Source organism: Butyrivibrio sp. FCS006 (assembly GCF_000424525.1).
Lineage (GTDB): Bacteria > Bacillota > Clostridia > Lachnospirales > Lachnospiraceae > Butyrivibrio.
This window is the reverse complement of record NZ_AUKB01000012.1, coordinates 230685-346027: the sequence shown is the minus strand read 5'-3', so window position 1 is coordinate 346027 and position 115343 is coordinate 230685. Positions and strand designations below refer to the sequence as shown.

Here is a 115343-nt window from a genome sequence, read left to right as displayed (position 1 = left end):
GGATTGGTCCGTTTCCGCCATACTTGATCTCGATTCCCATCTTGGGATCAGTGTCGAAAAAGACCTCCTGCATGCCGGAAGCTACAGGCTCAAATACTCTTGTATCGCTGTCAATATCAGCAACACTCTCAGGCTCCTCAGTCTCTGCATCTTCCGTAGCCAGAGCATCGGGATCAACAGGCTGATAGATTATTGTAGCCTCAGCCTCTTCTGCTGCCTTTACGATCTCATCCTCAGGAAGCTCCTCTGAGATTTCCTCAGGAAGCACATATTCAGGCTCTTCTAGATCTTCATCCTCATAGATTTCCTCTGTGATGGGCTGAACTGTGTTCTGTGCAGGCTCTGCCTCTACAGGCTCAAAGATCTTGGTGATCTCTTCCTTGGATTCATCGTCCTTATCTCCGATGATCTCCTGAAGACCTGCTGCGATTGCCTTTTGAAGGTTAACTGTGTTATATGAACTGACATCTACCGAAGGCTCTTTTATCTCGCTGATACTTGGGTAGACAATCCTGTCGAACTCTCTGGTCTCTCCAAGGTCCTCCTCCACGGGCTGCTTAAGCTCCTCGGGAAGAGTTCCCTCGTTGTAAGAATTTATAACGGACTCGGTTACGGGAGGCATCTCCTTGGTGGGCTGCTTGATTTCAACAGTCCTGGTCTCGTCCTTGCCCACTTCGTCCTTCTCGGAAACGATGGATGGATCCACTGCTCCGCCGTGCTTTTCTTTGTATCTCAGGTACCTGTCCTGCTGCTCAGGTGAAAGAGGTTCATGAAGTGCCTTGAGCTCAAGCGCCTTCATGACATATCTGCCGTCACCAAACCAGAGGAACATCTCGTCACATTCCTCAATACACTCTGTGGTAAGCCCTACTCTGTGGTAGAGGTAAGCCAGTTCATATGCCCATCTCTCCCTGTAGTCGTGCTTTTTGAACTCCTCAAGTACAGCGATCCTCTCCTCAAGGCTTACTTCCTGTGCCTCGTAGAGCTTGTACTGAAGGATATATCTACCTGTATCCCTTGGCGCGATCCTTACGAACTCTTTGTAATACTCAACCGCCTGAACAAACTCACCCATCTTGATGGCAAGCTCACACAGCGAGTAAACGATCGCTCTTCCTGTAGGGTATCTGTCATAGGCCATCAGAAGAACGTCCTTACTCTCCTGAAAACGCCTGTTGATCTTGTACAGGTCACTGATGGTGCAGAGCATCTGAACGCTCTTAACACGCTTCCAGTCTATAGTATCTGCAATCTTAACTGCTTCGGCAAATCTGCCTTCCCCTATCAAAGCCTTGATTTCATCGGCCCTGATTCTATACTCAACTTTATCCAAAATATCCACCTCTTTGGAACCAACAATACAATATCTAGTAGTAAGTTTAACATAGCGCCCTAGCTTTGTAAAATGTCAGAAAGCTCTGCAAACTGCTCAAGTGTGAGCGTTTCACCCCTCGCTCTTTCATCGATCCCCATCTTTACAAGAGCAGCACTGACCTTATCCCTTGAAACACCCAATGATGCGTTGTTTGAAAGGGAGTTTGAGAGTGTCTTTCTCCTCTGGTTAAAAGAGGTCCTGATGATCTCAAACAGGTATTTGGCATCCTTAACATTTACCTTTGGCTCAGGGTACTTGGTGAGCTTTACCACCGCCGATCCCACATTCGGCTGAGGTATAAAGCTGCTAGGCGGAACATCTATCACAGTATTCGCCTCCGCGTAGAAACCTACTGCCAGTGACAAAGAGCCGTAGTCCTTATTCCCCGGACCTGCTGCCATTCTGTCGGCAACTTCCTTCTGGACCATTACCGTAATGCTCTCTATAAGAGCTCCGCTCTCAAAGAGCTTCATTATTATCGGAGTGGTTATGTAATATGGAAGGTTGGCCACCACCTTGATGGGACGTCCCTCGTTGTACTCCTCAATGATCCTGTCTATGTCCACCTTGAGCACATCTTCGTTTATAACAGTAACGTTATCATATTCAGACAGTGTATCAGCAAGAACAGGTAAAAGAGTCTTATCAATCTCCACAGCAACGACTCTGCCTGCTGCCTCTGCAAGATACTGGGTAAGTGTTCCGATGCCCGGTCCGATTTCCAGGACGCAGTCTTTATCAGTGACTCCTGCTGCCTCTACAATTCCTTCAAGGACACCTCCGTCTATCAGGAAGTTCTGTCCAAACTTCTTCTTGGCGCTCATGTTGTACCTGGCAAGCACTTCCTTGGTACGGGCGCTGTTTCCCAAATATGCCATATGATCCTCTCTTAGGCCTTTAGCCTGTACATCTCTCTTGCGTTAGCTTCTGTGATGCTAATTACTTCTTCCTCTGAAATACCTTTTATCTGCGCCATGGCGCTTACAACATAAGGCAGGTATAAAGAGCTGTTGCGCTTTCCTCTAAAGGGCTCCGGAGCAAGATACGGACAATCCGTCTCTAAAATGATCCTCTCCATCGGGATAGCCTCGGCAACTTCCTTCATCTTGCGACCGTTCTTAAAGGTAAGGACTCCGCCGATTCCTATATAGAAGCCCATCTTAACGCACTCTTCTGCAACTTCTTTTGAGTAGGAGAAGCAGTGGACAACACCTCCAAGTTCTCCCGCATTCTCACTCTTTAAAATATCCACCGTATCGGCAGCTGCATCTCTTGAGTGAACAATGATCGGAAGCTCCACTTCTCTGGCCAGGGCGATCTGTCTTTTAAACCATTTCTTCTGAAGCTCGTGATCAGGCTCCGGCCAGTAATAATCAAGGCCTATCTCTCCGATTGCTACGCACTTGGGAAAAGAGCTCATCTCTTTCAGCTTCTCTATCTTCTCATCGTCGAGCTCTGCGCAGTCGCTGGGGTGTACTCCCACAGCAGCGTACATAAAGTCGTATTCCGCTGCCAGATCCAGAGATCTCCGGGAGCTCGCCATATTAGCTCCGATATTTACTATATTTCCAATGCCCGCTTCCTTCATGGACCTTAAAAGGGCATCTCTATCCTCATCAAATCGCTCATCATCGTAGTGAGCATGGGTATCAAAAATCATGTAAAACCCGCTCCTTTTATACTAATTCAAACTATTTTATCATATTTCCCAAAAATTTTTTTGAAAAATTTAAAAAAAGTACTTGCATTTTATTTTGGGCCGTAGTAAGATATCACTTGTCGTTAAGAACGACGCAAATAAAAAACGCACCGCTAGCTCAGTTGGTAGAGCACCTGACTCTTAATCAGGTTGTCCAGGGTTCGAGACCCTGGCGGTGCACGCCGAGTACTGTTTTCGTGGGTATATCCCATGGGGATGGTACTTTCTTTTTGCGCGAAAACAATGAGCAGTGCATCCAATAAAAAAACGTCTGATTAAGCTTGCTTAAAATCAGACGTTTTTATTATTGGATATAGGACGAATGTCCGCGAACGAGGAACGGCAAAGCCGTTTCGAGTGGCGCTGCTCATTGTTTCTCAGCCTCGAACGCCGCGTAAACGAGAAATTTGCGAAGAAAACTTCGAGTATTGCGTGGCTCACTTCAACGCGAGTCTGTCGGCATGGTTCACTTTACACGCCCCCTTAATCAATTCCCGCGCTAATGATTATACCCATCTTGGGATATCTATCAATGGACTTTCGCGGCATAAATCCTCGCAACCTCATCGGCATAACGCAATTCATCCCTAAATCACTCCCGGTTGCTGCGGTTTATTCCACGGTTCCATTGACAGCTATCCCCAGATGGCTGTTTGGTCATTAAGCGGGCATTGATAAGGTATAAAGCCGCCAGTGCTTCTGCCCACCTTTCATGTCCCGGAGGCTGAACACTGCGCTTCTGCCACAGATTTCAACCAGGAGTATCCCCTTCTGCTTGTTTTTTCATGTCCCAGCGCCTGAATACTGCACTTCTGCCACAGATCTCAGCTAGGAATACCCCCTTGCGCTTGATTTTTTCATGTCCCGGAGGCTGAACACTACGCTTCTGCCACAGATTTCAGTCAAGAATACCCCCTTCTGCTTGCTTTTTTCATGTCCCGGAGGCTGAACACTGCGCTTCTGCCACAGATTTCAGTCAGGAGTATCCCCCTTCTGCTTGTTTTTTCATGTCCCAGCGCTTGAATAGTACGATTCTGCCACAAATCCTTGCAGGAAACTTATTCTTCTTGAATATAAAAAAAGCACCTGCACCACGTTGGTGCAGATGCTCTGACAACTTACTCTTTTGCCTTCTCAGGGTTCTCGATCATCTCTTTCATGGTTCTCCATCCCAGCACAGCGCATTTTACTCTGGCAGGCATGTGAGCCACATCCTGAAGGGCTGCTGCCTCATCAAGACTCTCTAAAGTTTCTTCGTCCGTTATTTCTCCCTTTATCATTCCCATAAAGGTTTCGGCAAGCTTTATAGCCTCATCAGTTTTCTTGCCGATAATCTGATCCACCATCATATCCACAGAAGCCTGTGAAATAGCGCATCCTGATCCTTCGTAGCCGCCGTCCTCGATGACGCCGTCCTTGATCTTAAGGCTGAGTGTAATGTCGTCTCCGCAGCTGGGATTGACACCTCTGAGTACCAGATCAGGGTTCTCAATGACCCTTTTGTGTACCGGATGAAGATTGTGTTCGTTAACTATCTCGCGATAAAGCTGTTTAAGCTCCATATCCCATGACCTCCCTTACCTTAGACAGTCTGTCAAGGAACTGCTTAACCTCGTCCTCGGTGTTGTAGAAATATACGCTTGCTCTTGCTGTAGAGCCAGCTCCGATAAACTGCATAAGGGGCTGAGCACAGTGGTGTCCTGCTCTGATGCAAACCTTGTCGTCGTTAAGTACCGATGCCAGGTCATGAGGATGAACTCCGTCCATGGTAAAGGTTACGATTCCGCAGTGCTTCTTAGGGTCTTTTGAGCCATATACCTTGATATAAGGCATTTTAGCAAGGCCTTCCATAAGGAGAGTTGTAAGCTTAACTTCCTGGGCCTCAATGGTCTCAAATCCGACATTTTGAATATACTTAATAGCTGCCTCAAGTCCCACAGCATCTCCGGCATTAACGGTTCCTGCCTCGAACTTGTGAGGAAGCTCTGCGTAGGTTGCATCTTCCCTTGTTACATATTCTATCATTTCACCGCCGCGCAGGAAAGGCTGCATGTTATCAAGAAGCTCTCTCTTTCCGTAGAGTGCTCCTATTCCCATGGGTGCCAGCATCTTGTGTCCTGAAAGGGCAAAGAAATCGCAGCCGAGGTCCTTAACATCAACTGCCATGTGAGGCGCTGACTGGGCTCCGTCAACAACTACAACGGCTCCCTTGGAGTGGGCATACTCCGCAATCTCTTTTACCGGATTGGTAACTCCAAATACATTGGATACATGGCCTATTGCCACGATCTTGGTCTTGTCTGTGATCTTGGAGGTGTATTCCTCTCTGGAGATAACGCCTTCTTCATCGGGCTCAAGGTAAATGAGCTTGGCGCCATTCTTCTTGGCAACCATCTGCCATGGAAGCATGTTGCTATGGTGCTCCATAACGGTGATCACGATCTCATCTCCCTCATGAACATTCTCAAGTCCGTAGCTGTACGCTACAAGGTTTAAAGACTCTGTGGTGTTCCTTGTAAAGATGATCTCCTCGGTTGAATCTGCGCCGATAAAGTCTGCAACTGTCTTTCTGGCACTCTCGTAGGCATCTGTTGCTGCCATGCTCCAGTCGTAGAGTCCTCTTAAAGGATTGGCATTGGCTGTGTTATAAAAGTTTGTTACAGCCTCAAGTACCTGCCTTGGGCGCTGTGAAGTTGCAGCATTGTCAAAGTATATGTACTCGCCGGACTTTAAGATCTCAAAGTCCTTGCGAAAATCGCTAGGTGCGCTCATGATTATCCCCTTAAACTATGTTCTGAATGTAATAAAGTGTCTTTTGTTTGATCTCGGGATCCGGAATCAGGCCTGCTACACTGTCCAGTCTTGCCTTGATCATGATCTTCTTGGCTTCTAACTCATCAATACCACGGGTCTGCATGTAGAACAGAAGATCCTCACCAAGCTCACCTATGGTTGCTCCGTGTCTTCCCTCAACATCTTCTTCCTGGCAAAGGATCACGGGCATTGTCTTATTTACAACGTCCTCACTAAGAAGGAGTGCATCTTCCTGCTCATCGCCAACTGACCCTGAGCTTCCCTTCTTGAAATCAATGGTTCCTCTGAAGGTCTTGGACGCATTGTCCATCAGGACTCCCTTAAACTGCATTCCTGCCTCTGTCTTTTTGCCTCGGTGATCAGCTACGTAGTTGATATCAAGGTTGTGGTCACCTCTTACAAGGTAGCCCATATTGCTGGTAAATACTGTATTCTTCTCGGCAAGGTTGACGTAAGCTCCTGTCAGGGTCTTGCATCCGCCAAGCTCCAAAGTCACAAGGTCGATCTTGCCATCAGAAAGGCATGCTCCACCGATATCATCGAAGTGAACAAAGCCTTCGCCAAGGAGCTGGGTCTTAACAAGGTTTATCTTGGCGCCATCCTCTGCAAAGAGTCTTGTGCTGACTCCTACAAATCCCGATGCGTCATTATCTGATGTGTATGCGATGACAACAGTTACTTCTGAATTCTTCTTGGCATGAATTATCTGGCCTGAAAGAGAAGCATCTCCATTCTTCATGTCATAGCTTATGACGATGGGCTTATCTGCCTTAACGCCCTCTTCTACAGTGTAGATATCTACTGTAGCACCAAGGCTTGTCATAAGGCCGTCTACATCTGCGCCCATTCCGGTACGAAGCGCCTGGTCCTTATCCCTTGCGGAAGTATCACCGTTTGGCTCAACATGTCCGTCAATAGGAGCCAGGATCCTGTCATTGTTTTTCTTAAATATCTCTCCCGCTTCTGCAAATGGAACTGCCTTTTCTACAGTTACGCCTGCCGGCAGCTCTTTTGCCAAAGGAGCGTTCCCACCTGTAATATTAAAATCGCTTATCTGAAGGGTACTGTCGTTTACATGCAGGAAATTGTATGTAAGAACGGGCAGCACATTGACCTTCATGTTCAAATCATTACTCATCTGCTCTCCCCTTATCAGCCGTTTCCGCTCATCTCGAGCTTGATCAGGTTATTCATCTCTACCGCATACTCAAGAGGCAGCTCTTTTGATACAGGATTTGCAAAGCCGCTTACGATCATGGCCTTGGCATCCTCTTCGCTTATTCCTCTGCTCATCAGGTAGAAGATCGCTTCATCACTGATTCTTCCGATCTTAGCCTCGTGTCCTACATCTGCATCATTGGTACGGATGTCCATTCCGGGGATTGTATCTGCCCTGGAAATTGAATCCAGCATAAGAGAGTCACAGGAAACAGATGCCTTGGCTTTCTTGGCCGACTTCTGGATGATGACACTACTTCTGTAGGTTCCGATTCCGCCGTCCTTGGAGATGGACTTGGTATTTATAACTGAGCTTGTGTGCTGGCCCTGATGTACTACCTTGGCTCCGGTATCAAGGTTCTGTCCCTTGCCGGCGAAGGTGATTCCCGTAAATTCCATCTTGGAGTTATCACCCTTGAGGATTGTCATAGGATACAGGTATGATGTGTGGGAGCCAAAAGAGCCTGAAACCCACTCCATGATACCGTTCTCCTCAACAATAGCTCTCTTGGTGTTGAGGTTGTACATATTCTTGGACCAGTTCTCAATGGTTGAGTATCTGAGTCTTGCATTCTTGGCAACGTAGAGCTCAACACATCCGGCATGGAGGTTGGCAACGTTGTACTTAGGAGCTGAGCAACCTTCTATGAAATGAAGATCTGCGCCTTCATCAACGATGATAAGTGTGTGCTCGAACTGTCCGGCTCCGGCAGCATTAAGTCTGAAGTATGACTGCAGAGGGATATCAACCTTAACTCCCTTGGGAACGTAAACGAAGGATCCGCCTGACCATACAGCGCCGTGAAGTGCTGCAAACTTGTGGTCTGTGGGAGGTACGAGCTTCATGAAGTGAGACTTTATCATGTCTGCATACTCACCTCTTAAAGCACTCTCAAGGTCAGTGTAGATAACGCCCTGGGCTGCAACCTCGTCCTTTACATTGTGATATACAAGCTCTGAGTCGTACTGAGCTCCTACACCTGCAAGGGACTCTCTCTCAGCCTGAGGAATACCGAGTCTTTCGAATGTGTTCTTGATATCCTCGGGAACGTCTTCCCACTTGCCCTTCATATCGGATTTATGCCTTACATAGGAAGAAATCTTGTCCATGTCGAGGCCTTCAATGCTTGGGCCCCAGTCAGGTACCTTAATATCGTTGTAGAGCTTAAGACATTCAAGTCTGAAATCGCGCATCCACTCAGGGTCGTTCTTTTCCTCTGAAACCTTAAGAACAGTCTCTTCGGTAAGACCCTCGGCCATACGGTAGAAGTCTTTTTCGCTCTCTACGTCTTTAAAATCGTATAGGCTGCGGTCAATATCGGCCACAACCTGCTTGTTATTAGTATCAGCCATTTTAATCCTCTTTCACAAATCTCTCGAATCCGTTTGCATTGATCTCATCTACAAGACTTCCGTCGCCTGTATGAACAATGTTTCCCTTAACAAGAACGTGTGTGTAATCTACGTGAAGTGACTCCAAGATCTTGGTGCTGTGGGTGATGATAAGAAGAGCTCCGTCCTTTTTCTTCTGGTACTCCTCGATACCCTTTGAAACTGTACGAACAGCATCAACGTCAAGACCTGAATCTGTCTCGTCCAGAATGGCGAACTTAGGCTTTAACATAAGAAGCTGAAGGATCTCAGCCTTCTTTTTCTCACCGCCGGAAAATCCTACGTTTAAGTCTCTGTCTGCATAGGACTCATCCATGGAGAGAATATCCATAGCTGCCTTGAGTGACTTCTTAAATGCAAGAAGCTTAACAGGCTCACCTGTCTGGTTGTGATATGCGTTTCTGATAAAGCTTCCGAGAGAAATGCCGGGAACCTCGTATGGGTTCTGGAATGATAAGAACATTCCTGCCTTGGCTCTCTTATCAGCTGAAATATCTGTGATATCCTGGCCCTCAAAGAGGATGTTTCCCTGTGTTACACAGTAATGAGGATTGCCCATGAGAGTAAATCCGAGTGTTGACTTACCTGCTCCGTTGGGTCCCATAAGTACGTGTGTCTCGCCGGGCTTAATATCAAGATTAATATTATGAAGGATCGGCAATTCGTTGTCGATTGATACTGAGAGGTCTTTTACCTGCAATAATGAATTCTCAGACATAGTTAAAATCTTCCTTTCGTAATTCCTACTAACTTGGTAGGAAAAATAATAACACCTCTATTATATGCTTGTCAAACTAAATAGGAAGTAATTTATAATAAAAGCGCTTGACATACCATGCAAAGTTAGTTATTATAATTTCTTGTCAGCACCATGCGGGTGTAGTTCAATGGTAGAACACCAGCCTTCCAAGCTGGATACGTGGGTTCGATTCCCATCACCCGCTTTTTGATAAACCAGCAATGAGCTGGTATTTTTTTGCAGATATTCTAAATGCAAATGATTTGCATTTGCATTTACCGAATCAGAAAGGAGTCTGTAATGGACGTAATTATCGATATAGTTCTTGATGCAGTGATCGACTCTGTCAAGATCCTGCCTTTCCTTTATTTAACATATCTTGCTATGGAATACTTAGAGCACAGAACAGCTGAGTTCACGGAGAACGTTGTTCAGAAGACCGAGCACTTTGGACCGCTCCTTGGCGGCGTTATCGGTATCTTCCCTCAGTGCGGATTCTCGGCAGCAGCTTCAAACCTCTACGCCGGACGTGTCATCACCCTGGGAACTCTGATTGCGATCTATCTCTCAACTTCAGATGAGATGATACCTCTTCTTATCTCTGAGCACTTCCCTGTGGGCACAATGGTCAAAATCCTGGCCCTCAAGGCAGTTATCGGTATCATCGCCGGCTTTATCATCGACTTCGCTGTCCATGCTTATCACAAGGCTCGCGGAAAAAGAGCTGAGGATCCCGTGAGAATTAATGAGCTCTGCGAAAAAGAGCATTGCCACTGCGATGACGAAGAGGATGCAACCTTAAAGGGCATGGCTAAGTCAGCCTTTGTGCACACCCTTCACATCTTCCTGTTCGTGCTTGTACTCACTCTTTTACTTAGTATTATTATCACCCTGATCGGCGAGGATCACCTGTCCATGCTCCTTAAGACAAACCCTGTTGTGAGCCACATTCTGGCAGGACTCATCGGACTTATCCCCAACTGCGCACCTTCAGTTATCATCACTACACTCTACCTTGATCAGATGATAACCCTTGGAACCATGATGTCAGGACTTTTAGTCGGCGCAGGAATAGGCCTTATGGTGCTCTTTAGAGTAAACCCGGAGAAGAAGGTAAACTTCAACGTAGCTATCCTGCTGTTTTTGATCGGAACTCTCTCAGGACTTCTTATTGATGTTCTTGGAATAACCCTCTGATAGTGATTGAGGATAAAGATATGACGCACAAAATTCATTCACATTCATTTGATGAAACAATAGAAAAGAACTGGCCCGAGGGCGTAAAAAAGACCAAGCAGAGAATTGATATCTACAAAGTTCTCTACCTGGCAGATGAGCCTCTCTCAGCTGCTGAGATTTACAGCGCGCTGAACGAGAAGGCGTCAAAAGAGATGTATGCTTTCTCCACGGTTTACAGAAATCTCCTGGCCTTTGAGAAGGCAGGAATGATCGAGAAATCTGTTCTCACCACTGAGGACAACGCAGTGTATGAGCTCAAGAAGCAGACCCACAGACACTATGCCGTGTGCCTTGGCTGCCACGAGAAGTTCACCATCTCCACCTGTCCTCTTCATGAGATTTCAAAAGACCTTGAGACCACCCTTCCGGGCTTCGAAGTAACTGGACACCATCTTGAAATATACGGATATTGCAGCAAATGCAAAAAGACCCTGGCGCATTGAGCGTCAAGGTCTTTTTTGAGTCATTGGGGACGTTTCAGATTGACTCAAAATGAGTCAATCTGAAACGTCCCCGGTGACTCACTCTGATGTTGATTCTGTGGCAGCGTCGGTGCTAGCCCCCTCAGCAGCATCTGCGCTTTCAGCTTCAGTGCCGGCTTCGGTAGCCTCTGTGGGTTCCGGTTCCGGTTCTGGGAAATAGCCGCCAAGGGTTGCTTCGCCAGTAGCAGCAGTGGAGTCGTAGTTAAGCACGATGGATGCTCCCTTTAAGTCTTCGCCCTTTAAGCTCTCGCAGCTCAGGTTATACTCAGTGCCTGCATCATCTGTGATAACAAATTCCCACTCGCTACTGTCTGAATAGATATCAAGTGTCACGCCCATCAGTGTATATCCGCTTTGAAGCGTAACACCGTCTCCAATAAAATTGTCGCTATATGTATTTGCGGAAATATCGTGAAGAACGATCTTTGAAAGATTCATTCCCGTCTTATTTATAAAGTAAACTTCAAGGCCCTTATGCTTTGCCTTCTCTTCCTTAATCTGAGTCTCACTTGTAAGGACGCCTGAAAGCTCTTTTCCAATATTCTGATAGCTCTCTGTGAGCTCCGTTATAGTCGGCAGGACTTCGTCGATCTTCTTGTCATTCATCTTGGTGAAATCCAGCTGCTCGATCTCAGCTTCCTTATCAGAGAGCGAATCAAGGATGCTTCGCTGAGTCGTATCAGACACGTCAAGGTAGGTATCCTCTGCTGTCTGCTTGGCCTGAGCAAGGAGACTCCTTGCTTCTTCTGCCTCTGCAAGCTTCTCATCCGATGGTCCGCAGGCCACCAGTAAAACAGCCATAAGTGCTGCAATTAAGGGAATAAATTTCCTCTTGTTATTCTTCATGTTCTCTCCCAATCAAATTTAAATATTTCGAAATCAATTATACGAATTTGCCCTGTAATAGTCCAGAAGCAGCGCCACCACGTGGGTGTAGCTCACCTTACCGGAAGATACTCCGTTGACCTTAAGGTTCGTATCGATGAATGTATCTGCTGCCTTCTTAACCGTCTTTGTCTCCAGGATTGCTCTCTTTTCAACCAGCTCCCAAGCCTGCTCGGTAAGGAACTGATCATCGTAGCGAACAGTATCGGATATCTTCACATGGGACTTGTACTCATCCTCATCAACCGCCTTGTAGAAATCGTTGTTTACATAATTAAGAACTCCCAGATATCCGCTGTAAACAAACACCGGATCATCTGACTTAATGCAGGACAGAAATCCCAGAAAGTTTGCCTCATCCTCATAAATGTACCCGTGAGTGTGCGCCAGTTCATGGCACATGGTAAAAGGCTTGTTCATTATGTACATCAGATCGTTGTAATTAGCTTCCATAGAAAACGGGAAGTAATACCCCTGCATGTACTGCTGGCTCATGAATCCCGAGAAAGTCAACGCCTTTGGCCTAACATAGTACCCGTCAAGCCTCTTGTACTCTCCGGCAATCCCCGCCATGGCCACCCTTGCAGTCTCATTCATGTCGCCGTCGTAGACAACATTTCCGTCCGCATCCCTTGGCATGAGCTCTGCCATCTCATTACACTTAGTCACTATATAATCCCTGAGTGTAGCCAGATCATCCAGATAATACTCTTCACCTTCTGTCTCCGAAACGCTAAGTGGCGTGCAGTGATAGAGCACGAAGCAGTTTAAAGACATTACGGCTACCACCACAGAAAGCACCAACGCCAGCACCCGTCTGTACCACTTTGCGAAATCTCTTTTAATGAAAAAAGATATCACTAAAAAAATCAGCAGAATGGGAAGCAGCACCAATAGCCTCTCCCCCACAGACACGCGAAAAAGACTGGTAAATCTCCCATACACGCTTGTTAACTTCGGAAAGATATTATCAGTGTAATAATCAGAAAAAGACCTGCTCATCCACGCAGCGACATTGAAGATCGCACTGCCTATGAGCAGGACACAAATTAAAAGTCTTCTTAAACTGAATTTATTCATGTCAATTTATTATAACATGGCCTCGAGCGCATTGTTCATAGCGCTGCTTACCTTTTCTGTCATATCATCGGAAATCTGGATATGAAGCATATCGATAACTCTGTTATCTATGGAATATCCGAGGCGATTTGCATGGAACTTAAGATCATCAGAATGAGTAACCTCATAGCTGTGGCGCATATTCTCGCTCAGCATTTTAGTAGCTATCATGGAATCATACGCTTCAGCAAACTGCTCTCCGAATTTCTTCTTGGTCTCGTCATCAAGCGCACCTATTGCGGAAACTGCGCTGCTTGCTGAATTCTGATTAAGGTATGTATTTGTTATGCTGTCGGCTGCTGCCAAGAAACCAAAATCCATCATAATAATAGGAATCCTTTCCTCTACCAAATCTGCATTTATAATATCGGCAGGCAGAAAAGAATCTTAACCCCTATTTTCAAAATAAATTTAGTTTCTCGCAAGCCCTCCAAATACCGTCATCTTCGAGGTTTTCTGTCACAATAGTTCCCAGATTTTTGACTTCCTCGGGAGCTCTTCCCATGACTACTGAAGTTCCTGCTACTTCGAGCATTTCTTTGTCATTTATGGAGTCGCCAAATGCCACGGTTTCAGACACATCGCACCCGAGAAGCTCGCATACTTCCTTGATTCCCGTGCCCTTGTTAAATCCCTTTGGCACCATCTCTACGATTGTGTCGGTATGGAGCATGAAATCGTAGATATCCGAAAGCTCTTCAAAGCACTCATCCCTTGTCGGACTGTCGCAGATACATGAGAGCTTGTTCATCTCCCACTCTCCCCACTTATCGGTGATGCCAAGAAGTCTTTCTCCCATCTCCCTGATGACCTTCTGTCCAAACATGTCGCCTGCAAAGTCCGGTTTATCCATATACAGGTAAGTCGGACCCTCAAGGATAGCCTTAAAGTCATGCTTTTTCACGGCTTCCATGGTCCTTATCCCTTCATCCCTGGTCATGAGCTTATTGAAAAGAACTTTATCCTCATACTCGATCATGCAGCCACAGGCAGAAACTATACCGTCAAACCCGATTCCCAAAAGCTCCTTATTATATACAAAAGCCCTTGCTCTTCCTGTATTGATAAAGCACTTATGCCCCTTTTGCTGGGCAAGCTTAATAGCCTTTTTTGTACTCTCCGGGATATAGTTCTTGTAATCCCACAAAGTTCCGTCAACATCAAAAAATAAAATCATTGTATCCACTTCCCATTTTTTTAATATAATACCATTTTTCCCCGCGTATGCTATACTAATTCCGATGAAACGAGATTATTTTGAACAAATACGAAACGGCAGTGAAATTACTCTTAGGGACCAGCTCTATATCATTGCGATGCTGAGTATCCCGGCCATACTTTCCCAGATTTCAACCGTAATAATGGAATATGTAGACCAATCAATGGTAGGGCGTCTTGGCCCCACATCATCGGCAGCCATAGGACTTGTATCCTCAACAACATGGCTCATCGGTGGTCTTTGCAGGTCAGTTACAATGGGCTTTACCGTCCAGGTGGCTCACAATATCGGCGCCAAGAAGTTCCCCCAGGCAAGAGCTATCAATAAGCACGGCATTATATCCGTCCTTGTCTTCAGCTCTTTGATCGGTCTTATTTGCTTTGCCATAAGCGGGCATCTCCCCTATTGGCTTGGTGGATCTGAGGACATCGTAAGAGAAGCAACCATCTATTTTGCAATCTTTGCCCTCGCGCTCCCCATCACGAACCTAGGCGGCGTAGCCTCAGGAATGCTCCAGTGTAGCGGAAATATCAGAACTCCCAGCATCTTAAATGTTGTGGGGTGTTTTCTCAATGTCTTTTTCAACTTCCTGCTGATCTTCCCCTCAAGATACATATCGGTCTTTGGGGCAAGGGTCTTTTTCCCGGGCTTTAACCTGGGCGTTGCAGGAGCTGCGCTTGGTACCGCCATTTCCCAGGGCATAGTTGCACTTACGCTCCTGTTCTTCCTGCTTATCAAGTCCCCGATACTTCATCTTCGCACCGAGGACAAGATTCCTTTCTCGGTAAAAGAGCTGAAGGCAGCCCTCCACATCGCTATCCCCTTTGCCATCGAGCAGGGAATCATGGGCTGGGGATATGTCTTTTGCACAAGGATTGTTTCGCCCCTGGGTGTTACAGCCCTTGCAGCCAACTCCTTCTCGGTATCGGCTGAGAGCCTTTGCTATATGCCGGGCTACGGAATCGCCAGCGCAGCTACAGCTCTCATAGGACAAAGCCTTGGCGCCGGCAGAAACAAGCTGGCAGAGCGCCTCGGGTGGCTTGCAACCATCCTTGGAATGCTGGTCATGACCTGCACCGGAATTCTTATGTACATCTTTGCTCCTTCAATTCTGGGCTTCCTTACACCGGATCCCGAGATTCAGGCTCTAGGTGCACAGGTCCTTAGAATAGAAGCCTTCGCAGAACCGCTCTTTGCCGCATCGATTGTAGCAACCGGCGTATTCAGAGGAGCAGGCGATACACTTGGTCCATCCATAATAAACTTCATCAGTATGTGGGCAGTTCGCCTTACCATGGCATTTTTCCTCGCACCAATCTTAGGACTCCCCGGCGTTTGGATCGCCATGTGCTCGGACCTGTGCGTTCGCGGAACGCTCTTTCTCATCCGTCTTTGGAGAAAGCCTATCAGTAAAGCCCATTCCATCGCAGGCGCTGCGGGTTAACTTGTGATAAAATTAATGTAATTGGAGGAACATGCTATGAAACTACTTCTGGCCGATGACGAAAAAGAACTGGTAAGCGCCCTTGTAGCTATCCTTAAACACAGCAATTACACTGTAGATGCAGTATATAACGGAACTGACGCCCTAGACTATGCCCTCGCAGGAGACTATGACGGCATAATCCTCGATATCATGATGCCCGGAATGGACGGCATGGAAGTCCTTAAGAAAATAAGAGAAAAAGGTCTTTCAACCCCTGTCTTATTCCTGACTGCCAAGACTGAAGTAGATGACCGCATTAAGGGTCTTGACCTTGGCGCCGACGACTACCTTCCAAAGCCCTTTGATATGGGCGAGCTCCTTGCAAGAGTAAGGGCAATGCTCAGAAGAAAAGAGGACTTCGCGCCCGCTAACCTCACCTGCGGAAACCTTACGCTGGACAGAGCAGGGTACGATCTTTGCACAGAGGGGCACGATAAGATCCATCTCTCAGGAAGGGAATTCCAGATGATGGAGATGCTGATGACTTCTCCCGGAAGGATCATCTCCGTTGACAACTTCATGGACAGGATCTGGTCCGACGGCGAAGCAGACGTAAACGTAGTCTGGGTATATATTTCAAACCTTCGAAAGAAACTCGCATCCCTTGAAGCCACGTGCGAGATCAAGGCATCAAGAGGTGTCGGCTATTCCATAAACGAGATTTCCTAAGCCTTAAGTCGAGGAACAATTATGGTAAATAAACTTCGGAAGAAATTCGTGATAACAGCCATGTTATCTCTTTTGGTGATCCTGGTGATCATGATCGCCGTCATTAATATTGCCAATATTTCCCAAAGCGTACGGGATGCAGATAATCTGTTGCAGATCCTGACAACCAACAACGGCTTTTTCCCGGGCATGCTCAAGGATAATAACAATCAGCAGCCGCCAAGGCCGGATCGCCCCCTTGGCTTTGAGCACTTAAACAACATGCGTTCCATGGAGATGCCCTACCAGACCAGATATTTCTGGGTGCGCTACGACTCCTCCGGGAACATCCTTGAAGTTGACGTAAACCATATCGCCTCAGTCACTGAGGATGCGGCAAAAGAGGCTGCCACTGAGGTTTACTCCCGTGGTAAGGATAAGGGGTTCTATCGCTCCTTCAGATACAGGCTGGGAAACAACGCCGATGGCACACAGATACTGGTCTTCAGCGACCTGAGTACCTCGCTTGTAAATGTGTATAAGCTTCTTTTACAGTCCCTGCTCATCGGTCTTTTCACTCTTATTGCAATGTTCATTTTGGTTTTCCTCTTTTCCGGAAGGGCTGTTGCCCCGGCTGTGGAATCCATGGAGAAGCAAAAGAGATTCATCACGGATGCAGGTCATGAGCTAAAGACGCCTCTTGCCATCATCTCAGCAAACATCGATGTTTTAGAGCTTGAAGCCGGAAAGAGCGAGTGGACTTCCAGCATCAGAAACCAGGTAAAGCGAATGAACTCCCTGGTCAAGAACCTTCTTACACTCTCCCGGATGGATGAGGAGAGAATGCACGTTGTCTACAGCGACTTCGACATGAGTGCCACCGTAAAAGAGACTGCTGCTTCTTTTGGGGCAGTGGCTGAGTCTTCTTCAAAGAAATATGTCACGGACATAGAAGACGGCATCCACATAACCGGCGACAAGAACGCCATCAACCAGTTGACATCGCTCCTTTTAGACAACGCCATGAAATACTCCGATGAAAAGGGCAGCATCAATGTTCATCTGTCAAAAGAAAAGAACATCACTTTAGAGGTATCAAATACCACAGACTACATGCCTTCAGGAAATCTGGACAGATTATTTGATCGCTTCTACAGAGCTGATTCCTCAAGAAGCCGCGAGAAGGGCGGCTACGGAATAGGCCTCTCGGTGGCAAGAGCCATCGCCCAGTCCCACGGAGGCGACATACAGGCACTTAAGGACGGAGACAGGATAATCAGATTTGTAGTAACTCTTCCTACCCAGCTCCCTAAGAATCTTCATAAAATAGCAGCAAAATGACATAGCTAAAGGCCGTTAGACAACTTATTCGGATCTAACGGCCTTTTATATTCAAATAATGGATAATAGCTTATTTATCAGAGTTCCTCTGCCTTAACTGCTACAGGTCTTGAGCAGCTTATCTCGAGATTTCCGTTCCTTTGTCTCATCTCATCGATCATTCCCTTTGTGGATGCTCTGTTTCTCATAACGATGCTGTAGTTAAGCTTGTAAAGGCTTCCCATTCCTGATGTCTTTACTTCGCAGAGCTCAGCCTTTGTTGTGTATCTTGCAAAAATGTCATCAAAGATCCCTTCAAAATCAAGTCCTTCAGGTACAGTGATCTTAAGTGTCTTTTCCTCAGCTGCTCCGCTTCCAAAGCCGCTTCCCATGAGGATAAGATTTGCTACTGTGATGATGACTGCAAAGATTGCTGCAATACCGATGTAGCCCATTCCTGTTGCAAGGCCTACTGCCATAGCAAGGAAGATGCTTGTGATCTCTTTTCCTGTTCCGGGTGCTGACCTGAATCTTACCAGTGAGAAGGCTCCGGCTACAGCCACGCCTGCTCCGATGTTACCGTTTACCAGCATGATGACCATCTGGACGATAGCAGGAAGAAGTGCCAGCGTAATGATGTAGCTTCTTGAGTAACTGCTCTTTATGGTGTACATAAAGGCTATAAAGAGGCCGATGGCCAGTGAGCAAACAGTGGCGATCAAAAATGATGCCCCTGTGATAGTACCGTTTGTGATGATGCTTCCAAAAATCAAATCTGATGTAGACATTTTGTTTTCTCCTTTTTTCTCAAATAATATTTTCTTTAAACTGCTCTGCGAAAGTTTTTGATGTTGCTTTTGTTTCTCTCTGTGGCGTCTTCGCCGTACATATAATCAACGTATCCTTTTCCGTACTTGGAAAAAGAGGTTTTTCTGATGTTAAGTTCATCGAGTATCTTTGCAAGTTCGATTGACATTGCTCCTGCGATCTTAAGCTCCATCAGGTGCTGGCCGGGAAGAAGGATGTCTTTTCCCACATTCCCTTCAGATAAGCTAAGCTTATCCGTGCGCCATCTGATGTTGGTATCAAAGGTGATGCGCAGGTCCGGATCTTCGATTCCCGCCATTGCAATGCGGTCATAGGAGATCGCCATTGCAGGTCTTATTCCTTTGTAGTACTTAAGGAAATAATCGATCTCGTCTGAAATCTGGCTTCTTTGTTCAGGTCTTTTATCATCTACAAGGTATTCCATGGCCTTTTTGTATGGCATCGAGATTCTTCTCTTGTAGACAACGCCTTTGTACTTTTTCTTGATCTCGATAAAAGCATTGGTGTCATCATCTGCTACGCCGTAAGTCCTTAGCCTTAGCTTTTCCTTGTAGACGGGCTTTTCAAGTGACCTTTCGATCAGCTTATAATCCGGTGTGTCAAAATATATATTTAAGATGGATGTTTTTCCGTAGCTGTCAACTGCTGCCATGCCTTCCAGCCGTTTCCTCAGCTCCGTATACTGCATATCATCCAACAGATATTTCACTTCTATTCTCTGAAATACATCCTTAAATCCTGCCATTTTTTCTCTCTCCGTTCTCTGCGGTTTTGTTATCTTATAGTCACATCATAAAAGCCTTGCCTAAAAATAACTTAAAACAGATATAAAGAAAAAATAATTCGCAATTATGTTATACTAGAGGTAGGGGAACACCGCTAAAAATACAAAGTTTCTAGGAGGTGTAAATGTACAAAAAAGGGGATAAGGTTATAATCCTGGATTACAGTGGCAAGCCACTTGATCCGCCTGTGGTAGCAGAGATCGAGGAAGTCTACGGAGAAGACAGAGTAAGGCTCCTTCTGCCGGACCACGCATGCTGTATGGAGTTCGTTGATCGTTTTGAGAAAATAGATGACGAGAAATACGAAGAAATTCTTCACAGTGTAAGAAAAAGGGAGAAAGCCCTTGCAGTTGATCTTCAGCTGGATATCAGGAAGTTCGCTTCCAAGCATCCAAGAAGAAGGAAAGACGAGATCTTCAATGTATTTAATCAGGACAAGCACTATGTGTCAGTCCTGAACGCTTATGCCGGCAGATGCCAGATGTACGGCGAGGAAAACATAAGCGAGCGCTTCTTATATGAATATAAGGACGCACTGGCAGGAATCATCAGGACCAGAACCTTCTTCCATGAACTGGATGAGAGCATTCCGGTTCCAACCTTTAACTGATCTCGCTCCTGCAGCTTGAGAGCCCGATTCCTATGGCGAGCATCAGGTAGGGCGTTGAAGTTACAGTCGAGAAAGAGACAAGAGAATTAAGAAAATATGCAATGACAGGGAGTGCGCAGATAGTTGCTGCGCGCTCCTTTTTGTTCTTAATAAATGCGCAGAGGATCGTTCCCATAAAGAAAAGATATGTAACAACTCCAAGGAGTCCTCTTTCTATCAGCATTGTCAAAAGCTCGCAGTGAGCATTGGTAAGCTTATTGCCGGGGAAGGTGTTAAGCAGTGAATCTGCAATCTCAGGCACTGAGTAGGCATAAGAGCAAAAGCCGTCCTGTCCTACGCCCACAAGCTTTCTCCAGGGCGATAGCGTATGAAACATATCTACGCTGATGCTCCAGATAAGCCCTCTTCCGTTTCCAAAGCCATATCCGAAGCTGCTACGCAGTTTGTAAATCGCATATGCTGCGCCAAGTCCCAGCGCAAACAGCAGAACTTCAGTAAAGAGCTTGCCTCTCCACTTTCCGCTGATTTCCTCAAACAGCCTTGATAATCTGTACAGGAAAAAGGCCGATGCCATGAGGATAAGTCCCTTAAATCCGCTGCAAGCCTGAACAAGGAGATTGTCCTGATAATTATAAAGGCTGCCAAAGGCCAGCATAAGGATATCCACTATCTCCATGGAAAGTCCCAAGATAAAGAGCTGAGCTGACATCTTCAAAAAGCTCTTTCTACTGCCAAGGCTCCTGAAGAGCAGCAGCAAAAATGCGCCAATTATCACCAGTGCTCCACTCTCGCTCCCCTGGGTAAGAAGAGCAACCAGTCCCAGAATCTCGTAGATGGCAAGAAGAAAGAACTCTTTGGAAAAGAGCTTTTCAGTGTAGCAAAGGCCTATCCCCAGCGAAACAAACACTGAAAGAAAGCCCACGAACCAGTTGATGTTACCGATGGTGGCCACAAATGAATTATTCTGATGAGCGATGGCGATTGGGTATATTCTAAATCTCCCGAGAATCCCAAGAACAAACTCAAAGGCGGGAGTCAGCAGCAGGGCAGCTGTGATATATTTTGAAAAAAGTTCCTGCCCGGAAAAGACAAGTGTAAAAAACAGCATAAGGATCACAGTAAGAAAGCCTCCTCTCCAGCCCTCAAGGCCGAAGAAGGAAACGGACTTATTTATTGAAAAGACAAAGCTTATGATGTTGGAGAACAAAAAGGCCATGAGTCCGAAAAAAGCAAAGCTCTCCTTATCTATTCCCGACAAAAGCTTTTTTCTCTCAAACAGCACAAGTACAAGGGCAAAAGCCGCGCTCACTCCCAGGTACAAAAGGCCCTTACTCTCTCCCAGCATATAGTAACCGTCCTTCATATATAAAGGAAGGATGGTGCATATTATTATCAGATAACCCCAGGTTATGTATTTTCGCAATTTAGTAATTCTCCTATGGCAGCATTCTTTGGCGTTATCTCAAACTCCACTTTCTTTTTGGTGCTCGGGTGCTTAAAGACATACTTATAAGCAACCAGGCAGACATTCTTTATTCCGGCTTTTTCTGCATATTCCCGGCTTATCTCGTTTCCGTACTTATCATCACCAAGAATTGGATAGCCTCTGCTGGCCAGCTGGATCCTTATCTGATGGAAGCGCCCTGTAAGAAGATGGATTTTCAAAAGAGCTGTCTCACCCTTTGTAGCTATGACCTCGTATTCCAGTTCTGCCTTCTTGGCATCTCCCCCGATGGTCTCTACCATCTCTCCTTCCTTGTAGATATCCGCTAGGCCATTATCTGCGCGCCTTATGAGAAGGTCTGTCAGATGCCCCCTTGATTCCGCAGGGATTCCAAGACACAGGGCATAGTAGTATTTCTCTGTCTTATGAAGCTTGATCTGCTGTGCCAGATCTGATGCAGCCTTTTTATTTTTGGCCAGCACGATCACACCCTCAACAGGCTGATCCAGTCTGTTCACAGTAGCAACATAGGGCGGCAAATTTCTTTGCCGCCCTTTGGTATTCATCTTATCTTTGCGGGCAAGATAATTTCTTGCTGCGCTCACAAGGTCCATCCTTCCGGCCTTCGCGCCTTCTGTTGCCATGCCTGCCATCTTGTGGCAGACCAGGATGTCCTCGTCCTCATAAAGATAATCTATGCTGTTAGTCATTCATCATACCTTGAATCTGTAACCTACGCCCCAGATAGTCTCAATGTACTGAGGATTGGAGGTATCATATTCGATCTTCTCACGGATCTTCTTGATATGTACTGTTACAGTAGCGATATCACCGATGGAATCCATGTTCCAGATCTTGCGGAAGAGCTCTTCTTTTGTGAACACGTGGTTAGGGTTCTCAGCAAGGAAGGTAAGAAGATCAAACTCCTTGGTTGTAAAGCTCTTTTCCTGATCATCGACATATACACGTCTTGCAGTCTTGTCAATCTTAAGGCCTCTGATCTCAACAAAGTCGTTGTTCTCATGGCCTGAGCCTACAAGTCTTGAGTATCTTGCCATGTGTGCCTTAACACGGGCAACAAGCTCTGAAGGGCTGAAGGGCTTTGTGATGTAGTCATCTGCACCAAGTCCCAGTCCTCTTATCTTATCAATGTCATCCTTCTTGGCTGAAACCATAAGGATCGGCACGTCTTTCTTTTCTCTGATGCGCTTACATACTTCAAAGCCATCCATTCCGGGAAGCATAAGATCAAGTATTATAAGATCAAAGTCCTCCGCAAGTGCAGTTGCAAGTCCAGCATCCCCAGTGTTCTCAATTGCAACCTCAAAATCGCTAAGCTCAAGATAATCCTTCTCAAGGTCAGCAATCGCCTCTTCATCCTCAACAATAAGTATTCTACTCATACACCCTCTGCCTTTCTATGGATTATTGTGTTTCATTAGCTACAGTTACTGTATCAGAGTTATCCGCATACTCTACGTACTTCCTCAGTACGAAATGCATGCAGGTACCTTCGTTCTCGTGGCTTGTAGCCCAAATATATCCGCCGTGGTCCTCAATGATCTTCTTGACTATTGAAAGACCGATTCCGCTTCCGCCCTGCTTGGAGTTACGGGAGGAATCCGTTCTGTAGAACCTGTCGAAGATATTGGGGATATCCTTCTGGGCAATGCCCTTACCGTTATCCTCAATCTCGACTCTCACCGAATCGATCTCATCAAGGATCCTGATATCGATCTGTCCGGTTCCGTCGTCTCTTCCCAAGTACTTAACACTGTTGTTAACAATGTTGTTTATTACTCTCTTGATCTGCTCTGCGTCGGCTACTATCAGTGTATCCGGCGTTATCAGATTGGAGTAGTTGAGCTTGATGTTCTTGCTCTCGAGATCAGCACCGATCTCATCTATACAATCCCCGAAATAATCAGCCACATTGATCTTGGTGAAGTTGTAGGGAATTCTGTTGTTATCAATACTTGAATACAATGTAAGCTCATTAATAAGGTTGTTCATGTCGTTGGCCTTGCTATTAATGATCTTAATGTATTTCTTCTGCTTGTCGGGACTGTCTGCAACGCCCTCCAAAAGGCCCTGTGAGTATCCCTTTATAGCAGTGATAGGTGTCTTTAGGTCATGGGAGATATTACTGATAAGCTCTTTGTTCTGCTTCTCCCTCTCTATCTTCTCTTCCGCGGATTCCTTAAGACGAAGTCTCATGTCCTCGTAGTTTCGGTACATGGCTCCGATCTCACCCTTTTCCTTGACATCCGTCGGAAGTACAAAGTCGAAATTTCCATCCTTGATGTGCTGCATCGCGATGTTCAGCTGATTGATCGGCCTGAAGAAACTTCGCCCCAGCCACATAGTCAGAAGAAGGCTGGTCACGAGCAATATGAAGATTATCGCAACGCACATGTAAATAACAAGCGATGTAGTGACTGCAGTTCTAATGGTTGAGATGAAATACAGACTACCCCTTGCGCCATCGGAAAACAGGAAGTCTACCTGTCTTACCAGATGCTTGGACGAGGTGTAATAAATACCCTCGATACTGTTGCCATAGCCCGGGAGCTCGTTGATAACTGCCTTGGCCTTGTCTCTGCTGGCAGCATAATAAAGCTCACCACCTTTTTTGACTATGATGAAGGAATATCTCGATTCCACCTGCGCATCCAGATCTGAAAGGAACTGTTCATTCTCCAGGATAAATGGATTGGATAACATATTGATGGCGATTTCTTTTACCAGCTCATCGGTCATCTCCGCAAAAGTACCACCGGGATCAGAGATCATACCGTAATCAAACGCGGTGGTATGCTGCTGCAGCTGCTGTTTGTAAGCCATATACCGGCCAAAGGCCATAAATGTGCCCACTGCCAGGATAAGCGGAATGACAACAATCGCCAAGGACGTAATTAAGAGTTTTGTACGAAATCTCATTGTGTCCCCCTAAGCCATAATTAAGTATATCATATTTTGGGCAAACTTAAGATATTTTTTATAGTAGTTTTGCTTGATATGCGACTTTCTCCATGCTACACTTTAATGCGGATAAAAAAACGTTTTCCACACGATTATACGGAGGCTTTGATAATGATCAATTGGAACAATCTTGATACCCTTAATTCCTTTAAGGAACTCTCTAATGTTTCTAAGGTTAACCTTCAGGAGGTTATGTCAGGCGAGAGCGGAGCTGAGCGAGTTAAGAACTACTCAGTACCTATGGCAGCCGGCCTTTCTTACAACTACGCAGCAAAAGAGGTTAACGACGACATCCTCGCAGCTCTTAAGAAGCTCGCTGAGGAAGCTCAGCTTGCTGAGAAGTTTGAGGCTCTCTACAACGGAGAGGTTATCAACACAGGTGAGAAGCGCCTTGTTCTTCACCAGCTCACAAGAGGCCAGCTTGGCGATAAGGTAGTTGCTGACGGCGTAGATAAGAGAGAATTCTATGTTAAGGAGCAGAACAGAATCGCTGAATTTGCAAAGAAGGTTCACTCAGGCGAGATCGTAAATGAGAAGGGCGAGAAGTTCACAACAGTTGTTCAGATCGGTATCGGCGGATCAGACCTTGGTCCAAGAGCTATGTACCTTGCTCTTGAGAACTGGGCTCACAGAACAGGGAACTTTAAGATGGAAGCCAAGTTCATCAGCAACGTTGACCCCGACGATGCATCAGCCGTACTTAATCAGATAGATGCAGCTCATTCAATCTTCATTCTTGTATCCAAGTCAGGTACAACACTTGAGACACTCACCAATGAGTCTTTTGTTATAAATGCTCTTAAGAACGCAGGTCTTGATGCTTCCAAGCACATGATCGCAGTTACATCAGAGACATCACCTCTTGCAAAGAGCGACAACTACCTTGAAGCTTTCTTCATGGATGACTTCATCGGCGGACGTTATTCTTCAACATCAGGCGTTGGCGGAGCAGTTCTTTCTCTTGCATTCGGTCCTGAAGTATTTGCTCAGTTCCTCGACGGCGCAGCTGAGGAAGATAAGCTCGCAGCAGGAAAAGACCTTATGACAAACCCTGCAATGCTTGATGCCCTCATCGGTGTATTTGAGAGAAACATTCTCGGATACGAGAGCACAGCAGTTCTTCCTTACTCACAGGGACTTAGCCGTTTCCCTGCACACCTCCAGCAGCTTGATATGGAGTCAAACGGAAAGAGCGTTAACCGCTTCGGCGATCCTATAGACTATGTGACAGGACCTGTTATCTTCGGTGAGCCCGGTACAAACGGACAGCACTCCTTCTACCAGCTCCTTCACCAGGGAACAGACATCATTCCTCTCCAGTTCATCGGCTTTAGAAACAGTCAGCTCAGGAACGATGTAGATATCCAGGGCAGCACAAGCCAGCAGAAGCTCTGCGCTAACGTAGCAGCTCAGATCGTAGCATTTGCCTGCGGCAAGAAGGATGAGAACCTCAACAAGAACTTCAAGGGCGGACGTCCTTCAAGCATCATCATCGGAGATGAGCTTGATCCTAAGTCTCTTGGTGCTCTTCTTTCACACTTCGAGAACAAGGTTATGTTCCAGGGCTTTGTATGGAACATCAACAGCTTCGATCAGGAAGGTGTACAGCTCGGTAAGGTTCTTGCCAAGAAGGTACTTGCTCACGACACAGACGGAGCACTTGCAGAGTACAGTAAGCTCCTGAACATCTGATAACTTAGGTAAATGAAGACAAAAATTAAGGGAGCTGATTTTCAGCTCCCTTTTTTATATGCTTTTTGTTGTTATTACATGGACTTCATCATTTCCATTACAAGTGCCGCGCAGTCTTTTGCTGCCTTCTTCTCAAACTCCGGATAGTCCATTACGTCAGATCCGTCAGCCTTATCTGAGATTGCTCTGATGATAACGAACGGGATCTTGTTGAGATAGCACGCCTGAGCGATTCCGGCGCCTTCCATCTCACAGCACATTCCGCCGAGATCTTTTATAATGGCGTCCTTGACGTCCTTCTCAGCAATGAACTGATCACCGCTGCATACCCTTCCTTCAAATACTCCAAGGTCAGGTGCTGCTGTCTTTATCGCAGCCTTTGCCTTCTCAATAAGCTCTTTATCTGCAGGGAAAGACAGTACTCCCATCTGTGGGATCTCGCCCTTCTTATAACCAAAGATAGTAGCATCAACGTCGTGGTAAGCTGCGTCGGTTGAAAGTACGATGTCGCCGATATTGATCCTTGCATCTAAAGATCCTGCAACTCCTGTGTTGAGAACGTGGGTTACTCCGAATTCATCCGATAAAATCTGAACGCAGATTCCGGCATTAACCTTGCAGATTCCGCTTCTTACAACGACAACTTCGGTATTTCCGATGGTGCCCTCAAAGAAATCCATTGAGGCTTTGCTGATAGTTCTTTTAACAGTCATAGCGCTCTTAAGAGATTCTACCTCGACCTCCATGGCGCCGATAATACCAATCTTCATGAACTTCTCCTATTATGAATCGAAGAACTGACGTCCGTCATCAGTTACAAGTCTGTCTGTCTTGGGATACTCAAAGATAGCCTGATTATCTGCATTGTCCTCAAGGTACTTAGCAAATCTCTCTGCATGCCATTTAGCAAGCCAGAGGTTGTGCATCAGATAGTTGCCACAGTTCTCCTCATTAGATCCGGGAACTTCTGTTGAATCAGCAACTGACTTAAATGCTCTAAGAAGCAGATCGTGGATCTCCTTTGGAGCACGTCCGCCCTTAAGGATGAGATAAAAACCTGTAAGGCATCCCATAGGACCCCAGTAAATAACTTCATCCTTCCAATCGGGGTCATTTCTAAGATAAGTAGCAACGATATGCTCAAGTGTATGCATGGCTGCTACATCAACTGCAGGTTCTTTATTAGGTCTTGTCACTCTTACGTCGTAAGTTGTTATGACATTATCACCTACCTGATCCTGTCTACTGATGAAGATTCCGGGTATGATCTTGTTGTGATCAACTGAAAAACTAGGTATTAAATCCATATTTCTCTCCTTTTAATTATTCTCTGGCTGTCTTGTGGAATACATCATAGGAGTCTTTTAAATACTCTTTGATATTCTCATAGTCCCTGTTTGCTATAGCCGTGTAGAGCGTATCTACGATATAGAGCTGAGCAAATCTTGAACTGTTCAGTCCGCTCTTTTTATCAATCTCGGGAGAGGTTGCAAAAAGAACCTGATCGCAGCCGGTGGTCAAAGCATTGTTACCAAGCTTTGTAACTGCTATTGTAGCAGCTTTACGCTCTTTTGCAATATTGTAAAGCTGCATGATTTCGGTATTTTTAGCATTGTCCGCAAAAAAGATTGCCACATCATCAGGCGCTATCTGGGAAACTGTCATGAGATTCATGTGATGGTCCTGATTGAAAACGACATTGTAGTGTATTCTAAGAAGCTTGCAGTAAAGATCGTAAGCAGCTATTCCCGCAGTTCCTACGCCGAATACCTGTATCTGCTTTGCTCCGATGATCGCTTCAACTGCATCATTGAAAGCTTCTGCTGCAAAAAGTCTGTATGTAGTCTGTATGGCCTGAACACTGGTTGCACAGATATTGTCGGCAATTGACTGTAGCGATGTATATTCGTTTATATCCTTGAAGGCAATCTTAGGCGCATTCTCGCCTACCTTTTCAAGGTTTGTGTTAGCCTCAGCGTAATATGCGTTTTTCAGGTCTTTTAGACCATCATACCCTATAGCCTGAGCAAATCTTGTCCAGGCTGCCTGAGTAGTCCCCGACATTTCCGCCAGCTCTTTTATTGGGTGTTTAAAGAGCGCGTCCTTATGTTCCAGAACATAATCTGCCACCAGCTTCTCGGAAGAGGGCAGCTCATCATAACTACTTCTAATTTTTTCACTTACGATATTCATGTGCAGCCTCCATACATAAAATTCTCCCACTTACTAGTATATCGCATTTTTGATAACGAAATGAAATTAATTTTCAAACAATTACGAATCTGTTTCTTAAATATTTATAAAATAAAGAGTATTTTCTGTCTCTTTGTGATATTCTGAATTTACGGCAGTTATTTGTGTATTTATACACTTAAGCGCAATGCGCAGGAAAGGAGATTTCTTATTATGAAATGGGTATGTCAGGTATGTGGTTACGTTCATGAAGGCGACACTCCTCCGGAGGCTTGTCCTGTATGTAAGGCACCGGCTGAGAAGTTCACCAAACAGGAAGGCGAAATGGTTTGGGCTGCTGAGCATGTAGTTGGCGTTGCTAAGGGCGTTCCGGAAGACATTATTGAGGATCTTCGTCAGAACTTCAACGCAGAGTGTACTGAAGTTGGTATGTACCTTGCTATGAGCCGCCAGGCATATAGAGAAGGTTATCCCGAGATCGGTGATTATTACGCAAAGGCAGGCTGGGAAGAGGCAGAGCATGCTGCTAAGTTCGCAGAGCTTCTTGGTGAGGTATTAACTGACTCCACAAAGAAGAATCTTCAAATGCGTGTAGATGCTGAGAACGGCGCTACAGCAGGAAAGACAGACCTTGCAAAGAGAGCTAAAGCTCTTGATCTTGATGCGATTCATGACACAGTTCATGAGATGGCAAGAGACGAAGCAAGACATGGTAAAGCTTTCGCAGGTCTCCTTAAGAGATACTTTGGATAATTATTCATTTTTATGCATAAAGCAGATTTTGAGGATTGCCATTTTCCGTGGCAGTCCTCTTTTTTTGTGCCAAATTTTTCCTGATATTTATATGAATTTTGATATTCAGAAAAGATATTTGTAAAATATACTTGACATTATTCTATTGTGGTTTTAATATATGATTATCAGCTGACAGATAAGTAGTTAACATATAAACATTGTTTCATTATTAGGAGGAGAAATATAATGAACGCAGTTGCATCATATGGAATGGTATTTGGTTTAATGATTGGTCTTGTTATTGCAGTAATACTTCTTAAGTTTGCAAACAAAGATCACAGGTTTAAGACACAGTACGACGAGAGACAGGAATCTATTAAGGGTCAGGGATACAAATACAGCTTTTACACTCTGGCTTGCCTGGAAGCAGCTCTTGCAATCCTCGAGGTAGGTGACATCTCCTTTGGAATTGAGAGATATCTGGTACATTTTATTGTATTACTCATCTCTTTTGCAGTTCTGTGTGTACACAGCATCTGGAACGGAACCTACTGGGGACTTAACAACAACCGCAAGCGCTATACTGCAATCATAGTTATAGCAATAGCTTTAAACCTCATCCCTGTTATTGCTTCAATCGCAAACGGAACACTTGCAAAAGAAGGCTTTAATTCACTTCCGCTTCTGAATGTGATCGTTCTTATTTGGATGGCAGTGATCGGCATTTGTGCCCTTGTTAAGAAAGCCTTCGATGCAAAAGAAAATGAGGAGGACTGATCTATGAAGAATCTAAGACTAAAAGCCGCAAGAGCCGGCAAGGATCTCTCCCAGGATCAGCTCGCCAGCCTCTGCGGAGTATCAAGGCAGACCATAAGCGCCATTGAAAAGGGTGACTACAACCCGACCATCAACCTCTGCATCGCAATATGCAAGGCTTTGGACAAGACTTTGGATGAACTATTCTGGGAATAAGTACGGTATATGGGACACCTCTTTTGCGACAATCTAATCATCGCAAAGGAGGTGTTTTTTATGGATGCAGCATATTCAGCTTACAGAGAGATAAGAATTGAAGAGAACAGGAAGAGACGTCTTCGCATAGTAAGACGCCAGAGGATCATCCTCGGTCTTGTGATAGCACTTGTAGTTTTTAGTTTTGCATTTCTGTGTTCCAAGCTGGTGCTGTCAGCTCATTCCGAGAACGGAAGATTTAAATACTACACAACTATAACCGTTCACAGTGGTGACTCCCTTGGAAGCATTGCAGGGGATTACATCTCCTCAGAATATCAAGACGCAGACTCCTACATAAGAGAAGTCTGCGCAATTAACAGTCTGGGTGAAGACGGCCATATCAATGCCGGCGAGAGTCTTGTAGTTCCCTACTATTCAGATGAATTTAAGTAATTTATTTCTCAGCGATGATTATGCAGTTGGAGTCCGGATATTCTGCCGGATTACCCTTTTCATCAAGGAGTTCTACAAGTTTTCCGAGATTGTCGGGATATCCCGGCTCAAGGAGCTCTTCTGCAAATATGATCTTAGCCCCCAGTTCGTTAAAGAACTCTTTATACTCGCTTAATGTAAAGTATCCGAACTGTTCCTGTACCTCATGGGCATAGCTCTCAGCACCCCAGGTATAGGTGTAGAGGAACTCTCTGATAAAGTTCACATCTCCGGTTACAGTAAGAGTTTTCTCATCAATAGAGGAAACCTTTTTCTCTTCCGGAATGTCTTTTAGCCCCTTGAAATCATTCATATAATTTTTAAAGAAATCAAGGCCGGCTGCGGTCTTAAACCTGATGCTAAGGGGGTATGAGCCTTTTGTCTTAACACCGTCTCTTATTATTATCCTTCCACCCTTATTTAAGCTGTCATAGGCATTTCTCAGAGCTTTTTTGACACTGTCGATCTCAAACCTTCCGCCATCCGTCTCAGTGTAGGAATAGATTTCATGCAGTATTGAGGAAAAGATAATGCTGCCAACCTTGGGGTCCATGGTCTCATCGACAAAGTTGTGGACCTGAACTTCCCATTTGTGGCCGTCACGGTTTTTCTTCTGGTTAAGGGTCTCAATGACATTAGATGATATGTCTGTTCCGATTACCTTCTTGTCAGGATAGCTCTTTTCCAGCTTATCAAGAAGGATTCCTCCACCGGATCCAACATCCACAACGCTCTCTCCGACCACGTAGTCGATGATGCTGTCCTTGGTGCTGGAAGTTACATCATTCATGGTCTTAAGATATTTATCCTCATTGTTAAGTCTGTCAAAGGCATCACGCCTGAAGCCGAACATGTCATAGAGAACGATTATGCTCTTCTCAAAGGTGAGAAGTCCGCTCCTTTCAGCTTCCACGCAGAAGTCTATGAGCTTCTCACAGACAGGAGAGAACTTAAAGTCCACGAAGGCAGATCCGTTTTCTATCTTCACATCTATGTCCACGTTCTGGACCGAAGAGTCGAGAATGTATTTTTCTATGATCCTCTTCTTGTAGATGTTTACATGCTTTTTGCCCTCGTAGTCGTAGTAGAGACTATCTGAGAGAGGCTTGAAGTTAAGGTGTCTTACTTCTTTTCCTGATCTGTTTATAGCATCTAAAGTGTTTGAAAGAATTGTTCTTATCTGACCCATGTTGAAATCAGAGAGCGCTGATTCAAAATACCACAGCTCGAATTTCGGGAAGATGTTTTCCTCAAAGAACTTCACATCATTTTCGAAGAATTCTATTTCTCTGGGACAGAGCTTCTGGAGTCTGTACTGGGCAGTAAACTCAGATAAGTCTCCTGCGATGATCCTGTCAATTAAGGACTCAACGCTTTTCTTAATGTTGTTCCAGATATTTTCACTGGCTGCCCTGATAATACATTCATTAAGAGACATGAGGATAGCTTTCTTCTCATCATCTTTAATATCAATAAGAGGCGCATTGGCTGATACGGAGATCTCTCCTCTGATACACTGACCAACTATTCCGTGAGTCTTTATGAGAGTATAGATTGTTCCTGCATCTCCGGTAACGTCTTTGTAAATTTCAGCTGAGGCAATATTGTGGATATCCAGTGGATAACCCTTTTCTATCCAGGTTTCCCTCTCCTTGGAAAGACCTCCCTTGGCTACTTCCGACCATTTCAGGGTTGTTCCAACAATTTCTTTTACCCTGCTGCCAAGCTTATCTCTCCCTGCAACTTCGTCAAGAATATCAAGGGTTCTGATGACATACATGAGCGTCTCTCTTCCGGAAAGACTTCCCATACTCTCAAGTCTCTCTGCATTTACATAGACATTGTCTGTGCAGGTGAGAAAGCGAAGCCATACGTGCTCCTCCAAAACTCCCTGCTTAAGGCTTCCGCCATTCTCAAAGTATTTATTAAAATTACTGCTCATTATATGCTCCTTAAAAATTTTTCAGTTCATATCATAGCACAAAAAAAGAAGGAATCAACTTCTGCCCCAGGGCAGCATTCATTGATTCCTTCTAAATAATTTTAATTGGATTCTCTTGTTTCCATAAACTCATCGATGACTTTATAGATTGCAAGGTTTGGATCATCTGTCATCTTTATCTGTGCGCCAAGCTCAAGGAGCTGATCCTGGCCGGTTTCTCTCTTCTCCCAAACCGGAAGGATCTCGCCTGATGAAGAACCATCAGGGCCTAAGAGATATCCGTTGGGATCGCCGTTGTAAGCAAAGTTCACCCAGTAGCTCTGCATGATCTCGGACAGCTTATAGTCTTCATCCTTGTAGAGTCCCGGATGTCTCCAGAGATTGCCATAGGCATAGGGAAGCTCACCGGCGTGGTAATTAGAGAGGATATTGTTAGTCTTGGTGAAGTAATATTCATAAGCCGGTCTGTTCTGAGAGACCATGTAATTGTTCCACACATAGTGGGAATAGCTAAACCACATGGCGCTGTACGCCGTATTCAGAGCACCCTTGGCTTCGCCCTTCGCATCAACAATAAATGACTGGTCCCTTGGAGGAAGATCCCAGGGTACAACCTCCGCCATTTCATCGCCGTAGTCCGGCATATCTTCTTCAATTAGGTCCTCATAGTTCTCTCTGGTTGCCTCAGTTCCCAGCAGGAAGGCATCAGCCTCTTTTGCATTAAAACCGTTAAGCAGAGCCTGCTCGTGGTTCGCGCCTCTCTCATAGGTGAGGTAGGGCTGTTCTGTTATTGCATATCCATCAACAGTCATTGATGAATTCTGAGTATGGGTTTTAACCAGCTCGGAAGCTGGGATGTTTCTCAGTTCAGCTGATGATGATACACCAAACTCTTCTCTGACCTCGTCGCCTGTTGCAACAGCATCCTCGTAATATCTGAAGGTGTGGAAAGGCTCTTTTGCCACAATACCACTGGACTCGGCTATCGCATACCTGAAGAGCCCTTCGGTAAGTGGCGATACGCACAGTGCGTTTACTGAAGATGCACCGGCTGATTCTCCGGCGATGGTGATCTTCGTCTTATCACCGCCGAAAGCTTCGATATTGTCATAAACCCACTGAAGAGCTGCTATCTGATCAAGAAGTCCGTAGTTACCGGTAGTTCCATTGGGGGACTCTGCCTTTAAGTCATCGGCTGCATAATAACCGAACACGCCAAGTCTGTAAGCAAAGTCAACAAATACAACTCCCTTGGCTGCCAGGTTCTCGCCCCTGTATTCGGAATACGAGGAATGACCTGTGGTAAGGGATCCTCCGTGGACATAGAAGATGACAGGAAGGAGTTCAGCTCTGTCGTCTCCCGGTGTAAAGACATTTAAGTAAAGGCAGTCTTCACTAACTTCCTCTGTGTACTCATCCCCGAACTTCACCTGGTAATCATGCCAGCCAAGGATGTGTGAAAGAGAATCGTAAAAGACCGAGCCTTGAGTCTGCATAGCTCTTGGTCCGAAGTGGTCGAATGCTCTTACACCATCCCAGCCGTCAGCCTTCTGGGGCTCTTTAAATCTGAGCTCTCCTACAGGGGGCTTGGCATAAGGGATTCCGGCATAAACTCTTGCTGAGTGGTCCTTGTTATAGACACCTGTGAGCTGTCCCTGCTCTATCTCAACGACTTCCGTAACATCGGGATTTCTGTTATCTACAGCAGGAACTCTTTTAACAGGGGGCTTAGTCAGAAACAGATTAAGCAAAAGGACTATTACAAATATCAGAAAGGCAAGAAGCGAGTTCTTTTTACTTCCGATCTTTTTGTAAAAGACAATCCGGTAGCAAAGCATGGCTATGGTTGCGAGAATTCCCACTACCCAACCGATGATCATGTTCTTAGAAAGTTCAAGGACTGCTATATAAAGCAGTCCTGTCAAAATCACAAAAATATTAAATAAAACCATTACAAGATCCTCATGAATCAGAAGCTATAGGTTGCTACAAAGTCCATTCCCTCAGGAGCAGTAACATCCGGCTTATCGCATGAAAGCACGGGCTTTCTTCCCTCTGAAAGAAGCTGAGTCTCAAAGTTATAAAGGGCAATTCCTATATCTATTTTCTGAAGGTCATAGTCAGGAGTAATGTATCCCTTGTCATGAGCCTCGAAGAAGTGTGCCTTATTATCCTCTATCACAATTCTCCAGGGCTGCTTGTTTACAGCTGAAGGTGCAAGACGAACTACTTCAAGAGCGTCATGAAGTCCCATTCCCATAGAAGCACCCTCTGTTATAGGTGTTGCAAAGCTTCCGTTGTAAAAGAGCTCTTCGAAAGACTTTCTGGTATCAGCCTTGACGCCCTTTCTCATAAGGACTTCCTTAACAGACATCTTAGCCGCTGTAACTCCAAGAGGACTCATACATGGCATGTATTCTCCGTCCTTAAGGCCTGAAGCTGTCTCAAACTTATCTCTTGGCATTGTTCCGCCAATCCATACTGTACCAAGTCCCAGCTGATGTGCCTTCATAAGAAGCTTCTGGAAAGCGTATCCGTAAGCCTCCTCCATGTGCTCTTCTTTCTTAACTACAGCTGATACATATAACTTCTCGCCGCTGAGCACCGGGCTTGAAAGGTTATTCTCCTTCGCATCAAGGAAAACAAATCTTACATTTACTCCGTAAGGATTTGTGATGTTCTCAGCATACTCTTTTAACTCATTAATAACATCATCAGACGGATAATTGCCGTCAAATGCTCTGACACTGCGCCTTGTCTTTACTTCCTCAAGAAAACTCATGCGTAGACCTCCATTTAATTTTACATTGTGTACAATGCAATTGTATCACACATTCATCAAAACGCAAGTGTTTTTTGAGCCCTAGGGACGGAGTCAGTGGCTCATTTTTCTTTCAAACACAATCTCTGTATCGCTTGAAAGATCATCTCTATATACATATCCAAGTCTGTCAAAAGACCTGATATCTTTCGGATCCTCTATTCCGCGCTCAGCCATGAACCTAACCATCTCGCCTCTGGCCATCTTGGCATAGGTACCCTTAGTTACGAATTTCCCTTTCGCCATTTCTCCGAATGTAACTGTCACATAATGGTCTTCCGCGCACAAGTACTTCTCAATACACTTTGAGTACTCCTTTGAGGCAAGGTTAACTATAACCCCGGACTCATCCCTCACTTCTTCGTACAAACGAGAACCCCACAGCTCATATAAATCTTTATGTCCGCCAATCTCCGCTTTCGCCTGCATCTCAAGCCTGTACGGTGTTACACCGTCCATAGGCCTTAGTACACCATAAAAACCTGACAGTATCCGCAGATGCTCCTGAACATAGTCAAAAGAGCTATCCTCAAAAACTGCAGGTGCCATGTATTGAAATGCGATTCCTTCATACGCCAGTATAGCAGGCGTCAGCCTTTTGCTAAGATCCATTTCCTTGATACGCCTAAAATTCTGCTCGGCTATCTTGTCATTACAGCCCCACAGTTTCTGCAGATCTTCATGAGTTTGCACCCGTAGCCAATCAAGAATTTCCTGTGTCTGCTCCATAAACACAGGAAGTCCCTGACATTCAAGCTTATCCGTATCAACATTCATTTTCTTGGCAGGGGAAAGGATTATCCTCATGAAAGTTCTCCCAGCATCTTTTCCGGATCATCAGCTGCCTTAACTTTATCATTAGCCCTTATGATGATGCCTTCTTCATCGATCAGGTATGTTGTTCTTACTACGCCCATGGATACTTTTCCATAGTTTTTCTTCTCTTTCCAGACATCATAAGCCTCAATTACCTTACGCTCCGGGTCAGCAAGAAGCGTAAAAGCAAGGCCATATTTTTCCTCAAATTTCTTATGAGACGCTACAGTATCTTTACTTACTCCCAGTACAACAGCGCCCTTTTCCGTAAACTGAGGATATCTCTCAGAAAAACCACAGGCCTGCTTGGTGCATCCTGCGGTATTATCCTTAGGATAAAAATAAAGTATTACCTTCTTACCTCTGTAATCTTTAAGTGAATGCATTTCTCCATTCTGATCCGGAAGCTCAAACTCCGGTGCTTTGGTTCCAACCTCTAACATAAGATAACCCTCCTTTTTTGTTTCCTCGTTCATCGATGAATTGACATATAATTTGACCAGCAAAGTTCCAAAAACCTCTTCTTCTGAATATACAACTCTCTGACCTCCTGATCTTCAAACAACAGAAGACATTCCCATTCTGACATAAGTTTTAGGATCCTTTCTCTTTTTTCATAATTTTTATACTCATATATGTCAAGCGGGATATCACTTTTTAACTCCGACAGTACCATTGCCAAAGACCGCTTATTCAGGTCTTTAAATTTCTTTTTCTCACGTTCAATACTCTCTTCGAAAGAGCTTTTATCAAGGTTCCTGATATCGTGTATCTCAGCATATCCATATTTCTGTGGAGAACGCAATAATTCATCATTCCCGTTGTAATCATGGTAAAAGCTTGGCTTAATCGAAGCCTGTTTTATAGCTGTATCCAATACATCAAAAGCTTCCTCTTCAGGGTCAAACCTGTATGCATAGCATATTTCAGAGCAAACAATAATCTCATCACGGAAATTATGCTTTGCACATCTATATCCGATAACAATGCAATTTCCTTTATAATTTGCATAGAATCTGTTTTTTATTTCTACATAGTCCTGTTCTCTTGATTTCAACAAGCCCAGTGACTTAACCAAATTTTCCATACTCATGCTGTAACCAGCCTTCCTCTGCGCTCTGCAACGCCTACTGTTATCTGCATACCGGCGTTGAATTCGATGGCGTCATCAAGAATTCCGTCGGAAAAGACAACTCCCTTTTCACTCATGTCCGAAGTGAGTATCAGGTTCTCCTTCTCTTTGATCTGTCCGTAAACAATGTCCGCCTGTGTGAAACGGCTTGGATAAGGCTCTCTGACCTGGAAAGTAAGATTTCTGCTGCTCCAGTCATATTCCGGTTCCCTGATCGCTCCCAGGCCAAAGGCCATTGCCATTCCCTTAAACTCAGCCATTACAGATTTATGCCAGCCGGTCATTCCAAAGCCTGTTGAAATAATGATACCCGAAGATGACTGATTTTCAATACGATTCCTGTAATTTATGTGATACTTGGCAGACGTATGATTCTCTACGCCTACAAAGAAATCATTTACTGCGTAAAGAACCTGTCCGTCCTTTGATGTGACCTTACCCATTGTAACATCTTTTGCACTGAATTTCTCATCTATTACTTGGGGAAGGATTCTCTCCATATCCCCTGCTTCAAAGGGGAGCAGCACCCCGTCCCATCTTTCGGGATCGGGGTTTACTCCTATGAGGGGCTGGCCATCCAGGTACTTCATGACATTTGCCACAAGACCGTCCTGGCCTACGGCGATAACGATATCCTTCTCTCCGAAGATCATGTTGGGAATATACTCCCTGTCGATCTCCTGGAGTCTTGCTACCGGGCGGACATAGCTTCTTACCTGCTCGAGGACTGCATTGTAAATCTTGTCCTCTCTCTCGTAGTCAGTAAAATCGGCACCCAGATGCTCTATGTAAAATCTTGCCTGCTCTACTGTGTTGTAGCGCCTCTTAAGTTCTTCATATCTGGTGCGTCTCTTAATGAGAACTACCTTGTTCATTCCTCTGTCAGCCATGTCCGCCTCCTAAAACTTATGCCTGTTTTTTAACCAGGTTTTCTCCGATTCCATTTGCTATTGTCTGAAGAAGATCAGGTGTCATATTGAAGGTACCGATCTTATCAGCGTTTTCTCCGATGTTCATGAATGCCCTTGCCATGAGGGTTCCGGGATCCATCTGAGCCATTGCACATGCTTCAACCAGTGCTACGTTTAGGTTGTTGTATGCTCTCACAATGCCTTCAACTGCATAGGCTTCCTGGTCCGCCTTGATCTTAGCATTCTCGGCTTCCAGAGCTGTATACTCTTTGTTTTTCTTCTCCAGTTCGATTTTTCCAAGCATCTCTTCATTGTCGATCTCCATTTTCTTTGTTGCTGCTTTTTCTCTAAGTTCCAGTTCTTTTTCCTGTTTCTCTGTATCAAGTGCAAGATTGGCCTTCAGGGCTCTGAGCCTCATAGCCTGCTCTTTTTCCTGCTTCTCATTGTTCATGGTAAGCTCTGCCTGAAGGGCCTTGAGTTTCATTGCCTGCTCTCTCTCCTGCTCTTCCTTCTTCATATCCAGTTCACACTGCTGGACGTATTTCTTCATATCCTGCTCTTTCTCTTGCTTCTCACGTTCCTTCTCAGCCACCTTGATCTCGGTGTTGATCTCATTTTCCTTGATGATCCTCTCCTGCTCAATGGCTGCATTTCTTCTCATGTATATCGCATCATCCTGCTCCTTAAGGATTTCCTCTCTGGCTGCTGCTTCAAGAGCTTTTCTTGTCTCAGCGTTCGGATTGATACCCAGGATATTGACTCCCACGATGCTGACGCCGAGCTTTGTAATAGATTCATCAGCTTCCAGCTTATCGACGATCACCTTGGCCATCTCATCGGCGCATCTTATCACAGTCCTTACATCTTTCCTGCTGACTTCTCTGATGATTATCGCCTTGATGATGTTGTTGATCCTCTTTTCGAGAAGTGCCATTGTAACAGCTATCTTCTCATATACCGCAGCTCCCTTGTTGTAAGAGAAGTCCAGCATCTGTGTTGCCTTCTCGTAATCAGTGAGCATGTATGTCGTAACACCCTGTACACAAACCCTCTGATAATCGCTGGTAACAAGGTCATCAAATGCAAACGCTCCGTCAAAGGCGGTAGAAGGCGCTACCATAATATTCGTTGTCAGCTCGTTGTAAAGAAGTGAAAGACCAAGTCCCTGTTTCACTATCTTTCCGTTCTTAACCACCATTACATAATCATTTGGACTAAACTTTTTAAATTTCATATCCTGCCCCTCCTTATTTATAGGTTTTATTAGTAGCGATTTGCTACTATTTATTTCTTGATTACATATTAGTAGCTATTTACTACTTTGTCAACAGGCAAAATAAAAAAACCTCGAAAAATCTCTTTTTCAAGGTTTTCATTCGCTATTCTTATCCAATATATCTGTACTCTGCAGACATTTTATTACTGGTCTTAGACTTTATCTTTTCCCCTGTGGCTTCAATCTTGGGCGCTACCAGTGCTCTGAAATTGGTCTTATAGAGCTTCTTGCCAAGGACCAGCTCGTACAGAGCCTGAAGATCGGGAAGAGTAAAGGTTTCCCCGGCCATGTTAAAGGCAAGGTCCGAGTTTTCAAAGAAAGTCCTGAGCTTCATTATGGATTCAATAATGATCTCCACGTGATCAAAGGCAAGCTTCTCACTTTTGCCCTTATCAAGAGCCACTCTGTTTTCGTACTCAATCCGGCCATTCTTAAATCTCTTTACGCTGACGGGATAAACAATCTCCGCTCCAGACTCATTGTTATAAAGGCGTATCTTATCATCCTCAAACTCAAGATCAAACCACTCTCCTGTGGTCTTTATCTCTGACACATCGCCGACAAGGGCAAGGTATGCGATACTCATAACCCAGGTTCTCGGGTCACGCCCGGGCCTTGTGAAGGTATAAATCTGGTCAAGATACACATCCTTGATACCGGCTTCTTCACTGAGCTTTCTGGCTGCAGCCTGATAAGCTGTCTCGTCCTTTTTGATAAATCCTCCGGGCAGAGCATAGAAGCCAAGGTATGGGTGTTCATCTCTTTTTATCAAAAGAGCCTTCAAATGGGCGAAAGACTCGTCCACACCAAGGACGAGAATATCCGTCGTAACTGAAGGCTTGTCATACACTGTATCTGTGTACTTTTCCAAAAACTCTTTTTCAGTTAATCCGTTTAAGTCTTTGCGCTCTGTCATGTGAGCCACCTTTTGTCATGCATTCATTGCCTGCTCAATTGCGTAGGAGAGCTGATCCGGACAGGATGTTGGCTTAAAGCCGCACTTTATTCCGCGGAGCTTTGCAATAGCATCCTCTGCCTTCATGCCCTCAACAAGTCTCGATACTCCCTGAAGGTTTCCGTTACAACCGCCTGTAAACTTGACCGACTTAATTATATCTCCGTCAACCTCAATATCTATCTGGGTTGAGCAGGTTCCTCTTGTCTTGTATATCATGATATTACCTCTATTACTGAATTTCTTCGTTTATTATCTTAACAATTGTGTTGGTGGCGCTGTGAAGATTACTCTTGCTCATGGCCTCAACATATTTCTCTCTGTCGTTGTAGAGCTCTTCTATTGTCTCAACAAGAATGTCCTCATCAAGATCATCATTGTCGATGACCATAGAGAATCCCTGCTGCTCAAAGCTCCTTGCGTTGAGCATCTGATCGCCTCTGCTGGATTTGGTTGAAAGTGGAATCAGGATGTTGGGCTTCTTCAGAGCCAGCAGTTCGCAGATTGAGTTAGCACCTGCTCTTGAAACAACGATATCAGCCATTGCAAAGATATCTTTAAGCTCATTCTTAACGTACTCAAACTGTTTGTATCCCGGTACTGTGAGCTTGAGGTTGTCCATCTTCTCTTTTCCGCAAAGATGCACTACGTTGAAATTGGGAAGGAGCCTTGGAAGTGCATATCTTACTGTCTCGTTGACAGACTGTGCACCGAGAGATCCTCCGATAACCATCAGAACCGGCTTGTCATCTGTAAAGCCACACAGCTCTTTTCCTGCCTGCTTTGATCCCATGCCGAGCTCTTCTCTTATAGGTGTTCCTGTAAGAACCGCCTTATCAGCGGGAAGAAGTCTCATTGTCTCAGGGAAATTACAGCAGATCTTGCTTGCTCCCGACATACTGAGTCTGTTAGCAAGTCCGGGAGTCATGTCTGACTCGTGGACAATATATGGAATCTTAAGAAGGCCTGCAGCCCTTACTACGGGCACGCTGACATATCCGCCCTTTGAAAAGACAATGTCAGGCTGGATCTTCTTAAGAAGAGTTCTTGCTTCGGACATTCCCTTTAAAACTCTGAAGGGATCTGAGAAGTTCTTGGGATCAAAGTATCTTCTGAGCTTACCTGTTGAGATCCCAAAATACGGAATGTTGTAGTCCTCAATAAGCTTCTTCTCGATGCCTTCGTAGGAACCGATATAATATATTTCAAATCCTGCCTTCTTCAGGGCCGGTATCAGGGCGATGTTAGGTGTTACATGTCCTGCGCTTCCGCCACCTGTAAGTACAATTTTCTTAGTTGCTCTCTCACTCAATTTCTTATCCTTCTTCCAAGCTTACTTGCTGTATAAGTATATCATTTTTTAGAACATGTAAAAAGTCATTCTTCCTCTGATGCGTACTTAAGAAGGCCATCCTTCTCGTATGGAAGGATATAATCATTCACCACATCATCAGCAAAGGCACTCACTTCATCCAGCATTTCTTCGTAGTTATCCAGAGTCATCTCATACTCCCCGGCAATGATGTGATCAAGCATCAGCCTGTTGATCTCCGGAGAGAAATGAATGGTATCCATGTAATTATCAAGGTTTGTTGCAACTTCCCTCTCGCCCTGGAAGCAGAAAATCCTGACGTTGTCATAGGACAAAAGAGCCTTCGTCATCTCTTTTTCGCATCGGATAATTGCATCCTTCTCACCCTCCCGAAAGCTCATATCCCACCAGAGCATTGAATAGGGCGGATAAAAGAAAATGAATTCCGTATCAGGATGGGACTTAACCTGCTCTGTCAAAAGTTCAATGTTTGCATTTACCTTATCCAGATACGCATCCTCAGGCAGCATCTCTTTTACCTCGGTAGGCCTGAAGTACAGGCCCAGAGCCATGTCCGGCCCAAAGCTCTTCCACTTGGCCCAGTTGTAGGAGAGATTTTCATCATAATCTCCCATGAAGGAATTGGCCACTGCATAGGGAATCTTCTCAAATAGCACATCCTTGTTGTAGAGGTACTGAATATCATTAAACGGATTGCGGTCATAGAGATACATTGGACAGCCTGTGGATTCGTAGGTAGTCTCAGCTTCTCCGTAGAGCGAGGATGGATCAATATTGTAAAAGACATATTTAAGATCGTGCTCTTCGTAGGCCACATCCAGAAGATAGCACAGATCCGCTGTGGCTCCGTAAGACCTTATGGCCTTTATGGCATTGACACCATAAGCATCGTTATACCAGGAGTTATCGTTGTTCTCCATAACTGAAGACCCAACAAGAAGAGCGTCGTAATCAAAGTTCCTAAGAGTTCCGACACACTGATATTCCTTGTCATTTAAAACCGCCTTCATCCCAAACCATGGCTTATGGTAGTGGTAGAAGGGGTCAAAGGCATAGACCACTGCTCCGATAAAAACAAGAAGTACCAGAACTGCTATAGCCAGCCTCTTTATGAAGTTTTTTGAGTTTTGTTTATCTGACATGTATTGTTACCGTTTCAATTAGTACTGGAAGTAAATAAATGTGCTGACATTGGAAAGAGATATGAAGGACCATACGAAAACAATTGTCAGCCCAAGTACGGTCTTAAAGCTAAAATACGTCTCCTCAACAAGTTCCTGCGTGTTCTTCCTTGTCATGATAAAGGCGCTGACTATCAGTAATATGATAAGTGTCGCCATATATACTATCGTCTCTCCCCCTGCTATACCAAGCTGGGAAAAGAGCTGTCTCGGGATATAGTTCTCAGCAATGACCAGCTGAGATGCTGTCCTGTAGAGGAATCCCGGGTAAGTCCAGACAAAGAACTGCTTGAACATCTGAATTGCATAAGTCATATCCTGTGACCTGAAGAAGACAAGAGATACCACAAACATAAAGAATGTCAGAGCATTTCCCACTGCCCTTGGCACCATGAATAAAGGCTTTTCCCTAAGGAGATATCTTCTTGGCTTAGCGCTATTTTCCTCACTCTTTGGAGGCTTAACACCTACAATTCCAAGATCGTCCCACACTACCAAAAGCCCCTGCATAAGGCCCCAGCAGATATAGGTCCATCCGGCGCCGTGCCAGAGTCCGCTCAACACAAAGACTATAAGAACATTGATTACGGTTCTGAGCTTGCCCTTTCTGCTTCCTCCGAGAGGAATATAGACATACTTGATAAAGAATCTGGACAGAGTCATGTGCCATCTCTGCCACAGCTCTTTTGCACTTGATGCCTTGTAGGGTGAGTTAAAGTTTACAGGCAGCTTAAAGCCAAGCATCATGCTGACGCCGTTTGCCATATCGCAGTAGCCCGAGAAATCCAGATATATCTGGAAAGCATAGGCGAGCATTACAGCAATCACGGTAAGCGTATCCATGTAATATGTGTAGTGGAAGCCATAGTCCACGGATTTAGCAAGAGTATCTGCCAGGATGACCTTTTTTCCAAGACCTATGATAAAAGACATTAGTCCTTTGGCGAAGGTGCCAGTATCAAAGCGCCTAAGGCTCTTTTCCCTGAACTGATCTATCATCTCCTTGTGGAACGCAATTGGTCCCTGAATGAGCTTAGGGAAATACACGGTATAGAGCGCATAATCGATGAAGGAATAGTGCGGAGCTTCGCCGTTTGCTCTATCCACGATAAACGATATCTGTCCGAAGGTAAAAAAGCTGATTCCTATTGGCATTAGTATCTCTCTTGCAGAAAGATGTGAACCCACAAGAGCATTTAAGTTATCCACAAAAAATCCCAGATATTTGAAGTAAAAAAGCAGGGAAAGATTAAATAACACGCCGATGACTTTCAGAAGCTTTTTGGAAGAAGGTGCCTTCTCCATGACAGCGCTTAAACAGAAGTTTACGGCAATACTGACAAGGAGTATCACAAGAAATGATACCCCGAAGGAATAGTAGAAGTATAAAGACAGGCCAATCAGAAATACATCAGCTATCCTGAAAAGCTCTGCCCTGTTTAAAAGATGCCAGCCTATTAGCAATATCGGCAAAAAGGCCAGTATAAATGTAAAGGAATTAAAACCCATTCGTTTTCTCCACGTGTAAACTCGAAAAGAGTATAACACACTTCGCCATCTTTCTGAAAAAAATGTTAATATAGATATATCTTTTTTAGGAAAAATGGAGATTTTACATGAGTAAGAAAAATACACTGCTTAAGCTTTCAGCCCTTACGGCTTTGCTTGGAGGAGCCTTTGCCTTCTCCGATTATGCATATAAGACGTCAACCGTTCCCCGTCAGCACACAGATGACAGTGAGGATCTTGACCCGGCTATCACTAAGGGAAGGTCCTTTGTGAGAAATCATCCGCGCAGGAGAGACGAATTTATTGAAAGTCTCGATAATCTCCGTCTTCACGCCAGCTTCATTCCGGCTGCGGAAGATACCCACAATTATTGTTTACTTATCCACGGTATCTGGGATAATCACGAATGTAACGGCATCTACGCAGAACACTATCTTGAAAAGGGCTATAACTGCCTGATGATCGACCTTAGAGGCTTTGGAAAAAGTGAGGGAAATTACATCGGATACGGCCTTGATGACAGACTTGATACTCTCCAGTGGATAGACTGGATCGTTAAAAGAGATCCGGATGCAAAGATAATCCTTCACGGAATGAGCATGGGCGCTGCCACAACACTAATGACTACAGGCGAAACTCTTCCGGAAAATGTTAAGGGAGCAATTGCAGACAGCTCATTTACAACACTTCCCGAACAGTTTGCTTCAGCCTATAAGAAATTCAAAGGTTCTTTTGTTCCGACGCCACTTGCCATTATCATCTTAAGGCTCAGCATATTGTTAAGAGCCGGATATGACATCAATGACGTAAGACCAATAGATGCTGTTGCAAGATCGACGACACCTACATTGTTCATCCACGGAGATGACGATACTTTCGTTGATCCACACATGTGCTCAAGACTGTATGAAGCAGCTAAATGTCCCAAGCAGTACTGTATGATCCTTGGCGCAAGCCATATCTTAGGAGTTGTAAAAGACCCTGTAAACTATTGGAACAAGGTTGATACCTTTATCGGTAAACTCTTTAGCTAATCATTATGACCTTAAAAAGAAACCTTCCCATCCGAAGAAGAATGGGAAGGATTTTTTTATTTCAGTATAAGTCCTACAGGACAGTGATCAGAACCAAGGGCATCAGAATAAATCTTGGCATCCTCAAGTTTCGGTAAAAGAGACTCCGATACCACAAAGTAATCTATACGCCATCCGGCGTTCTTGGCTCTTGCCTGGAATCTGTATGACCACCAGGAATAAGCACCTTCAAGGTCAGGATAGAAATGTCTGAAGGTATCTACAAGTCCGGAAGATACCACATTGTCGAACTTCTCCCTCTCCTCGTCGGTAAATCCCGCATGTCCTCTGTTGGGCTTTGGATTCTTAAGGTCTATTTCCTTGTGAGCTACATTTAGATCGCCGCAGTAGATAACAGGCTTTTTCTCTTCAAGGCCCTTTATAAACTTCAGGAAATCGTCTTCCCAGCGCTGGCGGTACTCAAGTCTTGATAAGTCTTCCTTGGCATTGGGAACATAAACCGTAACAAGATAGTAGTCGGGATATTCTGCTGTTATGACTCTTCCCTCGTGGTCGTGCTCCTCGATACCCAGTCCGTAACTGACTGATATGGGCTTTTCTTTTGTAAAGATAGCTGTTCCGGAATAGCCCTTTTTCTCTGCATAGTTCCAGTACTCCTCATACCCGGGCAGATCAACTTCAATCTGTCCCTCCTGAAGCTTGGTCTCCTGAAGGCAGATCACATCAGGGTTTTCCTTATCCATAAACTCCTGAAAGCATCCCTTTGAAACGCATGCTCTGAGGCCGTTTACATTCCATGATACAAGCTTTTTGCTCATAAATTTATAAGTTTCCTTTTATTCTCTGAAGGTTTTCGTCAGTTTCTTTTAACATCTCTCGTAAGGAGAGGTTCTCCTCATGACTGAATTCGCAGATTGAATACTGAAGATGATTTAAATATCTGCTTCGCTCAGATAAAAGCTTGGCATTCTGCTCAGACATCTCTTCTCTTAAAGATTCTGCCTTGCCTTCTTCATCTGCTACCACGATAACAGCGAATTCATCGCCTCTTATTCGGCCATAAACTCCGTCACTGAAGACTTCTTCAAGGATCTGGGCTACTCTCTTAACTGCTCTGTCACCCTCTTCATGACCGTAAAGGCTGTTGATATTCTTAAGTGACTCCATGTGGATATAGGCAACCAGTGCACTCTTTCCCGGAACAAACTTCTCCTTCAAAAGGTCGTAAGCTCTTGCAAAGAACCCTCTTCTGTTAAGGCCTCCTGTAAGATAGTCATTCTCTCCGATGTGATCGAGAACTGAGTCATCTCTTGCAAGCTCTTCCTGAACTTCATAGAGTTCTTCTGTGGTCTTCTGAAGCTCTTTTTCAAGAGATGAAAGTCTGCATGCTCCGGTAACAAGAGCCATTATATTATCAAAGCAATAATCGATAAGTACGCCTTCTGTAAGCTCAGAGATCATGATTCCAAGCTGATATTCTCCGGCATAAATATCTCCGAGAATATAGGACCTTCCGGGGTTCTTGGCAAAAGTAGATATTACCTTATCGGTCGAAAGAGTCATTCCCTTATCCTTAAAGGAAATATCATTGCCATCGATAATAGCGCTGTTTACGCTGATCTCTTCAGGTCTTGTCCATGGATACTTTATGGTATTTCTGGCATTTTTCTCATAGAGAAGAATTCCGCAGGTGGAAATTCCGGCATTCGCAGCCATCTGTGAAAATGCTTCCGACAATTTGTCATCTGCATATTTCTTGTGAAGGAAAATATCACTGACTCCAAGTACTGCTCTTAGTGCATCCGCTTCAGAACCATTAACAAAAGTAAAATCCTGAGCAGGTTCAAGCGGAGGCAGTACCTGATTCTTGGCATAAAATACCGCATCGCTCACTGCTTCATATCCCAGCTGCTCAAACTGATTCTTAACAGTGTTAACAGGATTAACACTCTTATAGCCATCTGTTTCAGTAAGGGTAAGCACAGGAATGCCTTCAAACTTTTTGAGGAAAGCCTCCTTCTTGAGGATAGTTGTCTTAGATCCGATTCGCTCGATATCAATGATAAGAGCATCAAAATCTGAGGTAACAGCATAGTCAAAAAGAGCAGAATACTGGTACTCAAAGCCTGCATTAATATCACCGGCATCTGAAATAAGATACTTACCGGGGATGACGACAAGGGATACTCCCTTGTCCTTCGCCGCCTGGTTTGCACCTATAATGATCTTTTTAACTTCTTTATCCTCAATCTCAGATATAAGCAGTCCGATGTTCATAAGCCCCTCATTTATTCTTCACTGGATTCTTCAATATCGTCGATATTGTCGATCTCTTTTTCACCGTCAGATATCTTTTCTCTTACCTTGGCAATCTTGGCAACGGTTACGCCCTTATCAAGATTGATCATCTTAACACCTGAGGTTACTCTTCCGTGTACGGAAATGTCATTCATTCTAAGCTGAATAATGATTCCGGCATTTGTGATCATCATGATCTCATTGTCATCGTTAACAGCTTTTACGCCTACAACGCTACCGGTCTTCTCGGTGATCTTGTAGCACTTAACTCCCTTTCCGCCTCTGAACTGTGAGTGGAATTCTGAGAGTGTTGTTCTCTTTCCGTAGCCGTTCTCAGATACGATAAGCAGTGAATCTCCCTGAGTATCTATCTGCATTCCTACGATCTCATCGGTGTCATCGAGCATCATTCCTCTTACACCGATAGAAGATCTTCCGGTTGAACGAACGTCGGATTCATCAAAGTGAATGCACATACCGTTCTTGGTAACCAGGAATATCTCTGACTTTTTCTTTACAGTCTTAACTTCGATGAGCTCATCATCATCACGAAGGTTGATGGCTGCAAGTCCTGTCTTTCTAACATTTGAGAACTCAGTGATAGGAGTCTTCTTAACAGTACCCTTCTTGGTTACCATAAACAGGGACTTATCTTCATCCTCAAAGCCTGTAACAGGGATCATAGCTGAAATCTTCTCTCCGGGTGCAAGCTGGAGAAGGTTAACTATAGCCATTCCACGGGATGTTCTTGATGCCTCGGGAATCTGGTATGCTTTGAGCCTGTATACCCTTCCTGTATTTGTAAAGAACATTACGTAGTTGTGGGTTGTGGTCATAAGGATATCTTCCACAAAGTCATTGTCAATTGTGGTGATTCCCTTAATTCCTTTACCGCCACGGTTCTGTGACTTGAAGTTATCAATGGACATTCTCTTAATGTAACCGAGATCTGTCATTGCAATAACTGTATTTACGTTAGGAATAAGATCTTCCATGTCGATATCAGAATCGTCATGACCGATCTGAGACTTTCTGTCATCGCCGTACTTATCGGAGATTTCAAGGATTTCAGTCTTTATTACTCCAAGAAGTACCTTCTTGTCTGCAAGGATAGCCTTCAACTCCTCAATTCTCTTTAAGAGCTCAGCATGCTCCTGTTCAAGCTTGTCTCTCTCCAAACCTGTCAGAGTACGAAGTCTCATATCAACAATAGCCTGTGCCTGAGCTTCTGAGAGACCGAAACGGCTCATCAACTGCTCTTTTGCAATAGCTACTGTCTCACTGCCTCTGATGATCTTAATAACTTCATCGATATTATCAAGGGCGATGAGCAATCCCTCTAAGATGTGGTTACGCTCTTCTGCCTTGTTGAGGTCGTATCTGGTCCTTCTTGTAACAACCTCTTCCTGGTGTTTGATGTAATGAGTAAGCATCTCAGTGATGCTCATTACCTTAGGCTGGTTGTTCACAAGAGCCAGCATGATGATTCCGAAGGAATCCTGCATCTGTGTATGCTTGTAGAGCTTGTTCAGCATGATGTTAGGGTTAACATCGCTTCTGAGCTCGATTACAACACGCATACCTTCTCTGTCTGACTCATCTCTAAGTGCTGTGATTCCGTCGAGCTTCTTTAGCTTAACCAGCTCAGCAATCTTAGCGATCATGTTAGCCTTGTTTACAAGGTATGGAAGCTCTGTAACAACGATCCTGTTCTTTCCACCCTGCATGGGCTCGATGTCAGTAACCGCTCTTACGATAACTTTTCCTCTACCTGTTCTGTAAGCTTCCTCTGCTCCTCTTGTTCCGAGGATGATTCCGCCTGTAGGGAAATCGGGAGCTTTTATTATCTCAAGAATCTCATCAACTTCGGTCTCTCTGTCTTCAAGTACCTTGTTGTCGATCATCTTAACTACGGCATTTATAACCTCCCTTAAGTTGTGAGGAGGAATATTGGTTGCCATACCTACGGCAATACCTGTTGTTCCGTTTACCAGAAGGTTAGGATAACGGCTGGGAAGAACTACAGGCTCTTTTTCTGTCTCATCAAAGTTTGGAGTGAAATCAACAGTGTCTTTTCCGATATCTGCTGTCATCTCCATGGAAATCTTGGTAAGACGAGCCTCTGTGTATCGCATGGCAGCTGCGCCGTCGCCATCCACAGAACCGAAGTTTCCGTGTCCGTCAACAAGGCAGTATCTCATGGACCAGGGCTGAGCCATGTTAACCAATGCTCCGTAGATTGAACTGTCACCGTGTGGGTGATATTTACCCATTGTGTCACCGACGATACGCGCACACTTACGATGTGGCTTATCGGGACCGTTGTTGAGCTCTATCATGGAGTAGAGTATTCTTCTCTGAACCGGCTTAAGACCGTCTCTTACATCAGGAAGGGCACGGGATGCGATTACGCTCATGGCATAATCGATGTAGTCCGCTTCCATGGTCTTTTGGAGATCGACCTCTTTTATTCTGTCGGTGGTTGTTTTATCAAAAACATCCTCCGGCATTTCGTTGTTGTTATTGTTATTATTCTCGGCCATTTAATCGTCCTTCTTTTAGATATCTAAGTTTTTAACGAATTTAGCGTTCTTCTCGATGAACTCTCTTCTTGGTTCAACCTTGTCACCCATGAGAGTTGTGAATGTAACGTCAATATCGGACTCGGATTCCTCGTCGATGTTGACTCTAAGAAGTACTCTTCTCTCAGGATCCATGGTTGTCTCCCAAAGCTGTTCGGGATCCATCTCACCAAGACCTTTGTAACGCTGGATCTTATTGTTCTGGTCTCTTCCTACATCTGTGAGGATCTTGTTGAGCTCCTCATCACTGTATGCATACCACACCTTCTTGTTCTTCTCGAGTTTGTAAAGAGGTGGCTGAGCCAGGTAAACATGACCTTCTTTTATGAGCTGTGGCATAAATCTGTAGAGGAATGTCAGCATCAGTGTTGCGATGTGAGCACCGTCTACGTCGGCATCGGTCATGATGATGATCTTGTCATAGCGAAGCTTACTGATATCGAAATCATCGTGGATACCTGTACCGAAGGCAGTGATCATAGCCTTGATCTCGGCATTTCCGTAAATTCTGTCTACTCTTGCCTTCTCTACGTTGAGGATCTTACCTCTAAGAGGAAGGATAGCCTGTGTTGCACGACTTCTTGCTGTCTTAGCTGATCCGCCGGCGGAATCTCCCTCAACGATGAAGATTTCACAGTTCTTAGGATCCTTGTCAGAACAGTCTGCAAGCTTACCGGGAAGTCCAAGTCCGTCAAGAGCTGACTTACGTCTTGTGAGATCTCTTGCCTTTCTTGCTGCATCTCTTGCTCTCTGAGCAAGGATAGCCTTATCCAGGATCTGCTTGGCAATACTTGGATTCTGCTCAAGGAAGTATGTGAGCTGCTCGCCTACAACGCTGTTAACAGCTCCTCTTGCTTCTGAGTTACCGAGCTTTTGCTTGGTCTGTCCCTCAAACTGAGGATCTTCTATCTTTACGCTTATGATAGCTGTAAGTCCCTCACGGATATCTTCTCCGGAGAGGTTCTCCTCGTTATCCTTAAGCATCTTGTTAGCTCTTGCATAATCGTTGAAGGTCTTGGTAAGTGCAGCCTTGAAACCTTCAAGATGTGTACCGCCCTCAGGAGTATTGATGTTGTTAACGAAGGTATAAATACTCTCTGTGTAGGAATCGTTGTGCTGGAGAGATACTTCAACAGCAACGTTGTTCTTGTTTCCTTCAAAGTACATGATGTCAGGATAAAGAGATGTCTTAGACTTGTTAAGGTACTGGACAAACTCTTTTATTCCGCCCTCGTAGTGGAAGGTCTGGCATATAGGATCCTCGCCTTCTTCTACTCTCATATCTGTAAGTGTGATGCGAAGTCCCTTTGTAAGGAATGCCATCTCACGCAGTCTCTGCTTTAAGATGTTGTAGTCATAGACGGTTGTCTCCTTGAAAATAAGCGCATCAGGCTTGAAGTAAACTCTTGTACCTGTCACTCCTTCAGGAGCAGTGCCTACTTCCTTAAGGGCATAGCAAACCTTACCTCTTTCGTAGCGCTGCTGATAAACCTTACCATCTCTTGTTACCTGAACCTCCAGCCACTCTGAAAGAGCATTAACTACTGAAGCTCCAACACCGTGAAGTCCGCCTGATACCTTGTATCCTCCACCGCCGAATTTTCCGCCGGCGTGAAGAATTGTAAATACTACCTCTACTCCGGTAAGACCTGACTTGTGGTTTACATCAACAGGAATTCCACGTCCGTTATCCTTGACGATAATGGTGTTGTCCTCATTGATGGTAACTTCAATATGATCACAAAAACCTGCAAGCGCTTCATCTACTGAGTTATCAACAATCTCATAAACCAGATGATGAAGTCCCCTGCTTGCTGTAGTACCAATGTACATACCGGGTCTTTTTCTTACCGCTTCAAGTCCTTCAAGAATTTGGATTTGATCGGCGCCATACTGTACTTCTTCGTTACTCATTCTCTACTCCTTAATTCTCGCTGCTTACTGTTCCTTCTGTAACCTTAAACAGCTTATCTATTTCAAATCTGTTATTTACAAATTCATCAAGTCCGGTACAGGTGATGATGGTCTGAATATCACCTATGGTGTTTAAAAGATAATTCTGCCTGTTGCTGTCAAGTTCTGACAAAACATCATCCAGAAGAAGCACCGGATTGTCTTTTTTGGATTTCTTTACAATCTCAATCTCTGATAATTTTAGTGAAAGAGATGCTGTTCTTTGCTGGCCCTGAGAGCCGTACTTTCTGATATCGATTCCTTCTTTTTCCGGATCCTGTGCCTTTTTTACAATGAATGAAAAATCATCCTTGTGAGGACCGATAGTGGTCTGCTTGGCATACATATCCTTTTTTCTGGAAGCTGAAAGTTTCTTCTCAAATTCTTCAAAGCTTACATTGGGCTCATAATAAACAGAGAGAAGTTCTTTTCCTCCCGTAAGCTTCTCATGAATAGGACTGATTATTTCGTTAAGCTCTTTGATGAATTTTTCTCTGGCCTTGATAATGACGGATCCATACTCACAAAGCTGCTTATCCTGAACATCCAAAAGTACACTGTTTTCAGGCTTCTCGAATAGATCCTTAAGAACTTTATTTCTTTCGACTACAAGCTTGTTGTACTTAGAAAGGCTGTTTAGATATATATGATCTAACTGACACAGCTCCATATCCATGAATCTGCGCCTTTCGGACGGACCATTCTTAATAATGCTAAGATCTTCAGGAGAAAAGAAGACCACGTTAAGTCTTCCAATCAGATCTGAAGCTCTTTTTATCTTTTGACCATCAATTGCTATACCTTTGGATTTGTTCTTTCGAAGGTGCATATCTACGCGGTATTCAGCGTTATCTTTCTCTAAAATGGTTCTGATATGAGCCTCTTCTTTACCAAAGTTAATTATTTCTTTGTCCTTGCTGCCCTTGTGTGACTTAGTGGTTGCTGAGACATAAATAGCTTCCAGGATATTGGTCTTACCCTGGGCATTGTCACCGTATAAAATATTGGTTCCGCTGCTAAAATCTATTTTCAGATTGTCGTAGTTCCTGAAATCGGCCAGCTCTAATGATTTGATTATCATTTTTCTACTTTTACCTGTTTGCCGTCAAATTCAAAGATGTCTCCGTCGTAAAGCTTACGGCCTCTTCTTTCTTCTATTTCTCCGTTTACTTTAACAAGCCCTGACTGGATATCCATCTTGGCATCTACACCGGAGCTCTCAAGGCCGGCTTTTTTAAGGGCCTGGCCAAGCTTTATAAATTCATCTGTTTCTCTAAGTTTAATTGTTTCCATTAGTGTCCTTTGTTAATCAACTGTTGTAAAGTTAACAGGAAGTACGAGATAGATATAAGTTGAATCCTTATCTCTGATAAAGCAAGGAGCCTTAGGATTAACAAAATACATATCGATAGTCTCGTTCTCTATAACTCTTAAAGCATCAATAAGGAACTTAGGATTGAAGCCGATCATAATGTCTTTTCCCTGCTTCTCGATTGTTATTTCCTCATCCATGCTACCTATAGCGGAATTGATCTTGAGTTCCATTGTCTCGTCAGTTACTGACATGATTACAGGCTTCTTGTCTCCCTCTTTTACAAGAAGAGTTGCTCTGTCGATACACTCAAGAAGCTCTTTTCTGTTGATGCTCATCTTGGTCTCATAATCACTTGAGAGCATCTGGTCGATGCTGAAGTACTCACCCTCGATTAGTCTTGATACGACAGTTGTCTTATCAAACTCAAAGAGTACGTGCTTGTCTGTAAAGTAGATGCTTACCATCTTGTCTGTGCTGTCACTGAGGATCTTACTGATCTCGCCCAGTGTCTTACCGGGAACGATAACCTTCTTGTAAGGATAGCTTCCTGAAAGCTTAACCTTCCTGATGGAAATTCTGTGTCCGTCAAGAGATACAAGCTTTAAATTCTCTCCGTCAACTTCAAAGAGCTCGCCACCCATCATCTTGTTGGCATCGTTCTCTGCAATAGAGAAAATAGTCTGCTGGATAACACTGCGAAGTGTAAAGTGAGAAACGCTGACACCATCGATCTTCTCAATGGCAGGAAGATAAGTAAAATCATCACCCTTTCTTCCGGGGAGATTAAACTTAGCCTTTTCACAGCTGATAGTTACTTTGTTAGATGCATCTGTTTCAATGGTTACATCATTGTCAGGAAGCTTTCTTACAATATCAACAAAGATCTTGGCATCTATTGCAATGAAACCTCTCTCTATAATGTTACCTTCAACAACGGTCTGGATACCAAGTTCCATATCGTTGGCAATAAACTTAATAACTCCTTCTGTTGCATCAACAAGGATACACTCCAATATAGACATTGTTGTCTTAGAAGGTACTGCTTTTGATACAATCTGTAATCCGCTTACCAGATTAGATTTTGAGCAAACAAATTTCATTTAATCCTCGACTCCCTTCAACACAAAACTATAATATAAAATATTTATTAATTAATAATAAAAACAGTATTAATAGATGTTGATAAGTGTAAAACCTATTCTATTATACAATTTTAAAGGCTTTTTTACAAATTTTTAGGTGTTGAAAACAAAAAAATTGATGTTGAAAATTCTAAAGTTATAAACAAGGCAAATATTAGTAAAAAAGGGTGGAAAAACTTATCCACCCTCAATCAACATTTAATCCTCTTTTAAATCACATAATTTTTAAAAAGTTATCCACAAAATGTGGTCTATTTTTTATAAAGAAGGATTCAATTTTTTAACTATAACATCCAAATTCCTGTTAAGGTCATCATCATAAGCAATAAGTTGCTTGATTTTATTGATTCCGCTCATAACAGTTGTGTGATCTTTCTTGCCAAGGATCCTTCCAATTTCTTCCAGAGAAGCATCTGTGTGTTCTCTGCAAAGGTACATGATTATCTGTCTTGGAAGAACGATTTCTGCATTTCTCTTTTTAGAAACAATGTCCTCTTTCTTGGTTCCATACTGTTCACAGACGGTATCCATGATAAGAGCAGGAGTAATAACCTTGGTCTTGTCAGGATAAATGATATCCTTAAGAGCTTCCATTGCATTCTCAAGTGTGATATCAACATTGTTAAGTCTTGAGTATGCGATGATCTTGGTGAAAGCACCTTCTAGCTCTCTGATGTTTGACTTGATATTTGTAGCGATGTAGTCGATTACATCATCGCCGATCCTTCTGCCATAGTCTTCAGCGTTCTTACGAAGAATTGCAACTCTTGTCTCGTAGTCAGGAGACTGGATATCAGCAATAAGTCCCATCTCGAAACGAGATCTGAATCTCTCTTCCAGAGTAGCCATTTCCTTAGGAGGCTTATCTGATGAAAGGATGATCTGTTTACCTGCCTGATGAAGAGCATTGAAAGTGTGGAAAAACTCTTCCTGTGTTGCATCCTTACCAATAATAAACTGTACGTCATCGACCATAAGAACATCAACAGTTCTGTATTTCTCTCTGAGCTTACTCATGTTCTCAGGTCTGTTACTTCTGATCGATTCGATAACTTCATTGGTGAACTGCTCAGATGTTACATAGATAACCTTGGCCTGTGGATTATGTTCAATAATAAAGTGACCTATTGAATGCATAAGGTGAGTCTTACCAAGTCCCGGTCCTCCGTAAAGGAAAAGAGGGTTGTAAGCTGTTCCCGGAGATTCAGCAACTGCAAGAGCAGCTGAATGAGCAAACTTGTTGTTACTTCCTACGACAAATGTATCAAATCTGTATTTAGGAATAAGATTTGAATTCTCGTGTGAAATACCTGATGAATACTGAGGTGAATTATTTTCTTCAGTTACATTTTCATGTGTTTCTTCATTATTAATAATATCTTTGTTTAAAATAAAAGATACTTCTATAACTGTCTCAAGCAGTTCCGAAATTGTTACCTGAAAGAATCCAACATAATGATTTACTATGTATGAAAGAGCAATAGAGTTATCCGAAGGAATCAAAATCTTAACTGTATTGTTTTCAAATCCGTATACAGTAAGAGGATCAATCCAGGTTTTATAAGATATATCAGTAATACCGGCTTCATTCTTGATGGTATTCTTGATAGATTCCCAATTTGTTCTTAATATTTCGGTGATTTCAGTAGATGATTGCATATAAGATTTCCCCAAACAAAGCATAAATTTAGACTTTTTCTATTTTATATTAAATGACTTTAAATATCAATCAGACGAAAATTGTGGATAACTTTTTTTAAAAATGTGAGAAAAACTTACGAAAAAAATCTCTGTGGAAAAATAGGTGTTTATCCACTTTAAGCTATCTACCGTTATAAATGGCTTAAATACGGCATTTCTAGGATATTAACCACTAAAGAATAACTATCTTTTCCACAAAAATTCAAAAAAATGTGGATATCTTTTAAAAAAAATTATTAATTCACAAGTTATCCACAAAATCAACATTTTGATGTGGATAATTTTTTATGGCACTACATCTTGGTGGAAAATTTTTGAAAAAAATATTTAAAATATAATAGGATGAAAAACCGTCCATTAATGGCTTGACCAAGCGGATTTTATTTATTATAATTATAAAGATTTTTTCCACACTGGATGTAATCATTGATAATTGTGAGAAGTTTCTTCTCATTTAACGGACCTTTAAATAGGTTAGTTTGTTTAAGAAGGAGGTGTTTCCGAATATGAAGATGACATTTCAGCCTCATAAGCTTCAGAGAGCCAGAGTACACGGCTTCAGAGCAAGAATGGCTACAAAGGGCGGTAGAAAAGTTTTAGCTGCCAGAAGAGCTAAAGGAAGAAAGAGACTATCAGCATGATTTTAAAGGTCACATAATTATGTGACCTTTTTTCATCTGTAATAAAGGAATCAGACAATGCTTTTTTCAGATTCAATGAAAAAGACAGAAGAGTTTCGAAACTGTTATGAGAACGGCAAGAGTTATGCCAATAAATTCGTTGTTGTCTATGTGTGGGAAAATGGCGGTTCTAATAATAAGATCGGAATCTCATGTAGCAAAAAAATAGGGAACAGTATTGTAAGGCACAGATTTGCAAGACTGGTTCGAGAAGCGTACCGACTACATGAAAATGTATTCAATAGTGGTTTGGATATAGTAGTCGTTGCCAGAGCCTGTGCGAGAGATGCTAGTTATTTTGATATAGAAGAATCTCTTTTAAGCCTGGCAGGTAAGGCCCGCATAATAAAAAATGGCGGTGAATGAGATGAAAGAGATATTAATCTTTTTGATCAAACTTTATAGGAAGTATATTTCTCCATTAAAGAGAACAAAATGTCCATACATACCAACATGTTCCGAGTATGGACTAGAAGCAATAGAAAAATATGGAGCTATCAAAGGGGGATTACTTGCTGCCTGGAGGATTCTCAGATGCAATCCTTTTTCCAGCGGTGGATATGATCCGGTTCCATAATTCGTTAGGAGGTATGATTTGAAGGGAGTTTTACTTACCCAGTATCAGGGTAAAATTGTAGGACCGGTTGCATGGCTTCTCGGTCATCTTATGAATGGTATTTTCAATGTTTTAAATGCTATTGGTATTCCAAACATTGGTCTTGCCATCATTATCTTTACTATTGTTATTTACTTATGTCTTTTACCTTTGACTTACAAGCAGCAGAAGTTTTCCAAGCTTCAGGCTAAGATGAGTCCTGAACTTCAGGCTATTCAGGCTAAGTACAAAGGAAAGAAAGACAACGATTCAATGCTTGCAATGCAGCAGGAGACAAAAGAGGTTTATGCCAAGTACGGCGTATCTCAGACAGGTAGCTGTCTTCAGCTTCTTATCCAGATGCCAATCCTCTTTGCACTTTACCGTGTTATTTACCAGATTCCTGCTTACGTAAATATTGTTAAGAATGCATTCTCACCTCTTGTAGAAGATCTTTTAGCAACAACAGGTGCTGCTGATTTCTTACAGACACTTTCAAGTGCTTCAATGTTCAAGAATCAGTTTACAAATGAAGCATTCACATCAGGTGATCCTACTTATATTAAGAACACATTTATCGATGTTCTTAATAAAGCATCAACAGCTGACTGGAACAGCTTAACAGCTCAGTTCCCATCACTTTCAGCATCAATTGAAAACACACATTCAGCACTTACCAGATTCAACTACTTCCTTGGTCTTAACATCAGTGATACTCCTATGTACATGATCAAGACAGGTTTTGCTGATAAGGCATTCCTTCTGATGCTCGGTGGTGTTATGGTTCCTGTTCTTGCAGCACTTACACAGTGGATCAACACTAAGCTTATGCCTCAGCCTGCTTCAGATAACAGCAAGGCAAATGCTGATGATCCTACAGCTCAGATGCAGCAGTCAATGAAGACCATGAACCTCATGATGCCTATCATGTCAGCAGTATTCTGTCTTAGTCTTCCTGCAGGTATGGGTATTTACTGGATCGCCGGTGCTGTTGTCAGATCAATCCAGCAGGTTGTTATCAACAGACACATCGACAAGATCGACATCGATGCTGAGATTGCCAAGAACACAGCTAAGTATAAAGAGAAGCTTGAAAAGAACAAGACAACCAAGCAGATGAGTCTTTATGCTAACCTCTCAACCAAGAACAACGATCTTTCTTCAGCTAAGGATTCAAGCATTTCAGAAGCTGAGAAGGAAGAGAAGCTTGAGAAGGTTAAATCTGTTTACAACAATAAGGAGATCCGAAAGGATTCACTTCTTGCAAAAGCAAACATGGTAAAAGGCTTTAATGAAAAGAATAATAAGTAATCTTTCCGGGAGGTTATATTATAATGGAATATAGAGAGTTTACAGCAAAAAACCTTGATGATGCCATCACAGAAGCATGTGAGACATTAATGGTTACCAGCGACAGACTTGATTATGAAGTAGTATCAAGCGGATCTTCAGGATTTTTAGGAATCGCTGCAAAGCCTGCTGTTATCAATGCAAGGATCAAAGAAGAAGCTCCTGAAGTTGAGGAAGTAAAAGCAGAGCCTAAAAAAGAAGAGAAGCCCGAAGTAAAGAAAGAAGTTAAAAAGGAAGAAAAGAAGGAAGCTCCTAAGGAAGAAGTTAAGGCTGAGAAAAAAGCTTCTTCAAACATCAACGGTGATGAGCTTGTAGCAAAGGCTAACGCATTCCTTAAGGATGTGTTCGGAGCAATGAATATGGAAGTTAACTTAAACTCCAAATTCAATGACAAAGAGAACATCCTTGATGTAGAGCTTTCAGGAGATGAGATGGGAGTTCTCATCGGTAAGAGAGGACAGACTCTTGACTCACTCCAGTACCTGATTTCTCTTGTAGTTAACAGAGAGACAGAAGAGTACATTCATGTAAAAGTTGATACAGAGAATTATCGTGAAAGAAGAAAGGCTACTCTTGAGAACCTTGCAAAGAATATTTCTATAAAGGTTAAGAAAACAAGACAGTCAGTTGCTCTTGAGCCAATGAATCCTTATGAGAGAAGGATCATCCACTCAGCTCTTCAGAACGACAGATTTGTTACAACTCACAGTGAAGGTGATGAGCCATTCAGAAGAGTAGTTGTTACTTTAAAGAAATAATCTTTGGATGAAGATTAGATTGCCCCTCAAGCCTTGGTCTTGAGGGGTTTTATTTAGGGAAAAATTATGAGCAGTGTTTTAAACAACTTTAATGATGATACAATCTGCGCAATAGCAACTGCCATGTCCGATGCCGGAATTGGTATTATAAGAGTCAGTGGAAAAGAGGCTCTTACAATTTGTGATAAGATTTATGTTTCTCCAAAGAAGGAGCACACTCTTTTAACCCACAAACCAAATACCATAAAGTACGGATACATCTGCAATGATCAGGGAGATATTGTTGATGAAGTCATGATCTCTTTTATGAAAGGTCCTCACAGTTATACCAGAGAAGATGTAATTGAGATCAATTCCCATGGTGGAATGCTGGTGATGAATGAGATTCTGTCCTTGCTTCTGGCAAAGGGTTGCAGACTTGCCGAGCCCGGTGAGTTTACAAAAAGAGCTTTCCTCAGCGGAAGGATTGACCTTACCAAAGCAGAAGCAGTAATGGACATCATCGGAGCACAGAACAAATTTGCCCTGGACAGCTCCAGAAAACAGCTTCAGGGAAGTATCTACAAAGAAGTTAAGGCCCTAAGGGAAGACATTCTCTATCAGATGGCCTATATTGAATCTGCAATTGATGATCCCGAAAGCTACGATCTTACCGGATACTCTGACAAGCTGAAAGAAAAAGTGACTGCAATGTCAGAAAAAATAAGAAAGCTTTTAAAGACAGCCGATGAGGGTAAGATCAGAAAAGACGGAATTAAAACTGTTATCATTGGAAAACCAAACGCAGGTAAGTCATCTCTTTTAAATGCACTCTCCGGAAATGAAAGGGCGATCGTAACAGATATCGCCGGAACAACTAGAGATGTCATTGAAGAGACAGTAAGACTTGATGATATAATTCTTAATCTTATAGACACTGCAGGAATCAGAGACACAGAAGATCTCATTGAGAAGATCGGAGTTGATAAGGCAAAAGAAAAAGTTGAAGAAGCTGATCTTTGTCTTTATATAATTGATTCCACATCTGAGATTGATGATGAAGATAAGCAGATAAGCAGTCTCTGTGCGGATAAGAAAACCATTGTAATTCTTAATAAGAACGACCTGACTGGTGATATAAAAATATCAAAAGATATCCTTCCTATGCTGTTTTCAGGAAGTGATTCTGCAGATTTTCCTGTCATCACCACTTCATTATTGAATGGAGAGGGTATAGAGGAGCTAAAGCGCGCCATTACTGAGCTTTTCCTTGGTGGCGAGATCGCTCCAAAGCAGGAAATCTATATTACTAACTTAAGACATAAGGAGCTCCTTTCAAAAACTGTTGAAAGTCTTGCTCTTGTAATAGATAGTATTGAAAAAGATCTTTCGGAAGATTTTTATACCGTTGATCTGACAAACGCTTATGTATATCTTGGTGAAATAATAGGAGAAGAAATAGGTGACGACCTGGCAGAAGAAATCTTCTCCAAATTCTGTATGGGTAAATAATTTATGATCGAAGTAAGAGAGAAAATTGATGTAGCAATTATTGGAGCCGGTCACGCCGGTTGTGAAGCAGCACTTGCATGTGCAAGGCTCGGACTTGAGACCGTTATGTTTACAATGAGTGCTGACAATATTGCTTTTATGCCTTGTAATCCACATATCGGTGGATCATCAAAAGGACACCTTGTAAGAGAGATCGATGCTCTTGGCGGAGAGATGGGAAAGAACATTGATAAGACTTTCCTTCAGTCTAAGATGCTGAACACTTCAAAGGGTCCGGCTGTACATTCACTCAGATGTCAGGCTGATAAGATGGAATACTCCAAAGCCATGAGAAAAGTTTTGGAAGAGCAAGAGCATCTTTACATCAAACAGGCAGAAGTTACAGAACTTCTTTTCGAAGATACTGATGATGAGGATCTTAAGAAAGAAGGATACACAAAAGTAATAACCGGTGTAAAGATCTTTTCTGGAATTATCTATGAGGCCAAAGCTGTAATTATTTGTACCGGAACTTATCTTAAGAGCAGATGTCTTACCGGTGAAGCGATTACTTACAGTGGTCCTAATGGTCTTTTACCATCTAACTATTTATCTGATTCTCTGATTAAAGCAGGTATCGAGCTTAGGAGATTTAAAACAGGAACTCCTGCCAGAATGGATGGCAATTCGATTGACTATTCCAAGATGAGTGAGCAGTTTGGAGATACACCTGTTATTCCTTTCTCATTTGATACAGATCCTGCCGATGTGCAGAGACCTCAGGTTTCATGTTATCTCACATATACAAATGAAAAAACACATGAAATAATACGAAAAAACATAGATAGATCACCGATATATGCAGGTATCATTGAAGGTGTCGGCCCAAGGTATTGTCCGTCTATTGAAGATAAGGTTGTCAAGTTCCCTGACCATGACAGACATCATGTTTTTGTTGAGCCGGAAGGAACTTATACCAATGAAGTGTATATTGACGGAATGAGTTCTTCACTTCCTGAGGATGTTCAGATTGCAATGTATAGAACAGTTCCGGGTCTTGAGAATTGTAAGATTGTTAAGTCTGCTTATGCAATTGAGTATGATTGCCTTTGTCCCGGACAGCTTCATCCGACTCTGGAAATCAAAAATGTAAGAGGACTCTTTAGTGCCGGACAAGTTAACGGAAGTAGCGGATATGAAGAAGCTGCTGCTCAGGGACTTTATGCAGGAATAAATGCCTCGATGCAGATTCTCGGAAAAGAGTATCTGACAATCGACAGGTCTGAAGGATATATCGGAGTTCTTGTAGATGACCTTGTTACAAAAGAAAACTTTGAGCCATACAGAATGATGACTTCCCGTGCAGAGTACAGATTATTGCTCAGACAGGACAATGCTGATATTCGCCTCAGAGGAAAAGGTCATGAAGTAGGACTTATCAGCGATGAAAAATATGAAAAGCTTCTTAAGAAAGAAGAGATGATAAACGCTGAAGTCAAGAGATTGAAAGAGACAACAGTCGGAGCTAATGCAAGGATCCAGGAATTCATGGAGAAGTGTGGAAGCTCATCTCTTAAGACTGCAACATCTCTTGCTGAACTTATATGCAGACCGGAACTCAATTATGATCTGATCGCTGAAATAGACCCTGATAGAAAAGAGCTTCCGGCCGATGTAATTGAGCAGGTAGAAATTACCATCAGATATGAAGGATACATAGAAAGACAGCAGAGACAGGTTGATCAGTTCAGAAAGCTTGAAAAGAAATTGATACCTGCGGATATAAATTATGATGATGTATCCAGCTTAAGGTTAGAGGCCAGGCAAAAACTTGAAAAGTTCAGACCTACAAATATTGGTCAGGCTTCAAGAATCGGTGGAGTTAATCCTGCCGATGTTTCGGTGCTGATCATATACCTTGATTCACTTCATAGAGGAACAGAGAATGACAAATGATTACAGTCAGATGATAAAGGATTTTTCTTCCTTTGATATTGAACTTACAGATAAGCAGCTTAACCAGTTTGATAAGTATTACCAACTGCTTATCAAATGGAATGAGGTTATGAACCTTACAGCTATAACAGAGTTTAACGACGTATGTAAGTTACATTTTGTGGATAGTATTTCCGGATGTAAGTACTTCGATTTTTCAAAGAAGGATTATTCACTGGTAGATATTGGAACCGGAGCCGGCTTTCCGGGAATTCCACTCAAGATAGTTTTTCCTGATCTGCATATTACTCTTTTGGATTCTCTTAATAAGAGACTCAATTTCCTTAATGAAGTAATAGATCAGCTTGGACTTAATGAGAGAGGATCAATCGAGACTCTTCATGGTAGAGCAGAAGATTATTGTCTTGCTAAGGAAGGTTCACTGAGGGAGACTTTTGATATTGCTGTTTCCAGAGCGGTAGCTAATATGGCAACTCTATCTGAGTATTGTCTACCATATGTAAAGGTTGGTGGATCCTTCATTGCATACAAAAGTGAGAAAGCTCAGGAAGAACTTAAGAATGCAAAGGGAGCTATTCACTTACTTGGTGGTAAACTTGTTGCTGCGGAAGAATTTCTTTTACCGGACTCAGATGTTAGTAGGACAATATGTATTGTTGAGAAGAAGGAGAATACTTCTAAGAAATATCCAAGGAAGGCGGGAATACCTTCGAAACAGCCGTTGTCATAGATATAGTGGTTCGAAAAATAATGTTTCATGTGAAACATTACAATTATAAACAATTCAAACCCAAAAAATAGTTTCACATGAAACATTAAGGTACAAGATATAGAAATGTTTCATGTGAAACATTTATTTTATTGATTATTGTATAATTGGATAACACAATTTAAGCCACAACATATAGACATAGATAAAAAGTTTGGTTGGTGTGCTCAATAAATAAGAAATTGTGTTACAATCAATATAGCGTTTTTAAAAAAGGTGGAGGAATAATGGGAAGAGTTATAGCGATAGCGAACCAAAAAGGTGGTGTAGGAAAGACCACCACATCTATTAACTTGTCTGCTGCACTTGGTGAAGCAGGGAAAAAGGTCCTGGTAATCGATACTGATCCTCAGGGAAATACAACCAGTGGACTTGGTCTTGATGAAAACGAGATAGAGAATACTATCTACGAATTGCTCATAGGTGAGATTACAACAGATGAAGCTATTACTAAAGAGGTAGCTAAGAATGTTGATATCATACCTTCTAATGTAAATCTTGCAGCGGTTGAGATAGAACTTATCGATGCTGATGATAAGGAATTCATTCTTAGAAATGCAATCAGTAATGTTAAAGATAATTATGATTTTATTATCATAGATTGTCCGCCATCACTTAGTATGTTGACAGTCAATGCTATGACAACTGCCAACACAGTATTGGTTCCAATTCAGTGTGAGTATTATGCTCTTGAAGGACTTAGTCAGTTGCTTTACACAGTAAACCTTGTAAAGGAGAGACTTAATCCTGAGCTTGAGATGGAGGGCATTGTATTTACGATGTTTGACTCCAGAACAAATCTTTCTCTTCAGGTAGTTGAGAACGTTAAGGAACATATTGAGGAGAATGTCTACAAGACTATCATTCCAAGAAATATCAGACTTGCTGAAGCTCCCAGTTATGGTATGCCCATAAATCAGTATGAACCAAAGTCTGCCGGAGCAGAGGCATACAGACTTCTTGCAAAGGAAGTTATCAATAGAAAGTTTGACTAATATAGTGGTTGGAGGAATAACATGGCACCAAAGAATGCAAAAAGAGGACTTGGAAAGGGATTAGATGCAATGATCCCAGCCAAGGTAACTAATGCGAAAAAAGAAATACCGACTGAACAGCATATAGAAGGTCAGGTAGTAAAGTTAAACATTACAAAGATTGAACCAAACAGGAATCAGCCCAGAAAGACATTTGATGAAGATGCTCTTTTGGAACTGGCTGAATCAATCAAACAGTTTGGAATAATTAATCCTATTATTGTAACAGATAAAAAAGACCACTATGAAATAGTTGGTGGTGAGCGTCGTTGGAGAGCAGCAAGAAAAGCAGGACTTAAAGAAGTTCCGGTTATTATAAAAGATTTAACAGAGAATGAGATTGCTGAGATTGCTCTTATTGATAATATTCAGAGAGAAGACATCAATCCCATTGAAGAAGCGCTGGCATATAAAAAACTCATTGAGGACTTTGGATATACACAAGATGTAGTTGCTGAGAAAGTTTCAAAGAGCAGAGTAACAATTACCAATTCATTAAGACTATTAAAGCTTGGTGAAAAAGTAAGACAAATGGTAATTGATGGGCAGCTTTCAACCGGACATGCAAGAGCATTAATTCCTGTTGATGATCTTGATGAACAGTATCTACTGGCTCAGAAAGTTTTTGATGAGAAACTAAATGTTAGAGATACTGAGAAACTTGTAAAGAATCTTGGAAAGACAGCATCAAGGAAAAAGACTGCAACTAAGTCTAATCCAAGCATCGATGCAGTTTATGCAGAAGTTTCCGAGAAGTGCAAACAGGCACTTGGCACCAAGGTTGAAGTTACATCCAAGGGAGATGGTGTAGGACTTATACAGATTGAGTTCTACAACAATGATGACCTTGAGAAAATCATCGATAGAATCTGCAGAGAATAAAACTTATTTGGGGGAAATATGAACAGCAATATTTTTAATGCTATCGGGCTAGGCGCATTAGATCCGGGAATTCTTTTTCTGGTTTTGATCCTTCTGTTAATTGTTCTTATTGTACTGGTTGTTCTTCAGGGGAAGAAATTTAAAAAGCTGGAAAGAAAATACAATAAGTTCATGCAGGGAAAAGAAGCTGACTCATTAGAAGATGAGATCATAGGTCTTTTCCATGATAACAGACTTATAAGAAGTGAGAACGAAAAGAACCGAAAAGATATTATTGATATCAACAGAAGAATGGCAAGAACCTTCCAAAAGGTTGGACTTCATAAGTATGATGCATTCAATCAAAGTGGTGGTAAGCTCAGCTTTGCACTTTGCCTTTTGGATGAGAGCGACAACGGAGTGCTTCTTAACTCAGTTCACAGCACAGACGGATTAAACTATTCTTATTCAAAAGATATAAAAGCCGGAATCGCTGACGTGGAACTTAGCGGTGAAGAAAAGAAAGCTCTTGATATGGCACTTGAAAGTGTTAACAGAAGATAAGATTTATAAAATATAATTGCATAAAATATATTTAAGTGGAGGAGATCAAAAATGATCGACATTAAATTTTTAAGAGAGAATCCTGACGTAGTTAGGGAGAACATCAAGAAGAAATTCCAGGATGAGAAGCTTCCTCTTGTTGATGAGGTTATTGCACTTGACGAGCAGAGAAGAATCAATCAGCAGGAAGCAGATGAGATAAGAGCTCACAGAAACAAGATCTCAAAAGAGATCGGTGGACTTATGGCTCAGGGCAAGAAGGACGAAGCTATGGCACTCAAAGATGAAGTTGCCAAGGAAGCTAAGCGTCTTGAAGAGCTTGAGGCTAAGCAGAAAGAGCTCGATGAGCAGGTAACAAATAAGATGATGATCATTCCTCAGATTATCGATGAGTCAGTTCCTATCGGTAAGGATGATTCACAGAACGTTGAGATCCAGAAGTATGGTGATCCTGTTGTTCCTGATTTTGAGATTCCATACCACACTGATATTATGGAGAGCTTTAACGGAATCGATCTTGATGCTGCAAGAAGAGTTGCAGGAAATGGTTTCTACTATCTCATGGGTGACATCGCAAGACTTCACTCAGCAGTCATCAGCTATGCGAGAGACTTCATGATCGACAGAGGTTTCACTTACTGTGTTCCTCCTTTCATGATCCATGGAAATGTTGTTGCAGGTGTTATGAGCTTCCCTGAGATGGAGGCCATGATGTATAAGATTGAAGGTGAGGATCTTTACCTCATCGGAACCAGTGAGCATTCAATGATCGGTAAGTTCATCGATCAGATTGTTCCTGAAGATCAGATGCCTATGGCTCTTACCAGCTATTCACCTTGCTTTAGAAAAGAGAAAGGTGCACACGGTATCGAGGAGAGAGGTGTTTACAGAATCCACCAGTTCGAGAAGCAGGAGATGGTAGTTATCTGTAAGCCTGAGGATTCAAAGACATGGTATGACAAGCTTTGGCAGAACACAGTTGATCTGTTCAGATCACTTGATATTCCTGTCAGAACTCTTGAGTGCTGTTCAGGAGACCTTGCAGATCTTAAGTGCAAGAGCTGCGACGTAGAAGCATGGTCACCAAGACAGAAGAAGTACTTCGAGGTTGGAAGCTGCTCAAATCTTGGCGATGCTCAGGCAAGAAGACTTCGTATCAGAATCAAGGGCAAGGATGGAAATTATCTTGCTCATACACTTAACAATACAGTTGTTGCTCCTCCAAGAATGCTCATCGCATTCCTTGAGAACAACCTTCAGGCTGACGGAACAGTTAAGATTCCTGAGGTTCTTCGTCCTTACATGGGTGGCAAAGAAGTTCTTGTTCCAAATGCTAAGGCATGAGACTAATGTAGTCGGAAATGAGGTAAATTCTTTTTGCACAAGTTTTTAAGAGCTGTTGGCTTTTCAAAAATTAAAGATAGAAAAGAACTGACTGCGCTTATCACGAGTTCTATTCAGAATGCTCAGAAGAGGTCCTATGTGACCAACAATGAGAACGTGATCCTGGCGGAGTTTGCCAGGGACTTTGCTGACAGGATCGGAGTAGCAGTATGCGGTGAATTTGATGATGAAGATAAGTTCATCTACGAGTACTACTACCCGTACCTTATCCCATCTGCTGTAAGTACCGAAGAAGATATCAATATTGAGAGACATGCAGCCACATATTCTTACGCAGGAGTCTGCAATGAACCAAGGCTTGGCGTGACACTTATTTTCTATCTTCAGAACATGGTTCCTTACATCAAGTATGAGAACGAAAACAAGTTTCCAATCAAGGGAACTACGCTTTCTCTTTCAGCTCTTTCAATCAAGGGTCAGATCATGATGCCGATTGCAAAGACCGAAGAAGAGAAAGAGGTCGCAAAGAAAAAACTAAACTACAGAAATAAACTTATAAACAATGCAAGACGAGGGGACGAAACAGCCATTGAGTCCCTGACTCTTGATGACATGGATCTTTACACGACCCTTTCCAAGAAGATCAGGAAGCAGGATATCTACAGCCTGGTTGATACTTACTTTATGCCCTATGGTGTTGAGTGCGATCAGTATTCTGTTTTGGGAGAGGTTGTTGATAGCCAGAAGGTCATCAATCGTTTCACTGATGAAGCTGTCTACATTATGAGGATCCTTTGCAACGAGATTGAGTTTGACGTGTGCATCAACGAGGCAGACCTTCTCGGAGAGCCGGCTGTAGGCAGAAGATTTAAAGGAAATATCTGGATGCAGGGAATGATAAACTATCCGGATAATTAAAAAAGAAAAAAAGGAGGTAGTTATGGCAACACCACACAATCAAGCAGAAAAAGGCGATTTCGCCAAGACCGTTCTTATGCCCGGGGATCCACTCAGGGCGAAATTTATTGCAGAGAACTTCCTTACAGATATTAAGTGCGTAAATGAAGTAAGAGGAATGCTGGGCTTTACCGGTAAGTACGAGGGAAAAGAGGTGTCTGTAATGGGACACGGAATGGGAATTCCTTCAATCGGTATCTATACCTATGAGCTCTTTAACTTCTACGATGTTGACAACATCATCAGAGTCGGCAGCGCAGGCGGACTTCAGGACGATGTAAATGTTATGGATATCATCTTTGCTCAGGGAGCACACACAGATTCCAATTACGGATTCCAGTTCGGACTTCCGGGAACATTCGCTCCTACATGCAGCTACAACATTCTTGAGAAGGCAGTTGCTATCGCTAAGGAGAAAGGCGTTAAGTATCACGTAGGTGATGTTCTTTCTTCAGATGCATTCTACAAGAAGTGCAACGAGAGTGAGCTCTACAGAAATATGGGCGCTCTTGCAGTAGAGATGGAGACACCTGCTCTTTACATGAACGCAGCAGAAGCTAAGAAGAATGCTCTTACAATCCTTACATGTTCTGATCACCTCTTCAAGACAGAAGAGCTCACAGCAAAAGAGCGTGAGACCGGATTTACAGATATGATGGAGATTGCTCTTAAGACTGCAATTCAGCTTTGATCTGGCAAATATGGATTTATAAACATGAAGAAGTCCTGACCTTTGGTCAAGGACTTCTTTTTATATTACGGACAAAAAAGGTACTATATATTTCTTTACGTGTATATGATAACGTCATATTACGAACATCTGTTACAATTAATGTGAAGAATAATAAAGGAGTATGTCAATGAAAAAGAATATACGTATCGTTTTACTTGGAGAGCTTGTACTTTTCCTTGTAGTATTTTTTATCAGTACCCTCGGAACAGACTTTGGTTTTTCCGCTGTAGCATGGTTTCTTGATGTGCCTTCGCTGATTCTTGTTTTACTTATTCTGATTCCCGGCCTCATTATCATGGGGGAGTGGAAAGATTTTTTGAAGTCATTCTCAGTAGGGATAAAAGATTACAGACTTCTTGAACTTAAAAATATTATAGAAGCAGTAGGAGCTGCTCAGAAACTTACTATTTTTGGAGCTCTTTTTGCAATCATAACCTCAGCAATAATCCTTATGGGACATTTATCTGAACCTGAGACCTTTGGACCAAGCCTTGCTGTCTGCTTCCTGTCAGGTTTTTATGCAGTTATAATCGAGTTTTTCCTTCTGCCGCTTAAGTTAAATGCCGAGCGTAAGATGAATGAAGAGATGGACATGGAAGATGAATGATTCCGGAATTACTAAGGAGCAGTATCTTAATATAGCTCGTGAATTCGGATTTACGAAAAGAGAGCTTGAACTCGGATACCTTAAAGTGTCGGGGTTTTCAAATCATAGAATTGCTTATATGCTCGGAATTTCTGAACAGACGGTAAAGAATCATTTCACTCACATTTATGAAAAGGCATGGGTTCCCGGAAGAAAGGAATTCCAGGAGCTGTTTACACAGGATGGAAAGTGATCATGAAGAAATCAGTTAAAAGAGCTATCATAATAATCTTAATTGTAAATGTCATCCTGATAGCTGCTGCTATTTGCGGAAAAATACTGAGCAGATTTGTTTACGAAGACCATCTTGATGAGACTTTGATCACAGTTGATGATACCGAGATAACTTTAAGAGAGTTTGGTTATTACATATATGAGATAGAAGAGTTTGTCCAGAACCAGGCTCTTTTGTATGACCCTGAGAATCCAAAGCACTGGTGGAATACCCACTTTTCAGCCGGCATGGATTCTCAGTTTGTTTGCGATTACGCCAAGAAAGTGGCAGTAAACACTTGTATATCTGATGAGATTTATTATAAAAGAGCTCTTTTAGAAGGAGTCGTATTAAGTAGCGCAGAAGAAAAACAGGCAATGGTCGAAGCAAAGATGATCCTAAGTAGTATGACTAGGGATCAGCTTGCAAGGACAGGGCTGGATGAAAGCATTCTTACAAATATGAGGATAAAACAAGCTCTTGCAAATAAGTACTCCGATAATCTTGCAAAAACTCAGAGCTTTGTTGGATACACCGATGAGCCGGAAAAACTGGTCAACTGGGACGGAGCGTATTATCAGGAAAAGATATTGTCTGAACATACAGTAAAGACCAATGATAAGGTTCTGAATAGAATAACGCTTGGAAAAATAACAGTGAATTATGAGTAATTCTATTTGAATGTGTTAGAATTATTTCATGAAAACAAGAGAAGAAGCTTTAAAATACGGATTATCTTTTCCGGATACTTATCAGGAAGCGCCATTCCACGATCCTAACTGGCAGCTGGTGCGATATAAGTATAATAAAAAAGCATTCCTTTGGACTTATGAACGAGAAGGGTTTATAAATCTCAATGTGAAGGTTGATCCCGAGACGGCTTTTTTCTGGAGAAAGGCTTACAGCTCAGTTATCCCCGGATACCATCAGAATAAGGAGCATTGGAATACAATCATCCTCGATGGAAGTATCCCGGATAAAGACATAAAGCTCATGATTGCTGAGAGCTATGACCTAATAGCAGATTCTCCGACTAAGAGAATCTATGATGCTGTTGCGAGAATCCCAAAAGGCTGCGTTGCAACTTATGCCCAGGTTGCGGAAGAAGCCGGGGATAGAAAGATGGCAAGAGCAGTAGGAAATGCTCTTCATAAAAACCCTGACCCCAGCACAATTCCCTGTCATCGTGTAGTAAACTCAAAAGGCGAACTTGCCGGCAACTATGCATTCGGCGGAGCATGGAAGCAGGGAGAAATCCTACAATCTGAAGGCGTTGAAGTCAAAGACGGAGTTGTTGATCTGAAAAAATATCAATGGAAAAAATAAGAGAAACCCGGAAGCTGTTTTGTCAGCATCCGGGTTTTATTTAGTCCATCTCATCTCTTGTAATATTCCTTGCCCACTTGTGACTGTAGAAGTGCTTAAGCACCCAGGGCCATTTCACAAACTCATCTGTACAGAGCAGGAAGAATACTACCTTTACCGGGAGCTTAAAGACAAAGGCTGCAAGAAGTCCCAGTGGTACAGCGTAGCACCACATGTCTATGGTGTCGCAGATAAAGCCGAATTTGCTGTCACCCCCGGCTCTGAAGATACCGGCGATAAGGCAGGTATTTACTGCAGTTCCCATGATATAGTAGGTGCTGATAAGAAGCATGAACTTCAGATAATCAAGAGCCTGCGGAGTGAGGGAAGCGTGGGTAAGTGCAAAGGGCATGACGAGAGCAACAACTATTCCGCCGAGGATTCCTGCCAGGATAGTCAGGCGAAAGAGCGTGTGTGCTGCCTTTATTCCTTCATCTCTCTGACCGCTTCCAAGGATCTGACCTACTATGATGCCAGTAGCTGAAGCCATTCCGAAGCAGAAGACTGTTCCGAGGTTTCGCACGACATTTGTAATGGAATAAGCTGCAACCATGTCATTTCCAAGGTGGCCGATTATCACGGAGTACATGGAAAAAGCCAGTGACCAGGAGAGGTCATTTCCTATAGCCGGAAGAGCCATGGAAAAGAAATCCTTTTCCAAAAGTCTGTGTCTTTCAAACATGGGTTTTAGCGACAGCTTAACTTCAGCACCGAAGGAAACAACGATGCAGAATAATAGCTGTATCAGTCTGCTTAATGTAGTTGCGATTGCAACACCGATAACACCCAGCTTTGGAACGCCAAAAAGTCCGAAGATAAACACAGCGTTTAAGCAGACATTTACCAAAAGAGCTGTGGTCTCTATCACAGTACTTGTTCCGACTCTGCCGATGCACCTCAGGATAGCCATGTACACTGCACTTATAGCCCAGAACAATAGGCCCGGTGCAATGAAGCGAAGGTACCTGGCACCAAGTTCTATAAGTACCGGATCAGAAGTGTAGATATACATCAGCTTTTGAGGTATCGTCATACAGAAAAATGCACCCAGGGCAGCAACCGACAAGGAAAACTTAAGGCCGATTCCCTCGATCTTTTCGATGGTCACAAGATCGCCTTTGCCATAATACTGTGCTGCCAGCATTGCGATTCCTGTACCAATCCCGTAGAGAAGCATAAACAGAATTCCTACAAGAGAGTTTGCAAGGGACACGGCACTTATGGCATCCTGACCAACATAGTTAAGCATCAGTACATCCGCGCTGTTAACCGATGCGTCGATGATATTCTGAAATATGATGGGCAGAGCAACTACCCATATTTTTCTGTATAAAGATTCTTTGTTATTCACTTTTTATTATCTTTCCGTCTTGAATCAAAAGCTTTTCAGTAGCAACATGTTCCACGAAAGTCTTATCGTGGGAAACGAAGATAAGAGTTCCCTCATATTCCATCAGGAGTTTTTCCAGTGCTTCGATTGATGGGATATCGAGGTAGTTGGTGGGCTCATCCAGTATCAGGAAATTCACATCCGACACAAAGAGCATTGCAAAGGACAGCTTCATCCTTTCGCCGCCGGATAAGTCAGATGCCTTCTTCTGAATATCTCTTTCTGTTAAAAGAAGTCTCGCAAGAATTATACGTGCGATGCTTTCCTTCTGGATACTGACATCCCTGACATTTTCAAGAACCGTTTTGTCCATATCGATCTGGCTCATGTTCTGTCTTGCATAGCCGATCTTTGCACCGGGAACAACATAGATGCCTTCTCTCTTATTGATGAGTTCAATAAGCGTAGTCTTTCCTGCTCCGTTATCTCCGACAAGAGCTACCTTAGCTCCATTTTTAATTATAAAGTCTGCATTATCAAAAATCAGCTTTTCATCATATCCAAAGAAGAGGTGTTCTCCTCTTATGACGATAGGATTTCTCGGAGGATTGGTGAGGCGAAAGTCAGGACGGGCAACCGGCTCTTCCTTGGGCTTTTCCTTGACCTCCATGTGCTCAATCCTCTTGAGCACGTTCTCTGCACTCTTTTCAAGACTGCGCGCCTTATCCTCGGGCTTTCTGTTTCCGCAAAGAGCAATGGCTTTAGCCTCGCTGGATGTCAGATTCTTTGGCTTTTTCACAACGCTTTTTGCCTTGGCTTTTTTCTGCATGTAGACTCCCTGAAGTCTTTTCTTCTCAGCCTGGTAATTCTCATACTCCGCGTACTGGCTCTTTTTCAAAAGAGCTTTCTGCTCAAGATAGTCATCGTAATTGCCGTCAAAGAAATTCAGCTCCCCGAAGGAAACTTCTACAATCCTGTCACAGACTGCGTTTAAGAGTGCTCTGTCATGGCTTATCAGGACAAGAGTCTCGATCTCGGATAATCTCTTTTTCAAAAGTTCGACACCTGCGCTGTCCAGGTTAGAGGTTGGCTCATCAAGAAATGCCACGGCCCTCTGACTGGAAAAGAGCTGTGAAAGTCTTATCCTTGTATTCTCACCGCCGCTGACATTCTCCTGCCAGAGCTGATCTGATACGCCGAGTTTACCGGCTTCTGAGTAGTCGGCATCGTCATAGCTTAACCCATCTCCAAACTGCTCAAAATAAAAGGGAGTACAGTACTGGGAAACCTTGCCACGTGTGGGCTCGATGCTTCCGGATAACACTTTTAAGAGAGTTGTCTTTCCTGCGCCGTTTATTCCGACAAGCCCGACCTTCTCGCCTTCGTAGAGGTAGAACCTTTCAAAGTTTAGAACTGTCTGCTCGCCATAAGTTACTTCTATATTTTCTGCTTCAATCAGTAATTTTTTAGACATTAACGCCTCCTTTCGAAGGATTACATATTTCTGTTATAAATCTTTTTAACGTGTTCTCTGTTTCCGCCGATGATCAGGATGGCAGCAACAACACTGGCAAGTTCAAACAGCAGCAGTACTGCTCGCTGATCCATAACCAGTGTAAGAGACCCGGCAAGAAGTTCAGCGATAAGAGAGCCTGAAGTTGAGAGCACCTGGAATGCGCCGTTGAATCTTCCTTTGTTCTCGTCGGGAACGTAGCTCTGGGTGGAAGAGATCCTTATGGTATAGCTAGTAACTCCGCCGACACCCACAAAGAAGCTCAGTATCATCGCAACACGTAATGGGGTATAGAGATAGAGCCCTTCAAATATTCCGATCATGATGTAAACAAAAAGCGCGATATAAAACTTATTGCCGGCATCAAGCTTTTTCTTGTAATGGAAAGCGCCGCCCAGAGCTCTTCCCACAAAGCTCATGCCGAATACCAGCATGAACAGGTATTCGCCGTTTTCAAAATTCCCTTTAAAGTAGGGAAGGCAGATTACATTTGATGCGCCTCCTGCCATGGAACTGAACAGGAAGTAAATGGCAATCGCCATAAGTCCTTTTTCGGAAAAGAGATATCTAAAGCCTTCCTTAATGTCGACTAGGACACGGGAGACTTTTGAAAGATCTTCACCTTCAATGCTTTTCTTTTGTTTCTCAATGTATTTTTCTTCAGCTCTGATCTGGGTTTCCAAGGTTGCAGCAACTAAAAAGCAAACTGCGTTGATCATAAGAAGTGGTCCCATACCAAAGAGCTTATAGAAAAAGGTCGCTACCGGTACCATGAATATGGCAAAGGTCTCAAGGACGCTGGCGATGGAATATGCCTTTGAATAATTTCCCTCAGATATAAGCAGCGGATAAAAACTGTCGTAAGCAACCATGTAGATACTGTTTACAGATCCTACCGTTAAACTAAACAGAGCAAAGAGCGGGAAATTAAACCATCCGTGGGAGAGCAGTATTCCAAGTAGCAGATATAAGCCGCCCATCATAAAGTCCAGAGTGTAGATCATCTTTTTTCTCGAGAACCTGTCCAGTATTGCGCCTGAAATGATAGGAACGATGAGCTGCGGAACAGTGTAGGTCATAAGGTAGATCGCGTAGAGCATTGTGGAGCCGGTGTAATCCAGCACCATAAGGCTAAGGGCAAATCCCGCCATGCTGTTTCCCAGCATGGAGACTACGCTGCCCACGGTTATTATTGTGAAGTCCCTTGTCCACAGGGGCTTTCTTATTTCTAAATCATTCGAATCTGTCTTTTCCATGATGTCCTCCTAAGTAAGTCGAAATATAAAACAAAAAGATCCATTTGCATCACGCAAACGGACCTTGTCTATCTCGAAATCTAATTATCCCGGTGTTTTGGTATTTAAGCTATGGCACAAAAAAAGCACCTATCCGGAATTAGAAAAGATCTGCAATAGAATGATACGATTCGCGCAACGCAAATAACACCCTCGCGGGTCAATTACTGCTATTACTTACTGAATCAATATCACCTATTCAACATCCCTCTCTACCTCCAAAATTGTGCTTGGGAAACTAACCACTTACATTTGTAACATGTTTATTTGCCTTCGTCAACAAAAATCAGAAACTAATTTACGAAGGGTCATAAACTTCTGATAATTACGTATGTCAGAACCAGAGCAATCAGGAACACTACATTCACTGCGGTGAAAACCAGAAGATACTTTCCGCTGTTTTCTTTGTATTCCTTGCTGTAGGCTTTATAAGAAATAAGCGAAGCCATAGAAGCAATGAGTGTTCCAAGGCCGCCTACGTTAACTCCGATAAGCAGTGACTTGTAGTTAATAGTAAAGCCGGAGAGCATAAGAGTTGCAGGGACATTACTGATTATCTGGCTGAGCGCAACGGATATTCCAAACTCGCGACCAATCAAGACTTCTTGTAGGAACGAACTGATAACTTCAATTCTGCCCATGTTTCCGGTGAAGATGAAAAATCCGATGAAGGTCAGGAGCAGAATATAGTCTGCGCGGAAGAGAATCTTGTAATCCATTCCTCCAACAATGACAAGAACAATGATCGCAAATACATACCAGGGAAGGATCCTTACTACTGTTAAAAGAGCTATCGCAAAAAGCACAGCGTAGATGATGATCTGGCGCTTACTTCCGAAGTGACTGGTGATGGAAGAATTGTTGCTCTTCATAAGGCTCTTTTCCCTGCCCGGTATGATGAGGAGGCCGAGAACAAGGAGAATTGCAGAGACAAGAGAAAAGGGCAGCATGATCAGGACAAAGTGGTCAAGGCGCATGCCTGTAAGTCCGTACAGATACAGGTTCTGGGGATTACCGATGGGAGTAAGCATACTTCCCAGGTTTGCTGCAACTGTCTGAAGAACAACGGTTGGGATCATCATGTCTTCTCGTCCGCAGTCATGAAGTATCATCAGAGCAAAGGGCACAAAGGTGATGAGCGCCACATCGTTGGTGATCAGCATGCTTCCGAAGAAGCACATGAAGATCAGCATCGCTGCTAGCTGCCAGCTCTTTGTGACTTTGGATAAAAGAAATCCCGCAATCCTGTCAAATACTGAATTCTCTTTAAATCCCTGGATGATCACCATAAGTCCCCAGAGAATTCCCAGAGACCTGAAATCTATATAGCCAAGGTACTCTTTGCCCGGGTGAACAAAGAATGCAGAGATAATGGCCAGTATCCATGCGATACACAGAACGGTGTCGATTTTTCGTATATTTTTAAAAACTCTTCCCATGTTTTTTTCCTCGAATTCTAAATCTCAAAACGACGAAATAATACCACAAAAATGTGTCTTTTTGCAAGGATTACATTGTGTTATGTTAGTTATAGGGAGAAACGGCCATGAATATTGACATTCAGAAGATCACTGAAGGGGAAGAGAGCATTGTCATCAGGTACAAGGAACCGAGCCCTACAGTTGAGAGAATAATAGGAATATTGGAAGGCAGCGACGGCAAGCTCTGGGGCAGAACAGAGTCGGGGAGCGTCTCCATTGAACTGGGAGACATCTTATATCTGGAAACGGTGGACGACAAGCTCTTTGCATATACGACAGATGTTGTGGCCAGGATCGAAGGGACACTGGTTTCCTTTATGAATGAGGTTAAAGATGAGACGTTTTTCAGGTGCAGCAAATCCATGATCATAAATGTTGGAAAGGTCAGGGCACTAAAGAGCCTTTCCTCCAACAGGATCGACGCCACCATGGAAGGCGGAGAGCACATCATGATATCAAGAAGATACGCTGTGGATTTCAGAAGACTATTGAAAGGAGAAAGATGAGATGGGTGATAAAAAGAAAGACAAGTCGCGAGTTACCTTGTGGGAGCTCTATCTCACAAAAGAGATCGGCATAGAATTTAAGGCCTGTCTCTACTTCTTTGCTATACTGTTCTTCTACTGCGTGGTGAGGATCATCGGCGGCTTATTTGTTGCAGATATGCTGCACATGCTGGAGATGATACTTGCGTGCTATGTTATAGGATACATCCAGGTTTATCTGTTATGGAACTTTGATGAGGCGGATAGTCTTGGGGGAAAAGAGCTGTTGGGAATGGTGATATGCACTGCGGTTTACAGCGCGCTGTCATATGCATTTGGGTGGTTTGACAGAAAGCCCATGGCAACGCTTATCTTTGCTGCTTATCTGATGCTGACTTACATCTGCGTTTACTTTATCTATAAATCGAAGCGCTATATTGATGATAAAAGACTCAATGAGGACCTTCGGATCTTCCAGTCCGAACATAAAAAGTGAATCTTAGGGGAATTAAAGTGCACCTTGCGGGAACAGCCATTGTTCCCGCTTTTTCTTTGTGTTAATCATAAATTAGAGATACGAAAATGATGAAAAACAGGAGGGGAAAATATGAGTAGTGTGGTTGAAATTAAAAATCTTACAAAGAGCTACGGAAAAAACCGCGGAGTCATAGATGTCTCTCTTAGCATTGAAGAAGGCGATATATTCGGGTTTCTTGGGCCAAACGGTGCCGGAAAGTCTACGACAATCCGCTCTATGCTGGGATTTCTTAAGATCAACAGCGGAGAAATAAAGATACTTGGAATGGACAGTATTAAGCAGCATGAGGAGATTCTAAGAAATGTCGGCTACATGCCATCTGAAGCCTGGTTCTACGATTCCATGAAGGTTAAGGATGTCATTAAGTATGCAGCGGATGTGAGAGGCCTTGACTGTTCTGCTGAAGCTGAGAAATTATGTGAGCGATTAAAGGTTGATAAGGATAAAAAGATCAAGCAGCTCTCTTACGGAAACAGAAAGAAGGTCAGCATAGTTTGTGCAATGCAGCACAGGCCAAAGCTCTTTATATTTGATGAGCCGACCGGTGGTCTGGATCCTTTGATGCAGAGGACGTTTTTTGAACTGGTTAACGAATACGTTGACGAGGGGGCGACATGTCTTTTGTCCACACACGTACTTACTGAGGTCAACAAATACTGCAGGCATGCGGCCATCATGAGAGAGGGAAGGCTCTCCATACTTGAAGACGTTGGAATTGATGACGATACGTTCCTTAAGTTCTATGAAGATTAAAGAAAGGAGGCAGCTATGAAACACATATTACTTAGAGAATTGAAGCTTAACTTAAAGACATTTCTTATATGGAGTTTATCGGTAGGACTCATGGGCCTTGTCTGCATCCTTCTTTATCAGAGCATGGAAGGGGACATGAAGGACATGGCGGATATGTTCTCCAACATGGGAGCATTTTCCGACGCTTTTGGTATGAGTACCTTGAGCATTGCAACGATTGAGGGATTTTTTGCGACGGAGGTCGGCACGGTACATGGCCTTGGAAGTGGCATGTTTGCTGCAATTCTGGCGATCGACATTCTGTCCAAGGAAGAGGATAAGCACAGCGGAGAGTTTCTGTTCTCGCTCCCGGTTTCAAGGAGCAAGGTCCTTGCAGCAAAAGGCGCATGCGTGGTTATCCTGCTTACGCTGTTTACTGTAATCTGCGCTGTATTCTATGTTTGCGGTTTTGTTTATCTTGGGGAAGATGTTCCGACTCAGGAATTTTCTGCATTCATGCTCAGACAGTTTCTGATGAACATCGAGACAGCAGCAATATGCTTTGGAATCTCTGCTTTTTCCGGAAAGAGCAAGATGGGTATGGGACTTGGAATTGTGCTGCTTTGCTATGTGTATGATCTTATGGGACGAGTTGTTCCGGACCTTAAGGATTATCTCTTTATCGGACCATACTCTTACGCGAATGCATCTGAGATTTTCTCTGGAATAGAAGTAGAAGCCGTGGCTCTTGTTATGGCAGCTCTAGTCACCATCTGCTGCGCAGCCCTTGCGTTCATTGTGTTCAATAGAAGAGACCTCGCCAGCTAAAATGACCCCTAACCCCCGTCCCCAGGGTCCATTTTTGAGCCCTAGGGACGGAGTCAGGGGCTCATTTTTTGCTTACGCTTTGAGTCACTGGGGACGTTTCAAATTGACTCACTTTGATCAGACAAAAGTGAGCACTTTTTGTCGGGAGAAGTATGTACAAGACCTCTATACTGAAGTTACAATCAAGTTGGAGGTTACTTATGAACTGGACAAAGATCATTGAAGATGCCATCAGGTTTATCGAGGAGAATATCACTGAGGAGCTGACGGTTGGCAGGATTGCTCAGGAAGTGAATACATCCGCATTCTATTTCCAGAAGGGCTTTTCCATGCTGTGCGGATACACTGTCGGTGAATATGTCCGGATGAGGAGGCTCTCTCTTGCAGGAGAAGAACTGACTTCATCAGACATTAAAGTGATAGATCTGGCAATAAAGTATGGCTATGACTCGGCAGACAGCTTCACCAAGGCATTTACAAGATTTCACGGAAACACTCCAACTGATGTAAGACAAAATGGTGCAAGCATTAAAGCTTTTGCGCCGCTGCACATTAAACTGACATTAGATGGAGGGAAAACAATGGAATACAGGATTGAGAAAAAACCGGCATTTAAAGTAATGGGCGTTTCGAAGATCATTGATTATGGTAATGGCTACAGCACAATACCTAAGTTCTGGGATGAGGTATTTGCCAGTCCCGCAAACAAGATCATGGGCGTGTACGGAGTGTGCCTTGATGATGAAATCAAGGGTGATCAGTTCCGCTATATGATAGCTGATGATTACAATGAGGACCTGGCAACAGAAAACGGTTATGAGGTAAAAGAGATCCCGGCGCATACCTGGGCTGTGTTCCCATGCAAAGGTGCAATGCCACAGGCTCTGCAGAGCGTCAACACACAGGTCTTTAACGAATGGCTTCCTGCTAGTAGTTATGAGATAGCTGCAGGTTTTAATATTGAATTCTATACTGATGAAAAGAAGTATGCACTTGGAGCACAGGATCCCGAATATTACTCTGAGATCTGGGTTCCGGTAAAGGCGTAAGCACAAAATGAGTCAAAGTGAAACGTCCCCGTTGACTCATTGACTCACAAGCCATGCGCGACGAGGAAGCAGAGCTTCCTCTCCGCGGGCTGTCGCCCTATAAAAAAATAGATGATCCGACTCGATTGTGAGTAAACTCCCACGAGTCGGATCATCTATTTTTTTGCATGGCTTGTAGCCTTCGCGAGTGTTCCCGATGCGATTCGAACGCACGACCTTTCGCTTAGGAGGCGAACGCTCTATCCTGCTGAGCTACGGAAACATGCACTAAGTATATTATCACAATGCGCTTTGTAAATCAAGGCAGGTATGTAGTAGAATAGGACCATGAGACATGGTAAAAGAGATTTCGGAAAACGCCTGAAGGCCATAATGACAGCGACTTTACTAGCGGCAGTTATGCTGCTTCTTTCGGCGTGTGCAGGATCGGAGAGGAAGCAGGAGATTGAGGAGCTCTCAAGCAGCTATGCTGTACCTCAGGAGAAGCAGCTCATTGTCTATACTTCCCACAAGGAAGAGGTGTATCTGCCGATCATCCGGGAGTTTGAAAGCCGCACCGGGATCTGGGTTGAACTTCACACAGGCGGTACAACGCAGATGTTTTCCGAAGTAAAAGAGGCATCGGAACAAGGTCGCTGCGACATTATGTTCGGCGGCGGTATCGAGAGCTATGAGGCGGCAAAAGATCTTTTCATGCCCTATGAGCCTGTCGAGAGGAGCGCACTGGATCCTGATTATGTGGATGATGAGGACCGCTGGATTCCATTTACCGAGCTCCCCATTGTATTTGTCTACAACAAGAAACTGGTATCCTACTCAGAAATCCCCACTACCTGGGAGGAGCTCTTTGACAGCAAGTGGAAGGGGCAGATTGCCTTTGCTGATCCAAATAGTTCAGGAACCAGCTATACAATATTATCCACCATGGAGCAGCTCTTTAATGAAGAGCCACAGAGCCTTGTACCGAGGTTTTATGGGCAGCTGGAAGGAAGGATCCTCCCTTCCTCAGGACAGGTCATTCCCGAAGTTTCGGATGGAAGCTTCCTTATAGGAATAACTCTGGAGGAGACAGCCAGAAAAGCCATGGATCAATATGAAGATATTTCCATGCTCTATCCGGAGGACGGAACTAGCGCAGTTCCCGACGGCATTGCCATGGTAAAGAACGCTCCCCACAGTTATAACGCGGGCAAGTTCATCGACTTTGTGGTTTCCTACGACACCCAGAGATACGCCACCGAGAACTTCTACAGAAGATCTGCAAGGAGTGATGTGGGCAGCAAACGTGGAAATACAGAGACCTTCATAAAATTTGATGTAGAAAAATCCGCCAGGGAAGAGGAAGAAGTCTTTTCCCTCTGGAATGCCCTCGCCGGGCAGGAAGGAGAGTGAGTATGGGCTTTGTGAGACAATCCTTCAAGCGGCAGATTTTCGTGGTGTTCCTTGCAGTGACTCTTTTCCTTGTAATATTCGGAGGCGTCCTGACAATCCAGGGTTTCCAGGCCAGGATAAGGAGCGACTACGAAAAGAGAGATGCGGAGCAGGAAGCCGTAGCTATAGGCAAGATAAATGACATTTTGGCAAAATCGGAGCAAACCCTGGATGCTATTGCAGACAGTGAAGTACTTATAAACTCCTTCTACAAAGGAAGGAAGAATTCCATCGCCATCTATGCCGATCTCTACGAGGCAACCAGACAGGTGCGCTCATTTGCGCAGGTGGATCTTTACATGGGAAGTCGCTGCATGTATTCAACTGCCAGCGGCTCTAAACCCGCAGCTCTTCCGGATTATTACGGCGTGATCAGGCAGGCAGTACAGGGAGGAGGCCATACAGTCTTTTCCCAGGATATAAGTAGTAGCACAGGAGACGAAGGTGATTTCCTCATAGCAAGACTGATGGTGGATAAAGAGGAGCCGGGAGTAGCTCTTATCAGGATCGATCAGCAGGTGCTCAGAGATCAGCTTTCAAGTTCTATAAACGCAAGAGACGGCTTTATGCTGACGGGGAGCTTTCTTGAGCCGTACTGCCTGGTGGGTACAGCTGAGGATGGAAAAGACCTTTCAGCAATCCGCAGCAATCTGCAAAGCGGAAAGCCATATACCGAGGGTTTTCAGAAGAATATTTACATAAAGCAGCTGGGGAACACAGAGCTTCTCGGAATATACGTTACGCCTCCGGTCTTCGATGAATCCGCAGTAAGGGCCAGTTATCAGATCATCATTTTCCTGGCTATCATCAGCGTTCTTATCTGCCTTATAGTTGCAAACCGAATGAGTAACTATGTGGCCAAGCCCATCGGAACGCTGGCAGCAGGCATGAGACGCTTTAGAAAGGGCGACTTCGATGCCAAGATCGAGCTGAGCAGAGAGGATGAATTCGAGCAGCTTGCTGTTGGCTTTAACAAGATGACTACCCAGTTAAAAGACACTATGGAAGAGCGAGTGGCTGCTGAGCGAAAGGTCAACGAGACCAGGATCGAGATGATGCAGGCACAGTTAAATCCGCACTTTTTGTATAACACCTTAGATACCATCAAGTGGGTTGCCAAGGCAAATCATGTGCCGGAGGTTGCAACCATGTCGGCGTCTCTTGCCGGGATCCTACGGACCAGTATTTCCCAGACTCAGTTTGTAAGGCTCTCGGAAGAGATCAAGCTGATCCAGAACTACTGCGACATTCAGAGGATAAGGTTTGACGATAAGTTTGACATTACCATAGATATTCCTGAGGATGTGATGCAGGCTATAATACCGAAGCTTATCCTGCAGCCCATCATAGAAAACGCCATTATTCACGGCATGGATGATATGGACAATGGCCACATCTACGTGGCTTCCATCAAAGAAAAGGGTAAGGACGGATCCCCTGACCTTCTTAAGATTTCCGTTCAGGACAACGGAAAAGGCATCAGCGATGAGATGCTGAATGCCCTTAACAACGATGATCCGGAAACATTAAAGGGACATCTTGGTCTTAACAATGTGAACACCATCATTAGACTTTACTACGGCAAGGAGTACGGAGTTATGGCCGTAAGACCGTCGGAGGGTGGAACCATCATGATAGTTACAATTCCTTATTCGGAAAAAGAGCCGGTGAAGGAAGAGGAGAGAAATGACAAAAGTACTGATAGTTGATGATGAAAAATATGTGCGTATGGGAATAAAGAGTGAGACCGACTGGGCCCTTATAGGGTGCGAAGTTGTCGGCGAAGCTGCCAATGGCATTGAAGGTCTTGAAGCAGCAGAGACTCTGCGCCCGGACCTTGTGATCTCGGACATCCGCATGCCCAAGATGGACGGCATAGAGATGGCAGAGAAGATCATCGAGAAATGCCCGGGAACAAAGGTGATATTCCTTACAGCCTATAATGAGTTTGAGTATGCAAGGCAGGCTATACGTATCGGAGTGTCGGATTATCTTTTAAAACCTTTCCAGGACGGTGAGCTTGAGGGCTCAATCCAGAGGCTCCTTCATCTGCACCCCAATGCGCCGGCATCAAACGCAGAGCTTGAGGAGCAGCTGATTCCGCTTAAGACGAAAGATGAGGTCTCAAACCGCTACGTTCAGACAGCCATTGAATATATCGAGAATAACTATGTTGACTCGGGCTTTAGTATCACCAAACTTGCCGAGGCCATGAGCGTAAGCGAGGGGCATATTTCAAGGCTTTTTAAATCCGAGACCGATCAGTCCATAAACAACTATCTCACCAGATACAGGATAAAAAAGGCCATGGACTACCTGAAGGATGTAAACGTGAAGGTCTACGAAGTGGCAGAGAAAGTGGGTTATTCTGACATCGCCTACTTCTCCAACACCTTTAAAAAACTGGTGGGCAAAAACCCTTCCGACTATCAGACCAAAGGGCTCGAATAATAACTTGACTTAGCCGTACGACGAAGATTATACTTGAATCAGATAAATTTGTTCGTACGGCTAATTTTGTGCCCGGATATAAAAACTTGTTCGTACGGCGAAGAGGAGATGCCATGAAGATAACCGATGCAAAGAGTTTTGGAATTGCACTTAGGAAGCGCAGAAAGGAACTTGGCTACACCCAGAGCTATATCTCTGAGTTTACAGGCTTTAGTGTAAGCTTTCTTTCTGACCTTGAGAACGGCAAGAGCACAGCGGAACTTGGAAAAGCACTTTATTTGGCAAGTATCCTTGGGCTTGATCTGACTATGGAAGCAAGGGGATAAAAATGAGAACATACAACGTTGGTCTTGAGATAGGCGGGAAACAGATAAAAGTAGGAACAATTGAAGGAGAGTCCTCAAATAACGCGCAGTTTAAGTATTCTGAGGAGTTTCTGTCAGGCTCTTTTGCACATCCGATATCAATATCGTTGCCCTTACAAAAGGAGCCTTTTTCTCATGAAGCAACCCGGATTTTTTTTGACGGCCTTTTACCCGAAGGTTTCATGCGCAGAGCAATTGCGGGAAATATGCACTTTGATGAAGGAGATTATCTTTCAATCCTTTATAATCTGGGAAAAGAGTGCCTTGGCGCCCTCAGGATCTACCTGGATGAAGAAGATAAAGACATTTCCTATGAGCCGCTTTCTGCAAAACAAGTGGAAGAACTTGCATCAGAGGGAGCGACAAAATCTACGGAACTGGTGATAAAGACCCATCTCTCACTCACCGGAGCATCAGGCAAAGTGGGGCTTTATTATGATGACAAAGAAGACTCGTGGTATCTGCCGGTGGGGCTTGCTCCCAGCACTCATATAGTAAAACAGAGTCATATAAGGCTTGATGGAATCGTAACCAATGAGCAGTTATCCATGCTTACTGCTTCAAAATGCGGAATAAAGATTCCTCAAAGTTTCATCATAAACATGGGAAAAGGTTTGGATTCTCAGGTGCTTTTTGCAACGAGAAGATATGACAGGACCTTCGAAGGGGCAGAAGAATATGTTGATGGTCTGAAGCTGCCCCATAGAATCCATCAGGAAGACTTTGCCCAGGCTATGGGAATTGCCTCTTTTGACAAATATGAAAAAGAAGGGCAAAACTATGCGCAGAGAATGTTTGAGATACTAAGGCTCTACGCAATCAATCCGCTGGAGGATCAGCTTTCATTGTGGAGAAGGATTGTATTTAACTACGTAATAGGAAATACAGATTCTCATATCAAGAATTTTTCTTTGCTTTACAAATCTGACCTCTCAGGGGTAAAGCTGGCTCCGGCTTATGATGTTATAGGGACGCTGATTTATGAAAGTGCAACCAGAGAAATGTCTTTTAACATAGGCGGAATCAGGAATATTGATGATGTGAAAAGAGACAGTTTCAGGGCAATGGCAGGAATGGTCGGACTTGGAGAAAAACCTGCGCTCAGGGTATATGATGAAGTGCTGGAAGGATTCGAATCTGCCATAAGGGAAGCATCGAGGGAACTTTCCGACATCGGATTTGAAAATGCCACAAGCATAGGTGACCGAATTCTTTATAGCAGGAAAAGAATAATTTAATAAAATTTGTCATTTTTTTACAAATAATATCAGAATTGTCATCTCAAAATAATTATTAACAAAATCTACAATGTACTTACAGAGCAAACAAACGCCCGTAAGTACATTTTTTTGTACTAAAACAAAGGGTTAATGTAAAAGGAGGAAATGAAAAGTGAAAAAGAAAGTATTATCTACAATCTTAACTTTCACAATGGTAGTTTCAGCGCTGGCTGGTTGCGGAAGCGCAGCAAGTACACCTGCAGCTACAACTGACACACAGGCAACATCTGATGCAGCACCTGCAGCAGACAACGCAGCACCGGCAGCAGTCACAGCAGCTGAGAGCGCACCTGCAGCAGAGCTCACAGGAATCGATGCCATCATCGCTGAGGCAGAGGGCATGACAATGGAAGAGCTTGCCAAGAAAGCTATCGAAGAGTCAAACGGAAAGACATTCTACGGTGTAGGAAACTCCAGCCGTGGTAAGTCAGCACTTCCTGTTTTCATCGAGTATCTTCAGTCTATCGATTCTTCATATTCAATGGAATTCGAGTGGCAGCAGCCCAAGAACAACAAGATCTTCGAGCAGCTTACATCCGATTCACTTAAGAGCGAAGGCACATTTGCCATGACTCTTATCCAGGACGGTAACCAGATCCAGTCAAAGATGGTTGACACAGACATCCTTAAGACTTTCGTTCCTAAGGAGTGGGCAGAGGCTAACGGAACAACAGCTGATGCTTACGAGGGATTCCTTCCTCTTCAGACACTTAACAAGGTATTCATGTACAACAATCAGGGAACAGCTACATACACAAACTGCTGGGACTTCGTATATGAAGGTTCACACCCTCTTTTCATGGGCGTTGACTCTGAGATTGTAGGAAAGAACTTCCTTATGATGCTCACAGAAGATAAGTACGCAACATGGCTTAAAGAAGCTTACGACAAGCTTGATGATACAAAGAAGGCATACTTCGAGCCTGAAATCCAGGCTATGCAGGCAGATGCCAGCGACCTCGGCCTTGGTGCAAACGGCGCTTACGCTCTTGCATGGATCAAGCTCTGGGTTAACAACTACAACGAGCAGACTGATGATGGCCCTATCTGCAACACACTTGTTGATGCATCAGCTAAGGATCAGTCAGGACTTCTTGTTTACTCAAAGCTCCGTTCAGTCGAGGAGTCAGCTACAGTATCAGTTAACAACATCAACGTAGCAGCTTACCAGGATGGCTACACAGGAATCGGCGGATACGGCTACTGCCACTACCTCTTCCTTACAAAGAACTCTCCTCTTCCTTGGACAGCATGCGCATTCATCGCATTCATGACATGCACAGAGGCAGGATTTGAGCCTTGGGGCAAAGATATGGGTGGATATTCATCAAATCCTAACGTTGCAAAAGAGGTTGAAGAGAAATTCCAGCACTCACAGGGCGGCGGAGATGAGTTCCCTGCAAAGAACGACCGTGGTTATGACTGGTGGACAACAACAGGCGAACTCGTTCTTGAGGATCCTGCATATTGCTCAGATGTTTCCTTCACAGTAGGAAGCTGGATCGACGTACTTGATCACTATGCTCCCGGCGAATGATAAGCAGCACTCGGTAATAATTTAAGATCTAAGGGGATGGAGCCATAAGGCTTCATCCCCAAAATATAGGAGAGATAACATGCAGACAATCGCAAAACCAGACAAAAGTGCGATTTTCAAGAATAAGGTAAAGACATGGTTTTCCCAACCTCAGAATATAATACTTTTGCTGTTTGGGATTGTTCTGACCTTCAGTACTGTCGCACCTATCATCGCAATTGTAAAAGACACATTTGCGATCCATCCCGGAACCATTGATCAGCATCTGACCAAAAGAGTATCCGGATACACAATAGTTAACTACACAGATCTTTTCACAAGTAAACTTGCAAAGACAAACCTCTGGATACCGCTTCTTAACACGGTCATCCTCTCAGTACTTACCTGCTTTATATCAATCCTGTTCGGCGGACTTTTTGCTTTCCTTGTAACAAGAACAGATATGAAGTTCAAAAAGTACCTAAGCTCCATCTTCATCTTCCCTTACATCATGCCTCAGTGGACACTGGCTGTTGTATGGCAGCACATGTTCTACTCAAACAAGATTACGGGAACATCTGATGGACTTCTGGCAGCAATCTTTAATGTGTACTTCCCACACTGGTGGTGCCAGGGAGTATTCCCAAGTGCCATGGTACTTGGACTTCACTACGCACCCTTTGCCTATATCCTTATAGGCGGTATCTTCAAGAACATGGATGCCAACCTCGAGGAGGCAGCAACCATCCTTGATACACCGAAGTGGAAGATCATGTTCAAGGTAACGCTTCCAATGATCAAGCCGGCTATTCTTTCAACAATCCTTCTGGTATTCGGAAGTGCAATGGGAAGTTACCCGGTACCACATTATTTGAGCCTTACAACACTTTCAACCAAGTACATCTCCATGAACAGTAAATACACCGGAGAAGCTTCAATCCTGGCAATCATCATGATGATCTTCGGCGTACTGATCCTTGGAATGAACCAGCTCTCACTTAAGAGCCGTAAAAACTACACCACTGTAACCGGTAAGTCAGGTCAGCTCACAAAGCTTACGATCGGCAAAGTCGGAAAATACCTTGTGGGAATCATTTTCATCATCATCACATTCTTCACAAGTATCTGGCCAATCGTTCTGTTCGCTCTTGAGACCTTCCTTCCAAACCCGGGTGATTACAGCTTCCTCTATACAGGAAACCTTGCACACCTGACCAACAAGTGGTGGGTAACAAACGAGAACATTACAGAGAACGGTATGTACGGTCAGCCGGGTATCCTCTATAACAAGACAATCTGGCATGCGTTCTTCGGAACATTGTTCCTGGCAGTTGTCTGTGCACTTATCGCAGGAACCATCGGAACTTTGATCGGATACGCCGTAGCAAAGAAGAGAAGAAATAAGTGGGCCAACTACGTAAACAACGTAGCATTCCTGCCCTACCTTATGCCTTCAATCGCAGTTGGAGCAGCGTTCTTCATCCTCTTCTCAAACGAGCACATCAATCTGTTTAACACATACACACTTCTGATCATCGCAGGTGTTGTAAAATACATACCATTTGCTTCGAGAAGTTCACTAAACTCAATGCTCCAGATTTCCAACGAGCTTGAGGAAGCAGCGATAATCATGAACACCTCATGGATAAAGAGAATGACCAGGATCATCATTCCGATCCAGAAGTCCTCTATCATAAGCGGATATCTTCTTCCCTTCATGACATGTCTTCGTGAGTTGTCTCTGTTCCTTCTTCTCTGCACACAGGGCTTTATCCTTTCAACTACACTTGACTACTTCGATGAGATGGGTCTTTACGCATTCTCAAGTGCCATCAACCTGATCCTCATCGTAACAATTCTTGTATTTAACACATTAGTAAACAAGCTGACAGGCGCCAGCCTTGACAGCGGCATAGGAGGAAAGTAATCATGCCGGAAATCATTTTAGAAAACATAACAAAGCGTTGGGGAAAGTTCTTCGGCGTAGATAATGTAAGCCTCAATATCCCGGACAATTCCTTTATTACACTTCTCGGACCTTCAGGCTGTGGTAAGACTACAATCCTTCGTATGATCGCAGGTCTTGAGACACCAACAGAGGGAAGGATTACCATCGGGGATAAGGTGGTTTTTGATTCAAACGCAGGTATCAACGTTCCTGCCAACAAGCGTAAGGTTGGATTCCTTTTCCAGAACTACGCCCTCTGGCCTAACATGACAGTTTACGAGAACATCTCTTTTGGTCTTAAGAACATCCACGAGGAAATGCCTGTACTTGACGTTGAAGCCAAGCAGGCAGGGGACCTTATAAGAGCCCTTCAGAATGGTAATAAGGTAAAAGAGATTGTTGAGGAGTGTCGTGATAAGAATGGCAAACTCGATGAGAACAAGGCTTACGTTAAGCTCATCGACAACTACAACCTCTCTATCTATACAGCAAAAGAGCTCTATGCTATGGGAATTCATACAGCCTCCGATGCATCAGCTGTTGCAAAGACCAAGCTTTCAGAGTATGAGAGCAAGCTCTCAGGCATTAAGAGCAGATATGAAAAAGAAGGCAAGAGCCTCAATGATAAGTACGAGGTAACAAAGAACGGAGAGCCTGTGATCGAAAACAGAAAGCTCTCCAAGGAGGAGATAGATTCAAGGGTTAGAGCATGTTCAAGGATCGTTAAGATCGGTATGTTCATGGACAGATACCCTGCAGAGTTATCAGGCGGACAGCAGCAGAGAGTTGCTATTGCCCGTACCCTGGCTCCGGAGCCACAGGTTCTTTTCATGGATGAGCCATTATCAAACCTTGATGCCAAGCTTCGTCTCGAGATGAGATATGAGCTCCAGAGACTCCATGTTGAGACAGGATCAACCTTCGTCTATGTAACACACGATCAGATGGAAGCTATGACACTTGCAACCAGGATCTGTCTTGTAAGCAACGGTGTGCTTCAGCAGTACGCTGCTCCTCTTGAAGTTTACAACAGACCTGCAAACCTCTTTGTTGCAGACTTCGTAGGAAATCCTTCCATGAACTTTGTTGATGCAAAGGGAACTCAGGGAAGTGACGGAAGTCTTTCTCTTGATATCCTCGGTGGAATCAAGGCAAGATTTGTTCCTACAGAGAAGATGGATCTTACAGAGTGGAGAGCAGCAAGGGATAAAGAGGCAGCAGATAAGGCTGAGTTCGAGAGACAGAGACTCCTTCAGAAGGGTGCTGTTGAGAAGAGCAACAAGGACGAAGTATTCAAATACCATGTACAGAAGGTGGAAGAGCAGGATGATTCAATCGTTGATGAGCCTGTTATCACTGACGAGGACTTCGTTATCGGTATCCGTCCCGAGGCAATTGACATCGATCCCAACGGAAAGATCGACACAACGATCTACGGTGCAATGCCCACAGGTATGGAGTCAACTCTTAAGCTTAAAGTAGGTGAGTTCCTTCTTACCAGCGTTATCTTCGGTGGCGTGATCTATCAGATCGGCCAGGAAGAGAAGATCAACATAAACGGAAAAGACATCCTCCTTTTCGATAGAAGATCAGGTAAACTCATCTGCGCAGGAAGTATTGAACTTTAATAAAAAAGACGCCAAGTAATTCTATAACCATAAAAAGAGCGGAAGACTAAGCCCACAGTCTTTCGCTTTTTGTAGTATGTTTATATATCGGGAATGTGATAAAATAGCTATGTACGACAATCTTTGACAAACGGGAGGCTATTATGGAAAACAGACCTGTAGGTAGAAAGAAAAATGTCACCGAAGGCGGCTCCGGCGTTCATAAAAGAGGAGAAGGACTGGGCACAGGCCCTGTCGGTAACAGTGCAGGTTATTCATCGGGATCATCAGGATCGGGCGGAGGCGAAGGTCCCCAGAGATCCGGCGGCAGAAGTCCGCTGTTTATGATCATCATCGTTTTATTCTTGGTACTCGGAGGTGGCGGAGGACTCTCGTCGCTTCTTGGAGGCGGAGGCAGCAGCATAAGTGATACTTCTCAGTACACAGCTCCTGCTCAGACGACTCAGACAGCGCCGGCCACTACTACAACCACGACACCATCTACATCCACCGGAACAGGACTTAGTTCATCCGGGTCACCCGGTATGTCCATTCTGGGATCTCTTCTTGGCGGCGGATATGGCTCATATTCAGGCGCAAGCTCAGGTTCATCGGCAGCCTGGAGTTCAGATGCCAACACAGGAAGGCTCAACACATCTGTATCGCCCAAGGCTCGTGATAAGAGAACCGTAATCAAGGGTAATGGTGAGGATGTAGTAACCATCATGGTTTACATGTGCGGAGCAGATCTTGAGTCCAGAAGCGCAATGGCCAGCAAGGACCTTCAGGAGATGATCGGCGCAAACCTCGGCGATAACATCAACCTCATCGTATATACAGGCGGAGCAAGGCAGTGGCAGAACAACGTTGTATCAAGCTCCACCAACCAGATATATCAGATAAAGAACGGCAACATGAAACTGCTTAAGGACAACCTCGGAAATGTTGCCATGACCAAGCCTGAGACACTCTCAAGCTATATCAGCTGGGCATCCAAGAACTTCCCGGCAAACAGAAATATCCTTATCTTCTGGGATCACGGCGGAGGATCCACCGGAGGATACGGCTATGATGAGAAGTTCCCTCAGGCAGGCGCAATGTCTCTTGGCGGCATAAATAAGGCCCTGAAGGACGGCGGTGTAACATTTGACATGGTGGGCTTTGATACCTGCCTTATGGCAACAGTAGAAAATGCCCTTGTTGTTTCAAATTACGCAGATTACCTCGTAGCTTCCGAGGAGACTGAGCCCGGTATCGGCTGGTATTACACAAACTGGCTTTCAGCTCTTGGAAAGAACACCTCCATGGAGACCACTCAGATCGGTAAGAATATCATCGATGACTTTACCGATGCCTGTGCAAGAAACTGCCCTGGACAGAAGACCACTCTTTCTCTAATAGACCTTGCAGAGCTCTCAGAGACAGTACCTCAGGAACTGGCAGATTTCTCCAGGGATACATCGGAGATGATAAACGGAAATGACTTCCAGACTGTATCAGGTGCAAGGAGCAGCACAAGAGAGTTTGCTCAGGCAAGGATCGATCAGGTTGACCTTGTGGATTTTGCAACCCGCATGGATACTGCTGAGTCAAAAGAGCTTGCATCAGCCTTAAGGGATGCCATTAAGTACAACAGAACCAGCTCCAACATGACAAACGCATACGGCCTTTCAATCTACTTCCCTTACAAGAAGTCAGGAAGCGTCCAGAATATGCTCCATGAGTATGACGACATCGGAATGGATGAGGACTATGCTAAGTGCATCAGTAGCTTTGCTTCGATGGGCACAGCAGGTCAGGTGGCAGCAGGCGGAAGCGCTACAGGAACTCCTGTAGGATCAATCTTCGGAGACTTCTCTGGAAGTACCGGTGGCAGCGGAGCAGGTTCAGCAGAGCTTATCACTCAGCTCCTTACAAGCTTTTTGTCCAGTGACTTTAGCAGCGTTTCAGGTCTCACACCTTCAAGCGGAGCGTTCATCGGAAAGAGCCTCGACGTTGAGAAGGCAGCAAGCTATATCGCAGAGCACAGGTTTGATCCATCAGCTCTTTTCTGGAGCACAAATGATGCAGGCGAGGATGTCTTAAAGCTTTCAGAAGATCAGTGGAGCATGGTTCAGGATCTTGAGCTGAACGTCTTTTATGATGACGGAGAGGGCTACGTGGATCTTGGACTTGATAATATCTTTGACTTTGACGAGGACGGAAACCTCAAGGTTCAGAACGATAAGACCTGGATCTCAATAGACGGACAGGTTGTTGCTTACTACGTTATCGATATCCAGGGAACAGAAGACAGCTATGCAATAACAGGCCGTGTTCCATGCTACATCAACGATGTAAGAAGTAACCTCATCCTGGTATTTGATTCCGAGAATGAGGACGGATATGTGGCAGGTGCTTGCTACGATTACGTAGAAGGCGAGACAGAGACAATAGCCAAGAACACAACAGAGCTTGCAGAGGGAGATGTCATCGACTTCGTATGTGACTACTACGGATATGACAAGACCTATCAGGACAGCTACTATCTTGGCGAACCCATGACAGTTAAGGGAAGCATGTCTGACATGAAGATCAGCAACACCTACCTTGGCGACGGAAAGGCACTTGTAACCTACAGATTCACTGATATCTATGGTCAGGATTACTGGTCAGAGGCCTTTGAAGTAGAATAAACCAGTCCATAATAAAAGCCATCACTTCGGTTTGAAGTGGTGGCTTTATTTATACCTTTTAGTATTAAACGAATTTCCTGACGTTTACAAAGAGCCTTCCTTTTCTGGTGGTTCCGGAGGGTCCGTCGTAGATGAACTTTCCGTGGCCTCTTACGGAAACCCTGCTCCCGGGTTTTAAGTCGTATCCACCGCTATAGGCTGTTCTTCCGTCTATAAAGACTGATTCTGCCTCAATGAGCTTCTGGGCTTCACTTCTCGATAAGTGATACACAAAAGCAATGATGGCATCGCACCTCTCAGAGGCAACACTTCCGCCAATCTCTTCAAAGGCCGGCCTTATGTTGCAGTCAGCTGAGCTGACCTTCTCACATTTTACCGAGGTGTGCCTTATTCTGACGAGCTCTTTGCAGATCATCTCTGCAATCTCAGTAGTGGCAAAGACAAAAGCTTCTTTATCTCCGGTAAGAATATCGCCGATCTGATCGCGCTCTATCCCCAGGTTCATCAGTGAACCAAGATAATCCCTGTGATTGAGGTCATCGGAGAACTTGCTATTAAGTGGTGTTATGTGTACGCAGGATAAAACCGATGGCTCAGCCTTTTCCGATAATAAAAAGGTCTCTTCATCCATATAATCCGGAAGGAAACATATCATTGCCCTCTCGGCGTCATCGAAACCTCCGTAGATCACGTAGTGAGAGCCGCAGTATTCATGGACATTTGACGATACGCCCTCGGATGCGAGCATCTTATAAAAGTGAGAGAGCTCAGAGAGTGAGAGGAAATCCGTGTGGGTCACAAAGCCGTTCTGGTAAGCTCTGTTTGCCAGATCCCTGACTCTTCCTGCAAGAAATTCAAAGCTCTTTTCTTCCAAGTGTAAGCTCCTTCCCGTTTAAGATTGCGAGCCTTAGATTGTCCTCTTTATCGTAGGCCATTTTCAGGGAAAAGAAATCTCTGCTCTCTTCAAGCTGTCTAAAGAAAATCTTATCTCCTTCCCAGAGATTTAGATCATAAACATCCTTCTTATCAACCCATTCAAGCTTACCTTCGCTGCACTCCTTGGGTTCTCCATCAGGACACTTTGCTGTAAAAAGACTCATCAGCTCATAGTCGCCCTTGTCGGATACGAAGGTAATTACTGCTCTGTAGGCAAATTCCTCTAAGGGAATATCAAAGCCTGTCTCTTCAAAAACTTCTCTTTTAACGCATTCTTCAGGACTCTCGGTGCCTTCAAAATGACCGCCCACACCGATCCATTTGTCCTTATTTATATCATTCTTTTTTGAAATCCTGTGCATCATGAGGTACTTATCATCACGTTCGAGATAGCACAGGGTTGTAAGTTGAAAATCCATGTCAGTCGTCGTTATCCTTGCTTTTTAGTCTCTTTTTTATTTTCCTGTGTTTCTTTTTCAGATCGTCCATGTCTTCGCCGGAGATAAACCTGCAGGTTTTGACCACATAGAGCTTGTCGTTCTCTGCCTTTTTGATGCGCACCTTAGCCTTCATATAGCCGTGCTTTTCGCAGTAGGCGACAGAGTAGTAGTGCTTGCCGTTGGGGGTGAACCACTTAACGACTCTCTTAAGGTTCTTTTTACAGAGGTAGCACTTGGTGCTCATGATCTCGATATTCTCAAGGATATCCTCCTTGTTGGCAAACTCACGGGAGATGTACTTCTCGTAGTTGTCGAAGGTTATCCGTATTTCCTGCTTCTTGGTCTTGGGGGTTACATAGGTGTCAAAAGAGATCCTGGTAAGGGCCTTTTCTCCGAGGCGCCCGAAGATCTTGGCTGTGTACTCAGCATCTGCAAGTGCTCTGTGGAACGGAATGTCCTTTTCAATTCCAAGCTCGTCGATGGCAGACTCAAGTCCTCTTCTGGATTTGCCGTTGTCGAAGGCCAGGCTGTAGAGCTTTTGTACATCATAGAAGGCAAGGGGTCTGTCGGACAAAAGAGGCATACCAAAGAAATCCAGATTGCGCTGGAATTCCGTAAGATCAAGTGGTCCCCAGGTGCAGAACTTGGGATCTTCCCCGCACCACTCCAAAAACTCTTTTGCTACATCCTGAAATCTCTCTCCCTGTTCAAGGTCCTCCATTGAGAGGTGGATGAGCTTACCGGTGATACGGTGCATGTGCTTGTGGACCTGAGGCTTGATGAGTCTTGCGAACTCATCGATCTTTTCTCTCTTTTCATTCAGTTTAACAGCGCCGATCTCAACGATCTCAAAGACCAGTGTCTTGTTATCTTTCGTCACCGGCGCATCACCCTGATTCCACTCAAGGTCAAAGACAATATAGTTACTCATGGATTAATCATAAGAGGAGAAAAAAATATTTGCAACAGGTATTGACTTTTTAAATTGTACACAATATAATTTGATTAAATTGTATGCAATCAATTAACTAAAAACATAGATTCAATTTGATTTAAGGAGGAAACGTAATGAGTTTTTATGATTATTCAGTAACAGATGCACAGGGAAATGAAGTTTCAATGGAGAACTTCAAGGGCAAGGTAGTGCTTGTAGTAAACACAGCAACAGGCTGTGGATTCACACCACACTATAAAGATATCGAGGCTATGTATGAGAAGCTTCATGACAAGGGACTTGAGATCCTTGACATCCCTTGCAACCAGTTCGCAGGCCAGACACCCGGAACAGACGAAGAGATCCACGAGTTCTGCCAGCTTCATTACAACACAATGTTCCCTCAGATGAAGAAGTCTGAAGTTAATGGTGAGGGAGCACTTCCTCTTTACAAGTTCTTAAAGAGCCAGAAGGGCTTTGAGGGATTTGGAAAAGGCCCTGCAGCCCTTGCTATGGGCGTAATGCTCAAGAAGATCGACAAGGATTACAAGAACAATCCTGAGATCAAGTGGAACTTCACAAAGTTCGTTGTAGACAGAGAGGGAAATGTTGTTGCCCGCTTTGAGCCTACAGCTGATATGAAGAAGGTAGCAGAATTCGTAGAAGGAATTATGTAATTACCAGTACTTTTTCATCCAGGTAGCAGCAAGATCGATCCACGGCTCAGCACAAGGAGCAATCTCCTTCATCTCCTGACTTGCTGTAAGCTCATTAGCCAGAGCGAGGCCGTGACAGCCATCCGGGAATATATGGAGCTCAGTGTTGATATCATGTGCCCTGAGGGCAGTTGCAAAAAGCAGTGAGTTTTCTACCGGAACAGCAGCATCAGTAAATGTGTGCCATATGAATGTCCTTGGAACATGCTCATTAACTGCATTTTCCAGGGACATCATTTCTTTCAGCTCATGGTAGTTGTCTCCAAGCAGATTCTTTATGGAGTCATGGTGAGCAAATTTCCCCGAAGTAATAACAGGATAGCAGAGCATAAGGCCGTTGGGACGAAGCTTTATTCTGTCAGCATAGGTGATGTTCATTCCATCTGCCAAAAAGTCGTTCATCCAGTTGCAGGCATAGCTTGCAGCCAGATGTCCGCCGGCAGAGCATCCCTGAATGACAATGGAGTCTTCCTTGACGTGCCACTCTTTTGCATGCTCTCTTATGATAAGAATGCTCCTTCCAAGCTCCATAAGAGCAGTCGGGAAAACTGCCGGAGCACAGGAGTATCTAAGGACAGCAACGTGGTAGCCCTTTGCCATAAATGCAAGGGCAATGGGTTCTGCCTCTCTGTCTGAAGTGTAGGCATAAGCTCCTCCCGGGCAGAGCAGAATAAGAGGACGATCATTGATCTTCAGCGACTCGGAATACTGCTGAATATATACTGTCAGCTTGGCTCCTTCAAGGGAGCCGTTTTCTTTGATGGCGAATTCTTCGTATATCATATTCTTCCCTCACAGTCTTAGAATTTTTTTGATTTAAACTTTGTTTTTTTGTATTCTCTTTTCCTGCGGTTGTAGCGAAGCTTATCACTTTTGGTGTACATCTTTTTCCCTGAAACAGCCAGGGTCGTAATGGAGCCGATGATAGTCGCAAGAATAAGTATCGCGCCGGCAATCGCAAGAAGTATCTTCACATTTATGAATATGGTCTTATCAGAAGACGCCAAATCTTCAGCAGCATCTTTTGACGTCGGTGAATAGCATACGTAGGCATTACCTATAGGTGCGCCGTTAAAGGTGTAGGCAACTTTGGCAATGGCAGTGGGGATCTGACTCTTTTCCTCATCCGTCAGGTCGTAGAGGATCTCGTAATCCGTATCCTCGATGGAAGAGGTCTTGGGGATTATGATCTGATCGTTTCTGCTGAGCTTTAATATGGTTCCTGATCTTCCGAATACATCCCTGTCAGACTCAAAAAACAGTGAATCATCCGGCATGTATCTGCTATCTTCATCCGCTACGTTGACTGCCTTGAAGTTATTAAAGCCGTAGTTGAAAAGCGTAACAGTGTCGGTGAACTGAGATGGTGACTCCTCCATCAGAACCACGCAGATCAGTTTAAGGCCGTCTTTTTCTGCACAGGTTACAAGGGTCTCTCTTGCAAGGTCCGTATAGCCTGTCTTACCGCCTACAATTCCCTCGTAGGTCATCTCGCCGCTTATGAGTTTGTGTTTGTTGTTCAGATAAAAGTCATCGGGCTGAGTATTTGTGGCTTCAAAGTGGTATCTTGCTGTGTTACCGACTTTGCACAAAAGCTCGTTTGAGAAAAAAGCTCTTGCAATAAGGGCCAGGTCGTAGGCGCTGGTGTAGTGATCATCCGCCTGGAGACCGTTGGTGTTTGAAAAGTGTGTATTGGTGCAGCCAAGCTCTTTTGCCCGCTCATTCATCAGGTCAACAAAGGCGGAGATGCTTCCGCTTACGTGCTCAGCGACGGCATTAGCCACCTCGTTGGCACTTCCGACCATGATTCCGTACAGAGCCTGCTCTAAGGTGATGGACTGCCCCACATCCATTCCGATGTTGGAGCCTCCCTTTGGAACAGAGAATACTGCCTCGTCGGAAAAAGAGATCTCGTCTGCAAGAGAAGCATTCTCCACCGCCAAAAGACAGGTCATGATCTTGGTGGTACTGGCGGGATAGAGTTCTTCATTTATATTCTTGGCATAGAGGATGGTTCCTGTGCCGGCTTCCATGACAATTGCAGCTTCTGCAGTGATCTCAGGGCCATGGGGCCAGGAGTTTATATCATTGGACTGGATGGGCAGTTCCTTGCGGAGCTGCGCCTCTGCCTCGTAGTCCGTTACAGCAAAAGACACATCACAGACGGATACGCTAAGAAACAGTATCGCAAAGACTGCGATAAATGCCTTGTATATTAAATTTCTTCTTATGTTATTATATGTAGTCTTCATGACAAGCTTATAATACAATACTTCCAAACTTCGGGCAAATGGTGTAAAATTCTTATTAATAGATTTACAGGCAGGAAGAAAAATGCGTTTACGTAACATTGCAGGATCGAGAGAAGTAATAGCCGACTCAAGCTTTACCGTCAAGGATCCTGAGAAGAAAAAAGGCCTCTGGAAGAAAGAGGTATTTGGAAATGACAACGATATACATATTGAGATAGGCATGGGCAAGGGCAGATTCCTTATGGATATGGCAGCTCTTCATCCGGATATCAACTACGTTGGAATCGAGAAATACTCAAGTGTTCTTTTAAGGGCTATTCAGAAACAGGAGCAGCTTCTTTTGCCGAATATCATCTTCATCAGAATGGACGCGGAGACCATAACGGAAGTCTTTGCGCCGGGAGAAGTTGGCAGGATATACCTGAATTTCTCGGATCCATGGCCCAAGGACAGACACGCCAAGAGAAGACTTCCGTCAAGAGAGTTCTTAAAGCGTTATGATCAGATCCTGGTACCTGATGGAGTGGTTGAGTTCAAGACGGACAATGAGGATCTTTTCAATTTCGCACTTGAAGAGATCGAGCCGGCCGGTTGGCATCTGGATGCCGTAACACGTGACCTTCATCACGACGAAGTGATGAACGCCGGCAATGTAATGACAGAGTACGAAGAACGATTTTCGGGGCAAGGAAACCCCATCTACAAATACATAATCAGCAGAAAGAAAGGGGAGTAATCTAAATGGACTACACATTAAACAGCCAGAATTTCGAAGAAGAAGTGCTTAAGAGCAAACTGCCGGTACTTGTTGATTTTTCAGCAGACTGGTGCGGCCCTTGCAAAATGATGGCTCCAATGATCGACGAGTTCGCAGAGGAGTACGAAGGGGAACTTAAGGTTGGTAAGATCAATGTTGACCAGTCACCTGATATCGCTCAGAAGTACAAAGTAATGTCAATTCCAATGTTCGCTTTCTTTAAGAACGGCGAGGTTGTGGAGACAGCAGTCGGAGCACTTAACAAAGCAAAATTACAGGGAATAATCGACAAAGTGCTGGCCTAAAAAGCCAGCACTTTTTAAGGAGACCGGGGGAAAAGTTTTGTCAGATAAGATCACAAGTTTTGAAGACTATAAGAATAAAGCTGTAACACCGGAGCCTGTATCTCAGGATACAATGAATATCGAGATCGAGGATCCTTATCAGTTCCTCAGCGCCGATGAGAGAGAAGAGTACATCCGTCAGCGCCAGAAGGAGCAGGGAGAATCTGCGGCTAAAGAGCAGGAAAGGGATCGGGAAGAAGAACGTCCTCGTCCGGAAGAGAGGAGAAAGAGACCTTCCGAGCCAAGGAGAAGACCTCCAAGAGAGCAGTTTGAACCTGAGGAAGAGCCGGATTACGATGAAGAGTACGACGGTGATGAGGAGTACTATGAAGAGGATGAGGATGGCGATGACGGCGATGCGAGCATGAAGCTTGTGGTGCGCATTGCGTCCATTATCACCGGAGTTGTGATCCTTGCCTTTATCGCCATGCTTCTCAAAGTCAAGGTTTATGACAGGTACCTGGCGCCTGACCCGGATGAAGCGCCTTCAGCGAATGTAGCTGTTGCGATTCCTGCCGGATTTGTTGAAAAGAACGACACGGTGGTAGTTACCGGTGCAAGCACCTTAAATATTCGTTCCGTGCCAAGTTCAGCAAGCAGCGAGACTGTTGTCGGAATGGTTCCGGAAGGCGATGAACTTAAGAGAATAGCTGTTTCGGAGGATGGCTCCTGGGCCCTTGTTGAGGTTGACGGGCAGCAGGTATATGCCTCCATGAAGTATCTCAAGGAAAAATAAAAACCACTGAATGACTTCAGTGGTTTTAACGGCTCCTTGTGTGGAGCCAGCCATAAAATTTATCAAGACCTTCAGAGAGGTTTTCGCTTGAACGTGCGAAGGTTTCTACGTGCGAGAGAACCTCTTTTTCTGTGGTGTCCTTGGCATAATTTGCAATTCTTGTGGCGCACTCGCCTTCAAGCCTGCCATAATCCATGTTGATAAGCAGGTTGTTGTGGAAGGCTCCGACGGGCTCATAGAGCGTTGGATACCTTTTTCTGACAATAGCAAACTCATCAAGGATCTGCTCTCTGGACTGGAGACAAAAGAGAATATAGGCGGATTCCACGATCTCGTGAGGTTCTATCTCATCCTCGTAGGAATCATCCTCATACCCGACTCTTGTTGCGTAGTATTCGCAGATCTCCTGAACCAGGGCACCGACCTTTGAGTTGTCATACAGTTTTTGAAGTTCATCAAATATTTTTTCACTCATGAGTTTATTGTAACACAGAGGAAAAAGAAATATGAAGATAGGAATTTTTGATTCCGGCATCGGAGGCCTCTCGGTTTTGCACGAGGCGTATCACCTGCTTCCGAAACAGGAATTCATTTTTTATGCGGATACAGAAAATGTGCCTTACGGGACCAAGACCCCTGAGCAGATAGTCGGCTATGCAACCAAGATAGCGGACTTTCTTATAGAAAAGGGAGCCGGAGCAATTGTTGTTGCATGCAATACAGCTACCAGCGTCGCCATCAAGGAGCTTCGCAAAAACTACAATATTCCGATACTTGGAATGGAGCCGGCAGTTAAGCCCGCGGTAGAAGGCACAGAAGGAAAGCGCATCATGGTCATTGCAACGCCTGTCACCATAAGGCAGGATAAGCTTAAAGACCTGCTCCACAGAGTTGACGAGGACCACAGAGTTGACCTTCTGGCAATGCCTAAGCTTGTGGAGTTTGCAGAGCGCGAGGAGTTTGAATCGGAGGCTGTAAAAGAGTACATAACCCAGCAGTTTGGAGCTTTCGATAAGGAGAAGTACTGCGCACTGGTTCTTGGATGTACTCATTTTAATTACTTTAAACCTCTCTATAGAGAGTACTTTGGTCAGGAGACTCTTTTGATAGACGGTAACAGAGGTACGGTAAGACATCTTGCAGATGTACTTTCTCTGGATATGGCACAAGATATAGATATGTCTTTTGACAAAAATAACGAAATGTCGTGGATGAAAAACACGGAATATTATTTTTCCGGAAAAGAGATAACCGGGGGAGAAACGCTGGAACACCTAAAAAGACTGCATTTGCGTCTGGAAAAAGTTCGAAATTTTTGAGCTTGAATTATCCCATATAATGTATTATCATATTTATGTGACCACAAGATATTGTGGACGGAAGGTGTTTCGAAAGGAAAGGGGTTAGTTATGAAGATAATAAAGAGAAGCGGAAAAGAAGTTGCCTTTGACGGCAGCAAGATTATCGCTGCGATTGAAAAGGCCAACAACGAGGTTACTGAGGAGAAGAAGCTGACAGACGGTCAGATCAGTGACATCGAGAAAGCTGTTGAAAAACAGTGCGCCTCTCTTACCCGTGCAGCCAGCGTGGAGGAGATTCAGGACATGGTTGAGGATGGCCTGATGAAGTCCGGCAAGTTTGAGGTTGCAAGGAAATATATCACATATCGTTATAAGCATGCTCTGGTTAGAAAGTCCAACACAACCGATGAGCAGATCATGTCTCTTATTGAGTGTAGCAACGAAGAGGTTAAGCAGGAGAATTCAAACAAGAATCCTACTGTTAACAGCGTTCAGAGAGACTATATGGCAGGCGAAGTAAGTAAGGATATCACAAAGAGATTCCTTCTTCCCGATGATGTTGTTAAGGCTCACGAGGAAGGTCTTATCCACTTCCATGATGCTGACTACTTTGCTCAGCACATGCACAACTGCTGCCTGGTAAACCTTGAGGATATGCTTCAGAACGGAACCGTTATCTCCGAGACCATGATCGAGCGTCCCAAGAGCTTCTCAACTGCTTGTAATATTGCAACTCAGGCAATTGCACAGATCGCAAGCTCACAGTACGGCGGACAGTCTATTACACTTTCACACCTGGTTCCTTTTGTTGATGTCAGCAGACAGAAATTCCGCAAGGAAGTTGCTCTTGAGTTCGAGACAGCCGGCATGAAGATCAACAAGAAACAGGTTGATGAGATCGCAGAGATGCGAGTTAAGAAAGAGATCGAGAGAGGATGCCAGGTTATCCAGTATCAGGTAATCACACTTATGACCACAAACGGTCAGGCTCCTTTCATTACAGTATATATGTACCTCGATGAAGTTCCTGAGGGACAGATGAGAGACGACCTTGCAATGGTCATCGAAGAGATGCTAAGGCAACGTATCTACGGTGTCAAGAATGAGAAGGGTCAGCTCATAACACCTGCATTCCCTAAGCTCATCTACGTTCTCGATGAGGATAACATCACTGAGGATTCCAAGTACTGGTACCTCACAGAGCTGGCAGCTAAGTGCACAGCCAAGAGACTGGTACCTGATTACATCTCAGCCAAGAAGATGAAAGAGCTCAAGAAGGGTGATGTTTATCCTTGCATGGGATGCAGATCATTCCTTACTCCCGATAATGAAGCTCTTGCAGAGGGACTTTGCAACGCAGGAAACAAGGCTAAGGCCAAGAATTATACAGAAGGAACACACAAGTATTACGGAAGATTCAACCAGGGTGTTGTAACTCTTAACCTCGTTGATGTTGCATGTTCATCCGCTAAGGACGAGGACAGATTCTGGGAGATCCTCGATGAGAGATGTGAGCTTTGCTACAGAGCACTGATGGCAAGACACAACAGACTCCTTGGTACTCCTTCAGATGTAGCTCCTATCCTTTGGCAGAATGGAGCACTTGCAAGACTTGAGAAGGGTGAAAAGATTGATCCACTTCTTTTCGGAAACTACTCAACAATTTCCCTTGGCTATGCAGGACTTTGTGAGTGTACCAAGTACATGAAGGGTGTATCCCACACAGATCCAAGAGGTAAGGATTTCGCACTTAAGGTTATGCAGTTCCTCAATGACAAGTGCGCAGCATGGCGTGCTAAAGAGAATGTATCCTTCTCACTTTACGGAACGCCTCTTGAGTCAACAACCTATAAGTTTGCCAAGGCTCTTCAGAAGAGATTTGGAATCATTCCTGAGGTTACTGACAAGAACTACATTACAAACAGCTATCACGTACACGTAACAGAGCAGATCGATGCTTTCACAAAGCTTAAGTTTGAAGCTGAGTTCCAGGCTCTTTCACCGGGAGGAGCTATCAGTTACGTTGAGGTTCCTGATATGAACAGCAACATTGAGGCTGTTATCTCTGTTATGAAGTACATTTATGAGAACATCATGTACGCAGAGCTCAACACCAAGTCAGATTACTGCCAGTGCTGCGGATATGACGGAGAGATCAAGATCGTTACCGATACAGACGGAAAGCTTATCTGGGAGTGCCCTAACTGTGGTAACCGCGATCAGAACAAGATGAACGTTGCAAGACGTACCTGTGGATATATCGGAACCCAGTTCTGGAATCAGGGACGTACTCAGGAGATCAAGGAGAGGGTTCTTCACATGTCCAACCCTAAGATTTCCTGCTGATAATATGTTTAATGGCGAACCCGTGTAAGGTATCGCTTGGGGGTTATTGAAAAAGTATGAAATACAGATACAAGCCGGGCAGATAAAGTCCGGCTTGTATTGTAATTTAGAGGATCGAAGTTATGAATTACGGACAGGTTTATTACAATGACGTTGCCAACGGAGTGGGATGCAGAACAGCCTTTTTCGTATCGGGCTGCACTCATCACTGCAAGGGGTGCTTTAATGAGATGACCTGGGACTTTAATTACGGTCAGCCTTATACAAAAGAGGTTGAGGATGACCTTGTTGAGTCTCTTAAGCCGGGATATATTGATGGTCTTACCATTCTTGGTGGAGAGCCTATGGAGATAGTAAACCAGAAGGAGATAAGACCGCTTCTTGAGAGGATAAAAAAGGAAGTCCCAAGGGCCACCATCTGGATCTATTCGGGGTATCTGTGGGAGGAGCTTACAGATCCTGACAACAAGAGATGCCACGGTGAAGATACCGATGCAATCCTTGCGATGACTGATGTTTTGGTGGACGGAGAGTTCATGCTTGATAAGAAAGACCTGATGCTGAGATTCAGGGGCTCCTCAAACCAGAGAGTCATTGATGTAAAAGAGACATTAAAGAAGGGCGAAGTCGTGCTCTCAAAATATAACGACAGAGATACTTCCAGGGGATGATCGCTATCCCCTGTTTTTTTGTTCAAAATAATCAATATTATCAACAATGTAAGCCCTTACACTTGCATTTCTCATATATTATCATATAGTTGTCTGCAGATAGTCTGTAGTTTTGATGGTGAATAAGGAGGCCGGCTATGGGAGATGGAAGATTTGATCTTTTGACCTTTGGAGAAATAATGCTTAGACTTTCTCCACCCAATTACGAACTAATGACCAGGGGAGATGTGTTTGATAAAAGAGCCGGCGGATCCGAGCTCAATGTGGCGTCCGGTGTAGCTCTTTTGGGCATGCGCACCGGCGTTATATCGAGACTTCCCAAGAATGCTCTCGGAACCTTTATCAAGAACAGGATAAGGTTTGAGGGTGTTTCAGATGATTATCTTATCTATGACGATGCCCCTGAGGCTCGTCTTGGTATCTATTACTATGAAAATGGAGCTGCGCCCAGAAAGCCCTCCATTGTCTATGACAGAATGAATTCCTCGATTACAAGGATAAGCCTTGATGAAATTCCTGAGAGTGTATATTCCAATACAAGAATGTTCCATACCAGCGGTATAACTCTGGCGCTCAACAAGAATACCTGCGAAGTTACCACAGAGATGATAAAGAGATTTAAGGCTGCGGGAGCGAAGGTGTCTTTTGACTGCAACTACAGAGCAAACCTCTGGAGTGAAGAAGAGGCAAGGGCAGCTATTAAGAGCATTCTGCCCTATGTTGATATTCTCTTTGTTTCCGAGGAGACTTCAAGGCGCATGATGCAAAAAGAAGGAGAGCTCTCCGATATTATGAAGAGCTATACGCAGGATTATCCTGTAGAGATTGTCTGCACAACCCAGCGCGAAGTAATCAGCCCTAAAAAGCATAACTTTACTTCAACCATCTACAGCGCCAAGGAAGATAAGTTCTACACCGAAAAGCCTTATACAGGCATCGACGTAATCGACAGGATCGGTTCCGGTGATGCGTATGTATCCGGTGTTTTGTACGGACTTCTTGAGTATGATGACGTGGAGAAAGCTCTTTTCTACGGAAATGCAACCTCCAGCGTTAAGAACACAGTACCGGGTGATCTTCCTGCATGTGACAAGCAGGTAATTGACAGCATCATCAGAAATCACCACTCTGACGGTCCCCAGAGCGAGTTGAACCGGTAATGAACCCAGGGGACGGAGTCAGTGGCTCATAATCTGACAAATCGGTTAATTGTCAGATTATGAGCCACTGACTCCGTCCCCTGGGTTCAAAATGGCTTGACAATCTTTGGGTTTGAAACTAGAATGAGTGAAATAAATAAATCGACGTTGAAGAGGAATAGTAACTGCAATCACGTTTCAGAGAGAGGGCCGTTTGGTGTGAGGCTCTTACGGAAAAACAGCGAACCCGCCTTGGAGTCCTGTATGAAAGCGTCAGCATAAATACAGCGTTACCCGCGTTAAGGGCACAAATGAAGTGAAATCTGCTTTTGCGGATTTAAATAGGGTGGTACCGCCGAGCTTTCGGTCCCTGTTTTTAGGGATGCGAAGGCTTATTTTTTTAGCTTAAACAACCTCGTATCCACTTCATAACGAAAGAGAGAGGAGAAATTATGGCAGACAACAAGAAACTCGTTTCTGAGATCACATCCATGGATGAAGATTTCACACAATGGTACACAGACGTATGTATCAAGGCAGACCTTGTAAGCTACTCAAACATCAAGGGATGCATGGTTATCAAGCCTGCAGGCTATGCAATCTGGGAGCTTATTCAGAAGCACCTCGATGCAAGATTTAAGGAGACAGGCGTTCAGAACGCATACCTTCCTATGTTCATTCCCGAGTCACTTCTTCAGAAGGAGAAGGATCACGTAGAGGGCTTTGCTCCTGAGGTAGCATGGGTAACTCACGGAGGACTTGAGCCTCTTACAGAGAGATACTGCGTACGTCCTACATCAGAGACACTGTTTTGCGACTACTACAAGGGAGAGATCCACTCCTACAAGGATCTTCCACAGGTTCTCAACCAGTGGTGCAGCGTTGTTCGTTGGGAGAAAGAGACTAGACCTTTCCTTAGAAGCAGAGAGTTCCTCTGGCAGGAAGGACACACAGCTCACGCAACAATGGAAGAGGCTGAGGAGAGAACACAGCAGATGCTTAATGTCTATGCTGATTTCCTTGAGAACGATATGGCCATTCCTGTTGTTAAGGGACGCAAGACAGATAAAGAGAAATTCGCAGGTGCTGAGGCTACTTATACAGTAGAGGCACTTATGCATGACGGACGTGCTCTTCAGAGCGCAACAAGCCACAACTTCGGCGACGGCTTTGCAAAGGCTTTCGGAATCCAGTACGCAGGAAAAGACAATCAGCTTCACTATGTATGTCAGACATCCTGGGGACTTACAACACGTACAATCGGTGCTATGATCATGGTACACGGCGACAATTCAGGCCTTGTAGTACCTCCTAAGATCGCTCCTGTACAGGTTGTTGTTATTCCTATCCAGCAGAAGAAGGAAGGCGTTCTTGATGCAGCTTACGATATCGCAAAGAGTCTTTCAGATTACAGAGTAAAGACAGACGATTCTGACAGAACACCCGGATTTAAATTCGCTGAGCAGGAGATGAGAGGTATTCCTGTTCGTGTCGAGATCGGACCTAAGGATCTTGAAGCAGGTAAGTGCGTACTTGTAAGAAGAGACACAAGAGAGAAGATCGAATGTGCTATCTCTGAGGTTTCAGCTAAGGTTGGTGAGCTTCTTGATACAATCCAGAAGGATATGTTCGAGAGAGCTAAGAAGCACCTTGCAGAGCACACCTTCGCAGCTCACAACAAAGAGGAGTTCGCAGAGGCCTTCAAGGAGACCAAGGGCTTTGTAAAGGCTATGTGGTGCGGATGCCAGGAGTGTGAGGACAAGATCAAGGAAGAGTTCTCAGCTACCAGCAGATGCATTCCTTTTGAACAAGAAAAGCTCTCCGACACATGTGTAATGTGCGGAAAGCCTGCAACTAAGATGGTATATTGGGGACGCGCGTATTAATGCGCGTCCTTTTTTTTATCTCTTCATCATGTTTGCGTAGTGTGCTCTCTTGTAGTCATACATTCTCTGATCAGCCAACATGAATACCGAATGTGTATCCCCATCTTCTACCTCTTCTCTGAAGGCGTAGCCATATGATACACTGTGATTAACGTCAGGAACTTTTTTATCAAGCTCTAAAAGCTCCTGATCCAGTTTAACAAGTCTTTTATCAAGCTCCATTGGAGTTGTCTTTTCAATCAGCACTAAAAATTCGTCTCCGCCAATCCTGGTACAGACTCCGAGATCCCCAATAACAGCTTTAAGTGTATCCGCAAAGGACTTAAGAAGCTTATCCCCGGCCGGATGTCCGGCGTTGTCGTTGACCTCTTTAAGACCGTTAAGATCAAGGCTCAGCAGGCAGAAATTCTTGTCTGACTTATTAAAGACATCAAGCCTTTCGTCGCAGCTGACTCTGTTTGGAAGACCGGTGAGATTGTCGATGTAGGCAATCTTTGTAAGGGCTGCATACTCTTTTTTCTGGGCAAAAGAGTGTGTCATATATACAAAGTAATTAAGCAGCTGCATAAATACGAAGAACATAACTCCGGTGGGCATGATGGCGGAGATAATCGGGGTGCTGGCAAAGCCAATATACTGGTGAAGCACAGCGGCTATTATGTAGCCAAACAGTGACACAGCCATGAAGGTTATGCCTATCATCAGGATCAGCCTCGAGGAATTGTGGCTTTTGCTCTTTAAGTCCATGTAGTCATAGGCTACCAGTATGATCATACCCGCAGTAGAAATAAAGTAGTAGGGATACTGGAAATGATTTATGTGCACAACATTCAAGAAGTGCAGGAACATGAAAGTAAGAGAAAAGGCAAGAGTTGAAAGACCCATTACTATCAGTATTTTATTCTCCCAACGTCTGTGAAGGTCAAATACAATGGCATAGATAAGCGGCGTTATCAGGTACATGGTGCAGAACTCAAGCGTTGTATTTATGTTGGGAGGCAGCACAAAGTCCGTGACATCAAAGGCGGTTAAGATCCAGCAGCCAAGAACAATATTAAGGACAGAGCACAGAATCTGTGTTGTAACGCCGGCTGACCTGATATAGAAGAGCAGGGATATTATCAGGAACACCTCACCGAACATCATCATGAAAAGACCTATGGTGAAGGGATAGATCATTGAATGGATCATGTCTCTGTAAATATCGTCGAAATCACCAATCAAAGGCGTGATTATATCGGCTCTTGTGGAGTTTTCAGTAACATAGAGCCTGATGGTAAGTCTTTTACCCACGTAATTGTCCGGGAGCGGGATGAAATTGTAGCCTACACCGATAAACTCTTTATTTGATGAACTCGCAGGAACTGTGCTGCTTATGAGCTCTTCATCCAGGAATATCTCATAGTAGCAGTATCTTGTCTTGAAGGCGAGGTAAGGGAAATCGCAACGAATATCAACAAGAGGTGAAGTCTGGTTTAAGTAGACAACGTCGCCTCTTGAAAAGGTTGCTCCAACCTGAGTGCTCATGTGCTCAAGATTAGTGTTTAAGTACTGCTGGTTTCTGTAGGTTACAGTCCAGCCTTTTTCGAGCTTCATAATGGGGTGCGTTGGCTTAAAGGAGAAGAAAAATGTTGCAAAGGTAAAGAACAGCGCAAGTAAAGCCAAGGCTAATGTAAGGAAAGATAAGAATTTACGCATTCTTTATCACCTCCTTACGCTTGTCAGACTGATGCTCTCTCTTCATCTCATACATACGGCTGTCAGCCAGCATGTAGACCTCCTGAGCGGATCCGCTGGGGACTTCGTAGCTGTAGGCATAGCCGTAGGACGCACTGTATTGGAATACCTGCTCTTTGTGATTCCAGTCGCTGATCATCGAGTAGAGCTCGTGTATCCTCTTGGTGGTGCTAAGGGCTCTTTCTTCCGTGAGGATTACGATAAACTCATCACCGCCCATCCTTCCTACAAGGTTAGCATCCAAAAAGCAGTCGGAGAGTATGGTTGCAAAGCCGGACAGAAGACGGTCGCCTTCGTGGTGGCCAAGGGTGTCGTTTACCTGTTTTAGTTTGTTGAGGTCGAGACTTATTATGGTGTACTGAGTGCGCTCTTTGGTAAGCAGATCCATAACCTGTTCGCAACGGGCTCTGTTGGCAAGACCCGTAAGGGGATCCGTGAAGGCAAGGGATGATATCTTGCTCTGCATGGACTGAAGGTTTGAGTTGTAGATGATGTAAAGCAGGTAACTTATAAGGAGCGAGCAGACAAGAAGTACAGCGCCGCCGGTGAAGAATGCGATGGTAGTTGATGATTCACCCTGCTTTGAGAAGTACTTGGTGTAGTTGTATCTGAAGATGTCAACAACCGACAAAAGCGTGAAAATGATAAGACCTGCGGAAAAGACATTGTCGGAGGAAATCAGACGGAAATCCGGATCCTTAAATAGTTTTGCTGCAGCTCTTATGATTATTACGGTGCAGACGATTGCCTCAAAAAGGGCAAGCCCCTGAAGCATAGGTGTAAATTCGAAGATCCTGCGGCTTGCAATGACGGTAAAGAAGAATACCGAAAGGAATACCAGAACATTTGCAACAAAAAGTGCTCTGAATATCTTCTTTAGCTTATCTGTTGAGATGGACATGAAGTATCCGATGATGGCTGTCGGAATATTGTACATTGAAGAATATTCGCAAATGGTGTTAAGGCTCGGATTGTTGCACAGAAGATCGATAAGTCCGTAGAAAGAGTATATGAACAGACCAAGAAGTAGTGATATAAGACCACTGAAGAAGAGTCTTAAGTCATTGCTGTGGTAAATAACCATGTAGGGAGAGAGGATCATCAAGGCAAGGCCCAGGATCATCAAAAAGTCACCGATTATTATATTTGATCGCATGCCAGAGATGTGATAGGTCAGAATGTCGCGTCTTTCACCGACAGTTATGGGAGAGGCGCCTGAAAATGACCGGGTTCTGGTACCGGAAATGGCAATCCTAAGCTCTTTTCCCAGATAATCCTGTCCCAGGGCAATGTAATTGTAGCGCTTGGGGACGGTACGGTCGTTTTCATAGTAGTCATGACCGAAGGAATAGATCAGCTCATTATCGAGATATACATCTACCAAAGCGTGGATGGAATACATGATAAGACAGGGGTTCTCGAGCTTGAAATCAGGAAGTTTGCGGCTAAGGATCACCACATCACCTTCGTCAATAAGGCCAAGACCTGCATCGAGAAGTGAATCCGAAGAGTACGGGACACCATTTAAAGAGATCTCCCAGCCATCGTTCAGGCTGTAGATCCCGGATCCCGGTTTAAAGAAAGTATCTGAAATAAAGAAAATTGCAATAACTGATATTATGAGCAGCAGTATTGCCGCCAATTTATCATAGCGACTATAGTCCCAAAATTTCATAAACTTTTCCTCATTATTACATATATTTAGTATATAACCTTAATGACAAAATTCCTAGCAAATATTCACAAAATCAGGCCTATAGGCTATTATGAAGGTATGAAGATTACAATACCGGAAAATGCAAAATTCATTCTCGACACCATGCACAAGGCAGGTTTTGAGGCTTATATAGTGGGTGGCTGTGTTCGTGATGCCCTCTTAGGAAGAACTCCGGAGGACTGGGACATCACCACTAATGCGCTTCCTCAGGATACCAAGAAACTCTTTAAAAGAACCATCGACACCGGTATAGAGCACGGAACCGTTACGGTGATGATGGGAAAAGAGGGGTATGAGGTAACCACCTACAGGATTGATGGAATTTACGAGGACGGCCGTCACCCCAAGGAGGTCACATTTACAAGGGACCTCTATGAAGACATGATGCGCAGGGATTTTACCATAAACGCCATGGCTTACAATGAGGAAGAGGGTCTGATCGACAGGTTTGATGGCAAAAAGGATTTAGAGGACCATATCATAAGGTGCGTCGGGAATCCAAGGGAGAGGTTTTCTGAGGATGCCCTGAGGATCATGAGAGCTGTGAGATTTGCCGCTCAGCTTGACTATGAGATCGAAGAAGAGACGAAGAAAGCCATAAAAGAGCTTGCTCCTACCCTCTCAAAGATCAGCGCCGAGAGAATTCAGACAGAGCTGGTGAAGCTCCTGCAATCTCCCCATCCGGAGAAGATCAAGATGGCTTACGAGCTGGGAATAACCGCGGTGATCCTTCCTGAATTCGATAAATGCATGGATACGCCCCAGGAGAATATCCACCACATGTACAACGTCGGGGATCACACGGTGGAAGCCATGAAGAATGTGCGTCCTGACAAGGTTTTGCGCCTTACAATGCTGATGCATGATATGGGAAAACCTGATACAATGGAGATAGATGACGAGGGAGTTCATCACTTCTACAACCATGACCTGGTCAGCGCTGAGATCGCAAAAAAGATCTTCAGGCGCCTTAAGTTTGACAGAGATACCATGGACAGGGTCTGCAACCTGGTTCTCTACCACGATTACAGGTTTCCGCCCAAGGCTTCCAGTATCAGAAGAGCCATGGCCCGTGTGGGAGAAGAAGATTTCCCTCTGCTTTTTGAGGTCAGATATGCAGATACCATGGCCCAGAGCGATTATCAAAGAGATGATAAGTTGCAGGTCATTGAGCAGTGTAAAGCTGTATACAAGGAGATTTTAGACAGGAAGGACTGTGTTAACCTTAAGAACCTGGCAGTCAAGGGGAAGGACCTCATTGATCTGGGGATTGCCCCCGGTAAGACTCTGGGAAACATCCTTAGTGCGATGCTGATGGACGTCATTGAGCATCCCGAGCACAACACCAAGGAGTATTTGCTTAAGCCGGAGCGCCTAAGAGAAGAATACATGAAGGATCATGTGGAACGGGAGAACCATGATTACGACTAAAAGAATACTCAGGGCACTACTTGCAATTACATTATCGTTGGGCATGCTTGTCTCTTCGCCGCAGAGCATAACCAGGGCGGCAGACAATGCTGATAAGATCACTGTTTCACTTATCGGCAAGTATGATTCTGCAGATACTGCGGCCATCAGAGAGATCGACACCACCAAAAAGCTCATAAGATTCAGGAATCATCAGACAGGCAAGACCTACACCCTCTCCTATGACAACACGAGCATGATGTATGATGCCAGGGGAACGGTTTTGTCGGCATCTCTTTTAGAGGTTGGAGAGATTGTTGATGTCACTTTCCTTAAGAGCAGCAAGCATATTACAACATTAAATGTTTCATCTGATGCCTGGGTTGTGGAAAACACAAGAAACCATGACCTTGTAAGGGGTGACGGAACAGCAAGGATCCAGGGAGATATCTACAAAATAGATGCAAGGACTCTGGTCATGGCTGAAGGCGAACTTGCTCTTGCTGAGGATGTACTTGATACAGACAGAATTACAGTCAGTGGTATTGGAAAAGATATTTACAGCGTGGTTGTCACAAGCGGACATGGCTATGTGAGCCTTTCTTCGGACACTGTTGAGGACCACAGCCTTGTGGGAGCATGGCTTGAGCTTGACAACGAGGTAATACACAAGATTTCTCCGAACATGATGCTCAGCGCCCCGGAGGGAGATTACAATCTCCAGATCCTTGGTAACGGCGCAAGCTATCAGACTGAGGTAAACATCAGTCGCAATCAGGAAACCGTGGTTGATACGGGAAGAGTATCCATATCAAAGCCAAAAGAGTCACTGATCACCTTTGAGATCATCCCGGAAGACGCTGAGGTCTTTGTTGACGGAGAAAGGGCTCTTACAGGAGTTCCACAGAGCATCAATTACGGCTATCACACCCTGAAAGTCCTTGCAGACGGTTATGTTACCCAGAATAAGTATCTCAAGGTTGGAACAGCCAAGGCAGTTATTCAGATAGAACTGGAAAAAGACTCCGATGCAGCAGCGGACGCATCAAGCGAGGATGCTTCTACTTCGGTGGGTTCAAGCAGCAGCGCATCAACACTGACAAGCTATCCTGTCGGCACAATAGACTTTGGTGAATCAAGCTCTGCAGCTTCCAAGGCAGCCACAGTCAGCAGCAATTCCTCTTCGGAAGAGGATAAACCAAACAAAGAGATTAAGGGATACAAGATTTATTTCGATAAACCTTATGGAGCTGAGGTGTATTTTGACGGCGCCTATGTGGGCGTTGTTCCCACCAGCATAAACAAGATTTCCGGAAATCATGAAGTCATCCTTAAGATGGACGGATATGAGACCAAGAGCTACAGGATCAACGTGGATAAAGAAGAGGACAACAAGTCCTACTCATTCCCTGATCTTGTAAAGATTGAGACAGACGATGATTCCTCCTCGTCAAGCAGCGCATCCAGCGGAGATTCCTCATCAAGCAGCGACTCTTCCAGCACGGATGACTCATCAGACAGTGGTGACAGTGCCTCAACAGAGGATTCATCATCTTCAGGAGATGCTTCAACTACCGAGGATTCAGCACCTGCAGGAGATTCCGGCTCGTCATCTGACAGCGCATCCACAGAGGATTCTTCAGGGGAAGGAGACTCGGCATCAGAGGATTCCTCCAAGGAGAGCAGCTCATCCGAGGATGCATCAAAAGAAAGCAGTACAAACGAAGGAGCAAGCGATGCAGCAAGTGCCGTATCCGGTGAATGATAATGAGACTTGATAAGTATTTAAAAGTAACCCGACTGATTAAGAGAAGGACCGTGGCCAATGACGCCTGCGACGCCGGCAGGGTTTCCATAAACGGAAAGCCCGCCAAGGCAGGAACAGAGGTCAAGGTTGGAGATAAGATAACCATAGGCTTTGGCAACAAGGATGTCTCCGTGGAAGTCCTT

The 115343-nt window shown here is 44.0% G+C and carries 110 protein-coding genes, 3 tRNA genes and 1 other annotated feature (2 of these 114 cut by a window edge); of the genes, 58 read left to right on the top strand and 55 right to left on the bottom strand.

What is annotated here, in order from left to right; all coding sequences use genetic code 11:
* The 3 genes in view from G633_RS0104650 to G633_RS0104640 are tightly spaced (at most 59 nt apart) and all read right to left on the bottom strand, a layout consistent with a single transcriptional unit that may run on beyond the window.
* A protein-coding gene (locus G633_RS0104650; RefSeq protein ID WP_022769361.1) for a hypothetical protein crosses the window boundary here: on the bottom strand, nucleotides 1–1333 show its start. Its footprint begins 1724 nt before the window's first position; the window shows 1333 of its 3057 coding nt (coding positions 1–1333); its start codon is at nucleotides 1331–1333; the stop codon falls past the left edge of the window.
* Between the two features lie 59 nt (nucleotides 1334–1392).
* Nucleotides 1393–2253, bottom strand: coding sequence for a 16S rRNA (adenine(1518)-N(6)/adenine(1519)-N(6))-dimethyltransferase RsmA (gene rsmA / locus G633_RS0104645; RefSeq protein ID WP_022769359.1), 861 nt, complete (start codon nucleotides 2251–2253; stop codon nucleotides 1393–1395).
* 11 nt (nucleotides 2254–2264) lie between these two features.
* Entirely contained in the window at nucleotides 2265–3035 is a 771-nt protein-coding gene (locus G633_RS0104640; protein ID WP_022769358.1) for a TatD family hydrolase, read from the bottom strand.
* Between the two features lie 146 nt (nucleotides 3036–3181).
* Here G633_RS0104640 and G633_RS0104635 point away from each other — a divergent pair.
* Nucleotides 3182–3254: transfer RNA gene (locus G633_RS0104635), tRNA-Lys, on the top strand.
* Nucleotides 3255–4192: 938 nt separating this feature from the next.
* On the opposite strand, the gene sufU is transcribed toward G633_RS0104635, so the two are convergent.
* From sufU to sufC, 5 genes are read right to left on the bottom strand one after another with little or no spacing between them, the layout of a single operon-like run.
* Entirely contained in the window at nucleotides 4193–4636 is a 444-nt protein-coding gene (sufU, locus tag G633_RS0104630; RefSeq protein WP_022769356.1) for a Fe-S cluster assembly sulfur transfer protein SufU, read from the bottom strand.
* Nucleotides 4626–5846 (bottom strand): aminotransferase class V-fold PLP-dependent enzyme, encoded by a 1221-nt coding sequence (locus tag G633_RS0104625; protein WP_022769355.1) that lies wholly within the window; start codon nucleotides 5844–5846, stop codon nucleotides 4626–4628. The genes sufU and G633_RS0104625 overlap by 11 nt, the downstream gene beginning before the upstream one ends.
* A gap of 10 nt (nucleotides 5847–5856) precedes the next feature.
* Nucleotides 5857–7026: a SufB/SufD family protein gene (locus G633_RS17405; RefSeq protein ID WP_051199949.1), complete on the bottom strand. Its 1170-nt coding sequence runs from the start codon at nucleotides 7024–7026 to the stop codon at nucleotides 5857–5859.
* 14 nt (nucleotides 7027–7040) lie between these two features.
* Nucleotides 7041–8459, bottom strand: a complete 1419-nt coding sequence (gene sufB / locus G633_RS0104615) for a Fe-S cluster assembly protein SufB (RefSeq protein ID WP_026519203.1) — start codon at nucleotides 8457–8459, stop codon at nucleotides 7041–7043.
* A 1-nt stretch (nucleotide 8460) separates the two neighbouring features.
* On the bottom strand, nucleotides 8461–9216 hold the full coding sequence (gene sufC, locus G633_RS0104610) for a Fe-S cluster assembly ATPase SufC (protein WP_022769350.1): 756 nt from the start codon (nucleotides 9214–9216) through the stop codon (nucleotides 8461–8463).
* A gap of 155 nt (nucleotides 9217–9371) precedes the next feature.
* On the opposite strand from sufC, the gene G633_RS0104605 reads away from it, so the two are divergent.
* The 3 genes from G633_RS0104605 to G633_RS0104595 all read left to right on the top strand — a co-directional run bounded on the left by G633_RS0104605 (nucleotide 9372) and on the right by G633_RS0104595 (nucleotide 10919).
* A tRNA-Gly gene (locus G633_RS0104605) sits at nucleotides 9372–9442 on the top strand.
* Between the two features lie 95 nt (nucleotides 9443–9537).
* Nucleotides 9538–10434, top strand: coding sequence for a putative manganese transporter (locus G633_RS0104600; protein WP_026519202.1), 897 nt, complete (start codon nucleotides 9538–9540; stop codon nucleotides 10432–10434).
* A gap of 20 nt (nucleotides 10435–10454) precedes the next feature.
* The gene (locus G633_RS0104595; RefSeq protein WP_051199947.1) at nucleotides 10455–10919 is read left to right on the top strand and encodes a Fur family transcriptional regulator; all 465 of its coding nucleotides are present in this window, start codon (nucleotides 10455–10457) and stop codon (nucleotides 10917–10919) included.
* Nucleotides 10920–10997: 78 nt separating this feature from the next.
* Here the strand turns inward: G633_RS0104595 and G633_RS0104590 are convergent, their stop codons facing one another.
* From G633_RS0104590 to G633_RS0104575, 4 genes are all read right to left on the bottom strand, one after another.
* Entirely contained in the window at nucleotides 10998–11804 is an 807-nt protein-coding gene (locus tag G633_RS0104590; protein WP_026519200.1) for a hypothetical protein, read from the bottom strand.
* A 33-nt stretch (nucleotides 11805–11837) separates the two neighbouring features.
* On the bottom strand, nucleotides 11838–12845 hold the full coding sequence (locus tag G633_RS0104585; RefSeq protein WP_242838828.1) for a DUF3810 domain-containing protein: 1008 nt from the start codon (nucleotides 12843–12845) through the stop codon (nucleotides 11838–11840).
* A gap of 87 nt (nucleotides 12846–12932) precedes the next feature.
* The gene (locus tag G633_RS0104580) at nucleotides 12933–13286 is read right to left on the bottom strand and encodes a hypothetical protein (protein WP_022769343.1); all 354 of its coding nucleotides are present in this window, start codon (nucleotides 13284–13286) and stop codon (nucleotides 12933–12935) included.
* A 76-nt stretch (nucleotides 13287–13362) separates the two neighbouring features.
* A complete protein-coding gene (locus G633_RS0104575; protein ID WP_035770682.1) occupies nucleotides 13363–14139 on the bottom strand; it encodes a Cof-type HAD-IIB family hydrolase in 777 nt (258 codons plus the stop codon).
* Between the two features lie 64 nt (nucleotides 14140–14203).
* On the opposite strand from G633_RS0104575, the gene G633_RS0104570 reads away from it, so the two are divergent.
* From G633_RS0104570 to G633_RS17400, 3 genes are read left to right on the top strand one after another with little or no spacing between them, the layout of a single operon-like run.
* Entirely contained in the window at nucleotides 14204–15625 is a 1422-nt protein-coding gene (locus tag G633_RS0104570) for an MATE family efflux transporter (RefSeq protein ID WP_051199942.1), read from the top strand.
* A 36-nt stretch (nucleotides 15626–15661) separates the two neighbouring features.
* Nucleotides 15662–16336 carry a response regulator transcription factor gene (locus G633_RS0104565; protein ID WP_022769339.1) on the top strand — a complete coding sequence of 225 codons (675 nt, stop codon included), beginning with the start codon at nucleotides 15662–15664 and terminating at the stop codon, nucleotides 16334–16336.
* A gap of 21 nt (nucleotides 16337–16357) precedes the next feature.
* A complete protein-coding gene (locus G633_RS17400) occupies nucleotides 16358–17656 on the top strand; it encodes a sensor histidine kinase (RefSeq protein ID WP_022769338.1) in 1299 nt (432 codons plus the stop codon).
* Between the two features lie 77 nt (nucleotides 17657–17733).
* Here the strand turns inward: G633_RS17400 and G633_RS0104555 are convergent, their stop codons facing one another.
* Both G633_RS0104555 and G633_RS0104550 read right to left on the bottom strand, forming a co-directional pair.
* Nucleotides 17734–18423 (bottom strand): DUF4956 domain-containing protein, encoded by a 690-nt coding sequence (locus G633_RS0104555; RefSeq protein WP_022769336.1) that lies wholly within the window; start codon nucleotides 18421–18423, stop codon nucleotides 17734–17736.
* Nucleotides 18424–18458: 35 nt separating this feature from the next.
* On the bottom strand, nucleotides 18459–19208 hold the full coding sequence (locus G633_RS0104550; RefSeq protein ID WP_026519196.1) for a polyphosphate polymerase domain-containing protein: 750 nt from the start codon (nucleotides 19206–19208) through the stop codon (nucleotides 18459–18461).
* Between the two features lie 164 nt (nucleotides 19209–19372).
* Here G633_RS0104550 and G633_RS0104545 point away from each other — a divergent pair, with 164 nt between their 5' ends.
* The gene (locus G633_RS0104545) at nucleotides 19373–19858 is read left to right on the top strand and encodes a hypothetical protein (protein ID WP_026519195.1); all 486 of its coding nucleotides are present in this window, start codon (nucleotides 19373–19375) and stop codon (nucleotides 19856–19858) included.
* Here G633_RS0104545 and G633_RS0104540 read toward each other — a convergent pair.
* The 4 genes from G633_RS0104540 to G633_RS0104525 are packed head-to-tail and all read right to left on the bottom strand — an operon-like array spanning nucleotide 19851 to nucleotide 24242.
* On the bottom strand, nucleotides 19851–21281 hold the full coding sequence (locus G633_RS0104540) for an O-antigen ligase family protein (RefSeq protein ID WP_026519194.1): 1431 nt from the start codon (nucleotides 21279–21281) through the stop codon (nucleotides 19851–19853). The genes G633_RS0104545 and G633_RS0104540 overlap by 8 nt on opposite strands.
* Nucleotides 21266–22012: an RluA family pseudouridine synthase gene (locus G633_RS0104535; protein WP_026519193.1), complete on the bottom strand. Its 747-nt coding sequence runs from the start codon at nucleotides 22010–22012 to the stop codon at nucleotides 21266–21268. Before G633_RS0104535 ends, G633_RS0104540 begins: the two co-directional genes overlap by 16 nt.
* Before the next feature lie 3 nt (nucleotides 22013–22015).
* A complete protein-coding gene (locus G633_RS0104530) occupies nucleotides 22016–22705 on the bottom strand; it encodes a response regulator transcription factor (RefSeq protein WP_022769330.1) in 690 nt (229 codons plus the stop codon).
* A 22-nt stretch (nucleotides 22706–22727) separates the two neighbouring features.
* Complete coding sequence (locus G633_RS0104525) at nucleotides 22728–24242, bottom strand: sensor histidine kinase (protein WP_022769328.1); 1515 nt, start codon at nucleotides 24240–24242, stop codon at nucleotides 22728–22730.
* Between the two features lie 153 nt (nucleotides 24243–24395).
* Here G633_RS0104525 and G633_RS0104520 point away from each other — a divergent pair, with 153 nt between their 5' ends.
* Nucleotides 24396–25976: a glucose-6-phosphate isomerase gene (locus G633_RS0104520; RefSeq protein ID WP_026519192.1), complete on the top strand. Its 1581-nt coding sequence runs from the start codon at nucleotides 24396–24398 to the stop codon at nucleotides 25974–25976.
* Nucleotides 25977–26050: 74 nt separating this feature from the next.
* Here G633_RS0104520 and G633_RS0104515 read toward each other — a convergent pair whose 3' ends face one another.
* From G633_RS0104515 to G633_RS0104505, 3 genes are read right to left on the bottom strand one after another with little or no spacing between them, the layout of a single operon-like run.
* Nucleotides 26051–26746: a 5'-methylthioadenosine/adenosylhomocysteine nucleosidase gene (locus G633_RS0104515; RefSeq protein ID WP_026519191.1), complete on the bottom strand. Its 696-nt coding sequence runs from the start codon at nucleotides 26744–26746 to the stop codon at nucleotides 26051–26053.
* A gap of 12 nt (nucleotides 26747–26758) precedes the next feature.
* Nucleotides 26759–27283, bottom strand: a complete 525-nt coding sequence (locus G633_RS17395) for an S-ribosylhomocysteine lyase (protein ID WP_035770679.1) — start codon at nucleotides 27281–27283, stop codon at nucleotides 26759–26761.
* A gap of 16 nt (nucleotides 27284–27299) precedes the next feature.
* Nucleotides 27300–28169, bottom strand: coding sequence for a MurR/RpiR family transcriptional regulator (locus G633_RS0104505; protein WP_022769323.1), 870 nt, complete (start codon nucleotides 28167–28169; stop codon nucleotides 27300–27302).
* Between the two features lie 210 nt (nucleotides 28170–28379).
* Here G633_RS0104505 and G633_RS0104500 point away from each other — a divergent pair, with 210 nt between their 5' ends.
* From G633_RS0104500 to G633_RS17385, 4 genes are all read left to right on the top strand, one after another.
* Nucleotides 28380–28922, top strand: coding sequence for an NADH peroxidase (locus tag G633_RS0104500; protein ID WP_026512544.1), 543 nt, complete (start codon nucleotides 28380–28382; stop codon nucleotides 28920–28922).
* A gap of 228 nt (nucleotides 28923–29150) precedes the next feature.
* Nucleotides 29151–29681: a hypothetical protein gene (locus G633_RS19115; protein WP_051199941.1), complete on the top strand. Its 531-nt coding sequence runs from the start codon at nucleotides 29151–29153 to the stop codon at nucleotides 29679–29681.
* A gap of 3 nt (nucleotides 29682–29684) precedes the next feature.
* Nucleotides 29685–29876, top strand: coding sequence for a helix-turn-helix transcriptional regulator (locus tag G633_RS0104490; RefSeq protein ID WP_022769319.1), 192 nt, complete (start codon nucleotides 29685–29687; stop codon nucleotides 29874–29876).
* 60 nt (nucleotides 29877–29936) lie between these two features.
* On the top strand, nucleotides 29937–30311 hold the full coding sequence (locus G633_RS17385) for a LysM peptidoglycan-binding domain-containing protein (protein ID WP_051199939.1): 375 nt from the start codon (nucleotides 29937–29939) through the stop codon (nucleotides 30309–30311).
* A gap of 1 nt (nucleotide 30312) precedes the next feature.
* Here the strand turns inward: G633_RS17385 and G633_RS17380 are convergent, their stop codons facing one another.
* The 13 genes from G633_RS17380 to G633_RS0104420 all read right to left on the bottom strand — a co-directional run bounded on the left by G633_RS17380 (nucleotide 30313) and on the right by G633_RS0104420 (nucleotide 44226).
* Nucleotides 30313–32292: a methyltransferase gene (locus tag G633_RS17380; protein WP_051199937.1), complete on the bottom strand. Its 1980-nt coding sequence runs from the start codon at nucleotides 32290–32292 to the stop codon at nucleotides 30313–30315.
* 101 nt (nucleotides 32293–32393) lie between these two features.
* Nucleotides 32394–34244, bottom strand: coding sequence for a carboxylesterase/lipase family protein (locus G633_RS0104475; RefSeq protein WP_026519190.1), 1851 nt, complete (start codon nucleotides 34242–34244; stop codon nucleotides 32394–32396).
* A gap of 17 nt (nucleotides 34245–34261) precedes the next feature.
* Entirely contained in the window at nucleotides 34262–35074 is an 813-nt protein-coding gene (locus G633_RS17375) for a nitroreductase family protein (RefSeq protein WP_035770677.1), read from the bottom strand.
* Nucleotides 35075–35167: 93 nt separating this feature from the next.
* On the bottom strand, nucleotides 35168–35920 hold the full coding sequence (gene yaaA, locus G633_RS0104465) for a peroxide stress protein YaaA (protein WP_026519189.1): 753 nt from the start codon (nucleotides 35918–35920) through the stop codon (nucleotides 35168–35170).
* Nucleotides 35917–36372 (bottom strand): thioredoxin-dependent thiol peroxidase, encoded by a 456-nt coding sequence (bcp, locus tag G633_RS0104460; RefSeq protein ID WP_022769311.1) that lies wholly within the window; start codon nucleotides 36370–36372, stop codon nucleotides 35917–35919. The genes yaaA and bcp overlap by 4 nt, the downstream gene beginning before the upstream one ends.
* A 29-nt stretch (nucleotides 36373–36401) precedes the next feature.
* Nucleotides 36402–37016, bottom strand: coding sequence for a hypothetical protein (locus G633_RS0104455; RefSeq protein ID WP_155834909.1), 615 nt, complete (start codon nucleotides 37014–37016; stop codon nucleotides 36402–36404).
* Between the two features lie 2 nt (nucleotides 37017–37018).
* A complete protein-coding gene (locus G633_RS0104450) occupies nucleotides 37019–37951 on the bottom strand; it encodes a sugar kinase (RefSeq protein ID WP_026519187.1) in 933 nt (310 codons plus the stop codon).
* Nucleotides 37952–37967: 16 nt separating this feature from the next.
* On the bottom strand, nucleotides 37968–39206 hold the full coding sequence (locus tag G633_RS0104445; RefSeq protein WP_022769308.1) for an SPFH domain-containing protein: 1239 nt from the start codon (nucleotides 39204–39206) through the stop codon (nucleotides 37968–37970).
* Between the two features lie 151 nt (nucleotides 39207–39357).
* A complete protein-coding gene (locus tag G633_RS17370) occupies nucleotides 39358–40164 on the bottom strand; it encodes an NUDIX domain-containing protein (RefSeq protein WP_035770675.1) in 807 nt (268 codons plus the stop codon).
* A gap of 15 nt (nucleotides 40165–40179) precedes the next feature.
* On the bottom strand, nucleotides 40180–40422 hold the full coding sequence (locus G633_RS0104435; protein WP_022769305.1) for a TIGR03905 family TSCPD domain-containing protein: 243 nt from the start codon (nucleotides 40420–40422) through the stop codon (nucleotides 40180–40182).
* 13 nt (nucleotides 40423–40435) lie between these two features.
* Complete coding sequence (locus G633_RS0104430) at nucleotides 40436–41515, bottom strand: undecaprenyldiphospho-muramoylpentapeptide beta-N-acetylglucosaminyltransferase (protein ID WP_022769304.1); 1080 nt, start codon at nucleotides 41513–41515, stop codon at nucleotides 40436–40438.
* 65 nt (nucleotides 41516–41580) lie between these two features.
* Nucleotides 41581–42678, bottom strand: a complete 1098-nt coding sequence (locus G633_RS0104425; RefSeq protein ID WP_026519186.1) for a hypothetical protein — start codon at nucleotides 42676–42678, stop codon at nucleotides 41581–41583.
* Between the two features lie 18 nt (nucleotides 42679–42696).
* Nucleotides 42697–44226 (bottom strand): MBOAT family O-acyltransferase, encoded by a 1530-nt coding sequence (locus G633_RS0104420; protein ID WP_022769301.1) that lies wholly within the window; start codon nucleotides 44224–44226, stop codon nucleotides 42697–42699.
* Nucleotides 44227–44333: 107 nt separating this feature from the next.
* On the opposite strand from G633_RS0104420, the gene G633_RS17365 reads away from it, so the two are divergent.
* On the top strand, nucleotides 44334–45260 hold the full coding sequence (locus G633_RS17365; protein WP_051199935.1) for an alpha/beta hydrolase: 927 nt from the start codon (nucleotides 44334–44336) through the stop codon (nucleotides 45258–45260).
* Nucleotides 45261–45316: 56 nt separating this feature from the next.
* Here G633_RS17365 and G633_RS0104410 read toward each other — a convergent pair whose 3' ends face one another.
* The 8 genes from G633_RS0104410 to dnaA all read right to left on the bottom strand — a co-directional run bounded on the left by G633_RS0104410 (nucleotide 45317) and on the right by dnaA (nucleotide 56209).
* Nucleotides 45317–46078: an exodeoxyribonuclease III gene (locus G633_RS0104410; RefSeq protein ID WP_022769298.1), complete on the bottom strand. Its 762-nt coding sequence runs from the start codon at nucleotides 46076–46078 to the stop codon at nucleotides 45317–45319.
* A 4-nt stretch (nucleotides 46079–46082) separates the two neighbouring features.
* Nucleotides 46083–47537, bottom strand: coding sequence for a GGDEF domain-containing protein (locus G633_RS0104405; RefSeq protein WP_026519185.1), 1455 nt, complete (start codon nucleotides 47535–47537; stop codon nucleotides 46083–46085).
* Between the two features lie 11 nt (nucleotides 47538–47548).
* Complete coding sequence (gyrA, locus tag G633_RS0104400; RefSeq protein WP_026519184.1) at nucleotides 47549–50068, bottom strand: DNA gyrase subunit A; 2520 nt, start codon at nucleotides 50066–50068, stop codon at nucleotides 47549–47551.
* A gap of 48 nt (nucleotides 50069–50116) precedes the next feature.
* Nucleotides 50117–52054, bottom strand: a complete 1938-nt coding sequence (gene gyrB, locus G633_RS0104395; RefSeq protein ID WP_022769294.1) for a DNA topoisomerase (ATP-hydrolyzing) subunit B — start codon at nucleotides 52052–52054, stop codon at nucleotides 50117–50119.
* Nucleotides 52055–52064: 10 nt separating this feature from the next.
* Entirely contained in the window at nucleotides 52065–53174 is a 1110-nt protein-coding gene (gene recF / locus G633_RS0104390) for a DNA replication/repair protein RecF (protein ID WP_022769293.1), read from the bottom strand.
* Nucleotides 53171–53386, bottom strand: a complete 216-nt coding sequence (locus tag G633_RS0104385) for an RNA-binding S4 domain-containing protein (RefSeq protein ID WP_022764924.1) — start codon at nucleotides 53384–53386, stop codon at nucleotides 53171–53173. Before G633_RS0104385 ends, recF begins: the two co-directional genes overlap by 4 nt.
* 12 nt (nucleotides 53387–53398) lie before the next feature.
* Nucleotides 53399–54508, bottom strand: coding sequence for a DNA polymerase III subunit beta (gene dnaN / locus G633_RS0104380; RefSeq protein WP_026519183.1), 1110 nt, complete (start codon nucleotides 54506–54508; stop codon nucleotides 53399–53401).
* A 300-nt stretch (nucleotides 54509–54808) separates the two neighbouring features.
* Nucleotides 54809–56209, bottom strand: coding sequence for a chromosomal replication initiator protein DnaA (gene dnaA, locus G633_RS0104375; protein WP_022769289.1), 1401 nt, complete (start codon nucleotides 56207–56209; stop codon nucleotides 54809–54811).
* Between the two features lie 548 nt (nucleotides 56210–56757).
* Between dnaA and rpmH the strand changes: the two genes are divergently transcribed.
* The 18 genes from rpmH (at nucleotide 56758) to G633_RS0104290 (ending at nucleotide 71508) form a co-directional block, all read left to right on the top strand.
* The gene (gene rpmH, locus G633_RS0104370) at nucleotides 56758–56892 is read left to right on the top strand and encodes a 50S ribosomal protein L34 (protein WP_013282343.1); all 135 of its coding nucleotides are present in this window, start codon (nucleotides 56758–56760) and stop codon (nucleotides 56890–56892) included.
* 57 nt (nucleotides 56893–56949) lie between these two features.
* Nucleotides 56950–57297, top strand: a complete 348-nt coding sequence (gene rnpA, locus G633_RS0104365) for a ribonuclease P protein component (RefSeq protein ID WP_026519182.1) — start codon at nucleotides 56950–56952, stop codon at nucleotides 57295–57297.
* Between the two features lies 1 nt (nucleotide 57298).
* The gene (gene yidD, locus G633_RS17360; protein WP_022769286.1) at nucleotides 57299–57508 is read left to right on the top strand and encodes a membrane protein insertion efficiency factor YidD; all 210 of its coding nucleotides are present in this window, start codon (nucleotides 57299–57301) and stop codon (nucleotides 57506–57508) included.
* Between the two features lie 18 nt (nucleotides 57509–57526).
* Entirely contained in the window at nucleotides 57527–58837 is a 1311-nt protein-coding gene (locus G633_RS0104360; protein WP_026519181.1) for a YidC/Oxa1 family membrane protein insertase, read from the top strand.
* A 23-nt stretch (nucleotides 58838–58860) separates the two neighbouring features.
* The gene (gene jag, locus G633_RS0104355; RefSeq protein ID WP_026519180.1) at nucleotides 58861–59634 is read left to right on the top strand and encodes an RNA-binding cell elongation regulator Jag/EloR; all 774 of its coding nucleotides are present in this window, start codon (nucleotides 58861–58863) and stop codon (nucleotides 59632–59634) included.
* Nucleotides 59635–59700: 66 nt separating this feature from the next.
* A complete protein-coding gene (mnmE, locus tag G633_RS0104350; protein WP_026519179.1) occupies nucleotides 59701–61125 on the top strand; it encodes a tRNA uridine-5-carboxymethylaminomethyl(34) synthesis GTPase MnmE in 1425 nt (474 codons plus the stop codon).
* A gap of 3 nt (nucleotides 61126–61128) precedes the next feature.
* Nucleotides 61129–63060: a tRNA uridine-5-carboxymethylaminomethyl(34) synthesis enzyme MnmG gene (mnmG, locus tag G633_RS0104345; RefSeq protein WP_022769281.1), complete on the top strand. Its 1932-nt coding sequence runs from the start codon at nucleotides 61129–61131 to the stop codon at nucleotides 63058–63060.
* Nucleotides 63050–63790 (top strand): 16S rRNA (guanine(527)-N(7))-methyltransferase RsmG, encoded by a 741-nt coding sequence (rsmG, locus tag G633_RS0104340; protein WP_022769280.1) that lies wholly within the window; start codon nucleotides 63050–63052, stop codon nucleotides 63788–63790. The genes mnmG and rsmG overlap by 11 nt, the downstream gene beginning before the upstream one ends.
* A gap of 266 nt (nucleotides 63791–64056) precedes the next feature.
* Complete coding sequence (locus tag G633_RS0104335) at nucleotides 64057–64824, top strand: ParA family protein (RefSeq protein ID WP_022769279.1); 768 nt, start codon at nucleotides 64057–64059, stop codon at nucleotides 64822–64824.
* A 21-nt stretch (nucleotides 64825–64845) separates the two neighbouring features.
* Complete coding sequence (locus G633_RS0104330) at nucleotides 64846–65745, top strand: ParB/RepB/Spo0J family partition protein (RefSeq protein ID WP_022769277.1); 900 nt, start codon at nucleotides 64846–64848, stop codon at nucleotides 65743–65745.
* A gap of 18 nt (nucleotides 65746–65763) precedes the next feature.
* Nucleotides 65764–66288 (top strand): DUF4446 family protein, encoded by a 525-nt coding sequence (locus G633_RS0104325; RefSeq protein ID WP_022769276.1) that lies wholly within the window; start codon nucleotides 65764–65766, stop codon nucleotides 66286–66288.
* 51 nt (nucleotides 66289–66339) lie between these two features.
* On the top strand, nucleotides 66340–67632 hold the full coding sequence (gene serS / locus G633_RS0104320) for a serine--tRNA ligase (protein WP_022769275.1): 1293 nt from the start codon (nucleotides 66340–66342) through the stop codon (nucleotides 67630–67632).
* Between the two features lie 33 nt (nucleotides 67633–67665).
* Nucleotides 67666–68550, top strand: a complete 885-nt coding sequence (locus G633_RS0104315; RefSeq protein ID WP_022769274.1) for a DUF3881 family protein — start codon at nucleotides 67666–67668, stop codon at nucleotides 68548–68550.
* A 22-nt stretch (nucleotides 68551–68572) separates the two neighbouring features.
* Nucleotides 68573–69280, top strand: a complete 708-nt coding sequence (deoD, locus tag G633_RS0104310) for a purine-nucleoside phosphorylase (RefSeq protein ID WP_022764910.1) — start codon at nucleotides 68573–68575, stop codon at nucleotides 69278–69280.
* A 169-nt stretch (nucleotides 69281–69449) separates the two neighbouring features.
* The gene (locus G633_RS0104305; RefSeq protein ID WP_026519178.1) at nucleotides 69450–69929 is read left to right on the top strand and encodes a hypothetical protein; all 480 of its coding nucleotides are present in this window, start codon (nucleotides 69450–69452) and stop codon (nucleotides 69927–69929) included.
* Complete coding sequence (locus G633_RS17355) at nucleotides 69901–70161, top strand: helix-turn-helix transcriptional regulator (protein ID WP_081664681.1); 261 nt, start codon at nucleotides 69901–69903, stop codon at nucleotides 70159–70161. Before G633_RS0104305 ends, G633_RS17355 begins: the two co-directional genes overlap by 29 nt.
* Before the next feature lie 2 nt (nucleotides 70162–70163).
* The gene (locus tag G633_RS0104295) at nucleotides 70164–70853 is read left to right on the top strand and encodes a hypothetical protein (RefSeq protein WP_026519177.1); all 690 of its coding nucleotides are present in this window, start codon (nucleotides 70164–70166) and stop codon (nucleotides 70851–70853) included.
* Between the two features lie 28 nt (nucleotides 70854–70881).
* On the top strand, nucleotides 70882–71508 hold the full coding sequence (locus G633_RS0104290; RefSeq protein ID WP_026519176.1) for a methylated-DNA--[protein]-cysteine S-methyltransferase: 627 nt from the start codon (nucleotides 70882–70884) through the stop codon (nucleotides 71506–71508).
* Nucleotides 71509–71548: 40 nt separating this feature from the next.
* Here the strand turns inward: G633_RS0104290 and G633_RS0104285 are convergent, their stop codons facing one another.
* The 4 genes from G633_RS0104285 to G633_RS0104270 form a co-directional block, all read right to left on the bottom strand.
* Complete coding sequence (locus G633_RS0104285; protein WP_026519175.1) at nucleotides 71549–72898, bottom strand: MATE family efflux transporter; 1350 nt, start codon at nucleotides 72896–72898, stop codon at nucleotides 71549–71551.
* Nucleotides 72891–74351, bottom strand: coding sequence for a ribosomal protection-like ABC-F family protein (gene abc-f, locus G633_RS17350; RefSeq protein ID WP_051199932.1), 1461 nt, complete (start codon nucleotides 74349–74351; stop codon nucleotides 72891–72893). The genes G633_RS0104285 and abc-f overlap by 8 nt, the downstream gene beginning before the upstream one ends.
* Before the next feature lie 20 nt (nucleotides 74352–74371).
* Nucleotides 74372–75646 (bottom strand): MFS transporter, encoded by a 1275-nt coding sequence (locus tag G633_RS0104275; protein WP_026519174.1) that lies wholly within the window; start codon nucleotides 75644–75646, stop codon nucleotides 74372–74374.
* A 347-nt stretch (nucleotides 75647–75993) separates the two neighbouring features.
* The gene (locus G633_RS0104270; RefSeq protein WP_026519173.1) at nucleotides 75994–77124 is read right to left on the bottom strand and encodes an SLC13 family permease; all 1131 of its coding nucleotides are present in this window, start codon (nucleotides 77122–77124) and stop codon (nucleotides 75994–75996) included.
* A gap of 107 nt (nucleotides 77125–77231) precedes the next feature.
* Between G633_RS0104270 and G633_RS0104265 the strand changes: the two genes are divergently transcribed.
* The 5 genes from G633_RS0104265 to G633_RS0104245 all read left to right on the top strand — a co-directional run bounded on the left by G633_RS0104265 (nucleotide 77232) and on the right by G633_RS0104245 (nucleotide 80798).
* On the top strand, nucleotides 77232–77672 hold the full coding sequence (locus tag G633_RS0104265) for a LytTR family DNA-binding domain-containing protein (RefSeq protein ID WP_026519172.1): 441 nt from the start codon (nucleotides 77232–77234) through the stop codon (nucleotides 77670–77672).
* A 1-nt stretch (nucleotide 77673) separates the two neighbouring features.
* Entirely contained in the window at nucleotides 77674–78147 is a 474-nt protein-coding gene (locus G633_RS0104260; RefSeq protein ID WP_035770666.1) for a DUF3021 family protein, read from the top strand.
* Between the two features lie 111 nt (nucleotides 78148–78258).
* Nucleotides 78259–78942, top strand: coding sequence for an ABC transporter ATP-binding protein (locus tag G633_RS17345; RefSeq protein ID WP_035770662.1), 684 nt, complete (start codon nucleotides 78259–78261; stop codon nucleotides 78940–78942).
* Between the two features lie 15 nt (nucleotides 78943–78957).
* The gene (locus G633_RS0104250; protein WP_026519170.1) at nucleotides 78958–79749 is read left to right on the top strand and encodes an ABC transporter permease subunit; all 792 of its coding nucleotides are present in this window, start codon (nucleotides 78958–78960) and stop codon (nucleotides 79747–79749) included.
* A 200-nt stretch (nucleotides 79750–79949) separates the two neighbouring features.
* Nucleotides 79950–80798, top strand: a complete 849-nt coding sequence (locus G633_RS0104245; protein WP_026519169.1) for an AraC family transcriptional regulator — start codon at nucleotides 79950–79952, stop codon at nucleotides 80796–80798.
* 188 nt (nucleotides 80799–80986) lie between these two features.
* Here G633_RS0104245 and G633_RS0104240 read toward each other — a convergent pair.
* A tRNA-Arg gene (locus G633_RS0104240) sits at nucleotides 80987–81060 on the bottom strand.
* Between the two features lie 65 nt (nucleotides 81061–81125).
* Here G633_RS0104240 and G633_RS0104235 point away from each other — a divergent pair.
* From G633_RS0104235 to G633_RS0104195, 9 genes are all read left to right on the top strand, one after another.
* Complete coding sequence (locus tag G633_RS0104235) at nucleotides 81126–82190, top strand: extracellular solute-binding protein (RefSeq protein WP_026519168.1); 1065 nt, start codon at nucleotides 81126–81128, stop codon at nucleotides 82188–82190.
* A 2-nt stretch (nucleotides 82191–82192) separates the two neighbouring features.
* Nucleotides 82193–83938: a sensor histidine kinase gene (locus tag G633_RS17335; RefSeq protein WP_051199928.1), complete on the top strand. Its 1746-nt coding sequence runs from the start codon at nucleotides 82193–82195 to the stop codon at nucleotides 83936–83938.
* Complete coding sequence (locus tag G633_RS0104225; protein ID WP_026519167.1) at nucleotides 83916–84680, top strand: response regulator transcription factor; 765 nt, start codon at nucleotides 83916–83918, stop codon at nucleotides 84678–84680. Before G633_RS17335 ends, G633_RS0104225 begins: the two co-directional genes overlap by 23 nt.
* A 113-nt stretch (nucleotides 84681–84793) precedes the next feature.
* Nucleotides 84794–85006, top strand: a complete 213-nt coding sequence (locus G633_RS0104220; RefSeq protein WP_022767961.1) for a helix-turn-helix domain-containing protein — start codon at nucleotides 84794–84796, stop codon at nucleotides 85004–85006.
* Nucleotides 85007–85008: 2 nt separating this feature from the next.
* Nucleotides 85009–86283, top strand: a complete 1275-nt coding sequence (locus G633_RS0104215; RefSeq protein ID WP_026519166.1) for a HipA domain-containing protein — start codon at nucleotides 85009–85011, stop codon at nucleotides 86281–86283.
* A 154-nt stretch (nucleotides 86284–86437) separates the two neighbouring features.
* Nucleotides 86438–87862, top strand: coding sequence for a hypothetical protein (locus tag G633_RS0104210; protein WP_026519165.1), 1425 nt, complete (start codon nucleotides 86438–86440; stop codon nucleotides 87860–87862).
* A 79-nt stretch (nucleotides 87863–87941) separates the two neighbouring features.
* Nucleotides 87942–89768 carry an ABC transporter permease gene (locus tag G633_RS0104205; RefSeq protein ID WP_026519164.1) on the top strand — a complete coding sequence of 609 codons (1827 nt, stop codon included), beginning with the start codon at nucleotides 87942–87944 and terminating at the stop codon, nucleotides 89766–89768.
* A 2-nt stretch (nucleotides 89769–89770) separates the two neighbouring features.
* Nucleotides 89771–91417 (top strand): ABC transporter ATP-binding protein, encoded by a 1647-nt coding sequence (locus G633_RS0104200; RefSeq protein ID WP_026519163.1) that lies wholly within the window; start codon nucleotides 89771–89773, stop codon nucleotides 91415–91417.
* Nucleotides 91418–91560: 143 nt separating this feature from the next.
* The gene (locus G633_RS0104195) at nucleotides 91561–94071 is read left to right on the top strand and encodes a clostripain-related cysteine peptidase (RefSeq protein WP_026519162.1); all 2511 of its coding nucleotides are present in this window, start codon (nucleotides 91561–91563) and stop codon (nucleotides 94069–94071) included.
* Between the two features lie 64 nt (nucleotides 94072–94135).
* Here the strand turns inward: G633_RS0104195 and G633_RS0104190 are convergent, their stop codons facing one another.
* Genes G633_RS0104190 through G633_RS0104180 form a run of 3 tightly spaced genes read right to left on the bottom strand, consistent with a single transcriptional unit; the run spans nucleotide 94136 to nucleotide 96378 of the window.
* Entirely contained in the window at nucleotides 94136–94945 is an 810-nt protein-coding gene (locus tag G633_RS0104190) for a YlmH/Sll1252 family protein (protein WP_026519161.1), read from the bottom strand.
* Nucleotides 94926–95426 (bottom strand): NUDIX hydrolase, encoded by a 501-nt coding sequence (locus tag G633_RS0104185; RefSeq protein WP_035770654.1) that lies wholly within the window; start codon nucleotides 95424–95426, stop codon nucleotides 94926–94928. Before G633_RS0104185 ends, G633_RS0104190 begins: the two co-directional genes overlap by 20 nt.
* Nucleotide 95427: 1 nt before the next feature.
* Complete coding sequence (locus G633_RS0104180) at nucleotides 95428–96378, bottom strand: 3'-5' exonuclease (protein ID WP_022767953.1); 951 nt, start codon at nucleotides 96376–96378, stop codon at nucleotides 95428–95430.
* A gap of 137 nt (nucleotides 96379–96515) precedes the next feature.
* Between G633_RS0104180 and G633_RS0104175 the strand changes: the two genes are divergently transcribed.
* Entirely contained in the window at nucleotides 96516–97058 is a 543-nt protein-coding gene (locus G633_RS0104175) for a glutathione peroxidase (protein WP_022767952.1), read from the top strand.
* On the opposite strand, the gene G633_RS0104170 is transcribed toward G633_RS0104175, so the two are convergent.
* Nucleotides 97059–97880, bottom strand: coding sequence for an alpha/beta hydrolase (locus G633_RS0104170; protein WP_026519159.1), 822 nt, complete (start codon nucleotides 97878–97880; stop codon nucleotides 97059–97061). It lies immediately after the preceding gene.
* Nucleotides 97881–97897: 17 nt separating this feature from the next.
* Nucleotides 97898–99349, bottom strand: coding sequence for a D-alanyl-D-alanine carboxypeptidase family protein (locus tag G633_RS0104165; protein ID WP_155834908.1), 1452 nt, complete (start codon nucleotides 99347–99349; stop codon nucleotides 97898–97900).
* Between the two features lie 82 nt (nucleotides 99350–99431).
* Between G633_RS0104165 and trmB the strand changes: the two genes are divergently transcribed.
* From trmB to G633_RS0104150, 3 genes are read left to right on the top strand one after another with little or no spacing between them, the layout of a single operon-like run.
* Nucleotides 99432–100085 carry a tRNA (guanosine(46)-N7)-methyltransferase TrmB gene (gene trmB, locus G633_RS0104160; RefSeq protein WP_026519157.1) on the top strand — a complete coding sequence of 218 codons (654 nt, stop codon included), beginning with the start codon at nucleotides 99432–99434 and terminating at the stop codon, nucleotides 100083–100085.
* Between the two features lie 5 nt (nucleotides 100086–100090).
* On the top strand, nucleotides 100091–100411 hold the full coding sequence (gene trxA / locus G633_RS0104155; RefSeq protein ID WP_022764882.1) for a thioredoxin: 321 nt from the start codon (nucleotides 100091–100093) through the stop codon (nucleotides 100409–100411).
* A 37-nt stretch (nucleotides 100412–100448) separates the two neighbouring features.
* Nucleotides 100449–101186, top strand: a complete 738-nt coding sequence (locus G633_RS0104150; RefSeq protein WP_022767948.1) for an SH3 domain-containing protein — start codon at nucleotides 100449–100451, stop codon at nucleotides 101184–101186.
* A 25-nt stretch (nucleotides 101187–101211) separates the two neighbouring features.
* Here the strand turns inward: G633_RS0104150 and G633_RS0104145 are convergent, their stop codons facing one another.
* Nucleotides 101212–101661: a hypothetical protein gene (locus G633_RS0104145; RefSeq protein WP_022767947.1), complete on the bottom strand. Its 450-nt coding sequence runs from the start codon at nucleotides 101659–101661 to the stop codon at nucleotides 101212–101214.
* 31 nt (nucleotides 101662–101692) lie between these two features.
* On the opposite strand from G633_RS0104145, the gene murI reads away from it, so the two are divergent.
* The 5 genes from murI (at nucleotide 101693) to proS (ending at nucleotide 108529) form a co-directional block, all read left to right on the top strand.
* On the top strand, nucleotides 101693–102505 hold the full coding sequence (murI, locus tag G633_RS0104140; protein ID WP_022767946.1) for a glutamate racemase: 813 nt from the start codon (nucleotides 101693–101695) through the stop codon (nucleotides 102503–102505).
* A 90-nt stretch (nucleotides 102506–102595) separates the two neighbouring features.
* Entirely contained in the window at nucleotides 102596–104833 is a 2238-nt protein-coding gene (nrdD, locus tag G633_RS0104135; protein WP_022767945.1) for an anaerobic ribonucleoside-triphosphate reductase, read from the top strand.
* A gap of 122 nt (nucleotides 104834–104955) precedes the next feature.
* Nucleotides 104956–105504, top strand: a complete 549-nt coding sequence (gene nrdG / locus G633_RS0104130; RefSeq protein WP_022767944.1) for an anaerobic ribonucleoside-triphosphate reductase activating protein — start codon at nucleotides 104956–104958, stop codon at nucleotides 105502–105504.
* Nucleotides 105505–105641: 137 nt separating this feature from the next.
* Entirely contained in the window at nucleotides 105642–106664 is a 1023-nt protein-coding gene (locus tag G633_RS0104125) for a sugar kinase (protein ID WP_022767943.1), read from the top strand.
* Nucleotides 106665–106802: 138 nt separating this feature from the next.
* Nucleotides 106803–107018, top strand: a binding site (T-box leader).
* A gap of 77 nt (nucleotides 107019–107095) precedes the next feature.
* Complete coding sequence (gene proS, locus G633_RS0104120; RefSeq protein WP_022767942.1) at nucleotides 107096–108529, top strand: proline--tRNA ligase; 1434 nt, start codon at nucleotides 107096–107098, stop codon at nucleotides 108527–108529.
* 15 nt (nucleotides 108530–108544) lie between these two features.
* On the opposite strand, the gene G633_RS0104115 is transcribed toward proS, so the two are convergent.
* Both G633_RS0104115 and G633_RS0104110 read right to left on the bottom strand, forming a co-directional pair.
* Nucleotides 108545–110227, bottom strand: coding sequence for a sensor domain-containing diguanylate cyclase (locus G633_RS0104115; RefSeq protein WP_026519156.1), 1683 nt, complete (start codon nucleotides 110225–110227; stop codon nucleotides 108545–108547).
* Nucleotides 110220–111941 (bottom strand): GGDEF domain-containing protein, encoded by a 1722-nt coding sequence (locus G633_RS0104110; protein ID WP_026519155.1) that lies wholly within the window; start codon nucleotides 111939–111941, stop codon nucleotides 110220–110222. The genes G633_RS0104115 and G633_RS0104110 overlap by 8 nt, the downstream gene beginning before the upstream one ends.
* Nucleotides 111942–112040: 99 nt before the next feature.
* On the opposite strand from G633_RS0104110, the gene G633_RS0104105 reads away from it, so the two are divergent.
* The 3 genes in view from G633_RS0104105 to G633_RS0104095 are tightly spaced (at most 2 nt apart) and all read left to right on the top strand, a layout consistent with a single transcriptional unit that may run on beyond the window.
* On the top strand, nucleotides 112041–113414 hold the full coding sequence (locus G633_RS0104105) for a CCA tRNA nucleotidyltransferase (protein WP_022767939.1): 1374 nt from the start codon (nucleotides 112041–112043) through the stop codon (nucleotides 113412–113414).
* On the top strand, nucleotides 113401–115158 hold the full coding sequence (locus G633_RS0104100; protein WP_022767938.1) for a PEGA domain-containing protein: 1758 nt from the start codon (nucleotides 113401–113403) through the stop codon (nucleotides 115156–115158). Before G633_RS0104105 ends, G633_RS0104100 begins: the two co-directional genes overlap by 14 nt.
* Before the next feature lie 2 nt (nucleotides 115159–115160).
* On the top strand, nucleotides 115161–115343 hold the 5' portion of the coding sequence (locus G633_RS0104095) for an RNA-binding S4 domain-containing protein (protein ID WP_026512395.1). Its footprint extends 57 nt past the window's final position; only the first 183 of its 240 coding nucleotides appear in the window; it begins with the start codon at nucleotides 115161–115163; the stop codon falls past the right edge of the window.

Excerpts from the sequence above, each read along its gene's own strand:
- murI (WP_022767946.1), top strand. The coding sequence starts at position 101,693 with ATGAAGATAGGAATTTTTGATTCCGGCATCGGAGGCCTCTCGGTTTTG.
- G633_RS0104165 (WP_155834908.1), bottom strand. The coding sequence starts at position 99,349 with ATGAAGACTACATATAATAACATAAGAAGAAATTTAATATACAAGGCA.
- G633_RS0104330 (WP_022769277.1), top strand. The coding sequence starts at position 64,846 with ATGGCACCAAAGAATGCAAAAAGAGGACTTGGAAAGGGATTAGATGCA.
- G633_RS17405 (WP_051199949.1), bottom strand. The coding sequence starts at position 7,026 with ATGAGTAATGATTTGAACATGAAGGTCAATGTGCTGCCCGTTCTTACA.
- G633_RS0104590 (WP_026519200.1), bottom strand. The coding sequence starts at position 11,804 with ATGAAGAATAACAAGAGGAAATTTATTCCCTTAATTGCAGCACTTATG.
- rsmG (WP_022769280.1), top strand. The coding sequence starts at position 63,050 with ATGACAAATGATTACAGTCAGATGATAAAGGATTTTTCTTCCTTTGAT.
- G633_RS0104295 (WP_026519177.1), top strand. The coding sequence starts at position 70,164 with ATGAAGAAATCAGTTAAAAGAGCTATCATAATAATCTTAATTGTAAAT.
- G633_RS0104215 (WP_026519166.1), top strand. The coding sequence starts at position 85,009 with ATGAGAACATACAACGTTGGTCTTGAGATAGGCGGGAAACAGATAAAA.
- G633_RS0104100 (WP_022767938.1), top strand. The coding sequence starts at position 113,401 with ATGATTACGACTAAAAGAATACTCAGGGCACTACTTGCAATTACATTA.
- G633_RS0104420 (WP_022769301.1), bottom strand. The coding sequence starts at position 44,226 with ATGGGTTTTAATTCCTTTACATTTATACTGGCCTTTTTGCCGATATTG.
- G633_RS0104570 (WP_051199942.1), top strand. The coding sequence starts at position 14,204 with ATGAAACGAGATTATTTTGAACAAATACGAAACGGCAGTGAAATTACT.
- G633_RS0104325 (WP_022769276.1), top strand. The coding sequence starts at position 65,764 with ATGAACAGCAATATTTTTAATGCTATCGGGCTAGGCGCATTAGATCCG.
- G633_RS17395 (WP_035770679.1), bottom strand. The coding sequence starts at position 27,283 with ATGGATTTAATACCTAGTTTTTCAGTTGATCACAACAAGATCATACCC.
- G633_RS0104405 (WP_026519185.1), bottom strand. The coding sequence starts at position 47,537 with ATGAACATCGGACTGCTTATATCTGAGATTGAGGATAAAGAAGTTAAA.
- jag (WP_026519180.1), top strand. The coding sequence starts at position 58,861 with ATGGAATATAGAGAGTTTACAGCAAAAAACCTTGATGATGCCATCACA.
- G633_RS17355 (WP_081664681.1), top strand. The coding sequence starts at position 69,901 with ATGAAGAGATGGACATGGAAGATGAATGATTCCGGAATTACTAAGGAG.
- G633_RS0104625 (WP_022769355.1), bottom strand. The coding sequence starts at position 5,846 with ATGAGCGCACCTAGCGATTTTCGCAAGGACTTTGAGATCTTAAAGTCC.
- G633_RS17375 (WP_035770677.1), bottom strand. The coding sequence starts at position 35,074 with ATGAGTTTTCTTGAGGAAGTAAAGACAAGGCGCAGTGTCAGAGCATTT.
- G633_RS0104250 (WP_026519170.1), top strand. The coding sequence starts at position 78,958 with ATGAAACACATATTACTTAGAGAATTGAAGCTTAACTTAAAGACATTT.
- G633_RS0104175 (WP_022767952.1), top strand. The coding sequence starts at position 96,516 with ATGAGTTTTTATGATTATTCAGTAACAGATGCACAGGGAAATGAAGTT.
- G633_RS0104595 (WP_051199947.1), top strand. The coding sequence starts at position 10,455 with ATGACGCACAAAATTCATTCACATTCATTTGATGAAACAATAGAAAAG.
- G633_RS0104195 (WP_026519162.1), top strand. The coding sequence starts at position 91,561 with ATGGAAAACAGACCTGTAGGTAGAAAGAAAAATGTCACCGAAGGCGGC.
- G633_RS17335 (WP_051199928.1), top strand. The coding sequence starts at position 82,193 with ATGGGCTTTGTGAGACAATCCTTCAAGCGGCAGATTTTCGTGGTGTTC.
- G633_RS0104335 (WP_022769279.1), top strand. The coding sequence starts at position 64,057 with ATGGGAAGAGTTATAGCGATAGCGAACCAAAAAGGTGGTGTAGGAAAG.
- rnpA (WP_026519182.1), top strand. The coding sequence starts at position 56,950 with ATGCTTTTTTCAGATTCAATGAAAAAGACAGAAGAGTTTCGAAACTGT.
- nrdD (WP_022767945.1), top strand. The coding sequence starts at position 102,596 with ATGAAGATAATAAAGAGAAGCGGAAAAGAAGTTGCCTTTGACGGCAGC.
- G633_RS17365 (WP_051199935.1), top strand. The coding sequence starts at position 44,334 with ATGAGTAAGAAAAATACACTGCTTAAGCTTTCAGCCCTTACGGCTTTG.
- rpmH (WP_013282343.1), top strand. The coding sequence starts at position 56,758 with ATGAAGATGACATTTCAGCCTCATAAGCTTCAGAGAGCCAGAGTACAC.
- G633_RS0104180 (WP_022767953.1), bottom strand. The coding sequence starts at position 96,378 with ATGAGTAACTATATTGTCTTTGACCTTGAGTGGAATCAGGGTGATGCG.
- G633_RS0104200 (WP_026519163.1), top strand. The coding sequence starts at position 89,771 with ATGCCGGAAATCATTTTAGAAAACATAACAAAGCGTTGGGGAAAGTTC.
- bcp (WP_022769311.1), bottom strand. The coding sequence starts at position 36,372 with ATGTTAGAGGTTGGAACCAAAGCACCGGAGTTTGAGCTTCCGGATCAG.
- G633_RS0104270 (WP_026519173.1), bottom strand. The coding sequence starts at position 77,124 with ATGGGAAGAGTTTTTAAAAATATACGAAAAATCGACACCGTTCTGTGT.
- G633_RS0104305 (WP_026519178.1), top strand. The coding sequence starts at position 69,450 with ATGAAAAAGAATATACGTATCGTTTTACTTGGAGAGCTTGTACTTTTC.
- deoD (WP_022764910.1), top strand. The coding sequence starts at position 68,573 with ATGGCAACACCACACAATCAAGCAGAAAAAGGCGATTTCGCCAAGACC.
- G633_RS17370 (WP_035770675.1), bottom strand. The coding sequence starts at position 40,164 with ATGACAGAGCGCAAAGACTTAAACGGATTAACTGAAAAAGAGTTTTTG.
- gyrB (WP_022769294.1), bottom strand. The coding sequence starts at position 52,054 with ATGAGTAACGAAGAAGTACAGTATGGCGCCGATCAAATCCAAATTCTT.
- G633_RS0104185 (WP_035770654.1), bottom strand. The coding sequence starts at position 95,426 with ATGGATTTTCAACTTACAACCCTGTGCTATCTCGAACGTGATGATAAG.
- G633_RS0104205 (WP_026519164.1), top strand. The coding sequence starts at position 87,942 with ATGCAGACAATCGCAAAACCAGACAAAAGTGCGATTTTCAAGAATAAG.
- G633_RS0104580 (WP_022769343.1), bottom strand. The coding sequence starts at position 13,286 with ATGATGGATTTTGGTTTCTTGGCAGCAGCCGACAGCATAACAAATACA.
- G633_RS0104425 (WP_026519186.1), bottom strand. The coding sequence starts at position 42,678 with ATGTCAGATAAACAAAACTCAAAAAACTTCATAAAGAGGCTGGCTATA.
- G633_RS0104475 (WP_026519190.1), bottom strand. The coding sequence starts at position 34,244 with ATGGTTTTATTTAATATTTTTGTGATTTTGACAGGACTGCTTTATATA.
- G633_RS0104105 (WP_022767939.1), top strand. The coding sequence starts at position 112,041 with ATGAAGATTACAATACCGGAAAATGCAAAATTCATTCTCGACACCATG.
- sufU (WP_022769356.1), bottom strand. The coding sequence starts at position 4,636 with ATGGAGCTTAAACAGCTTTATCGCGAGATAGTTAACGAACACAATCTT.
- abc-f (WP_051199932.1), bottom strand. The coding sequence starts at position 74,351 with ATGTCTAAAAAATTACTGATTGAAGCAGAAAATATAGAAGTAACTTAT.
- yidD (WP_022769286.1), top strand. The coding sequence starts at position 57,299 with ATGAAAGAGATATTAATCTTTTTGATCAAACTTTATAGGAAGTATATT.
- gyrA (WP_026519184.1), bottom strand. The coding sequence starts at position 50,068 with ATGCCGGAGGATGTTTTTGATAAAACAACCACCGACAGAATAAAAGAG.
- G633_RS17380 (WP_051199937.1), bottom strand. The coding sequence starts at position 32,292 with ATGAGCAGTAATTTTAATAAATACTTTGAGAATGGCGGAAGCCTTAAG.
- G633_RS0104410 (WP_022769298.1), bottom strand. The coding sequence starts at position 46,078 with ATGAGCAAAAAGCTTGTATCATGGAATGTAAACGGCCTCAGAGCATGC.
- sufC (WP_022769350.1), bottom strand. The coding sequence starts at position 9,216 with ATGTCTGAGAATTCATTATTGCAGGTAAAAGACCTCTCAGTATCAATC.
- G633_RS0104450 (WP_026519187.1), bottom strand. The coding sequence starts at position 37,951 with ATGGCTGACAGAGGAATGAACAAGGTAGTTCTCATTAAGAGACGCACC.
- G633_RS0104520 (WP_026519192.1), top strand. The coding sequence starts at position 24,396 with ATGATCAATTGGAACAATCTTGATACCCTTAATTCCTTTAAGGAACTC.
- G633_RS0104245 (WP_026519169.1), top strand. The coding sequence starts at position 79,950 with ATGAACTGGACAAAGATCATTGAAGATGCCATCAGGTTTATCGAGGAG.
- mnmG (WP_022769281.1), top strand. The coding sequence starts at position 61,129 with ATGATCGAAGTAAGAGAGAAAATTGATGTAGCAATTATTGGAGCCGGT.
- G633_RS0104505 (WP_022769323.1), bottom strand. The coding sequence starts at position 28,169 with ATGAATATCGTAAGTGAAAAAATTAGAAGTAGTTATGATGAGCTGCCC.
- G633_RS0104445 (WP_022769308.1), bottom strand. The coding sequence starts at position 39,206 with ATGAAATTTAAAAAGTTTAGTCCAAATGATTATGTAATGGTGGTTAAG.
- dnaA (WP_022769289.1), bottom strand. The coding sequence starts at position 56,209 with ATGCAATCATCTACTGAAATCACCGAAATATTAAGAACAAATTGGGAA.
- G633_RS0104455 (WP_155834909.1), bottom strand. The coding sequence starts at position 37,016 with ATGGAAAATTTGGTTAAGTCACTGGGCTTGTTGAAATCAAGAGAACAG.
- G633_RS0104275 (WP_026519174.1), bottom strand. The coding sequence starts at position 75,646 with ATGGAAAAGACAGATTCGAATGATTTAGAAATAAGAAAGCCCCTGTGG.
- G633_RS0104145 (WP_022767947.1), bottom strand. The coding sequence starts at position 101,661 with ATGAGTGAAAAAATATTTGATGAACTTCAAAAACTGTATGACAACTCA.
- G633_RS0104565 (WP_022769339.1), top strand. The coding sequence starts at position 15,662 with ATGAAACTACTTCTGGCCGATGACGAAAAAGAACTGGTAAGCGCCCTT.
- G633_RS0104265 (WP_026519172.1), top strand. The coding sequence starts at position 77,232 with ATGAATATTGACATTCAGAAGATCACTGAAGGGGAAGAGAGCATTGTC.
- trxA (WP_022764882.1), top strand. The coding sequence starts at position 100,091 with ATGGACTACACATTAAACAGCCAGAATTTCGAAGAAGAAGTGCTTAAG.
- sufB (WP_026519203.1), bottom strand. The coding sequence starts at position 8,459 with ATGGCTGATACTAATAACAAGCAGGTTGTGGCCGATATTGACCGCAGC.
- proS (WP_022767942.1), top strand. The coding sequence starts at position 107,096 with ATGGCAGACAACAAGAAACTCGTTTCTGAGATCACATCCATGGATGAA.
- G633_RS0104640 (WP_022769358.1), bottom strand. The coding sequence starts at position 3,035 with ATGATTTTTGATACCCATGCTCACTACGATGATGAGCGATTTGATGAG.
- G633_RS0104575 (WP_035770682.1), bottom strand. The coding sequence starts at position 14,139 with ATGATTTTATTTTTTGATGTTGACGGAACTTTGTGGGATTACAAGAAC.
- G633_RS17345 (WP_035770662.1), top strand. The coding sequence starts at position 78,259 with ATGAGTAGTGTGGTTGAAATTAAAAATCTTACAAAGAGCTACGGAAAA.
- G633_RS0104220 (WP_022767961.1), top strand. The coding sequence starts at position 84,794 with ATGAAGATAACCGATGCAAAGAGTTTTGGAATTGCACTTAGGAAGCGC.
- G633_RS0104550 (WP_026519196.1), bottom strand. The coding sequence starts at position 19,208 with ATGGCAGGATTTAAGGATGTATTTCAGAGAATAGAAGTGAAATATCTG.
- G633_RS0104490 (WP_022769319.1), top strand. The coding sequence starts at position 29,685 with ATGAAGAATCTAAGACTAAAAGCCGCAAGAGCCGGCAAGGATCTCTCC.
- mnmE (WP_026519179.1), top strand. The coding sequence starts at position 59,701 with ATGAGCAGTGTTTTAAACAACTTTAATGATGATACAATCTGCGCAATA.
- G633_RS19115 (WP_051199941.1), top strand. The coding sequence starts at position 29,151 with ATGAACGCAGTTGCATCATATGGAATGGTATTTGGTTTAATGATTGGT.
- G633_RS0104545 (WP_026519195.1), top strand. The coding sequence starts at position 19,373 with ATGTACAAAAAAGGGGATAAGGTTATAATCCTGGATTACAGTGGCAAG.
- G633_RS0104290 (WP_026519176.1), top strand. The coding sequence starts at position 70,882 with ATGAAAACAAGAGAAGAAGCTTTAAAATACGGATTATCTTTTCCGGAT.
- G633_RS0104585 (WP_242838828.1), bottom strand. The coding sequence starts at position 12,845 with ATGAGCAGGTCTTTTTCTGATTATTACACTGATAATATCTTTCCGAAG.
- recF (WP_022769293.1), bottom strand. The coding sequence starts at position 53,174 with ATGATAATCAAATCATTAGAGCTGGCCGATTTCAGGAACTACGACAAT.
- G633_RS0104225 (WP_026519167.1), top strand. The coding sequence starts at position 83,916 with ATGACAAAAGTACTGATAGTTGATGATGAAAAATATGTGCGTATGGGA.
- G633_RS17385 (WP_051199939.1), top strand. The coding sequence starts at position 29,937 with ATGGATGCAGCATATTCAGCTTACAGAGAGATAAGAATTGAAGAGAAC.
- G633_RS0104600 (WP_026519202.1), top strand. The coding sequence starts at position 9,538 with ATGGACGTAATTATCGATATAGTTCTTGATGCAGTGATCGACTCTGTC.
- G633_RS17400 (WP_022769338.1), top strand. The coding sequence starts at position 16,358 with ATGGTAAATAAACTTCGGAAGAAATTCGTGATAACAGCCATGTTATCT.
- nrdG (WP_022767944.1), top strand. The coding sequence starts at position 104,956 with ATGAATTACGGACAGGTTTATTACAATGACGTTGCCAACGGAGTGGGA.
- G633_RS0104110 (WP_026519155.1), bottom strand. The coding sequence starts at position 111,941 with ATGAAATTTTGGGACTATAGTCGCTATGATAAATTGGCGGCAATACTG.
- G633_RS0104385 (WP_022764924.1), bottom strand. The coding sequence starts at position 53,386 with ATGGAAACAATTAAACTTAGAGAAACAGATGAATTTATAAAGCTTGGC.
- G633_RS0104525 (WP_022769328.1), bottom strand. The coding sequence starts at position 24,242 with ATGAGATTTCGTACAAAACTCTTAATTACGTCCTTGGCGATTGTTGTC.
- G633_RS0104170 (WP_026519159.1), bottom strand. The coding sequence starts at position 97,880 with ATGATATACGAAGAATTCGCCATCAAAGAAAACGGCTCCCTTGAAGGA.
- G633_RS0104535 (WP_026519193.1), bottom strand. The coding sequence starts at position 22,012 with ATGACTAACAGCATAGATTATCTTTATGAGGACGAGGACATCCTGGTC.
- G633_RS0104115 (WP_026519156.1), bottom strand. The coding sequence starts at position 110,227 with ATGCGTAAATTCTTATCTTTCCTTACATTAGCCTTGGCTTTACTTGCG.
- G633_RS0104125 (WP_022767943.1), top strand. The coding sequence starts at position 105,642 with ATGGGAGATGGAAGATTTGATCTTTTGACCTTTGGAGAAATAATGCTT.
- G633_RS0104260 (WP_035770666.1), top strand. The coding sequence starts at position 77,674 with ATGGGTGATAAAAAGAAAGACAAGTCGCGAGTTACCTTGTGGGAGCTC.
- trmB (WP_026519157.1), top strand. The coding sequence starts at position 99,432 with ATGCGTTTACGTAACATTGCAGGATCGAGAGAAGTAATAGCCGACTCA.
- dnaN (WP_026519183.1), bottom strand. The coding sequence starts at position 54,508 with ATGAAATTTGTTTGCTCAAAATCTAATCTGGTAAGCGGATTACAGATT.
- rsmA (WP_022769359.1), bottom strand. The coding sequence starts at position 2,253 with ATGGCATATTTGGGAAACAGCGCCCGTACCAAGGAAGTGCTTGCCAGG.
- serS (WP_022769275.1), top strand. The coding sequence starts at position 66,340 with ATGATCGACATTAAATTTTTAAGAGAGAATCCTGACGTAGTTAGGGAG.
- G633_RS0104555 (WP_022769336.1), bottom strand. The coding sequence starts at position 18,423 with ATGTCTACATCAGATTTGATTTTTGGAAGCATCATCACAAACGGTACT.
- G633_RS0104435 (WP_022769305.1), bottom strand. The coding sequence starts at position 40,422 with ATGATATACAAGACAAGAGGAACCTGCTCAACCCAGATAGATATTGAG.
- G633_RS0104530 (WP_022769330.1), bottom strand. The coding sequence starts at position 22,705 with ATGAGTAGAATACTTATTGTTGAGGATGAAGAGGCGATTGCTGACCTT.
- G633_RS0104515 (WP_026519191.1), bottom strand. The coding sequence starts at position 26,746 with ATGAAGATTGGTATTATCGGCGCCATGGAGGTCGAGGTAGAATCTCTT.
- yaaA (WP_026519189.1), bottom strand. The coding sequence starts at position 35,920 with ATGAGGATAATCCTTTCCCCTGCCAAGAAAATGAATGTTGATACGGAT.
- G633_RS0104235 (WP_026519168.1), top strand. The coding sequence starts at position 81,126 with ATGAGACATGGTAAAAGAGATTTCGGAAAACGCCTGAAGGCCATAATG.